At 67.2% G+C, this 111,000-nt stretch carries 112 protein-coding genes (2 of these 112 only partly in view); 62 read left to right on the top strand and 50 right to left on the bottom strand.

From position 1 onward, the window contains the following. The 6 genes from M0L44_RS03415 to M0L44_RS03440 all read left to right on the top strand — a co-directional run. Positions 1–866, top strand: partial view of a glycosyltransferase family 4 protein gene (locus M0L44_RS03415; protein ID WP_252768210.1) — the 3' portion only. It extends 367 nt beyond the left edge of the window; 866 of the gene's 1,233 nt are visible here — the last part of the coding sequence; its start codon lies off the left edge, out of view; it ends in the stop codon at positions 864–866. A 5-nt stretch (positions 867–871) separates the two neighbouring features. After that, positions 872–2,041 (top strand): DegT/DnrJ/EryC1/StrS family aminotransferase, encoded by a 1,170-nt coding sequence (locus tag M0L44_RS03420; protein WP_290429032.1) that lies wholly within the window; start codon positions 872–874, stop codon positions 2,039–2,041. A gap of 14 nt (positions 2,042–2,055) precedes the next feature. Further along, positions 2,056–2,649, top strand: coding sequence for a sugar transferase (locus M0L44_RS03425; protein ID WP_252768211.1), 594 nt, complete (start codon positions 2,056–2,058; stop codon positions 2,647–2,649). An 80-nt stretch (positions 2,650–2,729) separates the two neighbouring features. Continuing rightward, positions 2,730–4,562 carry a polysaccharide biosynthesis protein gene (locus M0L44_RS03430; RefSeq protein WP_252768212.1) on the top strand — a complete coding sequence of 611 codons (1,833 nt, stop codon included), beginning with the start codon at positions 2,730–2,732 and terminating at the stop codon, positions 4,560–4,562. Between the two features lie 38 nt (positions 4,563–4,600). Further along, positions 4,601–5,428 carry a glycerophosphodiester phosphodiesterase gene (locus M0L44_RS03435; RefSeq protein ID WP_252768213.1) on the top strand — a complete coding sequence of 276 codons (828 nt, stop codon included), beginning with the start codon at positions 4,601–4,603 and terminating at the stop codon, positions 5,426–5,428. Next, positions 5,421–6,839, top strand: a complete 1,419-nt coding sequence (locus M0L44_RS03440) for an alkaline phosphatase family protein (RefSeq protein ID WP_252768214.1) — start codon at positions 5,421–5,423, stop codon at positions 6,837–6,839. The genes M0L44_RS03435 and M0L44_RS03440 overlap by 8 nt, the downstream gene beginning before the upstream one ends. 4 nt (positions 6,840–6,843) lie before the next feature. On the opposite strand, the gene M0L44_RS03445 is transcribed toward M0L44_RS03440, so the two are convergent. From M0L44_RS03445 to M0L44_RS03525, 17 genes are all read right to left on the bottom strand, one after another. Next, a complete protein-coding gene (locus M0L44_RS03445) occupies positions 6,844–8,049 on the bottom strand; it encodes a glycosyltransferase family 4 protein (protein WP_252768215.1) in 1,206 nt (401 codons plus the stop codon). Continuing rightward, positions 8,046–9,173 carry a glycosyltransferase family 4 protein gene (locus M0L44_RS03450; RefSeq protein ID WP_252768216.1) on the bottom strand — a complete coding sequence of 376 codons (1,128 nt, stop codon included), beginning with the start codon at positions 9,171–9,173 and terminating at the stop codon, positions 8,046–8,048. Before M0L44_RS03450 ends, M0L44_RS03445 begins: the two co-directional genes overlap by 4 nt. Continuing rightward, a complete protein-coding gene (gene wzy / locus M0L44_RS03455; protein ID WP_252768217.1) occupies positions 9,170–10,414 on the bottom strand; it encodes an oligosaccharide repeat unit polymerase in 1,245 nt (414 codons plus the stop codon). Before wzy ends, M0L44_RS03450 begins: the two co-directional genes overlap by 4 nt. A gap of 17 nt (positions 10,415–10,431) precedes the next feature. Continuing rightward, positions 10,432–11,640: a glycosyltransferase family protein gene (locus M0L44_RS03460; RefSeq protein ID WP_252768218.1), complete on the bottom strand. Its 1,209-nt coding sequence runs from the start codon at positions 11,638–11,640 to the stop codon at positions 10,432–10,434. A gap of 29 nt (positions 11,641–11,669) precedes the next feature. Further along, positions 11,670–12,284, bottom strand: coding sequence for an acyltransferase (locus tag M0L44_RS03465; protein ID WP_252768219.1), 615 nt, complete (start codon positions 12,282–12,284; stop codon positions 11,670–11,672). Beyond that, the gene (locus tag M0L44_RS03470) at positions 12,260–13,315 is read right to left on the bottom strand and encodes a glycosyltransferase family 2 protein (RefSeq protein WP_252768220.1); all 1,056 of its coding nucleotides are present in this window, start codon (positions 13,313–13,315) and stop codon (positions 12,260–12,262) included. The genes M0L44_RS03465 and M0L44_RS03470 overlap by 25 nt, the downstream gene beginning before the upstream one ends. Positions 13,316–13,334: 19 nt before the next feature. Then, on the bottom strand, positions 13,335–14,696 hold the full coding sequence (locus tag M0L44_RS03475; protein ID WP_252768221.1) for a lipopolysaccharide biosynthesis protein: 1,362 nt from the start codon (positions 14,694–14,696) through the stop codon (positions 13,335–13,337). Beyond that, a complete protein-coding gene (locus tag M0L44_RS03480; protein ID WP_252768222.1) occupies positions 14,696–15,796 on the bottom strand; it encodes a glycosyltransferase family 2 protein in 1,101 nt (366 codons plus the stop codon). Before M0L44_RS03480 ends, M0L44_RS03475 begins: the two co-directional genes overlap by 1 nt. Continuing rightward, positions 15,774–16,637, bottom strand: a complete 864-nt coding sequence (locus tag M0L44_RS03485; RefSeq protein WP_252768223.1) for an NAD-dependent epimerase/dehydratase family protein — start codon at positions 16,635–16,637, stop codon at positions 15,774–15,776. Before M0L44_RS03485 ends, M0L44_RS03480 begins: the two co-directional genes overlap by 23 nt. A gap of 3 nt (positions 16,638–16,640) precedes the next feature. After that, on the bottom strand, positions 16,641–17,159 hold the full coding sequence (locus M0L44_RS03490) for a dTDP-4-dehydrorhamnose 3,5-epimerase family protein (protein ID WP_252768224.1): 519 nt from the start codon (positions 17,157–17,159) through the stop codon (positions 16,641–16,643). A gap of 87 nt (positions 17,160–17,246) precedes the next feature. Further along, complete coding sequence (gene rfbH / locus M0L44_RS03495; RefSeq protein ID WP_252768225.1) at positions 17,247–18,599, bottom strand: lipopolysaccharide biosynthesis protein RfbH; 1,353 nt, start codon at positions 18,597–18,599, stop codon at positions 17,247–17,249. Beyond that, positions 18,596–19,672 (bottom strand): CDP-glucose 4,6-dehydratase, encoded by a 1,077-nt coding sequence (gene rfbG / locus M0L44_RS03500; RefSeq protein WP_435526386.1) that lies wholly within the window; start codon positions 19,670–19,672, stop codon positions 18,596–18,598. The genes rfbH and rfbG overlap by 4 nt, the downstream gene beginning before the upstream one ends. Continuing rightward, positions 19,663–20,436 (bottom strand): glucose-1-phosphate cytidylyltransferase, encoded by a 774-nt coding sequence (gene rfbF, locus M0L44_RS03505; RefSeq protein ID WP_252768227.1) that lies wholly within the window; start codon positions 20,434–20,436, stop codon positions 19,663–19,665. The genes rfbG and rfbF overlap by 10 nt, the downstream gene beginning before the upstream one ends. A 28-nt stretch (positions 20,437–20,464) precedes the next feature. Then, complete coding sequence (locus M0L44_RS03510) at positions 20,465–21,475, bottom strand: 2Fe-2S iron-sulfur cluster-binding protein (RefSeq protein ID WP_252768228.1); 1,011 nt, start codon at positions 21,473–21,475, stop codon at positions 20,465–20,467. A 53-nt stretch (positions 21,476–21,528) separates the two neighbouring features. Continuing rightward, the gene (locus M0L44_RS03515) at positions 21,529–22,629 is read right to left on the bottom strand and encodes an MraY family glycosyltransferase (protein ID WP_252768229.1); all 1,101 of its coding nucleotides are present in this window, start codon (positions 22,627–22,629) and stop codon (positions 21,529–21,531) included. A gap of 56 nt (positions 22,630–22,685) precedes the next feature. Further along, on the bottom strand, positions 22,686–23,798 hold the full coding sequence (locus M0L44_RS03520; protein WP_252768230.1) for a Wzz/FepE/Etk N-terminal domain-containing protein: 1,113 nt from the start codon (positions 23,796–23,798) through the stop codon (positions 22,686–22,688). A 2-nt stretch (positions 23,799–23,800) separates the two neighbouring features. Then, positions 23,801–25,705: an SLBB domain-containing protein gene (locus tag M0L44_RS03525; RefSeq protein WP_252768231.1), complete on the bottom strand. Its 1,905-nt coding sequence runs from the start codon at positions 25,703–25,705 to the stop codon at positions 23,801–23,803. Between the two features lie 198 nt (positions 25,706–25,903). Here M0L44_RS03525 and M0L44_RS03530 point away from each other — a divergent pair, with 198 nt between their 5' ends. Continuing rightward, positions 25,904–27,340 (top strand): DEAD/DEAH box helicase, encoded by a 1,437-nt coding sequence (locus tag M0L44_RS03530; protein WP_252768232.1) that lies wholly within the window; start codon positions 25,904–25,906, stop codon positions 27,338–27,340. A gap of 48 nt (positions 27,341–27,388) precedes the next feature. On the opposite strand, the gene M0L44_RS03535 is transcribed toward M0L44_RS03530, so the two are convergent. Both M0L44_RS03535 and M0L44_RS03540 read right to left on the bottom strand, forming a co-directional pair. Continuing rightward, the gene (locus M0L44_RS03535; RefSeq protein ID WP_252768233.1) at positions 27,389–28,165 is read right to left on the bottom strand and encodes an SAM-dependent methyltransferase; all 777 of its coding nucleotides are present in this window, start codon (positions 28,163–28,165) and stop codon (positions 27,389–27,391) included. Beyond that, the gene (locus M0L44_RS03540) at positions 28,162–28,767 is read right to left on the bottom strand and encodes a Maf family nucleotide pyrophosphatase (protein ID WP_252768234.1); all 606 of its coding nucleotides are present in this window, start codon (positions 28,765–28,767) and stop codon (positions 28,162–28,164) included. The genes M0L44_RS03535 and M0L44_RS03540 overlap by 4 nt, the downstream gene beginning before the upstream one ends. A gap of 47 nt (positions 28,768–28,814) precedes the next feature. Here M0L44_RS03540 and M0L44_RS03545 point away from each other — a divergent pair, with 47 nt between their 5' ends. From M0L44_RS03545 to M0L44_RS03655, 23 genes are all read left to right on the top strand, one after another. Then, positions 28,815–29,354, top strand: a complete 540-nt coding sequence (locus tag M0L44_RS03545; RefSeq protein WP_252768235.1) for a YceD family protein — start codon at positions 28,815–28,817, stop codon at positions 29,352–29,354. A gap of 222 nt (positions 29,355–29,576) precedes the next feature. After that, the gene (gene rpmF / locus M0L44_RS03550; RefSeq protein ID WP_252768236.1) at positions 29,577–29,759 is read left to right on the top strand and encodes a 50S ribosomal protein L32; all 183 of its coding nucleotides are present in this window, start codon (positions 29,577–29,579) and stop codon (positions 29,757–29,759) included. 147 nt (positions 29,760–29,906) lie between these two features. After that, the gene (gene plsX, locus M0L44_RS03555) at positions 29,907–30,968 is read left to right on the top strand and encodes a phosphate acyltransferase PlsX (RefSeq protein WP_435526387.1); all 1,062 of its coding nucleotides are present in this window, start codon (positions 29,907–29,909) and stop codon (positions 30,966–30,968) included. 21 nt (positions 30,969–30,989) lie between these two features. Next, positions 30,990–31,967, top strand: a complete 978-nt coding sequence (locus tag M0L44_RS03560) for a beta-ketoacyl-ACP synthase III (protein WP_252768572.1) — start codon at positions 30,990–30,992, stop codon at positions 31,965–31,967. 43 nt (positions 31,968–32,010) lie between these two features. Beyond that, positions 32,011–32,949, top strand: a complete 939-nt coding sequence (gene fabD, locus M0L44_RS03565) for an ACP S-malonyltransferase (RefSeq protein WP_252768237.1) — start codon at positions 32,011–32,013, stop codon at positions 32,947–32,949. Beyond that, positions 32,946–33,689: a 3-oxoacyl-ACP reductase FabG gene (gene fabG, locus M0L44_RS03570; RefSeq protein WP_252768238.1), complete on the top strand. Its 744-nt coding sequence runs from the start codon at positions 32,946–32,948 to the stop codon at positions 33,687–33,689. Before fabD ends, fabG begins: the two co-directional genes overlap by 4 nt. Positions 33,690–33,761: 72 nt before the next feature. After that, positions 33,762–34,001 (top strand): acyl carrier protein, encoded by a 240-nt coding sequence (gene acpP, locus M0L44_RS03575; RefSeq protein ID WP_022983099.1) that lies wholly within the window; start codon positions 33,762–33,764, stop codon positions 33,999–34,001. 36 nt (positions 34,002–34,037) lie between these two features. Beyond that, positions 34,038–35,282 (top strand): beta-ketoacyl-ACP synthase II, encoded by a 1,245-nt coding sequence (gene fabF / locus M0L44_RS03580; protein ID WP_252768239.1) that lies wholly within the window; start codon positions 34,038–34,040, stop codon positions 35,280–35,282. A 284-nt stretch (positions 35,283–35,566) separates the two neighbouring features. Beyond that, positions 35,567–35,770: a hypothetical protein gene (locus M0L44_RS03585; protein ID WP_252768240.1), complete on the top strand. Its 204-nt coding sequence runs from the start codon at positions 35,567–35,569 to the stop codon at positions 35,768–35,770. After that, complete coding sequence (gene rpoE, locus M0L44_RS03590; RefSeq protein WP_252768241.1) at positions 35,767–36,378, top strand: RNA polymerase sigma factor RpoE; 612 nt, start codon at positions 35,767–35,769, stop codon at positions 36,376–36,378. Before M0L44_RS03585 ends, rpoE begins: the two co-directional genes overlap by 4 nt. A 30-nt stretch (positions 36,379–36,408) precedes the next feature. Continuing rightward, on the top strand, positions 36,409–37,059 hold the full coding sequence (locus tag M0L44_RS03595) for a sigma-E factor negative regulatory protein (protein WP_252768242.1): 651 nt from the start codon (positions 36,409–36,411) through the stop codon (positions 37,057–37,059). 22 nt (positions 37,060–37,081) lie between these two features. Further along, positions 37,082–38,128: a MucB/RseB C-terminal domain-containing protein gene (locus M0L44_RS03600; RefSeq protein WP_252768243.1), complete on the top strand. Its 1,047-nt coding sequence runs from the start codon at positions 37,082–37,084 to the stop codon at positions 38,126–38,128. Between the two features lie 71 nt (positions 38,129–38,199). Beyond that, a complete protein-coding gene (locus tag M0L44_RS03605) occupies positions 38,200–39,660 on the top strand; it encodes a DegQ family serine endoprotease (RefSeq protein WP_252768244.1) in 1,461 nt (486 codons plus the stop codon). A 412-nt stretch (positions 39,661–40,072) separates the two neighbouring features. Next, the gene (gene lepA / locus M0L44_RS03610) at positions 40,073–41,881 is read left to right on the top strand and encodes a translation elongation factor 4 (RefSeq protein WP_252768245.1); all 1,809 of its coding nucleotides are present in this window, start codon (positions 40,073–40,075) and stop codon (positions 41,879–41,881) included. A 7-nt stretch (positions 41,882–41,888) separates the two neighbouring features. Further along, the gene (gene lepB, locus M0L44_RS03615) at positions 41,889–42,857 is read left to right on the top strand and encodes a signal peptidase I (RefSeq protein WP_252768246.1); all 969 of its coding nucleotides are present in this window, start codon (positions 41,889–41,891) and stop codon (positions 42,855–42,857) included. 10 nt (positions 42,858–42,867) lie between these two features. After that, positions 42,868–43,254 (top strand): DUF4845 domain-containing protein, encoded by a 387-nt coding sequence (locus tag M0L44_RS03620; protein ID WP_252768247.1) that lies wholly within the window; start codon positions 42,868–42,870, stop codon positions 43,252–43,254. 12 nt (positions 43,255–43,266) lie between these two features. Continuing rightward, positions 43,267–43,977 carry a ribonuclease III gene (rnc, locus tag M0L44_RS03625; RefSeq protein ID WP_252768248.1) on the top strand — a complete coding sequence of 237 codons (711 nt, stop codon included), beginning with the start codon at positions 43,267–43,269 and terminating at the stop codon, positions 43,975–43,977. 98 nt (positions 43,978–44,075) lie between these two features. Continuing rightward, positions 44,076–45,014 (top strand): GTPase Era, encoded by a 939-nt coding sequence (gene era / locus M0L44_RS03630; RefSeq protein ID WP_252768249.1) that lies wholly within the window; start codon positions 44,076–44,078, stop codon positions 45,012–45,014. Between the two features lie 28 nt (positions 45,015–45,042). Beyond that, positions 45,043–45,849 carry a DNA repair protein RecO gene (gene recO / locus M0L44_RS03635; protein ID WP_252768250.1) on the top strand — a complete coding sequence of 269 codons (807 nt, stop codon included), beginning with the start codon at positions 45,043–45,045 and terminating at the stop codon, positions 45,847–45,849. Further along, positions 45,846–46,637, top strand: coding sequence for a pyridoxine 5'-phosphate synthase (locus tag M0L44_RS03640; protein WP_252768251.1), 792 nt, complete (start codon positions 45,846–45,848; stop codon positions 46,635–46,637). Before recO ends, M0L44_RS03640 begins: the two co-directional genes overlap by 4 nt. Positions 46,638–46,640: 3 nt before the next feature. Then, positions 46,641–47,060 (top strand): holo-ACP synthase, encoded by a 420-nt coding sequence (acpS, locus tag M0L44_RS03645; protein WP_252768252.1) that lies wholly within the window; start codon positions 46,641–46,643, stop codon positions 47,058–47,060. Beyond that, positions 47,057–48,121, top strand: coding sequence for a beta-N-acetylhexosaminidase (nagZ, locus tag M0L44_RS03650; protein ID WP_252768253.1), 1,065 nt, complete (start codon positions 47,057–47,059; stop codon positions 48,119–48,121). The genes acpS and nagZ overlap by 4 nt, the downstream gene beginning before the upstream one ends. Before the next feature lie 36 nt (positions 48,122–48,157). After that, positions 48,158–48,646, top strand: a complete 489-nt coding sequence (locus M0L44_RS03655; RefSeq protein ID WP_252768254.1) for a c-type cytochrome — start codon at positions 48,158–48,160, stop codon at positions 48,644–48,646. 69 nt (positions 48,647–48,715) lie between these two features. On the opposite strand, the gene M0L44_RS03660 is transcribed toward M0L44_RS03655, so the two are convergent. After that, positions 48,716–51,535 carry an Rne/Rng family ribonuclease gene (locus M0L44_RS03660; RefSeq protein WP_252768255.1) on the bottom strand — a complete coding sequence of 940 codons (2,820 nt, stop codon included), beginning with the start codon at positions 51,533–51,535 and terminating at the stop codon, positions 48,716–48,718. A 761-nt stretch (positions 51,536–52,296) separates the two neighbouring features. Between M0L44_RS03660 and M0L44_RS03665 the strand changes: the two genes are divergently transcribed. From M0L44_RS03665 to bioF, 10 genes are all read left to right on the top strand, one after another. Continuing rightward, the gene (locus M0L44_RS03665) at positions 52,297–53,313 is read left to right on the top strand and encodes an RluA family pseudouridine synthase (RefSeq protein ID WP_252768256.1); all 1,017 of its coding nucleotides are present in this window, start codon (positions 52,297–52,299) and stop codon (positions 53,311–53,313) included. Positions 53,314–53,322: 9 nt separating this feature from the next. Next, entirely contained in the window at positions 53,323–53,985 is a 663-nt protein-coding gene (locus M0L44_RS03670) for an HAD-IA family hydrolase (protein WP_252768257.1), read from the top strand. A 6-nt stretch (positions 53,986–53,991) separates the two neighbouring features. After that, a complete protein-coding gene (locus M0L44_RS03675) occupies positions 53,992–54,396 on the top strand; it encodes a Rieske (2Fe-2S) protein (protein WP_252768258.1) in 405 nt (134 codons plus the stop codon). Positions 54,397–54,450: 54 nt separating this feature from the next. Further along, a complete protein-coding gene (locus tag M0L44_RS03680) occupies positions 54,451–55,515 on the top strand; it encodes a S49 family peptidase (RefSeq protein WP_252768259.1) in 1,065 nt (354 codons plus the stop codon). Positions 55,516–55,615: 100 nt separating this feature from the next. After that, positions 55,616–56,479 (top strand): 3-methyl-2-oxobutanoate hydroxymethyltransferase, encoded by an 864-nt coding sequence (panB, locus tag M0L44_RS03685; RefSeq protein WP_252768260.1) that lies wholly within the window; start codon positions 55,616–55,618, stop codon positions 56,477–56,479. 60 nt (positions 56,480–56,539) lie between these two features. Further along, complete coding sequence (gene panC, locus M0L44_RS03690) at positions 56,540–57,379, top strand: pantoate--beta-alanine ligase (RefSeq protein WP_252768261.1); 840 nt, start codon at positions 56,540–56,542, stop codon at positions 57,377–57,379. 51 nt (positions 57,380–57,430) lie between these two features. Continuing rightward, the gene (gene bioB / locus M0L44_RS03695) at positions 57,431–58,465 is read left to right on the top strand and encodes a biotin synthase BioB (protein WP_252768262.1); all 1,035 of its coding nucleotides are present in this window, start codon (positions 57,431–57,433) and stop codon (positions 58,463–58,465) included. Between the two features lie 62 nt (positions 58,466–58,527). Next, the gene (gene bioA / locus M0L44_RS03700) at positions 58,528–59,901 is read left to right on the top strand and encodes an adenosylmethionine--8-amino-7-oxononanoate transaminase (protein ID WP_252768263.1); all 1,374 of its coding nucleotides are present in this window, start codon (positions 58,528–58,530) and stop codon (positions 59,899–59,901) included. 9 nt (positions 59,902–59,910) lie between these two features. After that, on the top strand, positions 59,911–60,594 hold the full coding sequence (gene bioD, locus M0L44_RS03705) for a dethiobiotin synthase (protein WP_252768264.1): 684 nt from the start codon (positions 59,911–59,913) through the stop codon (positions 60,592–60,594). A gap of 32 nt (positions 60,595–60,626) precedes the next feature. Continuing rightward, on the top strand, positions 60,627–61,850 hold the full coding sequence (bioF, locus tag M0L44_RS03710) for an 8-amino-7-oxononanoate synthase (protein ID WP_252768265.1): 1,224 nt from the start codon (positions 60,627–60,629) through the stop codon (positions 61,848–61,850). An 8-nt stretch (positions 61,851–61,858) separates the two neighbouring features. Here bioF and M0L44_RS03715 read toward each other — a convergent pair whose 3' ends face one another. Next, positions 61,859–63,109 (bottom strand): DUF2325 domain-containing protein, encoded by a 1,251-nt coding sequence (locus M0L44_RS03715; RefSeq protein WP_252768266.1) that lies wholly within the window; start codon positions 63,107–63,109, stop codon positions 61,859–61,861. 139 nt (positions 63,110–63,248) lie between these two features. After that, a complete protein-coding gene (gene hemP / locus M0L44_RS03720; RefSeq protein ID WP_252768267.1) occupies positions 63,249–63,446 on the bottom strand; it encodes a hemin uptake protein HemP in 198 nt (65 codons plus the stop codon). A gap of 165 nt (positions 63,447–63,611) precedes the next feature. Between hemP and bfr the strand changes: the two genes are divergently transcribed. Together bfr and M0L44_RS03730 are read left to right on the top strand one after the other, a co-directional pair. Beyond that, the gene (gene bfr, locus M0L44_RS03725) at positions 63,612–64,094 is read left to right on the top strand and encodes a bacterioferritin (RefSeq protein ID WP_252768268.1); all 483 of its coding nucleotides are present in this window, start codon (positions 63,612–63,614) and stop codon (positions 64,092–64,094) included. A 118-nt stretch (positions 64,095–64,212) separates the two neighbouring features. After that, entirely contained in the window at positions 64,213–64,434 is a 222-nt protein-coding gene (locus M0L44_RS03730) for a (2Fe-2S)-binding protein (protein ID WP_026096334.1), read from the top strand. Between the two features lie 22 nt (positions 64,435–64,456). Here the strand turns inward: M0L44_RS03730 and ureG are convergent, their stop codons facing one another. Then, on the bottom strand, positions 64,457–65,101 hold the full coding sequence (ureG, locus tag M0L44_RS03735; RefSeq protein WP_252768269.1) for an urease accessory protein UreG: 645 nt from the start codon (positions 65,099–65,101) through the stop codon (positions 64,457–64,459). A 374-nt stretch (positions 65,102–65,475) separates the two neighbouring features. Between ureG and M0L44_RS03740 the strand changes: the two genes are divergently transcribed. Genes M0L44_RS03740 through M0L44_RS03760 form a run of 5 tightly spaced genes read left to right on the top strand, consistent with a single transcriptional unit; the run spans position 65,476 to position 69,331 of the window. After that, positions 65,476–65,961 carry a hypothetical protein gene (locus tag M0L44_RS03740; RefSeq protein ID WP_252768270.1) on the top strand — a complete coding sequence of 162 codons (486 nt, stop codon included), beginning with the start codon at positions 65,476–65,478 and terminating at the stop codon, positions 65,959–65,961. A gap of 26 nt (positions 65,962–65,987) precedes the next feature. Continuing rightward, the gene (locus tag M0L44_RS03745) at positions 65,988–66,551 is read left to right on the top strand and encodes a cell division protein FtsI (RefSeq protein ID WP_252768271.1); all 564 of its coding nucleotides are present in this window, start codon (positions 65,988–65,990) and stop codon (positions 66,549–66,551) included. 49 nt (positions 66,552–66,600) lie between these two features. Then, positions 66,601–67,299, top strand: a complete 699-nt coding sequence (locus M0L44_RS03750; protein ID WP_252768273.1) for a flagellar basal body L-ring protein FlgH — start codon at positions 66,601–66,603, stop codon at positions 67,297–67,299. A gap of 40 nt (positions 67,300–67,339) precedes the next feature. Next, positions 67,340–67,969 (top strand): chalcone isomerase family protein, encoded by a 630-nt coding sequence (locus M0L44_RS03755; RefSeq protein WP_252768274.1) that lies wholly within the window; start codon positions 67,340–67,342, stop codon positions 67,967–67,969. 30 nt (positions 67,970–67,999) lie between these two features. After that, a complete protein-coding gene (locus M0L44_RS03760) occupies positions 68,000–69,331 on the top strand; it encodes a beta-propeller fold lactonase family protein (RefSeq protein ID WP_252768275.1) in 1,332 nt (443 codons plus the stop codon). A 314-nt stretch (positions 69,332–69,645) separates the two neighbouring features. On the opposite strand, the gene M0L44_RS03765 is transcribed toward M0L44_RS03760, so the two are convergent. Both M0L44_RS03765 and ureE read right to left on the bottom strand, forming a co-directional pair. After that, positions 69,646–70,356 carry an urease accessory protein UreF gene (locus M0L44_RS03765; protein ID WP_252768276.1) on the bottom strand — a complete coding sequence of 237 codons (711 nt, stop codon included), beginning with the start codon at positions 70,354–70,356 and terminating at the stop codon, positions 69,646–69,648. Between the two features lie 3 nt (positions 70,357–70,359). Then, the gene (gene ureE, locus M0L44_RS03770; protein WP_252768277.1) at positions 70,360–71,109 is read right to left on the bottom strand and encodes an urease accessory protein UreE; all 750 of its coding nucleotides are present in this window, start codon (positions 71,107–71,109) and stop codon (positions 70,360–70,362) included. 163 nt (positions 71,110–71,272) lie between these two features. Here ureE and M0L44_RS03775 point away from each other — a divergent pair, with 163 nt between their 5' ends. Both M0L44_RS03775 and M0L44_RS03780 read left to right on the top strand, forming a co-directional pair. Beyond that, positions 71,273–71,791 carry a C4-dicarboxylate ABC transporter substrate-binding protein gene (locus M0L44_RS03775; RefSeq protein ID WP_252768278.1) on the top strand — a complete coding sequence of 173 codons (519 nt, stop codon included), beginning with the start codon at positions 71,273–71,275 and terminating at the stop codon, positions 71,789–71,791. Continuing rightward, positions 71,785–73,278: a TRAP transporter large permease subunit gene (locus M0L44_RS03780; RefSeq protein ID WP_252768279.1), complete on the top strand. Its 1,494-nt coding sequence runs from the start codon at positions 71,785–71,787 to the stop codon at positions 73,276–73,278. Before M0L44_RS03775 ends, M0L44_RS03780 begins: the two co-directional genes overlap by 7 nt. Positions 73,279–73,291: 13 nt before the next feature. Here the strand turns inward: M0L44_RS03780 and M0L44_RS03785 are convergent, their stop codons facing one another. From M0L44_RS03785 to M0L44_RS03870, 18 genes are all read right to left on the bottom strand, one after another. Then, positions 73,292–73,753, bottom strand: a complete 462-nt coding sequence (locus tag M0L44_RS03785) for a methyltransferase family protein (RefSeq protein WP_252768280.1) — start codon at positions 73,751–73,753, stop codon at positions 73,292–73,294. Between the two features lie 8 nt (positions 73,754–73,761). Next, positions 73,762–74,409, bottom strand: coding sequence for a glutathione S-transferase family protein (locus tag M0L44_RS03790; RefSeq protein WP_252768282.1), 648 nt, complete (start codon positions 74,407–74,409; stop codon positions 73,762–73,764). Positions 74,410–74,461: 52 nt separating this feature from the next. Beyond that, entirely contained in the window at positions 74,462–74,722 is a 261-nt protein-coding gene (locus tag M0L44_RS03795) for a DUF1653 domain-containing protein (protein WP_252768284.1), read from the bottom strand. Positions 74,723–74,868: 146 nt separating this feature from the next. Beyond that, complete coding sequence (locus M0L44_RS03800; protein ID WP_252768286.1) at positions 74,869–75,408, bottom strand: GNAT family N-acetyltransferase; 540 nt, start codon at positions 75,406–75,408, stop codon at positions 74,869–74,871. Between the two features lie 23 nt (positions 75,409–75,431). Beyond that, the gene (mtlD, locus tag M0L44_RS03805) at positions 75,432–77,588 is read right to left on the bottom strand and encodes a bifunctional mannitol-1-phosphate dehydrogenase/phosphatase (protein WP_252768287.1); all 2,157 of its coding nucleotides are present in this window, start codon (positions 77,586–77,588) and stop codon (positions 75,432–75,434) included. Positions 77,589–77,718: 130 nt separating this feature from the next. Further along, on the bottom strand, positions 77,719–78,168 hold the full coding sequence (locus M0L44_RS03810; protein WP_252768288.1) for a GNAT family N-acetyltransferase: 450 nt from the start codon (positions 78,166–78,168) through the stop codon (positions 77,719–77,721). A gap of 258 nt (positions 78,169–78,426) precedes the next feature. Next, a complete protein-coding gene (locus M0L44_RS03815) occupies positions 78,427–78,990 on the bottom strand; it encodes a DUF2939 domain-containing protein (protein ID WP_252768289.1) in 564 nt (187 codons plus the stop codon). Positions 78,991–79,017: 27 nt separating this feature from the next. Continuing rightward, positions 79,018–79,527, bottom strand: a complete 510-nt coding sequence (locus M0L44_RS03820) for a cupin domain-containing protein (protein ID WP_252768290.1) — start codon at positions 79,525–79,527, stop codon at positions 79,018–79,020. An 8-nt stretch (positions 79,528–79,535) separates the two neighbouring features. After that, on the bottom strand, positions 79,536–79,991 hold the full coding sequence (locus M0L44_RS03825; RefSeq protein WP_252768291.1) for a TIGR02594 family protein: 456 nt from the start codon (positions 79,989–79,991) through the stop codon (positions 79,536–79,538). An 8-nt stretch (positions 79,992–79,999) separates the two neighbouring features. Beyond that, positions 80,000–80,479 (bottom strand): hypothetical protein, encoded by a 480-nt coding sequence (locus M0L44_RS03830; RefSeq protein WP_252768292.1) that lies wholly within the window; start codon positions 80,477–80,479, stop codon positions 80,000–80,002. Positions 80,480–80,675: 196 nt separating this feature from the next. Continuing rightward, positions 80,676–81,470: an alpha/beta fold hydrolase gene (locus M0L44_RS03835; RefSeq protein WP_252768293.1), complete on the bottom strand. Its 795-nt coding sequence runs from the start codon at positions 81,468–81,470 to the stop codon at positions 80,676–80,678. Between the two features lie 208 nt (positions 81,471–81,678). Next, positions 81,679–81,984 (bottom strand): YciI family protein, encoded by a 306-nt coding sequence (locus M0L44_RS03840; protein WP_252768294.1) that lies wholly within the window; start codon positions 81,982–81,984, stop codon positions 81,679–81,681. A gap of 52 nt (positions 81,985–82,036) precedes the next feature. Further along, a complete protein-coding gene (locus tag M0L44_RS03845; RefSeq protein WP_252768295.1) occupies positions 82,037–82,732 on the bottom strand; it encodes a CTP synthase C-terminal region-related (seleno)protein in 696 nt (231 codons plus the stop codon). 57 nt (positions 82,733–82,789) lie between these two features. Further along, on the bottom strand, positions 82,790–83,332 hold the full coding sequence (locus M0L44_RS03850) for an MOSC domain-containing protein (RefSeq protein ID WP_252768296.1): 543 nt from the start codon (positions 83,330–83,332) through the stop codon (positions 82,790–82,792). Between the two features lie 102 nt (positions 83,333–83,434). Next, complete coding sequence (locus M0L44_RS03855; protein ID WP_252768298.1) at positions 83,435–83,965, bottom strand: hypothetical protein; 531 nt, start codon at positions 83,963–83,965, stop codon at positions 83,435–83,437. 64 nt (positions 83,966–84,029) lie between these two features. Beyond that, entirely contained in the window at positions 84,030–85,757 is a 1,728-nt protein-coding gene (ureC, locus tag M0L44_RS03860; protein ID WP_252768299.1) for an urease subunit alpha, read from the bottom strand. Between the two features lies 1 nt (position 85,758). Beyond that, positions 85,759–86,064, bottom strand: coding sequence for an urease subunit beta (locus M0L44_RS03865; RefSeq protein ID WP_252768300.1), 306 nt, complete (start codon positions 86,062–86,064; stop codon positions 85,759–85,761). 58 nt (positions 86,065–86,122) lie between these two features. Beyond that, positions 86,123–86,425: an urease subunit gamma gene (locus tag M0L44_RS03870; RefSeq protein WP_022981667.1), complete on the bottom strand. Its 303-nt coding sequence runs from the start codon at positions 86,423–86,425 to the stop codon at positions 86,123–86,125. Between the two features lie 206 nt (positions 86,426–86,631). On the opposite strand from M0L44_RS03870, the gene M0L44_RS03875 reads away from it, so the two are divergent. The 9 genes from M0L44_RS03875 to argJ all read left to right on the top strand — a co-directional run bounded on the left by M0L44_RS03875 (position 86,632) and on the right by argJ (position 101,086). Further along, positions 86,632–88,326: an alpha-amylase family glycosyl hydrolase gene (locus M0L44_RS03875; protein ID WP_252768301.1), complete on the top strand. Its 1,695-nt coding sequence runs from the start codon at positions 86,632–86,634 to the stop codon at positions 88,324–88,326. Between the two features lie 16 nt (positions 88,327–88,342). After that, on the top strand, positions 88,343–90,583 hold the full coding sequence (gene glgB, locus M0L44_RS03880) for a 1,4-alpha-glucan branching protein GlgB (RefSeq protein WP_252768302.1): 2,241 nt from the start codon (positions 88,343–88,345) through the stop codon (positions 90,581–90,583). Continuing rightward, on the top strand, positions 90,580–92,733 hold the full coding sequence (gene glgX, locus M0L44_RS03885) for a glycogen debranching protein GlgX (protein WP_252768304.1): 2,154 nt from the start codon (positions 90,580–90,582) through the stop codon (positions 92,731–92,733). Before glgB ends, glgX begins: the two co-directional genes overlap by 4 nt. 19 nt (positions 92,734–92,752) lie before the next feature. Further along, on the top strand, positions 92,753–94,018 hold the full coding sequence (glgC, locus tag M0L44_RS03890) for a glucose-1-phosphate adenylyltransferase (protein ID WP_252768305.1): 1,266 nt from the start codon (positions 92,753–92,755) through the stop codon (positions 94,016–94,018). Between the two features lie 13 nt (positions 94,019–94,031). After that, positions 94,032–95,477, top strand: coding sequence for a glycogen synthase GlgA (gene glgA, locus M0L44_RS03895; protein WP_252768306.1), 1,446 nt, complete (start codon positions 94,032–94,034; stop codon positions 95,475–95,477). 34 nt (positions 95,478–95,511) lie between these two features. Continuing rightward, positions 95,512–97,992 carry a glycogen/starch/alpha-glucan phosphorylase gene (locus M0L44_RS03900; protein WP_252768308.1) on the top strand — a complete coding sequence of 827 codons (2,481 nt, stop codon included), beginning with the start codon at positions 95,512–95,514 and terminating at the stop codon, positions 97,990–97,992. A 116-nt stretch (positions 97,993–98,108) separates the two neighbouring features. Beyond that, complete coding sequence (locus M0L44_RS03905; RefSeq protein ID WP_252768309.1) at positions 98,109–99,260, top strand: hypothetical protein; 1,152 nt, start codon at positions 98,109–98,111, stop codon at positions 99,258–99,260. 69 nt (positions 99,261–99,329) lie between these two features. Then, positions 99,330–99,689 (top strand): hypothetical protein, encoded by a 360-nt coding sequence (locus M0L44_RS03910; protein WP_252768310.1) that lies wholly within the window; start codon positions 99,330–99,332, stop codon positions 99,687–99,689. A 167-nt stretch (positions 99,690–99,856) separates the two neighbouring features. Then, on the top strand, positions 99,857–101,086 hold the full coding sequence (argJ, locus tag M0L44_RS03915; protein WP_252768312.1) for a bifunctional glutamate N-acetyltransferase/amino-acid acetyltransferase ArgJ: 1,230 nt from the start codon (positions 99,857–99,859) through the stop codon (positions 101,084–101,086). A gap of 5 nt (positions 101,087–101,091) precedes the next feature. Here the strand turns inward: argJ and M0L44_RS03920 are convergent, their stop codons facing one another. The 6 genes from M0L44_RS03920 to M0L44_RS03945 all read right to left on the bottom strand — a co-directional run bounded on the left by M0L44_RS03920 (position 101,092) and on the right by M0L44_RS03945 (position 103,860). After that, the gene (locus M0L44_RS03920) at positions 101,092–101,856 is read right to left on the bottom strand and encodes a class I SAM-dependent methyltransferase (protein ID WP_252768313.1); all 765 of its coding nucleotides are present in this window, start codon (positions 101,854–101,856) and stop codon (positions 101,092–101,094) included. A gap of 17 nt (positions 101,857–101,873) precedes the next feature. After that, complete coding sequence (locus M0L44_RS03925; RefSeq protein ID WP_252768314.1) at positions 101,874–102,293, bottom strand: bactofilin family protein; 420 nt, start codon at positions 102,291–102,293, stop codon at positions 101,874–101,876. A gap of 91 nt (positions 102,294–102,384) precedes the next feature. Continuing rightward, positions 102,385–102,618 (bottom strand): hypothetical protein, encoded by a 234-nt coding sequence (locus M0L44_RS03930; RefSeq protein WP_252768315.1) that lies wholly within the window; start codon positions 102,616–102,618, stop codon positions 102,385–102,387. Beyond that, positions 102,605–103,087 (bottom strand): bactofilin family protein, encoded by a 483-nt coding sequence (locus M0L44_RS03935; RefSeq protein WP_252768317.1) that lies wholly within the window; start codon positions 103,085–103,087, stop codon positions 102,605–102,607. Before M0L44_RS03935 ends, M0L44_RS03930 begins: the two co-directional genes overlap by 14 nt. 6 nt (positions 103,088–103,093) lie before the next feature. Beyond that, positions 103,094–103,528, bottom strand: coding sequence for a bactofilin family protein (locus M0L44_RS03940; protein ID WP_252768318.1), 435 nt, complete (start codon positions 103,526–103,528; stop codon positions 103,094–103,096). Then, positions 103,525–103,860, bottom strand: coding sequence for a hypothetical protein (locus M0L44_RS03945; protein ID WP_252768320.1), 336 nt, complete (start codon positions 103,858–103,860; stop codon positions 103,525–103,527). Before M0L44_RS03945 ends, M0L44_RS03940 begins: the two co-directional genes overlap by 4 nt. Positions 103,861–104,011: 151 nt before the next feature. Here M0L44_RS03945 and M0L44_RS03950 point away from each other — a divergent pair, with 151 nt between their 5' ends. Next, positions 104,012–105,313: an MFS transporter gene (locus M0L44_RS03950; RefSeq protein WP_252768322.1), complete on the top strand. Its 1,302-nt coding sequence runs from the start codon at positions 104,012–104,014 to the stop codon at positions 105,311–105,313. A 9-nt stretch (positions 105,314–105,322) separates the two neighbouring features. On the opposite strand, the gene ugpQ is transcribed toward M0L44_RS03950, so the two are convergent. Continuing rightward, the gene (ugpQ, locus tag M0L44_RS03955) at positions 105,323–106,072 is read right to left on the bottom strand and encodes a glycerophosphodiester phosphodiesterase (RefSeq protein WP_252768323.1); all 750 of its coding nucleotides are present in this window, start codon (positions 106,070–106,072) and stop codon (positions 105,323–105,325) included. A 162-nt stretch (positions 106,073–106,234) separates the two neighbouring features. On the opposite strand from ugpQ, the gene M0L44_RS03960 reads away from it, so the two are divergent. The 3 genes in view from M0L44_RS03960 to M0L44_RS03970 are tightly spaced (at most 19 nt apart) and all read left to right on the top strand, a layout consistent with a single transcriptional unit that may run on beyond the window. Continuing rightward, the gene (locus tag M0L44_RS03960; protein ID WP_252768324.1) at positions 106,235–110,161 is read left to right on the top strand and encodes a DUF3683 domain-containing protein; all 3,927 of its coding nucleotides are present in this window, start codon (positions 106,235–106,237) and stop codon (positions 110,159–110,161) included. Next, positions 110,161–110,601 (top strand): HIT family protein, encoded by a 441-nt coding sequence (locus M0L44_RS03965; protein ID WP_252768326.1) that lies wholly within the window; start codon positions 110,161–110,163, stop codon positions 110,599–110,601. The genes M0L44_RS03960 and M0L44_RS03965 overlap by 1 nt, the downstream gene beginning before the upstream one ends. Before the next feature lie 19 nt (positions 110,602–110,620). Next, on the top strand, positions 110,621–111,000 hold the 5' portion of the coding sequence (locus M0L44_RS03970; protein WP_252768328.1) for a gamma-butyrobetaine hydroxylase family protein. 25 nt of this gene lie beyond the right edge of the window; the window shows 380 of its 405 coding nt (coding positions 1–380); its start codon is at positions 110,621–110,623; its stop codon lies beyond the right edge, outside the window.

Here is a 111,000-nt window from a genome sequence, read left to right on the forward strand (position 1 = left end):
GGGCGGGGGCGGTGCTGGTCTTCGAGGTGCACGACCTCTGGCCGCTGTCGCCCATCGAGCTTTCGGGCATGTCGCCCCACCACCCCTTCGCGCTGCTGTGCGGCTGGGCCGAGAAGACGGCCTACCGCGATGCGGATGTGGTGGTGTCCATGCTGCCCAAGGTGCATGGGCACATGGCCTCGCGTGGGCTGGACCTGAAGAAGCTGACCATCGTGCCCAATGGCATCTCGCCCGAGGACTGGGCCGGCACGTCGCCCCCGCTCAAGCCCGAGGTGGCCCGGGTGATCGACGCAGCCCATGCCGCCGGCCGCACGGTGCTGGGCTATGCCGGCTCCATGGGCCTGCCCAATGCGCTGGACACGCTGCTGGACGCCGCGGCCCAACTGCGCGAGGACGCGGTGGAGATCGTGCTGGTGGGCGATGGCCACGAGCGCGAGCGCCTGGTGCGCCGTCTGGCCGACGAGGGCCTGGACCGGGTGCACTGGTGTGGCCCCATCCCCAAGGCCCAGATCCCGTCCTTCCTGGCCGCCATCGACATCGCCTACATCGGCTGGCAGCGGGTGCCCATCTACCGCTTCGGCATCGCGCCCAACAAGCTGATGGACTACCTGATGGCCGGCTGCCCGGTGCTGCATGCGGTGGAGGCCGGCAACGACCCGGTGGCCGAAGCCGGCTGCGGCGTGACCGTGCCGCCCGAATCGCCCGCCGCAGTGGTGCAGGGCCTGCGCCAGTTGCTGGCTGTACCGGCCGAGGCGCGCCGCGCCATGGGCCAGCGGGGCCGTGCCTTTGTGCAGGCCGAACACACCTACCCCGTGCTGGCGGCCCGCTTCCTGGCTGCCTGCCAGCGCGCCAGAGGACAATCCTGATCACCATGAGCACCGACATGCTGCCGTTTTTGCCCTTCGCCCTGCCCGAGATCGGCGAGGAAGAGATCGCCGAGGTGGTGGACACCCTGCGCTCCGGCTGGGTCACCACCGGGCCCAAGGCCAAGCGCTTCGAGGCCGCCTTCACCGAGTTTCTGGGCGACCCGTCGCTGGAATCCATCGCCGTCAATTCCGCCACCGCCGGCCTGCACCTGGCGCTGGAAGCGGTGGGCGTGGGCCCGGGCGACGAGGTCATCACCACCACCCACACCTTCACCGCCAGCGCCGAGGTGGCCCGCTACCTGGGCGCGGACGTGAAGCTGGTGGACATCGACCCGGCCACCTACTGCATCAGCCCTGCGGCGTTGGAAGCCGCCATCACGCCGCGCACCAAGTGCGTGGTGCCGGTGCACTACGGCGGCCTGGCGGCCGACATGACGGCCATCCTCGCGATTGCGAAAAAGCACGGTCTGAAGGTGGTGGAGGATGCGGCCCATGCGCTGCCCACCACCCACCGCGGTCAGCTCATCGGCACGCTGGACAGCGACGCCACCGTCTTCAGCTTTTACGCCAACAAGACCATGACGACCGGCGAGGGCGGCATGCTGGTGACGCGCCACCCCGAGGTGGCCGCGCGCGCCAAGGTGATGCGCCTGCACGGCATCAACCGCGATGCCTTCGACCGCTTCACCGCCAAGGTGCCAAGCTGGTACTACGAGATCGTGGCGCCGGGCTTCAAGTACAACCTGACCGACATCGCCGCCGCACTGGGCCTGCACCAGCTCAAGCGTCTGCAGGCCTTCCAGGCCCGCCGCGCCGAGCTGGCCGCCGCCTATGCCGAAGCCCTGGCCGGCCTGCCGCTGCGCCTGCCGCCCCAGCCCCTGGCGGGTGATGTGCATGCCTGGCACCTGTATGTGGTGGAACTGAGCGACGAGGCCCCGGTCACCCGCGAGGCCTTCATCGAGTCGCTCTACGCCGATGGCATCGGCTGCAGCGTGCACTACATTCCGCTGCACCAGCACCCGTACTGGAAGGAACACTACGGCCTGAAGGCCGAGGACTTCCCTCACAGCCAACGGGCGTATGAGCGCATCGTCAGCCTGCCGCTCTACACCCGCATGACCGAGGCCGACGTGCAGCGCGTGGCCGCTGCCGCGCGCAAGGCGCTGCGCGCCTGAGCCTGCCCGAGCCCATGGCCAAGCGCCTGTTCGACCTGATTGCCGCCGGCCTGGGGCTGGCGCTGCTGGCGCTGCCCGGCCTGCTGGTGGGGCTGGCCATCCAGCTCGACTCGCCCGGTCCCGTCTTCTTCCGTCAGGAGCGGGTGGGGCGGGGCGGCCGGCTGTTTCGCATCCACAAGTTCCGCACCATGCGGGTGGACGCCGAGCGCCAGGGCCAGCTGACCGTGGGCGCCGATGCGCGCATCACCCGGGTGGGTGCCTTCCTGCGCGCGCACCGGCTGGACGAGCTGCCCCAGCTGATCGATGTGGTGCAGGGCACGATGAGCCTGGTGGGCCCGCGCCCCGAGGTGCCACGTTACGTGGCGCATTACCCGGCGGCGCTGAAGGAGGTGGTGCTGTCGGTGCGTCCGGGCATCACCGATCCGGCCTCGCTGCGTTTCCGCCATGAATCGGCGCAGCTGGCGGCCGCGGCCGACCCCGAGCGCGAATACATCGATGTCATCCTGCCGGCCAAGCTGGCCTGCGCGGCCGACTACGCAGCCCATGCCTCGCTGTGGACCGACCTGGGCGTGGTGCTGCGCACGCTGCGCGTGCTGCTGACCCGCTGAACCTTTTCACCATGAGCACCTCCTCTCTCACCGTCTGGCACCGCCTGGACCGCTTTCTGGCCCGGCTGCGCCCGCACCGCGTGCCGCTGTCGCTGGCCATCGACGCCGTCATGGTCGTCGTCGCCTGGCACGCCACTTACCTGTTCCGAATGGGCTTCGAGCGCTGGTTGTACGAGCGGCCGCCCTACGATGTCTGGGTGCTGGTGGGCGTCGTGGTGGTGTACCTGTCGGCGTTCGTCGCGCTCCGGGTGCCGCAGGGCATGTGGCGTTTTTCGGGGTTCGGCGAGATCAAGCGCCTGACCCTGGCCTGCCTGGTGGCCGGCGTGGTCAGTGCCGCGGGCACCATGGGTCTGCAGTTCTATGGCGTGCCGCGGGCCGTGCTGGCCCTGCACCCCTTCGTGGTGCTGATGGCGGTCAGCGGCGTGCGTCTTCTCTACCGCGCCTTGTATGAGCATGCGCGGGCGCGCATCAGCGGCGACACCGGGCCCGAGAAGCGGGCACTGGTGCTGGGGGCCGGCGAGGCGGCCAAGCGCCTGCTGGCAGGCATCCAGCACCAAGGCTGGGTGATCCAGGGGCTATTGGATGACGATCCCGCCAAGCAGGGCGCTCGCATTGCGGGGGTGCCGGTGCTGGGACCGCTGACGGCGGTGAAGGATCCAGGCGTGCTGGGGAATGCCACCCACCTGATCATTGCCCTGCCGGCGGCCACCGCGGCGCAGCGGCGCCGCGCTGTCGATCTGGCAGGCAGTACTGGCTTGCCTGTGCTGACCGTGCCATCGGCCGAGGAGTTGCGCCGGGGCGATCAGGTCAACCGGGTGCGCGACATCGAGCCCGAGGATCTGCTGGGCCGCGAGCCGGTGCGACTCGACGAGAACGGCATCGGCGAGGTGCTGCGCGGCAAGACCGTGCTGGTGACCGGCGGCGGCGGCAGCATCGGCAGCGAACTGTGTCGCCAGGTGGCGCGCTATCAACCCGCGCGTCTGGTGGTGGTCGAGTTGTCCGAGTTCAACCTCTACACCATCGAGCAGGACTTGGCGCTGCATTTCCCCCAGCTGGAGGTACTCAAGCTGATCGGCGACGTGAAGGACCTGGACGGCCTGCGTGCCATCTTCCAGCGCACGAAGCCGCAGGTTGTCTTTCACGCTGCGGCCTACAAGCACGTGCCGCTGATGGAGGTGGACAACGCCTGGGCCGCCCTGCGCAACAACACCCTGGGCACCTACCACGCGGCCCTGGCCGCGGCTGAGGTGGGCGTCGAGCGCTTCGTGCTGATCAGTACCGACAAGGCGGTGAACCCCACCAACGTGATGGGGGCCACCAAGCGGGCCGCCGAACTGGTCATCTCCGCCATGGCGGCGGAGCACCAGGGCACCCGCTTCATGGCCGTGCGTTTCGGCAATGTGCTGGGCAGCAGTGGCAGCGTGATTCCGAAGTTCAAGGAACAGATTGCCCGCGGCGGGCCGATCACGGTGACTCACCCGGACATTATTCGTTACTTCATGACGATTCCGGAGGCCGCTCGGCTGGTTGTCCAGGCGGCCGCCATTGGTCAGAGCGGGCAGGTGCTGGTACTGGACATGGGCGAGCCAGTGAAGATCGCCAATCTGGCGCAGGACATGATTCGGTTGGCAGGTCGATCGGAGCAGGAAATTCGGGTGGAATACACCGGGTTGCGCCCGGGAGAGAAACTGTACGAGGAGCTGCTGGCGTCGAGCGACACCACGTTGCCTACCGGTATCGAGCGCCTGTTCCTGGCCAAGCTGGATGATGGTGCCTCAGGTGCGTACGTCGTGGTGCCGTGGCTTGCAGAGGCGGATGCTTTGGGGGCGCAGCCATCAGATGAGGCCGTCCGACAGTTGCTGCATCGGCTGGTTCCCGAGTTTCACCGTCCCGGCAGGGAGACAGGCCAATGACGGCGTGGGGACGCATTCGCCTCTCGTACCTCGGACCTGTGCTGCTGACAGCGCTTGTCATCGTGCTCGTCATCCCGGTAACTCGAGCGGCCCTTAAAGCGGCTGTGCACAACGCTGATGTGGCTTGGTTTGATGAAGGCCTGCAAGACGCATGGGGACGCCTCGCCTTGGGCGAGGACTGGGCGCACGCCTCTCCATTGCGGCAGCCTCAGGACTATGGGTGGCTGATTGATGCTGGCCCAGCACCTGTGCGTATCGCGCATGCGCTAGGCGATTCAGGGGGGCCGGAGGCCAACAGCGTGGCCGCGATGCGGCGCGCCGTGGACGCAGGCATACGCCTTCTTGAGGTGGACCTTTCGTTGGAGAGCAGCGGCGAGTTGCGTTGCGCCCACGATCCTGGCACGCCGAGGGCTGCACAGGCATGCACCTTTGAGTCACTGATGGCGGCGTTGCCGGACGGGACATGGCTGGTCCTCGACATCAAGAGCGACTTCGCTGAGACGGGTGAGCGTGTGGTACATGCACTGCGCGCCAATGGTCGGGCCAGGCAAGTCGTGTTTCAGCTGTACCGCCCAGAGGACATGGCCTTGTTTGAGCGTTGGCAGGCCCAGTTAAACTTGCCGGGGCCCATTGTTACGGCCTATCTGTCACATCGCTCGGTGGATACAGTGGCCAGGGAGAGTGCACGGCTGGGTGTGCGAGCATTCACACTGCCCATGTCGCGTCTTGCTGCCTTCTCGCGTCGGCCGGACGGTTTGTCGGTGTTTGTCCATCCTGTGCACGACTGCGGAGCTTGGCATGAGGCGCAGGCGGCGCACGCTCGCGGCATTTACACACGCACTGAGGTGCGCTGCGGTCATGGCTGACAGCAACTTCCCACATGTCTTCGCATCTTCGCGTGCGACCGGCGCGCATCCGGTTCTGGGCTTCGCATGCCTGGCTGGCGCTGTTGTGCTCGTTCAAGTCCCGTTCTGGATCGCTGCGAGCCAGTATGCGATCGACCGGCCGCTGTTCAATGTCGACTTTCTGCTGGCACTGCTGATGGCGGTGGCGTTGCCTCGTGTCGGCCCAGTGGCGCTTGCCGCGGCCTGGGGGGTTGAGATCGCGCGCGATGTCGCGCGCTGCTATCACTTTGTTGACACAGGTGAATTCATTGCATCTGCGCGTTATCTCGACACGATAGAAATCGGGCGCATCGTTTCTTGGACGGTACTGCCGGCGGTCGTGGCGCTGGCATTGTGCGGCCTGGTGGTGCTGCGCATGCTTGCACGGGCGCGGCCGCCGCTGCCCATGTTCCTGGTGCTGGTCGCCTTGACGGTGGGGATGCTCGGCGTGGACACGGCCAACGGTTCGAACCGTATCCTGGGAATGGGGGCGGACCGCTTTCACCTTCCTGTCAATATCGCTGGCAGTCCTGGATGGAACATCTATGCAGAGCAGCGCGCGGCGTGGCGAGGTTCTACTGTTCCGATGAAGCGCTGGGCCAGGGCACCGGTCTACGAGCAGATGTGGGCCTGGAAGGCTGCACATCCGAATGGCAGCGAGTTGCTGGTGCTCGTCGAGTCCATGGGCCTGCCGCACAGTCCGGCCGTGCGTGATTGGCTGTACGCTCGCCTAGATACATCGCAGGTTCAGGCGCGTTGGAATGTGCAGCGCGCGAGTGACCCGTTCTACGGATCAACAACCTATGGTGAGTTACGCGTGCTGTGCGGACTGCGCGGCCACTACACGCGGCTCAAACGATCCGACGAGGAACTTTGTCTGCCGCGTGTTTTCGCGGCGCTGGGGCAGCCGGCGGCAGGTCTGCATGGGTTCAATCTCTCGATGTTCGAACGAGCGAGTTGGTGGCCTGAACTGGGCTTGGCGCCTCAACATTTCGAGAGGGGGCAGACCCCTTTGCGGATGGCATGCAACGACGCCTTTCCGGGCGTGTGTGACGGACAGGTGCTGACGCGTGCAGCGACGTTGGCAGAGCGCCCCGGCAGCTTCACCTACGTGGTGACGTTGGATACACATCTGCCCTTGCCGCAACAGGACGAACCTCTGAACCCCGAGCTTGCGAGGAGGTGCGCCGCAGATACCTTGCCCAGCGTCGCATGCCAAATGGTGCAGCGGTTGGGTGACGTTCTGGATCAGATCGCTGGAGCGCTGGCGAAGCTACAGACCACACCGATGGTGGCCGTTGTCGGTGACCATGCTCCGCCGTTTGTCCAGCCGCTTGACCGCGACGCATTCGATAGTGGGAATGTACCGGCGCTGTTGTTGACGCCGCGCTGAAACTTCAGGTCCTGGCTGCACGAGACCCAATGGTTTGGTCTATGCACTTGACGAGTGGCGCTAGCCTTGCCTCCCAAGAATGATGGGACTCGACATAGGCCCGGGCTGCGACGGCCATGGACTGAGCTGCAGTGCGATTGCCAAGCAGGTCCAGCACCGCTTGGGCGAGGCCGGCGGCATCGTCAGCAACCCGCAATTCCCGCCCGTCGCGTGCCTGGAATCCTTCGAGGCCGAGTGCGGTTGAGACCGTAGGCAGACCCAAAGCCATGTATTCCAGGACCTTGTTCTGAACACCAGCCCCCAGCCGTAACGGGCAGATGCCGACGCCACCCCCATGTGCCGCGGCGGCCACGTTGGGCACCTCACCAGTGACATCCACGCCATCCATGGCGGCGAATCTGCTGGCTTGATCGGGGTGAATGCGTCCGATCAGTCGAAGCCTTGTTGCGGGGCTGCGGGCGCGCACAAGCGGGAGCACCTCGGTGGCCATGAAGCTGGCGGCGTCCAGGTTCTGGAGGCTGTGCATGTTGCCAATGAAGACGACATCCCGTCCGGAAGGGGCAAACGCATAGGGGAGCGCGTGCAGGTCCACTCCATTGGAGCAAACGCTGACACGTGCCAGGCGCTTAGGCTGGTTCTCGAAGAGGAAGCGGCGATCGATGTCCGAAACGAGGAAGCTCTGGTCGAAATGATCCACGATCGCTTCTTCATAGCGGCGCAGGCGTCGTGATTCCAGCGCAAAGATGCGTGAGCGGAGGTCGTTGCGCGCGTGGCGGGTTTCTCGGATGCGTTCGTAGTTCAGAGATATGGCATCCGTCATTTCAAGGAACTTAGGGCCTGGAAGATCCTTGATTGCATCTCCCACACGGATCAGGTGGGCGAGCGCGCCATCGTGTGACGCCATCAACACAGCCGCACGTTCGCTGAATGCCCGGTGTCGGTAGTAGGCCACTTGTAGAGGCAGTTCGCTTGGCAACGCCGCGAGGCAGTTCAGCCAAGAACGCCAGCGCGGAAGGTACACGCGCTCTATCGAGGTGAACACCTCGTCATCCGGTAGTGGCATGGCCATCTCTGCGGGGCTATCGCACAGGCTCAACAGCGTCAGGCGATGGTGCGCGGACAGCGACTTGCAGAGCTGATAGATGCGCAGACGGTCGCCGCCGACGACTGGGTACGGGTAACGTGGAGTGAGGATAAGCAGTGATTTCACGACGGACGGCGGCCGCGTGACGCTGCGGCTTCGGAGATGAGCGACCACAGTTGGCTCGATGACAACTTGGGGTCGTTGACGATGTCGCTGCGCAGACGGCAGGCAAGGGCAAGCGTGCCGGCGGCCAGGGCGTCCAGCATTTCCTCGATGCCTGCGACATTGGTGGGCGTCGTGACGCCCAGGCCGCCCGCAGCCTCACGCATTGATGCGTGTGGCCCGTGGATCACTGGTGCACCACACAGTTGTCCTTCCAAGAGCGGCATGCCGAAGCCTTCGTACAGCGATGGCATGAGGAAGGCGTCGCAACCAGCGTAAAGGGCGGGCAGGTCTGAGAGGTCGACGTAGCCAAGGCGTCGCACGAAGCCGAGGGCTTCGCCGCGCTCGAGGCGTGCAGCGATATCGTTGTCCAGCCAGCCCTTGCCTCCTGCGATGACCAGCAGTGGCAGTGCGGCGCCAGCCTCACGGCGGTTCAGGTAGGCGTCGACGAGCGCCACGATGTTCTTGCGGGGTTCTAGGGTGCCAAGCGTGAGCAGGTAGTGCTCCGGGAGCCCGAGGCGCTGGCACATGGCCGTGACGGCCGAGGCTGCAGGCCGTTTGAAACTGTTGTCAGCCAGGGGTGGGATGATGGCATCAGCGGCTCGACCATACGCGGCACATGCATCGTCGGCGGTAGCCTGTGAGACGTAGACAAGCTTGTCTGCTGCTGCAACCGCCATGCGTTGGCCGATACGGCGTCCCCACAGGCTTACGAACGGGAGTGTCTCGGGCGCAAATTTATAGACAAGGTCGTGCACAGTAACAACGCTGGCCATGCCTTGCGGTTGCCATATTGGTAGCAAGCCATTGGCCGCCCAGAAAACATCAGGGCGTTCCTCGGCCAGCATTGCGCGCAGATGGGTGTTTTGCCAGTATGGGCCACGCCGTTTCGGACTTGACGACCGGAATCGTACGTTGGACAGTGCAGGGAAACTCACCGCATCGTTGCTGAAAAGTACGAACTCGGCCTCGGGATGTGCACGAACCATCGGCTCAAGCAGCCGAGCGATATAGTTACCGACCCCGGTCGGTCGCGCGACGAGGGCGGTGGCATCTATGCCGACACGCAGGCGAGGTGCGCCGCTCATTCGAGTGCACCTGCGGGCGTTGCTGATACGACTCGACGGGTGGCATGACGTTCTGGAAAGGCCGCGTTGAGGGTTTGGTAGAAGCCGAAGAGGATCAGAATCCGTAGCAGTGATACAAACATGGTCGAGATGTCTCCCGCCCAAACGTACATGCCAATCAGGAAGAAGAGGTAAAAGGAAAGAAACTCGTCACGGGTGCGGCGGGCATAGGCGTAGAGACCGCCGATAACGAGCGTGTTCTCGACGCAGAACGCCATGAAGTGCAGCGGGCCTGCTTGCCAGTAGAACCAGAGCTTGGTCGGCAGGCCCCAAATGAATTGGGTGAGGTCGGGGTTGCCACCGACAAATTCAACGATTGCCTTTTCAAGCGTGATATTACCGGTCATCCCGAAGATGGACTTCGGAATGATCGCGAGTAATGGCTCAATGATGTAGTAGAGGTTCGAGAAGTAGCTCTGATAGATCGCAAGGAAATCATTGGTCGCCCCCTGCAGGTAGACCAGTGCGGGATAGCCTGTCAGGCGTGACGCCAGATGTACGACGGTCAGTGGGTTGTAACCGAAGTCGTCGCCCTGACGAACGCCTAGCTTGATCGAGAAAATGGCTGGATAAGCCGCGATCCCGGCGAGCACGATACTGACCACAAGAAGCTTACGGCGCTGCAGCCAGTGTCGGAAGAGGTAGAGCGACATCACGAACAGAGTGAAGAACTGTCCGGTCCAGCCCAAAGACAGCGCGAAGGCCGTGAAGACCGCCATCAGTGCAAAGACCCGTTTGGGCTGGTCGACATTGATGAACAGCAGCAGCACGAGGCTTACGTCTTTGGGCATCAGCGTGGAAAAGATCGACAGCGAGGTCGATGTCTCGGCGCCCGCGCGGCCGAAGCCGAATACGACGTAGAAAAAAATGTCGACTGCGAAGCAGGCCAACCAGATCGTCGCGACGAGCTCGGCGCGGGGCATCAGACTGCTGGATTTCCATGGTGTCGCGAGCATTCGGCTGCCCAGCCGGTAAAGGGCGGCATAGCACGCAGCGAAGATGGCGAGGCCGAGGTAGCGGTCAAGCGAATCGCTCTGAACCGCGGCACCCAGGAAGTCGCCGATGTTGACATCGACGGTGTCGATGATGAGACAGCAGGCGATGGCAGGGACAAGGAAGAGCGCGCAGTAGGTCGCGAGGAAGAAAGACCGGGCGCGTCTCTCCGTCCGAGGGGTGGCCGTGGCAGTCGGACGGGGAGGCATGGGGTGTGCTGCCACGGTCAGTTGTCGATGAGGAAGGTCTGCTGCCGTAGCCCAGCAACGCTTGTGAGGTAGCGCATGAGACGTTCGTAGCGTGCAGCACCCAACAGGCGCAGGACGGTTCGGAAGCTGAAGCCAACGATGCGTTGCAAGCGGGCCCGCTCTTTGCCAGAGGCCTGTGCCGATGCAGGTTTGGCAGCACCGTTTGTTACCCTGAGAATGCCAGCACGAGCTAGGACGGAATGGACTTCTCCGCTAGCCTCGAACGGGTCGGCTGCGTTCACGAATACAGGGTGGTCGATGAGAACGCGTCGCGCGAGGCTGCTAATTGGCGTGTCGTCGGAAAACCGGGCGAAACCGTAAGGTAGCTTCAGATATTGCTCGTGGCCGTTTGCGGCCAGCGTGTTGCGGTAACGCACGAACAGTGGCGCGACATCTGGGCGGCCACTCAGCGTGAAGCGCGTCTGGTACTTGGAGATGCGGTCGTCGCCGATGGGCGGTAGGCCACTGAAATGGAAGAACACGAGCGGCGTCCCGTCAACGAAAGGTTTGCCTGCTTGGATCTGCACCTGTCGCTCATGGAGGTTCCAATAGGCGACGTTGAACGTTTTCTCGCGCAGCACAAGCACGTTCGGGCAAAGCGATGGTGCGAAGTCCATCCACTTCTGGTCAACAAACAAGCCGCTTGGCTGGTCGTTGTACGCTTGGTGCAGGCAGCGACGTTCCCACCAGTCGAGCAGCCCGCGCGCTTCCGGTGAAGCGTTGAACGCTGCGAAGCCAAGGTTGTAGACACCCGAATTGAGAAACTCAAGTTCACTGGGCAGTTTGTCGTCGTCAATGGGGGAGGTGGTGTGTGGCGTCAACACCACCGGATGTCGGTCGAGACGTTCAAGGATCGGCTGCAGGCTGTCGTAGACGAAGATGTCCGGATCGAGGTAGATCACCTTGTCGTGGCGATCCAGCAGTCGCTTGGCAAAGGTCGGCTTGACGTTAGTGTTGAGTTCAAGGATGTCGTACTTGAACGCAATGTGCGGAAAGTCCGGTATGCCGAGATCCTCGACCCAGGTGATGCGCCATTCAGGATGACGAGCCTCGAAGGTGGGGTCCTTCCGGTCGACCACGAGGATGTTGTATTCAGTGTCCGGATTCGACGCGCGCAGGCTGTCGCCTAGGGTTCGTGCATACGCGAAGTAGTTGCGTGAGACGATTGTGAATACGGCGTTGGACATGGAGAGACAGGTTGGATACAGAGGACTGTTCAGTCGAGTGTGCGAATGACTCGAGCAGGGGCGCCAACGGCGACGCTCCGAGGAGGGATGTCACGAGTGACGACGGAGTTGGCTCCGATGATAGAGGACCGGCCGATGCGAACACCTGGTAGCACACACACGCCTTCACCGAGCCAGACCTCAGCTTCTATCACGACGGGACCTCGGGACGTGAGGGGGCGGCTGTTGGGTGGCAGGGCGAGGTCGACGGCAGCGGCACCACCGTGCGAATGGTCGGACACGTATACGCGGCTAGCGATAAGCACACGATCGTGGATTTCGACTCGGTTCGCGGCAGCGATGTGGCAATCGTTCTCCATGGAGACGTCATCACCGAGCACGAGTGTCGGCGTGAAGTGCATACCGCCGTGGGACTCGATTGCTGCGATGCGGTTACGTTCCATCGCGACGAAACGGCCGCGGATATGGATGTGACTGTGACCCGTCACATTCGTGCCGCGGCCCAGGTAGACGTGCGAGCCCGCTTCCGCGCAGCGAGCAGCGGTGAGCGCACTCGCCAAGCGGCGCCAGCGGTAGTACAGAAGGGCGAGCAGCGACTCGAGGATCGCGGCGAGCGGGGCTAGCAGTCGCAGGAGCGGGGGCATGAGGCTTTCGTGGTGTGTAAGAGCGACGTGGCGCCGCCACCCAGGTGCTCGGCGAGGCGATCGTGCAGGCGCAGCGCGCGATGAACTTGGCGCGCCAGCCACAGGGCACGGTGGACGGTTGCCAGCGAGCCGTTACCAATGGGTTCGAGTAGCAAGCGGAATGCAAGCATGCCGCCAAACTGCTGCCGCAACACCTCGGCTGCGTCCTCGTGCTCGAACCGGCCGAGCCGCGCCTCGCGCAGGCCACACAGTAGGTTCGGAAGGTACGTCGTGGCCATGCGGCGCAGCATCGCGCGGACGACGCGCTCGGGCAGCATCTCGCGCATGATGGCTGGCACGTGCTGGCCGAACACCTTAAGCACCTTGTAGCCGCCGGTGTTTCCCTCCGTCGCGAGGATGCAGGGTGTCGTGATGTGGATGAAGCGGCTGCCGTCGCGGAGGGCTTCCAACACCCAGGCGAGCTGAGAAACCTGTGTGCCGGAATAGCGGCGTAGGCGCGCTGGCTCTCGGAGCAGCGGAGTGGTGCGAACGACCATGCCCGAGAGGTAGGTGGTCCACACGTGTACGCGGCGTGCGAACGCGAGCTGCCCAAGCCGCAGGCCCTGGAGCGCGCCCACCGGTTGGGTGGGGTCGTTGTCGGCGATCTCCGGCAACCAGCGGCTGTCCATGTAGACAAGATCCGGCGACTCGCGCTCCAGCAGATCAAGGAGTGCACGCACGAGGCCGGCGCGGGGCAGATCGTCGTCGCTCAGAAGCCAGAAGTGTGCTCCGTCCACGTGTTCGGCGCACGCGAGGAAGTTGCCGTCCATGCCAAGGTTCTTGTCGTTTCTCAGCGCCCGCACACCTGGCCAACGCAGGGTGAACGCGGCGATGACCTCCTGTGTGCGGTCTGTCGAGGCGTTGTCGCTCACGACAATTGAGACACGCCCCTCTAGCCCACGCAGTTCGACGAGGAGCGTCTCCAGCAGGCGCTCCAGGCAGTCCGCCCGGTTGAAGGTCGGGATGGCGATGGTCAGTAGCGGGGCAGTCATCCGGTGGGCGTTTCTCGAGTCAATGGTTCCGACGCTGATAGCGTCGGAACAAGAGGATCGTCCAGGGCAGCATGACGAACGCGGTGAGCGCGGCGTACATGGCGCTCATGGAGAGGATGTCGCCCCGCGAGCCGAAGTACGCAATGAGCGTGGTGGCCACGGCACCGGTTACGGAAACCCCGTGCATCGGTTCCTCGCGGTGCGCGCGCATATACGCAGCGAGCGAGAAGACAACGCAGTTGCACGAGCAGACGAAGGCCAGGCAGGCCAGCACTCCTGGCGACGCAATGCGCGCCATCTGCGGGACGCCCGTCCAGCTCAGCAGCGACGCGCAGACGACGATGCCCGTGGCGGCGGCGACCGTGAAGGCCATCGAACGCTTGAAGACGGCGAAGAAGATCTCGTTCAGTTCCTTGCGCTCGCCGCGCGCGATATGCATGGCCATCGTCGGCGTCTTGGCATAGACCCAGCTGGTTCCCACGGCCGAAAGGGCATTGAAGATGGTCATCGCGATGCCGAAGCGGCCCGCTTCCACGGCGCCTCGGTTGGCGAAGATCAGTGGCGTAAACGCGTAGAAGAGAAAGTAACCGCTCATGGCGCTGATCGCAATGCGCGCCTGAAAGGGCAGGACGTCACGCCGCCAAGCAATGCGGTTGGTTGGTTCTACTACGCGTTGCAGCAGCCAGTCGTAGACGTGCGCGCGCCGCAGCCAGAGGCTGGTCGACACTGCACTCGCAAGCGGCACCATCACGGCTGACCACAGACCGGCGCCGAGGATCAACCCGAGCCAGAGTCCACAGTAGCCGATGATGGACTGCATCATGCGCAGCCGCGCGACCTGTCCGATGCGGCCGCAGCCTTCGAGCATCGCAAGTGCCGGGACGTACATCAGGTTGACTGCGGTGCTGGCGACCATGATGATCCAGATGCCCAGCCACTGTGCGGGTGGCAGGTCGCCGCGCCGCGCGAGGAACACACAGCCGGCCACGCCCGCTGCGAGGCCGAATAGCAGTGCCGCGACCATGTACCAGCGCCGCAGCAGTCGCATCAGCGAGCTGAGCCGGTCGAGGCGGGCGGGGTCGCCCGCGAACTTCGCTTCGTCGGCCCCGTCAAGGTGGGCCACCTCGTGGCCGACGAGCTGGATGATCACCTGCCCGAGGCCCAGCTCGAACAGGATCTGCAGTCCCAACAGGCTGGTGATGGTGTAGTAGTAGCCCTGCTGCGTGGAGTCGAGTCGTAGCGGCAGGACAATCACTGTCGCCGCGCCGGCGATCACGTTCCAGCTGCGTGACAGCAGCGTCACAAGCACGTGAAAGTCGAGGCCGGTCGCGCGCCGTAGGCGCGCGAGACGCGAGGCGCCGGTGGGGATCTGTTTGTGCATCAGGATCGTTCCGCCGCTTCGCGCTGCCCGCTGAGTTGTCTGCCGAGGCGACGGCACAGGCGGCGAGCGGTATCGATCAGTACAGCAGATCCTGCGGGATGGTCTGCACCTTGCCGGGCTGCCTTCAGCTGGCGCACGAAGCCGCGGTAATAGTCGACCGCGATCGGCAGCAGCTCAAGCAGGCCCACCCGACGCGTAGCGATGTGGTAGTGGTCGCAGATGGCCTCGTTGGCCATGATCATCCGGTAGTCGATCGTGGCGAACGACAGCCCCTGCGCGAAACGATCAAGCACCAGCTGCCGTTTGAGATCCGCTGCCAACGGCAAGCCAAGGATGTGCGACGAGAAGCGGACGGCCGTGTTCAGTCGCCCCTTCGGCAGGAAGAAGGCGTCTTCTTTCATCCCGTTGATCGTAAAGGACTTGATCGCTCGGGCCGCCTCGAGCGCTTCGGGGATGAAGACAGGTTCCTGAAAGATCGCGGTCGGTCCACGCAAAGCCAATTCCGCTTGCATGAACTCAAACGGGAAGTTTCCGACGACTTCATGATCGCTGAAGCGCTCGACGACGCGGATCTCCCGCAGATCCGCCTTGCGGAAGAAGTAGCCGCTAGGGTGATGACAGCTGTAGGCCATGCCACGCAGCGCCTCGCCCCCTTGTGCAAAGATGCGCGCAGGGGTGCCTGCCGGCTGGTGGTACTCGCAATAGCCGGTAGCGGGCGACTCGCGACGCAGGAAATCCAGGAACAAAGGGATGAACGTGGGGTCCACCGAGTCCTTGTCCAGCAGCAGGGCGCTGTAGAAGCCTCGGCCCTGGACCAACACGTTGACCTGGTTGAACAGCGCACCACGATTCACCTTCTGCTGGATAACGAGCAGGCGCGGGTCGTCAATCGTGGCTAACTGGGCCAGCGTGTCGTCCGTCGAACCGTTGTCGGAGACGATGACCTCAATCTCGTCATTGGGCGATTCCAGCACCCGACGCACTAAAGGCAGCACCGACCCAACCCGGTTGTAGGTTGGGATGCAGAAGCTCAGCAGCGGCTGGGGAATGCGAATTTCTTCTGTCATTGGTGCCGGATCAATTCGCCAGATTCCCGTCACGATCTTCGGGACAGGAAGTGTCCTGGAACTCAGTTCTCTCTGGCTTCCATCCGGCCGGCCGGCGATAGTTCCGGTAGGCCTGCATCACTTCGCGTGGACGATAGGGACGCTCACCGATATTGGCGCGCAGCGCCTTGCCGGCTCGCTCACCGACTCGCGAGATCAGTTCCTTGACCCGGATGGGCCTTCCGGAGCCCAGTCCCCGCACCAGGACCCCCTGGGAGGCGTCCCAGCCCTGGATCTCTCGGATCGCGGACTTGATGCCAGCGCAGGCATCGTCGATGTGCACTAGGTCGATCTCCTGTTCGCCCGGCGTCGTGCCGATCTCCTCGCCACGCGCGCAGGCGTCCTGCAGAATCTTGAGCAACTTACGGCGGCTGTCGTCCTCGCCGTAGGTATCGAACATGATCAGCTGGAGGATCTTCAGGCCGCGCAGTGCGTAGTGAGTGAGCAGGTCCTGGCCAGCTTGCTTAGACGCGGCGTAGAGATTGAACGGCCGGAAGCCTTCGGAGTCCGCGAACTGCCAGGACGTGCCGAAGACGACCAGCGTCGAGTCTGGCGAGTGCTCCAGCAGCTGCTGTGCGACCAAGCAGGGCAAGATGCAGTTTGAGGCCACCAGCGCCTGGATTGCCTTCGCATCGTCGCCCATCGCCTGTGAGGCGCCCGGGATCAGGACAACGTCTGGCGCGAACTGTCGCATGTCTTCGAGCACGGTTGCCTGCCATTTCACGGGGTCGGCATCGTCATAGGCCGGAGCCTTCCGCACGACGCCGTCCTTCCCGAGCCATGCCGCCACGTGGCGGCCCAGGAATCCATTCCCACCAATCACATAGCTCTTCATGGTTTATCGGAGTTGGTTGACGACGTCCTGCAGGGAAGGCCAGCTCTGGTCTTTCTCCGTGACGACGGGCTGCGAGAGGCCGAAGTCAACGCCGAGCGTGTCCCAGCGCACACCGCGCTCGTCGCCTGGTGAATAGGGCTGCGGGCTCATACTGATGAATGTCGTCTGGTCTTCCAGGACGATGACGCCATGCGCGAACGAGCCGGGAATCAGTAGTGCGGACTTTCCTCCACCGACCATCTCCTCCACGTGTACGTTGCCGAGGCCGCCGCCCGGGCGCAGGTCGATGCTGATATCTAGCATTCGGCCGGTGATGCAATAAACCAACTTATCTTGGGCCTTACCCCCCAACTGATAGTGCATACCACGGATTACGCCCTTGTCGCTGCGGCTTAGGTAGATTTCTTCGATGTTTGGGAGAAGGTCCTGGAATATTTCCCGCCGATAGATTTTGAGCAGATCCCCCCGGAAATCGACGAACGGGGTGAAGCCAATTTTCTTGATTCCACCAAGATCGCTCACAGAGCTTTTCACTTTGTCATCCAATTCTTGTCTGAGATCCGGCTGAAGCAGCGATGAGAGGCTATTGGTTGGACCGTGCAGTGGATGTCAGAAGCTGATGCCGAAGAACTCTTCAAGCTTCTCGGCAACGTAATCCAGGTGTTCTTGACCAAGTGCCGGGAAGGTGCCCAGCCAGAAGGTCTGGTTCATCACGATGTCGGTGTTGGTCAGGTTACCGCTGATGCGGTAGTTGCGACCCGCCATGTAGGGCTGCTTCGTCAGATTGCCGGCGAACAGCAAGCGTGTCCCGATCTGGTTCTCTTCCAGAAAACTGATCACGTCGGCGCGCTTCACACCAGCGTCTTCTTTCACGATCAATGGGAAGCCGAACCACGATGGCTCGCTGTTCGGCGTGGCCTCTGGCAGGTGTAGGAACTGCTCGACGCTGGCTAGGCGGTTCTTCAGATAGGTGAAGTTGGCGCGGCGCTTGGCGATGAATTCCTCGACACGGTCCATCTGCGCCAGCGCGCAGGCGGCCTGCATGTCGGAGATCTTGAGGTTGTAGCCCAGGTGGCTGTAGGTGTACTTGTGGTCGTAGCCATCGGGCAGGTCACCGCCCAGTTCTTTCTTGCTCCAGCAGAATCGCTTGTTGCAGGTGTTGTCCTTGCCGGGGGGGCAGTAGCAATCTCGGCCCCAGTCGCGGAAGGATTCGGCAATCAGCTTCAACTCGGCGTTGTTGGTGAACACCGCGCCGCCTTCACCCATTGTGATGTGGTGGGCGGGGTAGAAGCTCAGCGTGGCGATGTCGCCGAAAGTGCCGACGAGCTGACCGTTGTAGGTGGCGCCCAGGGCATCGCAACAGTCCTCGACCAGCCAAAGCTTGTGTTTCTTGCACAGCGCGGTCACCACGTCGAGGTTGAACGGGTTGCCCAGGCTGTGGGCCAGCATGATGGCCTTGGTCTTGGGGGTGATGGCCGCCTCAATCTTGCTGGCGTCGATGTTGTGTGTGGCCAGGTCCACGTCGACAAATACCGGCACCGCACCGAACTGAAGGATCGGGTTGACCGTCGTCGGGAAGCCTGCGGCCACCCCGATGACCTCGTCGCCTTGCTTGATGGCACGTTCACCCAGCTTGGGACTGGTCAGCGTGGAGAACGCCACCAGGTTCGCCGACGAACCGGAGTTCACTGTGATCAGGTACTTCACGCCGAGGAACTGCGCCAGACGCTGCTCGAACATGGCGTTGAAGCGGCCCGTGGTCAGCCAGCCGTCCAGCGAGGCGTCGACCATCATCTTCAACTCGTTGGCACCAATGACCTTGCCAGACACTGGTACGGCGGTTTGGCCAGGCACAAAGGGCTTGGGCGCGTACGCAATGTCGGCGTATTGTTGAACCAACTCGCTGATCTGGCTGCGCAGTTTGTCCAGTTGCGGTTGGAAGTTCACGGGGGTGGCGCTCATACGGTCGCTTGGTATTGAGAGATTTGGTTCAGACAGACGGCGCGCATGTCCTGGCCGGCCAGCCAGGCCTGATGCCAATCAGTGATGCGGCTCAGCGCGGTCTCCAGCGACCAACGCGGGGCCCACTGCAGACGCTGGCGTGCCTTGGAGATATCCAGCTTCAAGAAGTTGGCTTCATGGGGATGTTCACCAGGCTGCAAGGTCCAGGAAGCACCCTTTCCCCAGCTGTTGCACAGGTGCTCGACGATCCACTGGACGGGACGGGCATCGTCGTCGCGCGGGCCGAAGTTCCAGCCCTCGGCGGCAGCTTGGCCTTGCATGTACAGCCGTTCGGCCAACAGCAGGTAACCCGACAAGGGTTCCAGTACGTGTTGCCATGGGCGGATCGCGTGGGGGTTGCGGATCAGCACGGGCTCTTGGGCCTGCAGGGCGCGCAGGATGTCGGGAACCAGGCGGTCAAGGGCCCAATCGCCACCACCGATGACATTGCCCGCACGGGCCGAGGCCATGGCAATGCCCGCGTCCTTCAGAAAGGACTTGCGATAGGCGGAGCTGACAAGCTCTGCGCAACCCTTGCTGTTGGAGTAGGGGTCGTGGCCACCCATCGGCTCGTCCTCACGATAGCCCCAAACCCACTCGCGATTTTCGTAGCATTTGTCGGTTGTGATGTTGACGATGGCCTTGACGGAGCCTGCGTGGCGCGCGGCTTCCAAGACATGTACCGTGCCCATCACATTGGTTGCATATGTCTCGACAGGCTGTTGATAGGACAGACGCACCAGCGGCTGAGCCGCCATGTGGATGACGATTTCCGGTTGGAATTCGCTGACCAAGGCCTGCACGGCGGCAAAGTCGCGGATGTCTGCGACGCAGTGGTCCATCCCTGTTGCGACGTGTGCGACCTCGAACAGCGAGGGCTCTGTCGGCGGGGGCAGGGCCACACCTCGCAGGGACGTGCCCATTGATTGAAGCCACAGGCTGAGCCAACTGCCCTTGAAGCCCGTGTGGCCCGTGAGCAGAACGCGCTTGCCTTGCCAGAAGTCAGAACTGATTTTGGCGGTGCTCATTTCCAGCTCTTCCAGGGCGCCTTGTCGGAAGCCCAGAGCTCTTCCAGATAGATCTTGTCGCGCAATGTGTCCATTGGCTGCCAGAAGCCCTGATGCTCATACGCCATCAACTCGCCGTCTGCGGCCAGACGTTGCAGCGGCTGTTGCTCCCAGATGGTGGCGTCATCATCCAAATAGCCCAACACCTTGGGCGAGAGCACGAAAAAGCCACCGTTGATCATGGCGCCATCGCCCTTGGGCTTCTCCTGGAAACTCAATACCTTCCCTTGTTGGAGCTCCAGGGCACCAAACCGGCCGGGAGGGAACGTGGCGGTCACTGTGGCAGCTTTACCGTGTCGCTTGTGGAAGGCGATAGAGGCCCCGATGTCGACGTCGCTGACGCCATCGCCATAGGTGAAGCAGAATGCTTCTTCGTCCCTGATGTAATCGGCCACACGGCGCAGTCGACCACCGGTCATCGAGTTTTCGCCAGTGTCCACCAAGGTGACCGTCCACGGTTCTGCACGCTTTTGATGGACTTCCATGTGGTTGTTCCGCATGTCAAAGGTGATATCCGACATGTGCAGGAAGTAGTTGGCGAAATATTCCTTGATGACATAGCCCTTATAGCCACAGCAGATGACGAAGTCATTGACGCCATGTCGCGAGTACATCTTCAGGATGTGCCACAAGATGGGCTTGCCGCCGATCTCGACCATCGGCTTGGGGCGGACGGATGTTTCTTCGCTGAGTCTGGTGCCAAGTCCACCGGCCAGAATCACTGCTTTCACTGAGAGCTCCTAAACAAATCCAAAAAAATTAAGCGGAGACCGAACTCGATGCGACAAATGCATCAGAGTGGAATTGGCTGGAGGTCAACCCAGCCTTAAGCAACTGGGATCGGGCCGATGCGATCATGGCTTCTGAGCCGCAGGCATAAACATGAACATTCTCCAAGATTGGACGTTCATTCAATAGTATGTCCTGCACGTGGCCACGTGCATCCGCCCAAGTCGCTTCACCTCGTGACAAGACGGGGATAAATCGGACATTTTGAAACTGGTTCGGTGTCCAATACAAATCTCTTTCGTACCGACCGCCCCAATAGACGCTGACACTGCGGGGTTGGGCTTCCGCCTGCAATGTTGACAGCCCCTCCAGAATAGCCTTGATGGGCGCAATTCCCGTTCCAGTGGCCAAGAAAACCAAGTCTTTGTCGGCTTGCTCACGCACAAAGAACGTGCCCAGCGGACCACGAAGCCGCAACAGGTCATTGACCTTGGCCGTGTGGAACCAATATTGACTCATTGCGCCACCGTTGACTTCGCGGATATGCAATTCGATCGACCGATCAGCGCGAGGCGCATTGGCAATCGAATAGCTGCGGCGCAGACCTGCCGGTCCAATGATGTCGATGTACTGTCCGGGAATAAAATCAACCGTCGCCGTAGGCGGTAAACGAAGAACCACCTGCAGGACATCCGGGGCCAATGGGTTCAATGACAGGATTCGGCAGGGTACTGTCCTTGTTTCAGGCATGGAAATATTGCCGAGATCTGAAATCTCCAATTGCACCGGCCCCAGCGCTTGCCGAACACAGGTCAGGATGAACCCCTGCTGGCGGTCCGCTTCGGTCAGACCTGTTTCGGTCTGTTGTGCGGTAGTTGACCCCGTGATAACCCTGCCCCTGCAGGAACTGCAGCGGCCCGTGCGGCAACTGTAATTGAACACGATGCCTTGTCGCTGCGCCGCATCCAACAGGGTTTCGTCCCCTTGCGCAGAAAAGGTGCGCCCATCAGGCAGGGTGACAGGGTAGGCTTCGATGTTCACAGGCTTGCCTTGAGATAGGTCTTCGGGCCGCTAGGATTGGGGTTCTGAGGGAGTCAACCTTTTTTCGGGCTGATCCAACTGGGCGTTTGGAACCGGACAATGCGCCAGTACAGCCACAAATAAACGAGGAAGAAGGCGAACAGCGAAATGACCAACGCTGTCGTATGGTCCCACCACAGGGCAACAGGAAGAACCGCCAGCGAGTTGAGGGCCCACAGGTACGGTGAGGTCATGGAATTCCTGCGAATCTGAGTGGCGGTACTTCGCCCCCGTTGAGCCCAGCGCATTTGGCGGCGGTAGATCAAGGTGTGCAGATGCACTCCGTCTGGCTGACTAACTGGACGGCCTTGCAGCACCTTGCGGCGATACATCGTGAAGACAGTCTCAAACACAGGGTACGCCACCAGGACCAAAGGCGCAAAAGGAGAAACTGACGGATTGCGGGCCACCAGCAGCAAACCGAATTCCGCCAACAGGAAGCCCAGAAGGTAGGATCCCCCATCACCCAGAAAGATCAGGCCCTGCGGGTAGTTCCAAATAAAGAAGCCCAGCGTGGCCCCCAAGGTGGCCAGTGCCATAGAGGCGAGCAAGATGTCGTTCACTTGCAGGGCCACGTAGCACAGTGCCGCCAGCATCAGGGCTACAGACATCGAGGCCAGGCCATTCAAGCCGTCAATCAGGTTCACGGCGTTGACAAGCCCAGCCACGTAGAACACCGTGAGAAACACGGCCAATGGAAACCAAGCTGTGATGGCCCAGTCCAGAAAACCCATGCTGGTGCGAACCAGAACAGCGTTCAGCAGCCAGATGGCCAGCAGGCCAGACACCACGGCGCCGAACAGACGTCGGCGGGGGGAGACGGCCTTGGTGAAGTCCTCCACCAGCCCCAGGCCGAAGGCGGGCAGCGCGCACAGCAGGAGCAGAAGCGCTTGCCGCAGCACGGGCGCTTCTGTGTACAACAAAGGAAGCAGGCCCGACAACAGCCCGCAGGCGATGCTCAGGCCACCAATGCGTGGCACAATTTTGGCGTGCATCTTTTGGGGGCCGCTGAGGTCGGCATCGGCCGACCACCGCTTGTGCCACCCCGCCGACGCCACAATGGCGAACGAAGCCAATGCCGCTGCGGCGAATGACAGCGCGAGTATCCAGATCATGTTCTGTGTTTGCTCTGGGCACAGAGGGGAGTTGGAAGGCCAACTACCCTTGGCCGTCAAGTCGCAGTTTGGGTCTCGTGGCGGCGAAGAAGAATCAATCGTGATGCTGCGATGATCAGGGCGATCAGAGCTGCCCCCATGGCAAACAGCCTGCGTGAGGGCTTTGATTTCTGCTCGGCAGGCTTGGCCACGTCCACGACCTGAATCAAGGCGCCTTCACGGCTTTCATCCACACGGGCCATTTCGTATTGTTTGGCCATCAGGTCAAACAAGGTCTCCTGATACTTGAATTCGCGGTATTTGGTGACGTAATCCGCCCCTTTGCTCTCGGGCGCCTCATTGCGCTCGAGCTCGGAGAGCTTGGACCGTAGGGCACCGACCACGGCGTTTTGCTGCCGCACTTCGGGGGCTCCATCCGCAAGGGAGTTGCGCAGGGCTTGGGACTTGACTTCGGCTGCGGACAGTTCTGCACGCAGGCGGGCGTAATCGTCTGCGGCCGCTTTGGGCTCGGTCTTGAGCGCGCCCAGGCTGAATCCGCTGTCCTGCAAGGCCAATTGGGCGGCCACCAAGCGAGACTTGGTGTCCTGCATTTGTTTTTCAAAGAAAACACGGCGCTGCTGGGCTTCCGACACCGCAAGATGGCCGGTCATGTAGCGCAGTTCTTCGACGTACTGATTGGCCATATCGGCAGCACGCCGGGGGTCATGGTCGTCAACGGCGACGTTGATCAGGCCGTCCTTCTTGCCCACGGTGATTTGCGAGCTGGCGGTCAGTTTTTTGCGCGCATCCTGGCGGAACTTCGCTTCATAAACCTCCATCAGCTTGAACCGATCGATCATCCGGTCTGCCACGGTAACACTTTGCATCAGGGCGACGTATTGTTCGGCCGGGCTCTTCACCGCTGAGCCGCCGGCCAAACCGGCCAGGGCTCCCAGCGAGGCCAAAGCACTGGCTGCGGTGCTTTGCTGCTGCTGCGGGGGTAGGAAGGTCGTGGTGGACGTGAAGGTCGGTTTCACCAGATAGCTGGCGGCATAGCCGATGCCGCCGGCCACCAGGGCCACTGCCACCAGTTGCTTCCAACGCTGCAAAAGTGGTTGCATCAGCGCCCGCAGATCCAGGCCCTCGTCGTCGTCCTCGGCGTAGGGGGCGGTCGTGGTGTTCGTATTCATGCTCACAATCCCAGCGCCGCAATGCCAGCCAGACCCAACCCCATCTGATAGATGATCTGCGTCCAGTCCTTCGCGTCTTGCACGCCGGTGGTCTTGTTCAGCTCTTCTGGCACGAACAGGGTGTCGCCAGGCAGGGCCGCGAGGCTGCGAAAGTCCGAGGCGCCGTTGCTGAAGGTGCCTGACAGCTGGTGGGCACTGACGACGGTGCCGTTGGCACGCACCACGAACATGCTGCCCGGGTCGGCTCCCTTGGTGGGGCCGCCGGCCTGCTTCAGGTAGTCGTTGAGGGTGTGGTTGTCATTGAAGATGAAGCTGCCGGTGTTGAAGACGCTGCCGAACACGCCCACCGAGCTGCCGCGGGCAGGGATGGTGATGCGGTCGCTGTCTTCCAGGACCATGTCAGGCAAGCTGTTCGTGTCGGGGGCGAGCGGCAGGACCACGCGGCCGGTGGGACGAACCTGGCGCAGCCGTTCCAGCAATCGGTTGTTGGCGCTTTCGGACGCCGACAGCGAGCTGGCCTCTTCTGCGGAGGAGACACGCCGGCTGGCGGTCGACTTGGCGGTTTCGGTCTCGAGATCGCGCAAGGCGCGGTCGAAGTTCTGCTGCTGAACCTGGCGCACGCTTTCCCGGGTGAATTCGGTGCCGAAGAGGAACGCCTTGGGCGTGAGTCCACCCGCGGCGGTGAGTGCATCGGCCAGTGTGGCGCCTGGCGGTAGGACGTAGTCGCCAGGGCGAGCCACTTCACCATCGATGTGCACGCGCTTGGCCTGCCGGTCCTTGGGAAGTACCGATGCCAGAGCGCTGGCCACCTGGATCACATCGCCGGCGGCCAACGGGGTCTTGGCGCCTTGGGCCTGGGCGATGTTCACCTGCTGGACACGGATTCCCGACTTGTCGGTCAGGTGTTCGATCGACACGCTGCTGCGGTCGGCAACGGCGTTGAAACCGCCACCCATGGCCAGCAGGTCGCCCAGCGTCTCGCCTGTCATGAGTTCGTAGACGGCTGGTTGGTTTACCGCACCGATCAGGCCGACCTGGACGCCGACAGGACCAATATGGATGACGTCGTCGGGTTGGACGATTTCATCAGCAGCGCGATCGCCGTGCAGCAGCAGATCGTAAAGGTCAAAGTGGCTGACCACCTGCTTGCCACGCCGCAGAGTGACGTCGCGGAAGCTGCCGGCGGCCGAGGGGCCGCCGGCCTTCATGAGGACGTGCAGGACGGATGACAGGGCGCTCACGTTCACGCTGCCCGGCCGCAGTGCGAAGCCGGTGACAAACACGCGGATGGAGCGCAGCCGTCCGACCGAGGCAGACACCTGAAAGTTTCGGAAGGTTTGCCCGACTTGTCGGGTGATGACACTGTTGAGCTCACTCTGTCGAACACCGCCCACTTGCACGGCACCCACGCGCGGGATGGCAATGCGGCCATTGCGGTCCACGGTGAGGTGCAGGTCGGCATCAGCCGAACCCCAGATCGTCACTGCAACCTCGTCGCCCGGCTTGACGATGTAGTCAGACGGAGCTTGGGGCAGAGGGTCCAGGCCCATGCTGGCGCCCCACGCGGGATCGGTCATTAAGTCTGCACCGAAGCGGCGGACCTGTGCGACGGGGGCGAGGGGTTGTTCCCCGGACTTGGAGACGCTGAGGCGTGCGCCCAAGTCTTGAACGTAGCGCTCGAATTCGTTGGGAACGTAAGAGGGAGGCTGTTGGCTCTGGAGTGTGTTGTCTTGCCGGGGCGGGCCAGACGTGCTGCCTTGACCTTGATTCTTTAGCTGCGCTCTGCTTCCAGTGGTGTTGGCGTCAGGGATGTTGGTGCTGTTGACGCCGGATCCGGTATTCAAAGCGTTATCGACGGCCACCGGGGTGGCGGCGGACTGTGCCCACCCGGTCTGTTGGGCCAGCATGCACACGACTGCGCCAATCAGGTGAAGATGAGAAGAAGACCACTGCTTGGGACGAGCGCTGATGGGCATTGGCGAGGCGTTATGCGAGATAACCAAATGCTGGAGATCCGAGAATTCTAGCTGTCGTCTCTGGTCCATTCGTGGTCCGAGACACGGCGACCTGAAGCCAGTGACGCAGAACGGTGATAATCATGAGCAATGCAAGAAGAACTCGCCCCCGCTCGTTTCGACACCCTTCCCCTCGATCCCAAGCTGCTGCGTGCAGTGGACGATCAGGGCTACGCGACGATGACGCCCATCCAGGCCAAGGCCATTCCGGTGGTGCTCAGTGGCCGGGACGTGATGGGGGCCGCCCAGACCGGGACGGGCAAGACGGCTGCCTTCTCCATTCCGTTGTTGCAGAAGATGCTCCGACACGAGAACGCCAGCGCGTCGCCTGCTCGCCATCCGGTGCGTGCCGTGGTACTGGCGCCTACCCGCGAACTGGCCGACCAGGTCGCGCAGAACGTCAAGGCTTATGCCAAGCACACCAACCTGCGGGTGGCGGTGGTCTTCGGTGGTGTGGACATGAAGCCGCAGACGGCGGAACTCAAGGCTGGCGTCGAGGTGCTGATCGCCACCCCGGGGCGTTTGCTGGACCACATCGAGGCCAAGAATTGCGTGCTCAACCAGGTGGAGTACGTGGTCTTGGACGAGGCAGACCGGATGCTGGACATCGGCTTCCTGCCGGATCTGCAGCGCATCCTCAGCTACCTGCCCAAGGGCGGCCGCCAGACCCTGTTGTTTTCGGCCACCTTCTCACCCGAGATCAAGCGACTGGCCTCCAGCTATCTGAAGGACCCCGAGCTGGTCGAGGTGGCGCGCCCGAATGCCACCGCTTCCACGGTGGAGCAGCGCTTCTTCAGCGTGTCCGACGACGACAAGCGCCGCACGATCCTCAAGCTGCTGCGTGACCGCGACATCAAGCAGTCGATCGTGTTTGTGAACTCGAAGCTGGGGGCTGCCCGGCTGGCCCGCTCCTTCGAGCGGGACGGCCTGCGTACCGCAGCCCTGCACGGCGACAAATCCCAGGACGAGCGCCTGAAGTCCCTCGCTGCTTTCAAGGCGGGCGAGGTCGATCTGCTGGTGGCCACCGATGTGGCCGCTCGTGGTCTGGACATCGCCGATCTGCCCGCGGTGTTCAACTTTGATGTCCCGTTCAATGCGGAAGACTATGTCCACCGCATCGGGCGCACGGGTCGCGCTGGTGCCTCGGGCATCGCGATGACGCTGGTGGCCCGCGAGGATGCCCGCCTGGTGGCTGACATCGAGAAGCTGATCAAGAAGAAGATCGAGCTTGAGGCGATTGAGTTGGACGACGATCGTCCGCGCCGCTCCACGCCCCGCCCACAGGAGGAGCGTGAGGAGCGGCACTCGTTCGCGCCGGCTCCTTCGGCTGCTCCGCGGCGCAGTGAAGGCCGCGCGCCGCGCGATCCTTTCTTCGACCAGCCCTATGACGCTGGAGAGCGTGTGGAGCCTGCAGCCTGGGAACGCCATGCACCGTCCCAGCCTGCGGTATCTGCAGGGCGCGTCTCGCCCAGCATCCGTCCCAAGCGCAAGGTGGCTGCCCTGCTGGGTGGCGGCTCCAAGGGCTGAGCACGCTCACGACGGTCCGGTCCGGTCTTGCGCGGCGCGCGGATCCTTTCAGTGGGCCAGCCAGAGGAACACGGCCGGCAGCTTGTCCGGCATGGCGGGGAGCGGGGCGCTGCGCCATTGCGCCACACTGCGCGTTTGGCAGAAGCCGCCGGGCGAAGTGATGCCGCAGGCCACGCTCAAGCGCGTGCCGGGTTGCAGCAGTTGGACCAACGATTCCAGCAGCGCCTGGTTGCGATACGGGGTTTCGATGGCCAGCTGTGTCTGTCCTTCCTTGCGCGAGCGCTGCTCCAGTTCCCGCACGCGTTGCGCGCGCTCTGACGCGTTCTGGGGCAGGTAACCCTCGAAGGCGAAGCGCTGCCCGTTCAGGCCGCTGGCAGCCAAGGCCAGGGTCAGCGAACTCGCCCCCGCCAAGGGCTCCACCACCAATCCCGCTTCATGGGCTGCCTGCACCAGGTTGGCGCCAGGGTCGGCTACGGCCGGCAGTCCGGCATCGGAGAGCAGCCCCACGTCCTGTCCGGCCAGAGCCGGTGCCAGCAACTCGTGCCAGGCGGAGCTGGGGATGCTGGCGGAGGGATCACCCTTGCGTGGACGGGGCAGCTCCGTCATCGAGACTGCCTGCAGTGGCAGGGTCAGCGGATGGATTTCGCCCACGCGCTTGAGGAAGGCGCGGGCCGTTTTTGCGTTCTCCACCACCCAAGCGGACAGGCCCGCGGCCCGGCGCAGCGCCGCGTCGGAGAGCACATCCGGCAAAGGGACGGGATCCGTGCCCAGATCCAGCGCGTTGGGAACCAGCACCAGCCGGCCTGAAGACCGGGCCTGGCTCATTGCGCCTCCTGCAGCGGGTCCAGTCCCGCGGCGCGCAGCAGGGCACAGGTGCGGATCAGGGGCAGGCCGATCAGCGCGGTCGGGTCGTCGGATTCGATCGCGGACAAGAGTGCAATGCCCAGGGTTTCGCATTTGGCGCTGCCAGCGCAGTCGTAGGGCTGCTCCAGCCGCAGATAGCGCTCGATCTCCGCATCTTCCAGCGTGCGAAAGCGCACCTTCACTGACGCCAGTTCGGCGGCCTCGAAACCGGTGTTGGCGCGCACCACGGCCACCGCGGTCTGGAACACGATGGTCTGGCCGCTCATGCGACGCAGCTGGGTCACGGCGCGTTCGTGCGTGCCCGGCTTGCCCATGGGTTCGCCGTCCACGTCGGCCACCTGGTCGGAGCCGATCACCACCGCTTGCGGATGCAGCCGACTCACGGCGCGGGCCTTGGCCAGGGCCAGGCGCAGGGCCAGTGCGGCCGGGGCCTCGCCGGGCAGGGGGCTCTCGTCCACCTCGGGTGAGACGCTGTCGAAAGGCAGGCGCAGGCGCTGCAGCAGCTCCCGCCGGTAGCGGGAAGTGGAGCCCAGGATCAGGGAGGGAGGGGGCAATGCAAGCATCAGGGCATTGTCCCATCGGCGCCGGGCGCCACCGCTACACTGCCGACATGACCACAGCAGCGGACCCCCGAAAACTCGACATCGCGCGCAGTGCGCGCGATGCGGACCATCTCCAAGGCGAATGGCCGCTGACCGACCTGCCGCGGCTGGCCGAAGCGCAGGTTTCCGAAGAGCCTGCGCCGCCCGTGCAGTGGTCGGCGCAGGCTGAATTGCGGCCCGTGCTGGGTGGTGAAGGGCAGACCTGGCTGCACCTGCAGGCGCATGCGGAGGTGGCCATGGCTTGCCAGCGCTGTCTTGCGCCGGTGCGCCTGCCCGTGGCGGTGGACCGCTGGATTCGTTTCGTGACGGGCGAGGAGCAGGCCGAGGCCTTGGATGCCGACAGCGAGGACGATGTGCTGGCCCTGCCGCGTTGGCTCGATCTGGCGGAGCTGATCGAGGATGAACTGTTGCTGGCGCTGCCCATCGTGCCGCGTCACGAGGTTTGCCCGGCCCCCCTGCCGATCCCGGCTCAGCCGGCAGAAGAAGAGAGCGCGGAAGCTCGTCCGAACCCCTTTGCGGTGCTGGCTCAGCTGAAGTCCCGCTCCTGAGGCTATCGGGGCTTGGGAAGGATCTGCTATACTTTCTGGCTTTCCGCGTTCCTGGCGCCACTCTTGTGGTGCGGGCAGTGTGGGACGGGGTGTTCTGCGGCCGGCGTGTAGCCAGGCAAGCAGTGCGGCCTCGGGTCCTGCCAGATGCGGGTCAGTCACTCGGGCAAGTCTTTCAAGGCATTTGCCCTGTTCGCCGGAACCCCGGCGTCCCAGGAGAGCTCCATGGCCGTTCAGCAAAACAAGAAGTCGCCTTCCAAGCGTGGCATGCACCGTTCGCACAATGCCCTGACCCAGCCGGGCACGGGCGTCGAGCCGACCACCGGTGAAGTGCATCTGCGCCACCACATCAGCCCCAACGGCTTCTATCGTGGCCGCAAGGTCCTGAAGACCAAGGTGGAAGCCTGATTGTCACGGGGCGGCTGTGCGGGGCATCTGCTTGCAGGTGCCATCGCCATGTTCGTCGCCCAGTGACTGCTTGTTGAAGTCAATCGGGCCTCTGGGTCTGAGTTCCCCTTGTCCGAGACTGTTCCCAGCCTGACCCCCTTGAGCCGCGTGCGCATCGCCGTGGACTGCATGGGGGGCGATCATGGGCCCTCGGTGACCCTGCCGGCCTGTCAGGCCTTCCTGGCTTCGCACCCCGAAGCCGAACTGTTGCTCGTGGGTTCGGCAGAGGCATTGGCGGCCGCCGCGGCTTGGCCGCGATGCACGCAGGTCCTGGCCACCGAAGTGGTGGCCATGGATGATCCCGTCGATGTGGCGCTGCGCCGCAAGAAGGATTCGTCCATGCGGGTGGCCATTTCCCAATTGAAGTCTGCCGATGAGCGTCTGCCTGCCTTGGCGGATGTTTGCGTGTCTGCAGGCAATACCGGTGCCTTGATGGCGCTGGCTCGGTACCTGCTCAAGACAGTCGATGGCATTGACCGTCCCGCCATCGCGTCCGTGCTGCCCAATCAGCATGGTGGGTTCACCACGATGCTGGATCTCGGTGCCAATGTGGATTGCACGCCCGAGCATCTGCTGCAGTTCGCGGTGATGGGTTCTGCTCTCGTGGCGGCGGTGGACGGCCGGCCCGACCCGACGGTGGGCCTGCTGAACATTGGTTCCGAGGTGATCAAGGGCAGCGACGTGATCAAGCGTGCCGGAGATCTGCTGCGTGCCGCTGCGGCGGGTGGCCATCTCAACTATTACGGCAACGTCGAGGGCAACGACATTTTCGAGGGCACGACCGATGTCGTGGTCTGCGACGGCTTCGTCGGCAATGTCGCGCTGAAGACGACCGAGGGGCTGGCCCACGCGCTGTCCCAGTTCATCCGCGAGGAATTCACTCGCACTTGGTGGACGAAGCTGGCGGCCCTGGTGGCGCTGCCGGTGCTCAAGCGCTTCCGTGCCCGGGTTGATCCCCGGGGCTACAACGGTGCGGCTTTGCTGGGCCTGCGCGGGCTGGTCTTCAAGAGCCATGGCGGCGCCGATGCCTATGCCTTTGAGCGGGCCCTGGTGCGCGCCCATGACGCCGCCCGCAACCGCTTGCTCGACCAGGTGCGGGGCCGTATCGTGGATACCCTTCAATCCATGCCCATTCAGCCGGCGGACGAGTTCGTGCGTCCGGCCGCCTGACTTTTCCCCTTCGCCATGACCTTGCCGCGTTTCTCTCGCATCACCGGTACGGGCAGCAAGCTGCCCGAACGCCGCGTCAGCAACGATGAACTGGCGGCCGAGCTGGCCGGGCGGGGCATCGAGACCTCCGACGCGTGGATCGTTGAGCGCACAGGCATCCGGGCGCGGCACTTTGCGGCGCCGGAAGTCACCTCCAGCGATCTGGGGGCGGAGGCCGCTCGGCGGGCGATGGAGGCCGCAGGCGTCCAGGCGACCGACATCGACCTGTTGATCGTGGCCACTTCCACGCCGGACATGGTCTTTCCGTCCACCGCGTGCATCATCCAGCGCAAACTGGGGATCCAGCAGGGGGCGGCCTTCGACCTGCAGGCGGTGTGCGCCGGTTTCATCTACGCCCTGAGCGTGGCGGATTCGATGATCCGCAGCGGTACCGCACGTCGCGCCCTGGTGATCGGATCGGAAGTCTTCTCCCGGATCCTTGATTTCAGCGACCGGACCACCTGCGTGCTGTTCGGTGATGGCGCCGGTGCCGTCGTGCTCGAGGCTTCGGAGGAGCCCGGCATCCTGGCCACCCGGCTTCATGCCGACGGCCGCCATGTTGAAGTGCTGTGCACGCCAGGGCATGTCTCGGGTGGACAGGTCATCGGGCGACCGTTGCTGCGCATGGATGGGCAGGCGGTTTTCAAGTTGGCCGTGCACGCGCTGGACCATGTGGCGCGCGAAGTGCTGGAAGCGGCGGGCCGCCAGGCCTCGGACGTGGATTGGCTGGTGCCTCACCAGGCCAATATCCGGATCATGCAGGGCACTGCCCGCAAGCTGAAGCTGCCGATGGAACGCATGGTGGTGACCGTGGATGAGCACGGCAACACCTCGGCAGCGTCGATTCCCCTGGCGCTGGATGTCGCTGTGCGCAGCGGCAAGATCCAGCGGGGAGATACCCTCATGCTAGAAGGGGTCGGGGGCGGTTTCACCTGGGGCGCGGCGCTGATCGACTACTGAGTCGACGGTTCCGCAGCATCCCATCTAAAAGCTGTCACAGCCCATGAGTAAATTTGCAGTCGTTTTTCCGGGGCAGGGGTCCCAGTCGGTCGGTATGCTGGATGCTTGGGGCGATCACCCCGAGGTGGTCCGCACCGTGGACGAGGCCAGCCAAGTGTTGGACCGGGACCTGAAGTCCCTGATCCACGAAGGCCCCAAGGAACAACTGGACCTGACCACCAACACCCAGGTGGTGATGCTGGTGGCGGGGCTGGCCTGCTACCGTGCCTGGTTGGCAGAGACCGGGTTCACGCCCGCGGCGATGGCCGGCCATTCGTTGGGTGAGTACACCGCGCTGGTGGCCGCCGGCGGTCTGGCCCTGGCGGATGCTTTGCCGCTGGTCCAGTTGCGTGCCCAGGCCATGCAGGATGCCGTGCCAGTGGGCACCGGCGCCATGGCCGCCATCCTGGGGCTGGAGTCCCAGGTGGTGCGGGCCGGCTGCGCCGAGGCGGCGCAGGCCACCGGCGAGGTGGTCGAGGCTGTCAATTTCAATGATCCCAAGCAGACCGTGATCGCCGGCACCAAGGCTGCGGTGGATGCCGCCTGTGTCACCCTCAAGGGCATGGGCGCCAAGCGTGCGCTGCCCCTGCCGGTGTCAGCGCCTTTCCACTGCAGTCTGATGAAGCCGGCGGCCGAGGTGCTGAAGACCCGTCTGGCCACCACGGCATTTGCCGAGCCGGGCATCCCGGTCATCAACAACATCGATGTGCAGGTCGAGAAGACCGCGGACTACATCCGGGATGCGCTGTACCGCCAGGCCTTTGGGCCGGTGCGCTGGGTGGAGGTGGTGCGGGCCCTGCGCACCCGTGGCGTCACCCATGTGATCGAATGCGGCCCCGGCAAGGCGCTGACCGGCATGGTGGCGCGCATCGACGCCGAACTGGTCACGGGCCACGTGTCCGACCCGGCTTCCCTGGAGAAGACAAAGGAACTGCTGGCATGAGCGAGACGACCATCCAGACCGCCCTGGTGACCGGGGCCACCCGCGGCATCGGCCGCGCCATCGCCTTGACCCTGGCTCAGCGCGGCTACCGGGTGATCGGCACCGCCACCAGCGAGGCCGGCGCCCAGAGCATCCTTGAGGCGCTGTCGGCCTTCCCCGGCTGCGAGGGCCTGTGCCTGAACGTCAACGACGCCGCTGGCATCGAGGCTGCCGTCGAGCAAATCGTCAAGACCCACGGTGGGCTGCACGTGCTGGTCAACAACGCGGGCATCACCCGCGACCAGTTGGCCATGCGCATGAAGGACGAGGACTGGGATGCGGTGCTGGACACCAACCTCAAGGCCGTCTTCCGCATCAGCCGGGCCGCTATCCGCCCGATGATGAAGCAACGCTTTGGTCGCATCATCAGCATCACGTCCGTGGTCGGCGCCTCCGGCAACCCGGGGCAAGCCAACTACGCGGCGGCCAAGGCCGGCGTGGCCGGCCTGACCCGAGCCCTGGCCCGCGAGCTCGGCAGCCGCAACATCACGGTCAATTGCGTCGCGCCCGGCTTCATCGCCACCGACATGACCGAGGTGCTGCCTGAAGCCCAGAAGGCTGCGCTGATGCAGCAAATTCCCCTGCAACGTCTTGGAAAACCCGAGGAAATCGCCCATGCTGTGGCTTTTCTCGCGTCTGCCGAGGCGGGTTACATCACCGGAACAGAGCTGCACGTCAACGGCGGCATGTTCATGAACTGAGTCCCTTGGTCGGAGAGCTGGGTCTGCCAGCGTAGAATCCGGCCGTTTTACGCAATCCCTCCTGGAGGAGTCATGAGCGATATCGAAGCACGCGTCAAGAAGATCATTGCCGAGCAGCTGGGTGTTCCCGAAGCCGACGTCACCAACGAAAAGGCCTTCGTGGCCGACCTGGGCGCCGATTCCCTGGACACCGTCGAGCTGGTGATGGCCCTCGAGGACGAGTTCGGCATCGAAATCCCCGATGAGGAAGCCGAAAAGATCACGACCGTGCAGCTGGCGATTGATTACGCCAAGGCCCACGCCAAGGCCTGATCCGGCCCTGGATTGTTTTTTGATCCGATCTCACGCATGACCCGTCGACGCGTTGTCATCACCGGCATGGGGCTCATCAGCCCCGTCGGCAACACGGTGTCCGAAGGCTGGACCAATCTCCTCGCGGGGAAGTCCGGCATCGCGCCGATCACGAAGTTCGATGCTTCCGGCATCGCCTGCCAGTTCGCAGGCGAGGTCAAAGGCTTCAATGTCGAGGACTACATCCCCGGCAAGGACGCCAAGCACATGGACGCCTTCATTCACTACGGCGTGGCCGCGGCCATCCAGGCGGTGAAGGATGCGGGTCTGCCCGCGAGAGAGGCGCTGACCGAAGAGCAAGCCGAGCGTATCGGCTGCATGATCGGCTCAGGCATCGGGGGCCTGCCCGAGATCGAGGCGACCGCCCGGACGGTGGTGGAGCGCGGCCCCCGCCGCATCTCCCCGTTCTTCGTCCCGGCCTCGATCATCAACATGATCTCCGGGCACGTGTCCATCCATTTCGGTTTCACCGGCCCCAATCTGGCGCTGGTGACGGCCTGCACGACGGGCCTGCATTGCATCGGCCTGTCGGCCCGCATGATCGAGCATGGTGACGTTGACGTCATGGTGGCCGGCGGTGCCGAATCCACCGTCAACGTGCTGGGTGTGGGTGGCTTTGCGGCTGCCCGGGCCCTGTCCACCCGCAACGACGATCCGGCCACTGCGTCCCGCCCCTGGGACAAGGACCGCGATGGTTTCGTGCTGGGTGAAGGCGCTGGCGTGATGGTGCTCGAGGAGTACGAGCATGCCAGGAAACGCGGCGCGAAGATCTACGCTGAAGTGATCGGCTTCGGCATGAGCGCCGATGCCTATCACATGACGGCGCCCAATGTGGACGGCCCCAGGCGGTCCATGAAGGCGGCGCTGCGCAGTGCGCAGATTAACCCCGAGGAGGTCCAGTACCTGAACGCGCATGGAACCTCCACGCCACTGGGTGACCTCAATGAGACCAATGCCATCAAGCTGGCCTTTGGCGACCATGCCAAGCGTCTGGTGGTCAACTCGACCAAGTCGATGACTGGCCACCTGCTGGGTGGCGCGGGTGGCGTCGAGTCGGTGTTTTCGGTGTTGGCGCTGCACAACCAGATCTCGCCCCCCACGATCAACATCTTCAACCAGGACCCCGAATGTGACCTGGACTACTGCGCCAACACGGCGCGTGAGATGAAGATCGACGTGGCGGTCAAGAACAACTTCGGCTTTGGTGGCACCAACGGCACGTTGGTGTTCCGGCGCGTCTGAGCGCGTCGCAGCGTCCTGAGGCGGGCAGCATGCGCGCCGCGCCGCCCGCAGCCTGGCCCGTGGCCCATGGGGGACTGGGGCTTTGGCGCCTGGTTCACCTTGGTTTGCCCTCGACGGCTCTTGCGGCGCTGGGCTGGGCGGTATCACCCTGGCCGCTCCAGACCGCGGTCCTCGTTGCGCTGACATCGATGGGCATCGCCGACCGTCTATGGTGCCGCCGGACTCCGTCGATCCTGGTCTGGAACGGTGTTCAGTGGTCTCTGGGGAGCCGGTGCGGCGGCGAGGTGTCCCTCCAGTGGGATGGCGGCCGCTGGTTGCTGGCCTGCTGGCGTGAGAGTGCGAGTGGCAATGGCACCCGCCGCTGGCTGATGCTCGACCGGGCGGATGCCGCTTCGGCGGCCGACTGGCATGCCCTGCGCGTCGCGCTGGTGCAGCACGCTGGCGAGCCCCGTCAGGTGTCTGCGATCTCTCGTGTGGAGGTCACATGACACCGGAGGGCGATGCTGACGCCATCCTGGTGCAGAGGGTCAAGCAAGGCGATGTGCGGGCCTTCGAGATGCTGGTGGTCAAGTACCAGCGCCGTATCGAGCGCCTGATTGGCCGCATGGTGCGCGACAGCGACCTGGTGTTCGACATCGCCCAGGAAACCTTCATCCGGGCCTACCGTGCGCTGCCGCAGTTCCGGGGAGATTCCGCGTTCTACACTTGGCTGTACCGGATTGCAGTGAACACTGCGAAGAAGGCACTGGCCGATCTCAAGCGGGACCCCATCATCACCGAGGCCGCCCTGGCCATCTCCGGTGACGATGATGAAACTTCCTCTTCGCAAACGGAACAAACCGACATGGCCACGCCCGACGCGATGCTGGCCAGCAAGGAAATTGCCGCGACTGTGAATGCCGCGATCGATGCCTTGTCGGAAGATCTGCGTCAAGCCATCACGCTGCGAGAGATCGAAGGCTTGAGCTACGAGGAAATTGCGGAAGTGATGAATTGCCCGATCGGCACCGTTCGATCGAGGATCTTTCGTGCCCGTGAGGCGATTGCCCAGCGACTGCGACCCCTGCTGGACACGCGCGATGGTGAACGTTGGTGAGGCCTGTTGGCTGCTGGAGTGTCAGAGATGATGTCGGAGCCCCTGAACGAACGTGACGTGGTGCGCGCCTGCCTGTCGGCCATGGCCGATGGCGAGGCCACAGAAGGCGAGATGCGACAGGCGCTGCAGGCCTGGCGCGACGACGAGGATTGCCGTGCTAACTGGCATGGCTACACCCTCATCGGGGACGCCATGCGCTCGGACGACCTGATCAGCGCGGGCGGAGGGCATGATGCGCACTTCCTGAGTTGCCTGCGTGCCCGCTTGGCGGATGAGCCAGTGGTGCTGGCGCCGATGTCTCCCCTGGGGCCGCAGGAGGTTCCGGGCGCGGCTTCCAACGTGGTGCCCCTCCGGGCCGGCGCGCGCTGGCGGCGGGTGCTGGTGTCGCACCGCGGTTGGACAGCCTCTGCGGCTGTGGCGGCTGGCTGCGTGATGGCGGTGGGCGCTGCCATGGTGTGGCGTTCTCCGGTTCCGGGCGTGGCGCCTGCCGGGGTGGAACTGGCGCAGGTGCAGGCCGTGGCCACGCCGGCCTCCATGTCGGAGGTGGCGGCCGTCATTCCCATGCAGCGCAACCCGCAATTGGATCGCTACCTGATGGCCCATCGGCAGTTTGCGCAGGGGCCTGCCCTGGCGGCGCCTGGTGGCATTCGGCAGGTGGCATTGAGTCCGGATGGCGAGTGAAGTCCTGAGGCGGTACAAGCACATGCAGGGGTTCGTTGGACGCGGTTGGCAGAAGCCGCTGCTGGCAGGGGCGATGGGCGCCCTGATGTTGGCCTCGGGCAGTGTTCGGGCTGCAGGCGCCAGTGCCCCTTCACCGGCGGAGGCCGCCAGCGAGCCGGCCCTCACCGCCAAGGCTTGGTTGATGCGCAGCCAGGCTGCAGCGTCGACCCGCAATTTCCAGGGCACCCTGGTGTTCACGGGGGGCGGGGCGGTCAGCAGTTCTCGGGTGGCCCACTACTGCGAAGGCTCGCAGCAATACGAACGCGTCGAGGCGCTGGACGGTGAGCCGCGCAGCATGTGGCGGCACAACGATCTGGTCCAGACCGTCTGGCCCCGCGTCCACATGGCGGTCATCGAGCAGCGTGATCCGCGGGCGATGTTTCCAGCCCTTCTGTCGGGTTCCGGCAGCAAGCGGGTGTTGGAATGGTACGAATTGCGTCCTCTGGGGCATGATCGCGTGGCGGGCTACGATGCCGATGTGGTTCTGCTGAAGGCCAAGGACACCATCCGCTTCAGCCAGCGGCTGTGGGCAGAACGGCAGACGGGCTTGCTGCTGCGCTCCGAGGTGCTGGGGCTCAATGGGCAGCCGCTTGAGTCCGCCGCCTTTTCCGAACTGTCCATTGGCGTGAAACCCCAGCCCGAACTGGTGGTGTCGTCGATGCGCAAGCTCGACGGCTACCGGGTGCTGCGTCCGACGGTCCAGCCGGCCACCCTGGAAGGGGAGGGCTGGAGCATGAGCAGTCTGCCGCCTGGCTTCAGGGAGGTGCATTGCGCCAAGCGCAGCCTGGATCCGATGGGCACCCCGGGGGCTCCGACGGTGCTGCAGGCCATTTATTCCGATGGCCTGACCCATGTGTCACTGTTCATCGAACCGTACCAGGCGTCCCGTCATCAGGGGGAGGTCAGCGTCACCATTGGCGCGACCCACACGCTGATGGGCCGGCGAGACGACTATTGGGTGACCATCATGGGGGACGTTCCCCCGGACACCTTGCGCCGATTTGCCGGCGCGCTCGAGCACAAGCACTGAGTCACGGGCGAGCCCCGGGACACGACAAGACCAACAGGGCCGTGCGGCCCATCATGCAGAGAGGAGAATGCATGCGAGTTCTTGCATTGGCCGGCGAACGCATCCGCTGGCGCTGTTCCCTGGGGGCCGTCGTCCTGGGCCTGGGGGCCTTCTGGATGGCCACGCCGGTCCTGGCCGCCGAGCCCGCGACACGGATGCTGCCCGACTTCACCGACCTGGTGGAGCAGGTCGGCCCGGCCGTGGTGAATATCCGCACCGAGGAGAAGGTGCACGTGGACCCGCGCAGTGCCCAGATCGACCCGGGCATGGAGGAACTGTTCCGCCGCTTCGGCATTCCCCTGCCGCGTGCCGTGCCCCGTGGTGACGACAACGGTGAGTCGGACGACGACGAGCCCACTCGCCGAGGCGTGGGATCCGGCTTCATCCTGAGTGCCGATGGTCTCATCATGACCAATGCCCACGTGGTGTCGGGCGCGGACGAACTGACGGTCACCCTGCCAGACAAGCGCGAGTTCAAAGCCAAGCTGGTGGGGGCGGACAAGCGCTCCGACGTGGCCCTGGTGAAGATCGAGGCCACCAACCTGCCGACCGTCAAGATCGGCGACGTGGGCCAGCTCAAGGTGGGTCAATGGGTGATCGCCATCGGCTCGCCCTTCAACTTCGAGAACACGGTCACTGCGGGCATCGTCAGCGCCAAGCAGCGCGACACCGGCGAGTTGCTGCCCTTCATCCAGACCGACGTGGCCATCAACCCCGGCAACTCCGGTGGCCCGCTGATCAACATGCGCGGCGAGGTGGTGGGCATCAACTCGCAGATCTACAGCCCGTCGGGCGGCTATGCCGGCATCTCCTTCTCGATCCCCATCGACGAGGCCATGCGCGTGGCAGACCAGCTGCGCACCAGCGGCCGTGTGGTGCGTGGGCGCATCGGCGTCATGATTGCCGAGGTCACCCGCGAGGTGGCGGAGTCGATCGGCCTGGGCAAGCCCCAGGGCGCCATGGTGCGCGCGGTGGAGCCGGCGTCGCCGGCCGAGAAGGCGGGCCTGGAAGCGGGCGACATCATCGTCAAGCTCGATGGCAAGGCGCTGGAGAAGGCCTCCGACCTGCAGCGCGGCGTCAGCGCCATCAAGCCGGGCACCAAGGTGAACCTCCAGGTCTTCCGACGGGGGGCGTACAAGGACATGGCGGTCACCGTGGGCGAATTCGAGGCCGACAAGCCGGCGGGCAAGGACGCCGAGGCCCCTGTGCCGGCTCGCAACGCTCTGGGCCTGACGGTGGATGACCTCAGCGATGCCCAGAAGCGGGATCTGCGTCTGAAGAACGGTGTTCAGGTGGTCAAGGCCGAAGGCCCCGCAGCCAAGTCCGGTCTGCGCGAGGGGGATGTGATCCTGACGGTCGAGAACACCGAGATCCGGGACGCCAAGCAATTCGGGGTGGTCGTGGCCAAGCTCGACAAGAAGCAGCGGGTCACTCTGTTGGTTCGGCGGGGCGAGTGGGTCAACTATGTGATCGTCCAGCCGGGCGGCCACTGAAAGGCCTGGAACCTCTTTGGTTGACTGCCCTGGGAGGTCTTTTCACAAGGCGGAAGCTGGCGGATCCCGGACCCCGGCCCAGGATGGCCATTTCCCCTGGGAACTGTGAATAAACTGTTGATAACTTGGATGGCGAGGCAGGCCCTCAGCCGCTTTCCCGCCACATCGGGGCATTGTGGGAAGGGGCTTTTGGCTACAATGAAAGCCCAACAAGCAGTTGCCATACGTTTTGTTGGAAGGCGCGTCTCCTCTTTGGACGTGCCTTTTTTTTAGCCGCTGTGTCCACGGCGCGTCTGCCGAGATCCGACCCGGTCGGGCGCGCACGACAGCCCCTTGCCGACCCCTCTTTGCCATCGTCCTGGCCTCCTGACACCAGGCCCATCCGACGGCCCATCGCCGAATTCCTCACCGCATGGACCACATCCGAAATTTCTCCATCATTGCCCACATCGACCACGGCAAGAGCACGCTGGCGGACCGTCTGATCCAGCGCTGTGGTGGCCTGAGTGACCGCGAGATGGAAGCCCAGGTGCTCGACTCGATGGACATCGAGCGCGAGCGCGGCATCACGATCAAGGCGCAGACGGCGTCGCTGCAATACAAGGCCCAGAACGGCAAGATCTACAACCTGAACCTGATCGACACCCCGGGGCACGTGGACTTCTCCTATGAAGTCAGCCGCTCCCTGTCGGCCTGCGAAGGTGCGCTGCTGGTGGTGGACGCCTCCCAGGGTGTCGAGGCACAGACCGTGGCCAACTGCTACACCGCGCTGGACCTGGGCGTGGAGGTCATCCCGGTCCTGAACAAGATGGATCTGCCCCAGGCCGACCCGGACCGAGCCAAGGAAGAGATCGAGGACGTGATCGGTATCGACGCGTCCGGGGCCATCCCCTGCTCGGCCAAGACCGGCCTGGGCATCGACGACATCCTGGAGGCTGTGATCGCCCGCATGCCGCCGCCCAAGGGCGATGCCAGCGGTCCGCCGCGGGCCATGGTGATCGACGCCTGGTTCGACAACTATGTCGGTGTCGTCATGCTGGTGCGCATGGTCGATGGCCAGTTGGGCAAGGGCGAACGCATCCGCATGATGGCCACCAATGCCGTCTACCCGATCGAGCACCTGGGTGTGTTCACGCCCAAGAGCGAGAACCGTGATGCTTTGAAGGCCGGCGAGGTCGGCTTCATCATCTGCGGTATCAAGGAACTGGCCGCTGCCAAGGTGGGTGACACCGTCACGCTGGAAAAGAAGCTGCCCAACAATGCCGGCCCGGCCACCGAGGCCCTGCCGGGCTTCAAGGAGATCCAGCCGCAGGTGTTCGCTGGCCTCTACCCCAGCGAGGCCAGCGAGTACGACCAGCTGCGCGATGCGCTGGAGAAGCTCAAGCTCAACGACAGCTCGCTGCGCTTCGAGCCGGAAGTCTCGCAGGCGCTGGGCTTCGGCTTCCGCTGCGGCTTCCTGGGCCTGCTGCACATGGAGATCGTGCAAGAGCGCCTGGAGCGTGAATTCGACCAGGACCTGGTGACCACGGCCCCCAGCGTGGTCTATCAGGTGGAGCTGGGCGACGGCGAGGTGATCGAGGTGGAGAACCCCTCGAAGATGCCGGACCAGGGCCGCATCCGGGAGATCCGCGAGCCCATCGTCACGGTTCACCTCTACATGCCGCAGGACTACGTCGGTGTGGTGATGACGCTGTGCAACCAGAAGCGCGGCGTGCAGCTCAACATGGCCTACCACGGCAAGCAGGTCATGCTGACCTACGAGCTGCCGCTGGCCGAGATCGTGCTGGACTTCTTCGACAAGCTGAAGTCCGTCTCGCGCGGCTACGCCTCCATGGACTACGAGTTCAAGGAGTACCGTGCCGCGGACGTGGTGAAGGTGGACATCCTGATCAACGGCGACCGGGTGGACCCGCTGGCCATGATCGTGCACCGCAGCCAAAGCGCCTACCGCGGCCGCGCGGTGGCCGCCAAGATGCGCGAGCAGATTCCCCGCCAGATGTATGACGTGGCCATCCAGGCCGCCATCGGCGCCAACATCATCGCGCGCGAGAACATCAAGGCGCTGCGCAAGAACGTGCTGGCAAAATGCTACGGCGGCGACATCACCCGCAAGCGCAAGCTGCTCGAAAAACAAAAGGCTGGCAAGAAGCGCATGAAGCAGATCGGCACCGTCGAGGTGCCGCAGGAAGCGTTCCTCGCCATTCTCCAAGTGGATGACTGACACCCCCATGAGTGCATTGACCGCCGTGCTGTACGGCGCCCTGATCGTCTACCTGGGCGGTTGGTATCTGGATCTGTGGTTCGGCAACTTCGCGTTGCTGCTGCTCATTCTTTCCGTGGTCACCGGCCTCTACTGGGTGGCCGAGAAGTGGCGCTTCAAGCCCCGGCGCGAGGCGGCTGCGCGCACCCTGGAAGCCCAGGATGCCGCCCGCCGGACTGAACTGTCCAAGCTCGGCATCGACAAGGTCGATGGCGACATCGCCGCGGCGCGCGAGCAGTTGCTGCGCCAGCCCTGGTGGCTGGATTGGACCGCGGGCCTGTTCCCGGTGATCATCGTGGTCTTCGTGATGCGCTCGTTCCTCTTCGAGCCGTTCAAGATCCCCTCGGGCTCGATGATTCCGACGCTGCAGGTGGGCGACCTGATCCTGGTGAACAAATTCCACTACGGTGTGCGCCTGCCGGTGATCGACAAGAAGATCATCGCCAACCACGACGTCGCGCGGGGTGATGTGGTGGTGTTCCGCTATCCGGTGGACCCGCGCCTGGACTACATCAAGCGGGTGATCGGCGTGCCGGGTGACGAGGTCTCCTACCTGAACGCCCAGCTCAAGATCAACGGTCAGCCGGTGCCCACCCAGGCCCTGGGCGACGCCTACGATGACGAGAGCATGCGCTACATGGCCCAGTTCTCCGAGAAGATCGGTCCGGTGGAACACAGCATCCAGCGCCGCCCGCAGGTGCTGCCGTTCAATGTGGACGCACCTCGGCAGTTCCCTTTCCGCGAGAACTGCCGCTACAGCATCGAGGGATTTGTCTGCAAGGTCCCCGCGGGTCACTACTTCATGATGGGTGACAACCGGGACAATTCGGAAGATTCGCGATACTGGGGCTTCGTGCCGGACGAGAACATCGTGGGCCGAGCCTTCTTCGTCTGGATGAACTTCCGCAACCCCGGCCGCATCGGCGGCTTCCAATGAGGTGAACCCCATGGCGATCCGCAACCGGTCCCACCGTCCTGTCACTGCCGCTGGCCGCCAACGTGGCCTGTCGCTGTTCGGCATGCTGCTCTGGGCCGTGCTGATCGGGATGCTGGCGGTGCTGGCCATGAAGGTCTTCCCCACCGTCAACGAATACCTCACCATCCAGCGCGCGGTGCAGAAGATCGCGGACTCAGGCGCCACCACCGCGCCTGAAATCCGCAGGGCCTTCGAGGCACAGCAGGCCATCGAGTACTCGATCAGCTCCATCAGTGCCAATGATCTGGAGATCGACTCGAGCGGCGACCACGTGAAGATCAGCTTCTCCTATGACAAGGAGATCGAGTTGTTCTCACCGGTCTTCCTGCTGATCAAGTACCGCGGTGGCAACCGCTGAGGAACGACACAGATGACGGTGTCGGGACGTGACGAACTGCTGCAGCAGCGCCTGGGTCACCGCTTCCAGCGGCCCGAGCTGCTGCGGCGTGCGCTCACCCACCGCAGCTATGGGGCGGAGCACAACGAACGCCTGGAGTTTCTGGGTGACGCGGTGCTCAGTCTGGCGGTTTCGCGTTTGCTCTTCGACCGCTTCGGCGATTCCGACGAAGGTGACCTGACCCGGGTGCGTGCCCATCTGGTGCGTGAGGACAGCCTGCACAAGGCTGCCCTGCAGTTGCACCTGCCCGAGGTCCTGCGCATGTCCGAGGGCGAGGCCAAGGGCGGTGGCGCCCAGCGTGCGTCCATTCTGGCCGATGCCATGGAGGCCGTCATCGGCGCCGTCTACCTGGATGGTGGGCTGGAGGCCGCGCAGGCCCTGGTCCAGCAGCTGTTCGGCGAGGTCATCACCTCCACCACCGCCGAGAGCTGGCGCAAGGACGCCAAAACCGAACTCCAGGAATGGCTGCAGGGCCGCCGGCTGCCGGTGCCGTCCTACCGCATCCTGGCCACCCGGGGCCAGGCCCATGCCCAGACCTTCGAGGTCGAGTGTGCCGTGCCCAGCCTGGGCAAGGCCCAGACCGGCGAAGGCCGCTCCCGCCGGACTGCCGAGCAGGAAGCCGCCCAGAAGATGCTGGCGCTCCTGCAGGCCGAGGACGGCGTGCGTCCCGGCGCGCGCGACTGACATCTCTTTCCGCCGGAGGCCCCTGCACAGGCCTTCGGATCCTCTGACCCTGCCGGTCGCGCCCATGCGCGACCCGCGACAGCCTGTTTCGCCGCACAATGTCCAACGTGGAACCCGACCAGCCCTTTTCCCTGCCGCCGTCCGAAGTGGATGGGCAGCCCACCCGTTGTGGCCTGATTGCCATCGTCGGGCGCCCCAATGTGGGCAAGTCCACCCTGATGAATGCCCTGGTGGGGCAGAAGATCAGCATCACGTCCAAGAAGGCGCAGACCACCCGCCACCGCATCACCGGCGTTCGCACGGTGGACGAGGCGCAGTTCGTGTTCGTGGACACCCCGGGCTTCCAGGTCAAGCACGCCAATCCGCTCAACCGCACCCTCAACCGCACGGTGCAGTCCACCCTGTCGGACGTGGACATCGTGCTGTTCCTGGTCGAGGCCGGCCGCTTCGGTATGGCCGATGCCAAGGTGCTGGCACTTGTTCCCGAGGGCAAGCCCTGCGTGCTGATTGCGAACAAGCTGGACACCGTGCAGCGGCGGGCCGACCTGCTGCCCTGGCTCAAGAGCATGCAGGAGCGCCACGCCTTCACCGAGTTTGTGCCCATGTCGGCCCAGAAGCAGGCCGATGTGGACCGACTCTTCGCCATTCTCAAACCTTATCTGCCCCAGCAGGAGTGGTTCTACGGCGAGGATGCGCTGACCGACCGCAGCGAGAAGTTCCTGGCCAGCGAGATCATCCGCGAGAAGCTCTTCCGCCTGACGGGCGATGAGCTGCCCTACACCTCCACCGTCGTGATCGACAAATGGGAGGAGGAGGGCGCCTTGCGCCGCATCGCCGCCACCATCGTCGTCGAGCGCGATGCCCACAAGGGCATGATCATTGGCGAGAAGGGGGAGCGGCTCAAGCGCATTGGCACCGAGGCCCGGCAGGAGTTGGAACGCCTAATGGAGGCCAAGGTCTTCCTGGAGCTCTTCGTCAAGGTGCGTTCCGGCTGGGCCGCCACCGAGGAACACCTGCGCAGCTACGGCTACGAGTGAGCGCGCCGACCGCTCCCACCGCATCGGCATGTCCTCTCGCCGCGCCACGGCCCCCGCACCGGCCTATGTGCTGCACCGCTACGACTGGAGCGAGTCCAGCCTGATCCTGGACCTCTTCAGCCGGGACCAGGGCCGCATCACCGTGGCGGCCAAGGGCGCCAAGCGGCCCTACTCTCAGCTGCGTCCGGTGCTGCTGCCATTTCAGCGCCTGCTGGTGGTGGCCAGCCGGCCGGCCAAGGACGAGACGGCCGACATCCTCACTTTGCGCAGCGCCGAATGGGCCGGTGGCCAGCCCATGCTGGGCGGCTCGGCCCTGTTCAGCGGCTTTTACCTCAACGAGTTGCTGATGAAGCTGCTGGCCCGGCACGACCCGCACCCGCTGCTGTTCGATGCCTACGCCGCCACGCTGCCTGCGCTGGGCGCGGCCGACGACACCCTGACCCAGGCCGCACTGCGGGCCTTTGAGATCGTGCTGCTGCGCGAGATCGGCCTGCTGCCGCAGCTGGACGAACAGACGGCCTCCGGCCTGGCCCTGGCCGCCGATGCGCCCTACCAGCTGCGGCCCGAACTGGGCCTGGTGGCCTGGCAGCAGGGTGAAGCTGCACTGCCCGGCGCCCGCTGGGCGGCCCTGCAGCAGGCCCTGGACCATGGCGCGCTGGCCGAGCTGCAGGTCCTGTGCGCCCAGGCCTTGCCCGCGCTCAAGACCACCCTGCGTGGCCTGCTTCACTATCATCTGGGTTCGCCCCGACTGCGTACGCGCGATGTGATGATCGACGCGCAGCAGCTGATGGACGCACCTCTCCCTCTGGCGTCTTCCTCGCCGACCACACCATGAACCCGCTCGTCGCTCCCGAAGCCGGTGGCCATTCCGGCGCCGGCACCGCTCTGTCGGTCAACCTCAACAAGGTCGCGCTGCTGCGCAACACCCGCCACCTGGGCATCCCCAGCGTGACGCGGGCTGCCGACATCGTGCTGAAGGCCGGTGCCCAGGGCATCACGGTGCACCCCCGTCCGGACGAGCGCCACATCCGCGGCAGCGATGTGCACGAACTGGCCGAGTTGCTCCGGGCCTGGCCGGCGGTGGAATACAACGTCGAGGGCAACCCCCTGCACAACCTGATGGACTTCATCCGGGCGGTGCGGCCCCACCAGGCCACCTTCGTGCCCGACACGGTGGGGCAGTTCACCTCCGACCATGGCTGGAACCTGCCGGCCGATGCACCGGTGCTGAAGCCGCTGATCGACGAGTGCCATGCGCTGGGCGTGCGGGTCAGCCTCTTCATGGACCCGCTGCCTGAGGCCATGGGCCCCGCCGCGGCGCTGGGGGCGGACCGGGTTGAGCTCTACACCGAGAGCTGGGCGGCGGCCTGGGGCACGCCCCGGCAGGAGGAGGTCGGGGCCCGTTTCGCAGCTGCGGGCCAGGCCGCACTGGCGGCCGGCCTGGGCGTCAATGCCGGCCACGACCTGAGCCGGGACAACCTGGCTGACTTCCTGCACCTCGTCCCGGGCGTGCAGGAGGTCTCCATCGGCCACGCCCTGATCGCCGATGCGCTGGAACTGGGCTACGACGCCACGGTGCGGGCCTACCTGGCCTGCATTCGCCAGGTGCAGCCCCGGGCCTGAGCCATGGTCGTCGGCATCGGCACCGACATCTGCGACCTGCGCCGCATCACCGCGGTGCTGGCCCGCAAGGGCGACCGCTTTGCCCGGAAGGTGCTGGGACCGGCCGAATGGCAGGTGTTCCAGGCCCGGCGCGCGCGGGAGGAGGGCCGTGGCCTGGCCTACCTGGCCACCCGCTTCTCGGCCAAGGAGTCCTTCTCCAAGGCCATCGGCCTGGGCCTGCACATGCCCATGACCTGGCGTGCCTGCGAGATCCTCAACCACCCCAGCGGCCAGCCCTTTGTGCGACTCTCGGGTGAGTTGGCCGACTGGTTCGCTGCCCGCGGCTGGCGCGCCCATGTCACCCTCAGCGACGAGACCGACTACGTGGTCAGCTTCGTCGTCGTCGAAACCGCTGCCGACGCGTCCGCGTCCTTGTCCCCATGAACCACCACAGCCCCGTCATCCTCGACATCGCCGGCACCGCATTGACCGCCGACGACCGCCGCCGCCTGGCCCATCCGCTCACCGGCGGACTCATCCTCTTCACCCGCAACTGGCAGCACCGGGCCCAGCTCACCGCGTTGATCGCGGAGATCAAGGCCATTCGCGAAGACCTGCTGGTCTGCATCGACCATGAGGGCGGCCGGGTGCAGCGCCTGCGCACCGACGGCTTCACCCACCTGCCGTCGATGCGTCACTACGGCCAGCGCTGGATGCAGGACGCGATGGTCGCCACCGAGGCGGCCACCGCGGCCGGCTTCGTGCTGGCCAGCGAGTTGCGCGCCTGTGGGGTGGACCTCAGCTTCACCCCGGTGCTGGACCTGGACCATGGCGAGAGCAGCGTGATCGGCGATCGGGCCTTCCACCGCGACGCCCGCGTGGTGACCCTGCTGGCCAAGAGCGTGATGCACGGCCTGCTGCTGGCCGGCATGGCCAACTGCGGCAAGCATTTCCCCGGTCACGGCTTCGTGAAGGCCGACAGCCATGTGGCGGTGCCGGTGGACAAGCGCTCGCGCAAGGCCATCCTGACCGAGGACGCGCAGCCCTACAGCTGGTTGGGCGGGGCCTTGGCCAGCGTGATGCCGGCCCATGTGATCTACCCCAAGGTCGACGCGCGGCCGGCCGGCTTCTCCCCGGTCTGGCTGCAGGACATCCTGCGGCACCAGCTCGGCTTCGAGGGCGCCATCTTCAGCGACGACCTCAGCATGGAAGGCGCCCGCTTCATTGAGGGGCGGGCGGTGAGTGCCACCGAAGCCGGCGTGGCGGCGCTGCAGGCCGGCTGCGATCTGGTGCTGCTGTGCAACCAGTCCCAGGTGGAGGGGGGGCGGCCGGTGGATGAGCTGCTCGACGGCCTGATGCAGGCCGAGACCCAGGACCAGTGGGCGCCGGAGCCGCTGTCGGAGCGGCGCCGCCTGGCCCTGTTGCCCCAAACCGAACCACTGCCCTGGGACGAGCTGATGATGTCGCCGGCCTACCAGCGGGCGCTGGAGCGCCTGCAGGGCTGAGCCCCCTTCCTTCATACGACCGAGGAGAGAGACCCCATGAAGCTGCACCTTTGTTCAAGCGGGTTGCGCCCCGCCGCGGTCGTGTTGGCCGCGACCACCTTGCTCGCCGGCTGTGCCGTGGAGTGGCAGAACCGCGAGCCAGCCCGTCAGCTGGCCAAGGCCGCCGCGCCCCAGGGCTCCGTCTATGGTGGCTGGCGGGTCTTCCAGGCCCGTTGCGCCAGCTGCCATGGGGCCGACGCGGCCGGCCTGCCGGGGGCCGGTCCCAATCTGCTGGAGCGGGTGTCCTCGCTGGGCGAGCGCCGCTTCGTCGGCCTAGTGCTCAACCGCTACGACTGGGGTCTGCCGCCGCAACAGGCCGATCGCAACGCGCTGGTGGATGACGTGGTGGCCGGTCGGCAGGGGCTGCTGACCATGCCCGCCTGGGCCGGTGAGCCGGTGGTCACGGCCCACATCGGTGACCTCTATGCCTACCTGTCGGCCCGTGCCGAAGGCACCGTGGGCCCGGGGCGGCCGACGGCGCCCTAAGTCTTCGCCGCCTTGCTTTCCAAAAAAAACGGCCCCGAGGGGCCGTTTTCATTGGGGCACTGACAGCGCTCAGGACTGAGGCGTGTCGAATGGCAGGGTGACCTGGCTGAGGTCCTTGCGGGTCTCGACCAGCACCAGCGGGCCCTGGTCCATGACCACCGCCGGCGGCCGCTCGCGCGGCACATGGACCGGCTTGGGTTCAGCCGCGATGGCTTCCTTCACCACGCGCACCTTCTCGGCGTCGGAGTTCACCCAGCTCAGGCCGGCACCCGCTGCGATGGCGTTGAGCTCATCCAGGGCCAGGGTGTAGGTCGGCACCACGACCGGGGCAGCAGCGACCGGAGTTGGGGTCGGGGCCGGGGCTGCGGCCGGTGCGGCCGCAGGCGTCTCGACCGGAACCGGGGCATCGGCCACCACGCTCGGCGCAGCGGCAGCGGTGTCCTCGCCCAGCGGTGCAGCCTCGGGGGTCTGGCCGCCTTCGTCCTGCGTGTCCACCTGCTCGCGGCGGGGACGGCGGTTGCGGCGACCACGGCCTTCGCGCTCACCTTCGGCCGGCTCGGCGGCCGGCGCTTCGGTTGCGGCGGCCACCAGATCGGCGGCCTCGGCGGCACGGGCTTCGGTCGGGGTTTCGCCATCGGCCATGCCTTCGGCGCCTTGGATCACCTCGCCTTCGGTGCGCTCACCGTCGCGGCCACGGCCACCACGGCGGCGGCGGCGGCGGCCGCCATTGCGCTCGGCATCGGCCAGCGCGCCTTCAGCCTCCGCGCCCTCGACCTTGTCGGCCAGGGCATTGGCCGGCACTTCCAGTTCGGTGCGCGGCTTGCGTTCCTGCGTGTTGGCGTCCAGGGCCTCCACCCGCTCGGGGGCGTTGCGACGGCCTTCGCCGCGGCCACCACGTTCACCGCGTTCGGCGCGCTCAGGACGCTCCCCGCGTTCCCCGCGGTTGTCTTCGCGGCGCGGCTTGTTGCCGCCTTCGCCGCGACCGCCTTCCGCACGCTGGCCGCCGTTGCGGCCACCGGCTTCACCGCGGCTGCCGCGCTCACCGCGTTCGCCACGGTCCCGGCGGTTGCCGCCGTTGCGGCCGCCACGTTCACCCCCTTCGGTCTTGGCCGCCGGAGTGGGCTCGGCCTTGGCGACCGGCGCCGGGGCCGGCTCCGTGCCGAAGAGCTTCTTGAGCCAGCCGAAGAAGCCACCACCGCTGGCCTGGGCCGGCGCAGGCGTCGGGGCCGCGGCCGCAGCGGCCGGAGTCGGTGCCGGCGTGGGAGCGGGCGGCGGGGCCACCGGGGCCGGCTGGTCGGGCAGCACGCCCTTGATCACCGGCTCCTGCTTGGGCTTGGCCTTTTCGCGACGGGAGATGGACACCTCTTCGTCGGTCTCCTGCACCATGGTGTAGCTGGCTTGCAGGTTTTCCAGGCGCGGGTCGTCGTGGCGCAGGCGCTCGAGCTTGTAGTTGGGCGTGTCCAGGTGCTTGTTGGGCACCAGCAGCACGGCGATGCGCTGCTTGAGCTCGATCTTGCTGATCTCCTGGCGCTTTTCGTTGAGCAGGAAGGAGGTCACTTCCACCGGCACCTGCACGTGCACGGCAGCGGTGTTTTCCTTCAGAGCCTCTTCCTGGATGATGCGCAGGATCTGCAGCGCCGAGGACTCGGTGTCGCGGATGTGGCCGGTGCCGTTGCAGCGCGGGCAGGTGATGTGGCTGCCTTCGGACAGGGCCGGGCGCAGGCGCTGGCGGCTCAGTTCCAGCAGGCCGAACTTGGAGATGGAGCTGAACTGCACGCGGGCACGGTCGAAGCGCAGGGCGTCTTTCAGACGCTGCTCGACATCGCGGCGGTTCTTGCTCTCCTCCATGTCGATGAAGTCGACCACGATCAGGCCACCAAGGTCGCGCAGGCGGCACTGGCGGGCGATCTCGTCGGCGGCTTCCAGGTTGGTGCGGGTGGCGGTTTCCTCGATGTCGGTGCCGCGCGTGGAGCGCGCCGAGTTCACGTCCACCGCGACCAGGGCCTCGGTGTGGTCGATCACGATGGCGCCGCCCGAGGGCAGGTTCACCGTGCGGCTGAAGGCCGTTTCGATCTGGTGCTCGATCTGGAAGCGCGAGAACAGCGGCGCGTCATCCCGGTAGCGCTTCACGCGATTGGCCGATTCCGGCATCACGTGGTTCATGAACTGCTGGGCCTGATCGTAGATGTCGTCCGTGTCGATCAGGATCTCGCCGATGTCGGCGGTGAAGTAGTCGCGGATGGCGCGGATCACTAGCGACGATTCCTGGTAGATCAGGAAGGCGCCCTTGCCCACCTTGGACGCGCTGTCGATGGCGTCCCAGAGCTTGAGCATGTAGTTCAGGTCCCACTGCAGCTCGGCGGCGGAACGGCCGATGCCCGCGGTGCGGGCGATCAGGCTCATGCCCTTGGGGTAATCGAGCTGATCGAGGTTTTCCTTCAATTCTTCGCGCTGTTCACCCTCGATGCGGCGGCTCACGCCACCGCCACGCGGGTTGTTGGGCATCAGTACCAGGTAACGGCCGGCCAGGCTGACAAAGGTGGTCAGCGCCGCACCCTTGTTGCCGCGCTCTTCCTTCTCGACCTGGACCAGCAGTTCCTGGCCGTTGGCGATCACGTCCTGGATCTTGGCGTCCTTCACGGAAACGCCTTCCTTGAAGTACTGGCGCGAGATTTCCTTGAAGGGCAGGAAGCCGTGGCGGTCCTCACCGTAATCGACGAAGCAGGCTTCCAGGGACGGCTCGACGCGGGTGACGACGGCCTTGTAGATGTTGCCCTTGCGCTGTTCGCGTCCTTCGATCTCGGTCTCGAAGTCGAGCAGCTTCTGGCCATCGACGATCGCGAGGCGCCGCTCTTCCGGCTGCGTCGCGTTGATCAGCATGCGTTTCATGTGCACTCCTGTCCACGTGCGCCCGGCAAGCCGGCCGCACGAAATGGAGGCGACGCTCGGACGTCATCGAAAAGGAGGACAGTCCGAACGGCACCCCGAACGATGCACGAGAAAACGGAAAAGCCGGTGGAAGGAATCGCCCTGGACTGCCCAAAGTGCCGCTCGTGGCGGACTCAGGTGGACAGCGTTGGCGCGTGCGCCCGGGTGTCAGAACCCCGGTTGCCGGATGGCGCGAATCCCGGGCGCACGGCAAGGGCCGTGGGCGCACGCTCCCATGCAGGCCGCTCCGGTGGAGCACCGGGGCCTGTCAAACGGAAGCAATCAGGAAACGACAGCATGCGGAAAACGGATTCGTTCACTCAGAACGCCGGGCTCGATCCTGGACCGAAGGTCGGTCTGGTCATCGCGCCCGATGAAAACCTTTTGATGGACCCCTGCCGAGGCAGGGCGGCACATTCCATGTCTCTCTGCCGCCAGATTTCCGAGGCCGTCGATCACGTCGGGACCGGCCATTCCAGGGGAATCAGGCGTTGCATCACCTTGCGGCGCGCAAGAATTCTGCGCGCCTTTCCACGATATCGCCCGGGGTGCCCGAGGTAAACTCAGAAAAATCAAGCACTTAGGGCTCAATCGTGGCTCAGACCATTATAAAGGCGAAAAACAGGCCCGCCACGGCCCGTCGCAGCACGCCTGACAAAACCACCGGGGCGCCCCGGCTGGCCCCACGAAAGACGACCTCCAAGTTGGCGCCCACTCCGGCGATGACGCCGGCCCCCAAGGCCGCGAAGCCCGAGCGGGCCGCGCCGGTGGCCCCGAGCGTTCGTCTGGTCACGGTGGATGAACGCTCGGTCGGCCAGCGCCTGGACAACTTCCTGCTGCGCGAACTCAAGGGCGTCCCCAAGACCCATGTTTACCGGATCATCCGCTCCGGCGAGGTGCGGGTGGACAAGGCCCGGGCCAGTGCCGACACCCGGCTGGAAGAGGGCCAGGTGGTGCGTGTGCCGCCGGTGCGGGTGGCCGAGGCGCCTGACGAGGCGACGGCCGCGGCGGTGCCGGCCCGCGAGTTCCCGGTGCTGTTCGAGGACGAGCAACTGCTGGTGATCGACAAGCCGGCCGGCGTGGCCGTGCACGGCGGCAGCGGGGTCAGCTTCGGGGTCATCGAGCAGCTGCGCCGAGCCCGGCCGCAGGCCAAGTTCCTGGAATTGGTGCACCGGCTGGACAAGGAAACCTCGGGCCTGCTGCTGCTGGCCAAGAAGCGCAGCGCCCTGACTGCGCTGCAGGACCAGTTTCGCCAGCGCGAGACCGGCAAGACCTATGCGGCCCTGGTGATCGGCGACTGGCCGGCGCGCAAGAAGGTCATCGACGTGGCCCTGCACAAGTACCTGACCGCCGAGGGCGAGCGCCGGGTGCGTGCCGTGCCGGGCGACGACGAGGATGGCCGGCGCTCCATTTCGCTGGTGCGGGTGGCGGCCCGCTACGCCGGCTTCAGCCTGCTGGACGTGACCATCAAGACCGGCCGCACCCACCAGATCCGGGTGCACTTGTCGCACGAGGGGCATCCCATCGTCGGCGACGAGAAGTACGGCGACTTCGCCCTGAACAAGGCCCTGGCCGCCGGCCGGACGGTGGCGGGCGCGCGTTTCGACCGCATGTTCCTGCATGCCCGGCGCCTGGCCTTCGACCATCCGGTCAGCGGGGCCCGCATTGAGCTGGAAGCCCCCTTGCCTCCGGAATGCGAGACACTGCTGGCCCAGCTGACCCCGGCCACGGCCGCCTGATTTCCGACCATGACCCGTTCCCGCCGCTTCGACCTCATCGCCTTCGATTGGGATGGCACGCTGTTCGATTCCACCGCCCTGATCGTGCGGTGCATTCAGCGCGCCGCCCAGGACCTGCAACTGCCCGTGCCCAGCGACCAGGAGGCCGCCTTCGTGATCGGCCTGGGCCTGCACGAGGCGCTGCAGAAGGTGGTGCCGGGTCTGCCGCCCGAGCGCTACCCGGAGTTGGGGCAGCGCTATCGCCACCACTATTTCGCCGCCCAGCACGAGATCAGCCTGTTCCAGGGCACGCTGGAGATGCTCAGTGCGCTGAAGGACCGGCACCATTGGCTGACCGTGGCCACCGGCAAGAGCCGCCGCGGTCTGGACGAGGCGCTCTCCAGCACCGAGCTCAAGGGGGTGTTCGATGCCAGCCGCACCGCCGACGAGACCTTCTCCAAGCCGCACCCCCGCATGCTGGAGGAACTGATGGCCGAGTTCGGCGTACCGCCGGAGCGCACGCTGATGATTGGCGACACCACCCATGACCTGGAAATGGCCCGCAACGCGCGCACCGCGGCGGTGGGGGTCAGCTTCGGGGCCCACGATCCGGCGGCTTTCGTGCCGCTGAATCCCCTGTTCGTGGCCCACTCCACCCCCGAGTTGCATGCCTGGCTGCTCGACAATGCCTGACACACCATGACCGAGCCGGCTGCGTCCTCCCGCATCGCGCTGTGCGCCAGCCAGGCGCTGGCCGAGCGGGGTGATGCCTGGGTGTTCGACGTGCTGCTCTGGGGCCGGCCGGCCCGGGCCTTTGTTCTGCGCTTCGAGGGCCGGGTGGTGGGCTACCTGAACCGCTGCGTGCATGTCTCCGCCGAGATGGACTGGCAGCCCGGCCGCTTTCTGGATACCCAGAAGCGCTGGATCGTCTGTGCCCTGCATGGCGCCACCTTCGAGCCCTCCGATGGCTACTGCATTGCCGGCCCCGGGCGGGGCCAGCGCCTGCGGGCCCTGCGGGTGGAAGAAGAGGGCGATCAGGTCTGGTGGTGGCCTGATGCCGATGTCCGACCCGCCCCGCCTGCCCCGGCGCCAACCTTGCTCTGAACCCGTTCCGGCCGCCTGCGGCGAGCCGGCTTTCCGCCTCTCCAACTGAACACCATGTCGTCGAACGAACCGTCCACGCCGGATCCCCTGGGTCCGTACGACTCTCCGCTGAGCGCCTCGCCCGCGCCGGAATCCGCCGCCAGTCCTGCAGCGGCGCCTGCCGCGTCACCGTCGCCCGAAGCCCAGCGCCTGGCCGGGCTGGAATCCCTGCTGCAGCAGTTTGGCAGTGAGATGCTGCGCCAGCGCCGCAGCGAACGCCGCTGGCGCATCGGCTTCCGGCTGGCCTGGTTCGGCCTGGTGCTGGCCGTGGCCTGGGCGGTGTTCACCCAGCACGGGATGCGTCCGGCCGCACCCTCGGGCCCGCACACCGCACTCATCGAGGTGCGTGGCGAGATCGCCGAGCAGAGCGAGGCCAGCGCCGAGAACATCGTCGCCTCGCTGAAGTCGGCCTATGAGGACGACGCCGCCAAGGGCATCGTGATGCGCTTCAACTCGCCGGGCGGCAGCCCGGTGCAGGCCGGCATCGTCAGCGACGAGATCCAGCGTCTGCGCAAGCTGCACCCGAACAAGAAGCTCTACGCCGTCTGCGAGGAGATGTGCGCCTCGGCGGCCTATTACATGGCCGTCAACGCCGACGAGATCTACGTCGACAAGGCCAGCATCGTCGGCTCCATCGGCGTGCTGATGGACGGCTTCGGCTTCACCGGCCTGATGGACAAGCTGGGCGTCGAGCGCCGCCTGCTGACCGCGGGTGCCAACAAGGGCATGCTGGACCCGTTCTCGCCGGTCGACGAGAAGCAGAAGGGCTACGCCGAGGCGATGCTGGCGCAGATCCACAAGCAGTTCATCACGGTGGTCAAGCACGGCCGGGGGGACCGCCTGAAGGTGGACGAGGACACCTTCTCCGGTCTGTTCTGGAACGGCGAAGAGGCCGTGAACAAGGGGTTGGCCGACCACTACGGCAACCTGGACTACGTGGCCCGCGAGGTGGTCAAGGCCGAGGACGTCATCGACTACACCCCGCAGGAAAACGTGGCCGAACGCCTGGCCAAGCGATTTGGCGCGTCGATCGGCGAAGGCGCCGTCCACGCCATGCGCGCCATCGGTCCGCTGCGTTGAAGGGCGGTTGCTCCGAGGCAGGGCCGGTCGCCGCAGGCCCTCGGGCCTGGGTGCACAATGCCGGTCCCTGCCCGTGTGGCAGCCGTCTCTGAGTTGATCCATGAGTGTCCATCCGGTTGAACCCACTGCTGCCGCGCCCCGCCCGGCGCTGAACCTGCCCCGTCTGCGCGACATGGCCGCCCGCGGCGAGAAACTCGCCATGGTGACCTGCTACGACGCGACGTTTGCCCAGCTGCTGGATGCGGCCGAGGTGGACATCCAGCTGGTGGGAGATTCGCTGGGCAATGTGGTGCAGGGCCAGAGCAGCACCCTGCCGGTCACGCTGGAGCACATGGCCTACCACACGGCCTGTGTGGCCCGGGCCAAGCGCCAGGCCTGGCTGGTGACGGACATGCCCTTCGGCAGCTACGAGGCCAGCCCGCAGCAGGCCTTCGAATCGGCCGCGGTGCTGATGCGTGCCGGCGCCCAGATGGTCAAGATCGAGGGCGGTGGCGACATCGCCCACACGGTGCGCTTCCTGGTGGACCGGGGCATCCCGGTCTGCGGACACCTGGGCCTGACGCCGCAGCGCGTGCATGCCCTGGGGGGCTTCCGCATCCAGGGGCGTGACGAGGCCGCGGCGGCCCAGCTCAAGGCCGATGCCGCCGCCCTGGCCCAGGCCGGCGCCGCCATGCTGGTGCTGGAGCTGGTGCCCTCTGCGTTGGCCCGCGAGATCACCCAGGCCCATCCCGAGATGATGACCATCGGCATCGGGGCGGGCGCGGGCACCACCGGCCAGGTGCTGGTGCTGCACGACCTGCTGGGGCTGACCTCCGGCAAGCGCCCGCGCTTCGTGCGCGACTTCACCCGCGAGCCCGGCACCGCCGCCGATGCGCCGGGCCTGTCGGTGGCGCAGGCCCTGCGTCGCTACGTTGTCGACGTGAAGGCCGGTCGTTTCCCCGACGAGGCCGTGCACGGCTACTGATTCCTGAACACTGAGGTGGGCTGGCCTGGGCAAGGCCGGGTCCGCAGGAGGAGAGGGCGCATGCGCGTCATTCACACCATTGCCGAGCTGCGCCAGGCGCTGGCCGGCCAGCAGCGCACGGTCTTCGTGCCGACCATGGGCAATCTGCACGAGGGCCACCTGAGCCTGGTGCGCGAGGCCGCCCGGCGCGGCGGCCCGGTGGTGGTCAGCATCTTCGTCAACCGGCTGCAATTCCTGCCGCACGAGGACTTCGACCAATACCCCCGCACGCTGGCGCGCGACGCCGAGTTGCTGGCCCCGGCCGGCTGCGACATCGTCTTCGCGCCCTCTGAATCCGAGCTCTACCCCGAGCCCCAGGCCTACAAGGTGCAGCCGCCCGCAGCCCTGGCCGATCTGCTGGAAGGCGAGTTTCGCCCCGGCTTCTTCACGGGCGTGTGCACCGTGGTGATGAAGCTGTTCCAGATCGTGCAGCCGGCCGTGGCCGTCTTTGGCCAGAAGGACTACCAGCAGCTGGCGGTCATCCGCGGCATGGTGCGCCAGTTCGCGCTGCCCCTCGAGATCGTCGGCCACGCCACGGTGCGGGCCGAGGATGGCCTGGCCCTGTCCTCGCGCAACGGCTACCTCCAGCCCGCTGAAAGGGTGGAAGCCATCGCCCTGGCCCAATCCCTGCGACAATTGGCCGCAGGCGCCCGGGACGGTGCCGCGACGCTGGCCTCGATCGAGGCCGCTGCCGCGGACAGCCTGCGGGCCCGCGGCTGGGTGCCGGATTACCTCACCCTGCGCCGCCGGTCCGACCTGCTGCCGCCGACCGACGCCGAGCGTCTGGCCGGCGAGCCCCTGGTCGCGCTGGGTGCAGCCCGTCTGGGCCAGACCCGTCTGATCGACAACCTCGAGCTTTGAGCGCCCCGGCGCCCAGCCTGGCCCGAGCCATTTCCAGCGAGAAGGAACGCGATGTCCACTGCCACCTCCTGCACCAGTGAAGCCAACACCACGGCCCAACCGATCCAGATCCACCGCCCCCGCGCGGCGGAGCCGGCCGGCCCCCAGCGTTGGTCGGTGGCCGACATCGAGGCGCTCTTCAACCTGCCGCTGACCGAGCTGATCTTCCGCGCCCAGACGGTGCATCGCGAGCACTTCGACCCGGCCGAGATCGAGCTGGCCACGCTGCTGTCGATCAAGACCGGCGGCTGCCCCGAAGACTGCGGCTACTGCCCGCAGTCGGTGCACTACGACACCGGGGTCGATGCCACCAAGCTGATGGAAGTCGACGCGGTGCGCGAGGCAGCACTGGCCGCCAAGAGCGCTGGCGCCACCCGCTTCTGCATGGGCGCCGCCTGGCGTGCCCCCAAGGACCGCGATGTGGAGAAGGTGGCCGAGCTGGTGCGCGAGGTGAAGTCGCTGGGCCTGGAGGCCTGCTGCACCCTGGGCATGCTGACCGAAGGCCAGGCCCAGGAGCTCAAGAAGGCCGGCCTGGACTACTACAACCACAACCTGGATACCGCGCCGGAGACCTACGGCAAGATCATCTCCACCCGCGACTACCAGGACCGCCTGGAGACGCTGGAGCATGTGCGCAATGCCGGCGTGTCCGTCTGCTGCGGCGGCATCGTCGGCATGGGCGAAAGCCGCACCGAGCGTGCCGGCCTGGTGGCCCAACTGGCCAACATGGACCCGTATCCCGATTCGGTGCCCATCAACGAGCTGGTGCAGGTTGAAGGCACGCCGCTGCACGGCACCGAGAAGCTGGACCCCTTCGAGTTCGTGCGCACCATCGCCGTGGCGCGCATCACCATGCCCACCGCGCGCGTGCGCCTGTCGGCTGGCCGCCGTGGCCTGGGCGAGGGCGTGCAGGCCCTGTGCTTCCTGGCCGGTGCCAACTCCATCTTCTACGGCGACAAGCTGTTGACCACCGGCAACCCCGAGGCCGACGACGACCGGGCGCTCATCTCGCGCCTGGGCCTGAAGGTCAAGCACGTGATGGGCTGACCGCCTTTCACCGTCGAACGGGCCGCCTGCGGGCGGCCTTTTACATGGCAGGGATCCACCCCATGAGTCGCAACACCGAATGGCATGACCGTAGCCTGGCCGCGGTCTGGCACCCCTGCACCCAGATGAAGGCCCATGCGGCCGAGGGCGCGCAGCTGCCGCTGGTCCCCATCGCCCGGGCCGAGGGCCTGTGGCTGTACGACCATGACGGCGGCCGCCTGCTCGACGGCATCAGCTCCTGGTGGGTCAACCTCTTCGGCCACGGTCACCCGGCCATCCGCGATGCGCTGATCGACCAGTTGCACCGGCTGGACCATGTGATGCTGGCCGGCTTCACCCACGCGCCGGTGGTGGAGCTGTCCGAGCGCCTGTCGGCCCTGACCGGCCTGGGCCACGCCTTCTACGGCAGCGACGGGGCTTCGGCCACCGAGATCGCGCTGAAGATGAGCGCGCACTACTGGCGCAATGTGGGGCGCCCGGGCAAGAACCGCTTCATCGGCCTGACCGGCGGCTACCACGGCGAGACGGTGGGTGCGCTGGCGGTGACCGACATCGCGCTGTTCCGCGAATCCTATGCGCCGCTGGTGCGCCTGGCCGCCACCGTGCCCAGTCCCGACGCCCGCCTGGCCCAGCCCGGGGAGGCGGCCGAGGACGTGGCCAACCGGGCCGCCGACGCGCTGGCCGACTGGCTGGCCGAGCATGCCGACGAGACGGCCGCGCTGATCCTGGAGCCGCTGGTGCAATGCGCCACCGGCATGGCCATGCACCACCCGCGCTACCTGCAGCGGGTGCGTGCGCTGTGCGACCAGCACGAGGTGCATCTGGTGGCCGACGAGATCGCGGTGGGCTTCGGCCGCACCGGCAGCTGGTTCGCCCACCAGCAGGCCGGTATCCGGCCCGACTTCATCTGCCTGTCCAAGGGCCTGACCGGTGGCACGCTGCCGCTGTCGGCGGTGCTGACCACCGACGCCGTCTACGCCGCCTTCTACGACGACCAGGCGGCCCGCGGCTTCCTGCACTCGCACAGCTACACCGGCAACCCGCTGGCCTGCCGCGCCGCGCTGGCCGCCACCGAGCTGCTGGCTCAGCTGGACCCGGTGAAGGTCAGCGAGGTCAGCGGTGCGCGCCTGTGGTGCCAGTTCGAGGGCCTGAGCCAGCACCCGCGGGTGCGTTTTGCCCGCCGGCAGGGAATGATCTTCGCCTGGGACGTGGCCACCAGTCTGCCGGACTTCGCCCGCCGCTTCGCCCGCCACGCGCTGGCCCAGGGCGTGCTGCTGCGGCCCATTGGCAACACCGTCTATGCCATGCCGCCGCTGGTCATCAGCGAGACGGAAGGCGAGTTCCTGGCCCAGGCCGCCCTGGCCGCGCTCAACACCACGCTGGCCGAAGAGACCGGCGGTGCCCCCAGCACCCACGGCGTGGTCGATGGCGTCTGAGAGAGAACCATGTTCAAAGGCTGTTTCGTCACCGGCACCGACACCGGCATTGGCAAGACCCTGGGCAGCTGCGTGCTGCTGACCGCGCTGGCGCGCCACCACGCCAAGGTGGTGGGCATGAAGCCCATCGCCTCGGGCCTGATCCCGCACGAGGGCGGCTGGGCCAGCGAGGATGCGCTGGCGCTACGCGCCGCCTCCACCCTGAAGGTGCCGCCCGAGCTGGACAACCCCATCTCGCTGCCCGATCCGCTCTCGCCCCATCTGGCGGCCGCACGGGCCGGTCGGCGCATCGAGCTGCCCTTTCTGGTCGAGCGCTACCAGACCCTGGCGGCCCAGGCCGACGTGGTGGTGGTGGAAGGGGCGGGCGGCTGGTACGTGCCGCTCAACGAGCAGCACATGATGTCCGATCTGGCCGCCGCGCTGGGCCTGCCGGTGGTGCTGGTGGTGGGCCTGCGCCTGGGCTGCCTGAACCACGCGGCCCTCAGCGCCGAGGCCATCCAGGCCCGCGGGCTGACCCTGGCCGGGTGGGTGGCCAACCGGGTGGACCCGGACATGGCCTGCCAGGAGGAGAATCTGGCTTGGTTGAAGACCCACATGACCGGGCGTGGCGTCCCGCTGCTGGCCGACATTCCGTGGCAGGCGCAGCCCGATCCGGCGCGGGCCGATGTGACGCTGCCGACCGACTGGACCTGACGATCCGGCCTGTGCGGCAAGGGAGTGATGCGATGAGTTGGCTCGACGAGTTTTCCCACCGCCTGAACGAGCTGGAGGCCCAGCACCTGCTGCGCCAGCGTCGGGTGGTCACGCCGCTGCCCGGTGCCCTGATGCGGGTGGACGGCCAGGCCATGCTGGCCTTTTGCAGCAACGACTACCTGGGCCTGGCGGCCGATGCCTCGCTGGTCGAGGCCGTGCAGCAGGCCCTGCCGCACTACGGCGTCGGTTCCGGCGCCTCGCCCATGGTCAGCGGGCACACCGCGGCCAATGCCGCCCTGGAAGATGAGCTGGCGGACTTCGTGCAGCTGCCCCGCGCGCTGTACTTCTACGCCGGCTTCGCCACCAACGTCGGGGTCATCCCCGCCCTGGTGGGCCTGGGTGACGAGATCTTTGCCGACCGCCTGAACCATGCCAGCCTGATCGACGGCTCGCTGCTGTCGCGGGCCCGCCTGCAGCGCTACCGCCATGCCGATCTGGAGCACCTGGCCCAGATGCTCCAGGCCAGCGAGGCCAAGCGCAAGCTGATCATCAGCGACGCCGTCTTCAGCATGGATGGCGATGTGGCCGATATTCCGGGCTTGCTGGCGCTGGCCGACGAGCACGATGCCCTGCTGCTGCTGGACGATGCCCACGGCCTGGGCGTGATGGGCCCGCAGGGCCGCGGCGCGCTGGCGGTCGCCGGCCTGACCGGGGCCAACGCCTCGCGCCGCATCCTCTACATGAGCACGCTGAGCAAGGCGGTGGGCGTGGCCGGCGGTTTTGTGGCAGGTGACGCCACGCTGGTGGAATGGGTGCTTCAGAAGGCACGCAGCTACACCTTCGCCACCGCGGCACCGGCCCTCCTGGCCGAGGCCATTCGCGCCGCGCTGCGCCGCATCGCCCAGGGCGATGCCTTGCGCGACCAGCTGCATGCCCGCATCCTGCAGCTGCGCCGGGGGCTCATGCCGGCGGCCGATTCACCGATGGCCAGCCTGGGCTGGGCACTGATGCCCTCGGACACGGCCATCCAGCCACTCATCGTGGGTCAGAACGCCGTGGCCCTGGCCCTGACCGATGCGCTGCGCCAGCGCGGCCTGTGGGTGCCGGCCATCCGGCCGCCGACGGTGCCAGTGGGCACGGCACGGCTGCGCATTGCGCTGTCGGCCGCCCACACCGAAGCCGATGTGGACCGGCTCATCGCCGTGCTGCACGAGTTGGCGGCCGAGCAGTTCCAGGCGGTGCTGCGGGCCGACTGAGCCCGCGCTCAGTCCTTCACCGGTTTCAGAATCACCAGGGCGCGACGCAGACTGGCCGCACTGGGCTTGTCCACGAACACGCAGCGCTTGCCGGTGCGCTTGCAGTGGTCCTTCACCCGCCAGTAGGCGTCGTGGCTGATGCAGCCGGTCTGGCAGATCACCAGGTCGGCGGCGGCCAGCGTACTGTCCAGGCGGGCGATGTGGTCCTGCTCCCCGCCATCGTGGTGCATGAAGCGGGCGCCCACCTCCTCGATCAGGCGTCGGTAGGCCGGCACGCTGGCGGGGCGCCCGCCCACGCAGAGCACGGCCCGCTCGCCCAGCGCCTCGCCGGCGGTCGGCTCCCGTGGACCGGGGCCGTCCTGCGCTTCGACGCGGGGAGGCTGGCCGTCCGGCGGCTCGGCCTGCGCCTGGCGCAGACGCTCCATGTCCAGGGTCTGCTGAGTGCGCAGCAGCGCGCGCTCCAGGTCCTGGATGCGCTCGAGCTGCCGGGCCAGCTGTTCGCTCAGTGCCTGGCGGCCGCGCAGGTCGGGGATGCTGGCTTCCAGGGCGGCCAGGTCTTCGCGCAGGCAGGCCACCAGCGTGTCCCGACCGACCAGGGCGGCCCGGGCGAGCACCAGCTCGGACTGCGTGCGCTCGAGCTTCTGCGCCTGCTCTCGGGCCTGCCGCGTGCAGCGCTCTTGCACGCGGGCCAGCTCATTGGCCAGCACCCAGTTCTCGTCGAGCAGGCTGTCCAGGCGGGCCAGGTCGGCCCGGTTGGCCGCGCCGGCCTGGTGCTGCAGCAGGTGGATGTCCTGCAGCACATGTTCTTCCAGCGCGGCATCGCAGCGGGGATGGGTCAGCGTCGCCCACAGGGCACCGGGCACGCTGTCGCCCTGGCGTTGCTGCTGCCACCATTGGACCAGGGCTTCGGTGGTCTTGAGCCTCTGGCTCTGGCGCACGGTCAGCAGGTAACGCCGGTCCAGTTCCTTCTGCACGGCTTCGGCCATCGGCGAGCGCTGCCGACAGTCACTGTTCACGCCGCAGTGCAGCGCGTAGTCCGTCGCCAGCGCCTGGCCGCCCAGCACCTTGTCGGCCAGGCGCCGCACCACCGGCAGGGGCAGGCACACGCCGATCACCGGACAGTGGGCGTGGGCGCCCAGTTCCCAGATGCGCCGGCGTCGGGAGCCCAGGCGCTCGGGGATGAGCAGCGGGTCGGGCCGGCAGCAGGATGCGTTGTCGGCAGTGACGGGGCCGATCGGCTGGGGCAGCAAGAGGTTCATGCGGGCCTCCTCGGGGCAAAGAGGCGCACGGGCTGGCGGGAGGCTGGCGGTGTGCGAAAGGCAGACGGGCGCTGGATTCAGGCCACGTTCGCCCGGACGGCAGACAGCTGGATGGATCGGGTGGGTTGGAGGGTGTGGTTCATTTGGTCAGGATCAGCTTGCCCAGGGCGGTGAGTCGAAGTCGGTACACCTGATCGCCATGGTGGATCTCTGCCTGCTCGGCCTGGCCCAGCAGGGTGCGGCTGTCCCAGCGCGGACAGGGACTGCCTGGGCCCCCCGACGAGGGGGCCGTGCGGGTTTTGTTCAGGCCGAGCGATGAGAGGGGGGTGGGGGGCATGGGCGATGGCATGGAAGCATCGTAATGCGAATCATTCGTGATTAATGATAAGCCATCTCGTCTTTGTGGGTATGTTCGTCGAGCGCCCGTGAAGGCCTGACACCGGCTCGCCAGCCGACCCCGAGTTGCGCAGAATGGGGCACTTTCACGCCGCAGGAGAACGCCATGAAGGGCGATGCCAAGGTCATCGAGTTCCTCAATGCCCAGCTCAAGAACGAGCTCACCGCCATCAACCAGTACTTCCTGCATGCCCGCATGCTGAAGAACTGGGGCCTGATGCGTCTGGCCAAGCACGAGTACGAGGAATCGATCGAGGAGATGAAGCACGCCGACAAGCTGATCGAGCGCGTCCTGATGATCGAAGGCCTGCCCAACCTGCAGGACCTGGGCAAGCTCTACATCGGTGAGAGCGCGGTGGAGGTGCTGCATTGCGACCTGAAGATCGAGATGCTGTCGCACCCGCTGCTCAAGGACGCGATTGCCCACTGCGAGAGCGTGCGCGACTTCGTCTCGCGCGACATCCTGCTGGAAATCCTGGACGACACCGAGGACCACATCGACCACCTGGAGACCGAGATCGGTCTGGTGGCCCAGGTGGGTGAGCAGAACTGGCTGCAGACCCAGATCGGCGAGGGCGGGGCCTCCTGAGCCGGCTGGGTCGGCCCGGGCGGGTCAGTCCAAGCCCCCAGTCTCCGTATGGCAGTTGGGAAGTATTCGCATTCGCGATATGCTGAGCGCACCGTGTCATCCCAACCCGTGTGCGCCCATGATCGTCTGCCTCTGCAACCGCGTCAGCGACCGTGACATCCGCCATGCCGTCCAGGTGGAGGGCGTGCGCGATTTCGAGCAACTCAAGGACTGGACGCAGGCCGCCTCTTGCTGCGGCTGCTGCCATGACTGCGCCCGCGAGGTCTTCGAGGAGGCCTGCGCCGCGGCCCCGGCCAACGAGTCCTCGGTGGCGCCGGTCATCCTGATGGCCCGGGCCTGAGCGCCGGGGCCATCGGGGTGCTTCAGGCCGGCTGCACCAGCAGGCCTTTTTGTTCGATGAAGCGCACCACCTGATCGAGGCCCTCCCGGGTCTTCAGGTTGGTCATCACGAAGGGCCGGTTCGGACGCATGCGCCGCGTGTCGGCCTCCATCACCGCCAGGTCGGCGCCCACATGCGGTGCCAGGTCGGTCTTGTTGATCACGAAGAGGTCGCTCTTGGTGATGCCGGGCCCCCCCTTGCGCGGGATCTTCTCGCCCGCGGCCACGTCGATCACGTAAATCGTCAGGTCCGAGAGTTCCGGGCTGAAGGTGGCCGCCAGGTTGTCGCCACCGGACTCGATGAAGACGATGTCGGCGTTGGGGTACTTGTCCAGCATGCGGTCCACGGCCTCCAGGTTGATGGAGGCGTCCTCACGGATGGCCGTGTGCGGGCAGCCGCCCGTTTCCACGCCCATGATGCGGTCAGGCTCCAGCGCGCCGGCGACGGTCAGCAGACGCTGGTCTTCCTTCGTGTAGATGTCGTTGGTCACCACCACCAGGTCCCAGCGCTCGCGCATCGTCTTGCACAGCATCTCGACCAGGGTGGTCTTGCCCGAGCCCACCGGGCCGCCCACACCGACACGCAGCGGCGGCAGAGGCTTGGTACGAAGGGCGGAGGGCGTGGTCATGGTCATCGTGTCGGCTCAGCAAAGTGGGATCGGCGAAACAGCTCGACATGATGGCATGCACAGGGCGTGCCGGCACCGTGTCCCGGCCCCGCAAAGGCCGGCGCGCCAGCCGTCGGCCGATTGTGTCGCTTGAATTCACATACCGACTTTCTTTTGAAATAAACAAGGCGTTCTGTGAAGAAATATTTCAATATTTCAAATTGTCGGGGTATTCATAAACAAGATCGACATATGTCTTGATTTTTGCTGGAGATGTCGGAAAGGTGATTCACGAGGCTCGATAAATAGGGGGCAAAGGGGGTTTATCGGTCAAAACCTGCAGGGGGTGATTTCCTACGATGACCACACCTTCAACTGAACCCATGGAGCCTCTCATGGACAGCATCAGCTCTACCTCGTACGCCAACCGCCCCGGCACCTACGAGCTCAATGCCAAAGAATTTGGTCCCGTCGTGGCCAATACCATCGGGGTGGCTCAATCCGTGGGCAATGCCGCCAGTGCTACGGTGTCTTTCAGTGACAAGGCGCTCAGCGCGCTGGGCAAGGATATTTCCGACGCCGCCAACGGCGTCGAGAATTTCTTCAGCGAGGCGGGGCATTATCTTGAGGACGCCGGAAGCAGTGTGGTCGACACGGCTGAAAAGGCGGTGAATTACGTTGAGGATGCGGCCAGCACCGTGAAGAACACGGTGGCCTCCGCAGCCGATTCTGTGGTGCATGCCGTCGAGTCGGGTGTGAATGGCGTGGAGTCGGTGCTGGGCAAGGTGACGGACGGGGTGGCTTCGGCCACCCAGTCCGTCGGCAGTTACGTCGGCCTGGGCGTGGCGTCGGCCACCAATGCCCTGAAGTCCCTGGCCTGAAGCCGCCAGACTGCAAGGAGACTGCCGTGCGCGTGCCTCTCTGGTCTTCGGCCATCCTGCTGCTGCCCATGACCTTGCTGCAGTCCGGTTGTTCCGTCTTCAGTGCTGAGCCGCTGTGGGAACTGGCCAAGGCCGGCGGCGCCCTGGTGCAGGGCGCCGTCACCGAGGTGGGACCCAGCCGAGCCCGTGACACCATGGTCTACACGCACGGGCCGATCCAGCGCCTGTGCGTGGAATACAACCGCAGCAGCCAGGCCGCCGACCTGCTGCCGGCCCTGGTGGCCGAGCTGCAGGCCCAGCACATCGAGAGCCGCGTCTACGAGGCGGGTGGCCGCTATGACCAGTGCGACGTCTGGCTGCGCTACACCGCTTCCATCCAGTGGGCCGTGCCGCCCACGGGCAGCGACTACCGCCCCTACCTGGACCGGGCCACCCTGGTGCTCAACGGCGCCGATGGTCGCGTGCTGGCCACCAGCAGCTTCGTGCTGGACGACGGCCTGATGTCCATGGGGCGCTGGGCCAGCACCCGCGACAAGCTCGCCCCGGCGGTGAAGGCCCTGATCGGGCCGCCACCGCCCAAGGCCGGCTGAGCGTCGCAGGGCGCGCCCACCCACCCCGAATTCCCCACAAGGAGCCGACATGATCCCCCGCCGTATCGCCATCCCCGCACTCCTGTCCGTGCTGCCTGCCATGGCCGTGCTGACGGGGTGCGCATCCCCGGTGGTGCAGGCGCCTTTGTACGTGCCCCCCAACCCACAGCAGATGCTGGTGGAGCGCACGAACAACGGGGCGATCTACCAGGCGGCCTTTGCCTCCGGTTCGCTGTTCTCCAGCGCGCGGCGGCCCATCAACATCGGCGACGTGGTCAAGGTCAACATCGACGAGAGCGTCAAGGCCAGCCGCAAGCTGACCACCGACACCAGTCGCCAGAACGCCGTGGCCGACAAGGGCCCGGGCAGTTCCCGGTCCGGCAGCAAGCTGATCGACTTCTTCGGCAACATCGATGCCTCGGCCTCCGGCAGCGACAGCTACAAGGGCTCTGGGGCGACCGACAACAACAGCAGCTTCAGCGGCCAGATCGCAGCCACCGTCATCAACGTGCTGCCCAACGGGCATCTGCTGGTGGCCGGCGAGCGCCGCATCGGTCTCAACGGGGGCCAGAGCGCGCTGCGCTTCTCGGGCGTGATTGACCCGCAGGACATCAAGGCCGGCAATGTGATCGCGTCGGCCGATGTGGTGAACGCCCGCTTTGAACTGGCTGGTGAGGGCGATGTCTCCGACGCCGCCAGCCGCAACTGGCTGCAGAGGCTGCTGACCAACCAGATGAGTGTCTGGTGATCTGACCCCGTGCTGGCCATCGTCCCGAAAGGAATGCGCCATGTCCTCCACCCGTCTGCAACTCACCCGCGTCGGCTCGCTGCTGGGCCTGTGTGGTTGCCTGCTCACGCAGCCCGTGGCCCGGGCCACCACGTTGGAGGGCGTCGCCGTGGACGACACCGTCCAGGTGGCGGGGCGCCGGCTGCCTCTGCATGGTGCCGGTGTCAGCCGCTCGTGGTTGCTGCGGGTCTATGCCATTGCGCTGTACCTGCCCGAGCGCCGTGCCTCTCTCGCCGAGGTTCGCCAGACGGAAGGCCCGCGGCGCATTGCCATCGCGCTGATGCGTGACGTGAGTGCCGAGGACTTTCGATCCGCCATCACCGACCAGCTCAGCAGCGACGACCCCGGCATCGATCACGCCGTGCTGCAAGGCCCGGCTCGCCAACTGGTGCAGGCCGTGGGCCGCCGGCCGCAGGGCTTGCGCAGGGGCGACCTGCTCACGCTGGACTGGGTGCCGGGCACCGGCACCGTGGTGGAGCTCAACCACCAGCCCTTCATCGAGCCGGTGCGCGGCCGGGCCTTCTACGACGCGCTGCTGGGCGTCTGGCTGGGTGAGCAGGTGGCCGACACCACCTTGCGTGCCCAGCTGCTCGGGGCGCCGGCCTCGCAGCGGGTGGTCTCGCGCAACTGAATCTTCCTCATTCCTTCCCCTCTTCACCCCATGCCGAAGACCACGACCCATTGCCCCCGACCCCGTCTGCTGATCAGCCTGATCGCGGCGGCCATCCTGACCGCCTGTGGCGGTGGCGGTGGCGATGGCAGCAGCACCGGCAGCAACACCCTGGGCGGCGCCGTCAGCGGGCTCAGCACCGACGGGCTGGTGCTGGCCAACGGCAGCGACACGCTGGCGGTGGCGTCTGGCGCCACCCGCTTCACCTTCGACGAGACCATCGGCACCCACTACGACGTCACGGTGCAGACCCAGCCCAGTGGCCAGACCTGCCAGGTCAGCCACGGCAGCGGCTCGGCCAGCGGCAACGTGAGCAGCGTGGCCGTGACCTGCCGGAGCTACCGCGTCTATGTGGCCAACACCAACAGCAACACGCTGGCGCAGTTTTCGGTGGGCGGCACGGGCGTGCTCAGCGCGCTGGGTACGCCCACCGTCGCGGTGTCCTACATGCCCTCGGCGCTGGCCATCAACGGCGATGGCAGCCAGGCTTGGCTGAGCTACCGGGACGACGAGACCCTGTCGGTGCTGGACATCGACAGCAACGGCGCCCTGAGCCTGTCCAGCCTGAGCGGGCGGGCCACCACCTTCGGCTATGCCCTGTCCCTGTCCCCCGACGCATCGCACCTCTATGCCGTGAACTATGGCGGCGCCAGCGTTTCGCAGTTCAGCGTCGGCAGCAGCGGCCAGCTCACGGCCCTGTCGACGGCCACCGTGGCCAGCGGCCTGGCACCCTACGCCATGGCCATCACGCCCGATGGGGCCTACGCCTATGTGGCCAACGCCAGCGACGACACCCTTTCCCAGTACGCCGTGGGCAGCAGTGGATCCCTGACCGCGCTGAGCAAGGCCACGGTCAGTGTGTCCAGCTATGGCAGCAAGCCGCAGGGGCTGACGGTGGCGCCCGGTGGTGGCCACCTCTACGTGACCCTGGCCGGCAGCGCCAAGGTGCTGAGCTATGCGATCAACCCCAGCACGGGGGCGCTGAGCTACAGCAGCAGCCAGAGCACCGGCACCACGCCGCGGGCCATCGCGCTGAGCTCGGACGGCACGCGCGCCTACGTGGCCAACGCGGGCTCGGCCACCGTGTCGCAGTACCTGGTGTCGGGCGGCAGCCTCACGCCCATGGCCACCCGCACAGTGGCCACGGGGACGACGCCCTCGGGCATCGCCATCACGCCGGACAACGCGCGGCTCTACGTGAGCAACGCCGGCGACGGCACGCTGTCACAGTTTGCGGTGGGCTCCGGCGGGGCGCTCAGCGCCTTGTCACCTGCCACGGTCAGCACCGGCGGGCTGGCACCGGTCAGCGTGGTGGCGCGGTGAGGATCGCCCACGGCTGGAAGGGGTGCGCAGGCGGGGGGCGGTGGCCCCAAACCAGGGAGGGGGCGTCCAAGGCCACCACCCCCGCCTGCGCGAACTCGTCACGTCAGCTCAGGCATCCGGATCCCTGGGCGGGGTCCGAAGCACTGTGCGACTGGCAGCGCTTGTCCACCACAGCCTCGCGGTACGCAGGGCGACACTGAAGGCTTCAGCGCCACCTTGCCGGGTGAGGTGCAGGGACATCGCAACAGGCCTGCATCGTCGCAGTGCCGTGTTGCTGCCGCATTGCCGCGCTGTGGGCGCCGCGTTGCGGTGGCTCAGGAACGGAACAGCCGCGAGTACTGCGCCTCGTGGCGGGCCGACAGAATGGCCAGGCCGGGCGTGAAGGCCTGCCACGCGCTCTCGGGCAAGGCCAGGGCCTGGTCCACCACGACGGGCAGGCGCTGGCTCAGTCGCGCCAGGATGCGCTGGCCGGCGCTCTGCCCCAGCGGCACGCTCTTGATGGCGGCCTGGGCCATGTTCTCGGCCCAGCCAAAGCCGTGGGCCAGCAAGGCCTCTCGCAGCGGGGCGCCGATCACCGTCACGGCCAGCCCGAAGGCGACCGGCCAGCAGGGCGCCGGGCGCAGTGCACCCAGCGCGGCCACGCGCGGGTCCGTGGGCGCACGCTGGCGCAGCCAGTCCTGCAGGGAACGGCCCATCTGCTCGGTCTGCTGGCGCAGCTCGCTGCTTTCGCGGGTCAGGCGCATCCAGTCGTTGAGCTCGGTGACCCGCGCCACGTTGCCCCGCTGCCAAGCCTGGGCGCTGCGCGCCACCACGGCCAGATCGGCCCGGCCCAGGGCCAGCGTCAATTGATCGTCCAGCCAGTCAGCGGCCTGGGCCTCGTTCGTCACGTGCCCGGCCTCGACCGCGGCCTCCAGGCCCTCGGAGTAGCTGAAACCGCCCACCGGCAGGGCCGGTGAGGCCAGCCACATCAGCTGCAGCAGCGTGGCCGCGGGCAGCGGCGCGGGGGCAGGCCGGACGCGGGGCATGGTTCAGTGCGAGTGACCGTGTCCGTGGTCGTGACCGTGACGCCCATGATCGTGCTCGCCGTGGGCGTGGCCATGGTCGTGCCCGTGGTCGTGTCCGCAGCCGGGGCCATGCACATGGGGCGCCGGGGCGGCGGTGATGGGCACGCCCAGCGGTTTGCCACGGGCTGGGGCCGGCGCGTGGTCGTGGCCGCAGCCCGGGCCATGCTCATGTCCGTGCTCATGCGCGTGGCCGTGTTCATGCCCGTGGTGTTCGTGGGACTCGCCATGCGAATGATCGTGCGAATGGCCATGGCCATGGCCGCTCCCGTAGGCGCCCCCTTCGGGCTCGAAGCCGGCCTGGGCCTCGGTGACGATCAGGTGCATCTGCCGCAGCATGTCGGCCAGCACATGGTCGGGCTCCAGCTTGAGGTGATCGGGCTGGAGTTCCAGCGCCACATGGCGGTTGCCCAGGTGGTAGGCGGCGCGCAGCAGATCGAAGGGGCTGCCATGCTCGGCGCAGGCGCGCACCTCCAGCACCGCCTGCGGTGCGGCGAGCACGCGGATCAGCGATCCGTCCTCGGCCACCAGCACGTCGCCGCCACGCACCGTGGTGCCGCGTGGCAGGAACACGCCCAGCGTGCGGCCCGCGGAGTCGGTCGCGTCGAAGCGGCTCTTCTGACGCACGTCCCAGTCCAGCTCGACGGTGGCGGCGCGTTTGAGCAGCACACCGGCCAGGCCCTGGCCACGGGGAATGAGTTTGCGGATGGTCAGCATGGGCGGGTCGGGTCCGCGGGAGGCGGACGGCTGCAGGACAGGAAGGCGGGAATGGTAACGCCCGGGCGCTTTCCGTCCGGTGCGCGGGGGTGCTACCGTCGCCGCATTCCCGTCTGACCCCGACCCTGAGACGCCGACCCATCGGCGCGCCGGAGACATCCCGATGGCCACACCCCCAGCGGATGACAGCCAAGGCGACTGCCTGGACGATGCCGCCGCCGCGCCCCTGGCGCGCCCTGTGCGTTGGTGGCCCGGCCACCTGGCCTGGGCCGTGCTGCCCCTGGCCGGGCTGCTGTGGGCCCAGTGGCCTCTGCGGGAGCTGGTGCACGCCGGTTCCCAGCGGGCCAACGACCTGGGTCAGTTGGTCTTTGCTGTCTATGCCGCGGTGGCGGTGACGGCGGCCAACCGGGCGGGCACCCACCTGGCCGCCGGCCGACGCGGGGTGTGGCGGCCCCGCACCCGGGCCACGGTGCTGGCCCTGTGCGTGCTGCCCTGGGCCGGCTGGACGCTGTGGGCGGCCGCGCCCACCGTCTGGCAGAGCCTGGCACAGCAGGAGCGCTTCCCGGAGACGCTGACCCCGGGCTACTTCGTGATCCGCCTGGCGATGGTGCTGCTGCTCCTGCTGGCCGTGGCCCAGGCCGTGGGCGAGCTCTGGCGCGCCTGGCGCCGGTCGGCATGCTGAGCGGAGTCAGTGCGATGGGCACCGTGCAGGGCGGCTTGTGGATGTTGCTGGCGCTGGGCCTGCTGGTGATGGGCACCGGCCTGCCGGTCTGGGCCCTGCTGCTCGGGGTCTCCAGCGCCGCCGCCGCCTTCGGGTGGGCCCTGGGCGTGCTGGACGTGGGCGTGCTCGCCGCCCTGCCGGCGCGCCTCACCGGGCTGCTGGAGTCAGACCTGCTGCAGGCCTTGCCGCTCTATGTGTTCGTGGGGGTGCTGTTGCAGCGGGTGGCCCTGGCCGATGCGCTTTACGCGGGCGCCAGCCGTGGCCTGGCCCGCTGGGGGGCCGGGCCTGCAGGCGGGGTGCTGGGCGTGGGGCTGTTGGTGGCGCCGATGAACGGCTCCGTGGCTTCCAGCTCGTCCCTGCTGGCACGCCTGGTGTGGCCCACCCTGGCCCGCACGCCGCTGCGCCGGCCCGAGCGGGCCACGGCCCTCATCGCGGTGGCGGCCACCCTGGGCGTGGTGTTGCCGCCCTCGCTGGTGCTGCTGCTGCTGGGCGACGCCCTGATGCGGGCCCACACCGAGGCGCTGCAGCTCCACCCGGAACGGGCCTGGACGGGCGGGCATGTGCTCAACACGCAGGACCTGCTGCACGCCGCGGCCGTGCCCGCTGTGTTGGTGCTGCTGGGCTGGTTGGCGGTGGCCGTCTGGCAATGGCGCGGAGCCGGTGTGGGCGAGCCGGCGGCCGCTGCGTCGCCACCCCAGCCAAAGTCCCGGCGCGCTTTGGCGGCGCTGAGCGCGCTGATCATCCTGGCCCTGCTGGCGGGGGTCTTCACCGGTCACCTGCTGGCGGTGGAGGCCGCGGCTACCGGCGGCGTGCTGCTGGCCGCGGGTACCGCTCTGACCCGTGCGCTGGACCGTGCCGGCTGGCGGCGCGTGCTGGACGACACCCTGGCCCTGAGCGGGGCCCTGATCGCCCTGCTGGTGGGCGCCACGACCTTCAGCCTGGTGTTCCGGTTGTGGGGCACCGACGCCTGGCTCTCGCAAGCGGCGGTGGGGGCCACTGGAGACCCCCGCGCGGTGGCGCTGCTGATGCTGGTGGGAGTGGGCCTGTGCGCCTGGGTGCTGGATGCCTTCGAGATGATCTTCGTGGTCATTCCGCTGCTGGCGCCCGCCTTGATCGACCGGCTGGGGGATGCCCAGCAGGCCGGCGTCCTGCTGTTGCTGGTGCTGCAGGCCAGCTTTCTGTGGCCGCCCATGGGCTATGCGGTGATGCTGGCCCGCCTTCAGGGGCCGTCCATCGGCACCTGGGCCCTGTGGCGCGCGCTGGCGCCCTACCTGGCGGTGCAGGCGCTGTGCATCGTGCTGGTGTTCTGCTGGCCAGCCAGCGTGCATGGGCTGGATGCCGCCCCGGCCGGTCAGGTGCCCGGCGCATCCTCGGGGGCCTCGGCGCCACTGAGCGAAGACGACATCGAGGCACGCATGCGCGCCATGTCGTCCGGGGGGCCACCTTGAGGTCTCCGATGGCTCACAGCCAGCGACGCACCCGTTCGCAATAGGCCTGGTAGTCGCTGCCGAAACGGGCCCGCAGTGCGCGCTCCTCCGGCAGGATCTGGAAGCGGGTGATGTAGGCCACAAAGGCCAGCGGACCGGCCCAGGGCCAGGCAGTCTGCAGGTGCACGGCCCAGGCCGACAGCAGCAGCGCCAGGCCCAGGTACATGGGGTTGCGGGTGAGGCGGTAGATGCCGCCCGTGACCAGCGCCGAGCTGTTCTGCGGCCGCAGCGGGTTGATGGTGGTGCGGGCCCGCAGGAAGCGCCACAGGCCACTCAGGTCGCAGGCCAGACCGGCCAGCACCAGCAGGGCCATCAAGGGCCAGGCCACGGCGCGCGGCCAAGGCAGGGCTGGCGACCCCGCCGCACTGGCGTGCATGGCCCAGCCCAGCAGCAGGGCCAGCAGCGGCGGCGGCACGCGGTGTTCCAGCCAGCGCATGGCGCGGCTCAGCCCTTGGCCTGCAAGGCCTGTCCCAGCGCCTCGTCGATGGCCTTGGCGGCGGTGTAGGCCGGGCGCTGCACCAGACGCCCGGCGTAGTCCTCGAACTCAGGCCGCTTGGGCAGTGTGCCGAACTGCATGCCCCAGATGAGGTGCGAGCCCACGTAGACGTCGGCCGCGGTGAAGCCCGGGCCGGCCACATAGGGGCCGGCGCTCACCGCGCTGGCCACCACCTCCAGGGTCCGCTCGTAGCTGCCGTAGCCGACCATCACCTCCTGGCGGGGTGTCAGTTCCACCTTCAGCGTGCGGTCGATGATGGCCGCTTCCAGCGGGCCCGCCGCGAAGAAGAGCCAGCGGTAGTAGGCGGCCCGCTCGGCCGGTGCGGGGGCCAGTCTGGCGGCGGGGAAGGCATCGGCCAGATAGGCGCAGATGGCGGCGCATTCCGTCACCACCTGCCCGCGGTGCACCACGGTGGGTACCTTGCCCAGCGGGTTCAGGGCCAGGTAGTCCGGGGCCTTCATGGTGGTGCCGAAGTCCAGCACCGCCTGCCGGTAAGGCACACCCACTTCCTCCAGCATCCAGCGCGCGATCTGCCCGCGCGACCAGGGGTGGGTGTAGAGGACGAGGTCGGCGTCAGAGGCGTCGGTCAGCGGCATGGTCGGTCCTGGGGCGATGGAGTGCGCATGATGCGCGGGCCCTGGGTCAGCGTCAAAGCGGCAGGGCCTGGCCCGTGGGGTCTTCGAGCGGCGAGAAACGCGGTTGCCTCCGCCCGTTCACCTCCACCTGCTCCACGAACATGGCATAGGGGCGCACCCACCAGCCAGTGGCGTTGTAGAGCGGGCGGTACACCACCAGGGGCGAGAGATCTTCGCTGTGGCGGGCCAGGCCGATCACCTCGTACTCGCCCCCTTTGTAGTGGCGGTAGCGGCCCAGGGGCAGCTGGGGCAGGGCAGGGAGTTTGTCGGTCATGTCGCCTGGTGCGCGGAAGGGGTGAATTCTCTCCCTTGAGAACGATGAACACAGCCCTCCGGCGGCATCGATTTTCCCCCGGCCCTCATCTGGACCCGCTTTCTGGCCGCAGCAGGGTCGACACGCGTGGCTCAGGCACGCAGTCTTCACCGGGGCCGCGAAGGGCTTGGATTCGCAGTCAGGAAGCGCAGCATGGCCAGTTCCTCCACGGGACGCCCGCCCAGCTCGAAACGCTGCACGCTGCCCGGCACTTCGGCAAAGCCAGCCGCTTCGTAGAAGCGGATGCCGCGCTGGTTGCCGCGCAGCACCCACAGGCCCACGCTGGCCAGGCCCTGTGCCCGCAGGGCCTGCAGCGCACAGTCCATCAGTGCCCGGCCGGCGCCGCGGCCCCAGGCTGTCGGATGGGCGTAGAGGGCCCAGATCTCGCCGCGGTCGGCGGGCGCGTCGCGGTCCCGGCTGGGGCCGTGGCTCAGGAAGGCCTGCACCCGGCCTGCGTCGTCACGGGCCACCCAGGTGGTCGATTCGCCCGCGGCCAGGATGCGTTGCCAGCTCAGGCAGCGTTCCTCCACCGATAGCCCGGCCAGGTAGGCCGCATCCAGCAGCCCCGCATAGGCGGCCTGCCAGGACTGCACGTGGATGCGTGCCAGGTCCGGGATGTCGGCTTCGGTGGGCGTGTCGATGCGCATGCGACGGCATGGTAGCCGCCGGGTCAGGCCAGCGCGGGGGTGTCCAGCTCCAGGGCTTCACGCAGGCGATCGAACTCGGCCTGCACCGCCTCGATGAGGGCGGAATCGGCGAGCGGGTCCAGCCCCGGCCCGCGCTGGGTGTCGTTCTCGCCCCGCCAGGTCAGCACATCGACGATGGACTGGCGCTGGGCATGCAGCACGCGGATGGTCTGGCACTCCGGGTCGTCCGCGGCACCGGGGTGGCGCAGGGCATAGAGGATGGCGAGCGCGGCGCCGGTGGCCAGGCCCTCGATGGGCTGGCCCTGCTCCATCACCATGCGCAGGCTGCCCAGCACGCGCTCGTCGCGCTGCAGCTTGCGCAGCGGGTCGCGGCCCACGCGCTCACACGGGTCCTTGAAGGCATGGGCGCAGCGCTGGCGGAAGGTGCGGGCCAGTTCGGGGATGCGCTGGCGCTGCGCGGGGTAGAGCCGGCTCAGCGCCGGTTGCAGCTCGTTGGCCAGCAGCTCGTCGAGCAGGGCCTGCACGCGGGCGTCGCCCATGGCGTGGCCCACGGTGCTGTGGCCCAGCAGCGCGCCGTACCAGGCGATGATGGCGTGCGGTCCGTTCCACAGCCGGTTCTTCAGGGTCTGGATCTCGGCGATGTCGGGCACGGTCTCCACCTGGCGCAGGTGCTCCAGCAGCTCGCTGCCGCGCTGGGCATAGAGGGCCATGTCCGATTCGCTGTTGAAGAGCACCAAGTGCAGCTGGGCCAGGGCGCTGGCCGGCTCGCCGGCGTCACGCAGGGAGCTGACGATGGGGGTCAGCGCATCGGCGTGTTCGGCCGGCACGGCGCTGGCCAGGGCCTCGGCGTCCAGCGTCAGCTGGCGCGCCTGGGCGACATTGCGGGCGTACAGGTCGTGCTTGATGCGCAGCTGGCGCAGCAGGGCGTCTTCGCCGAGCTTGCTGACGATGCGGGTCACCACGGTCTCGGTGAAGTCTGTCAGTTCCAGGATGCGCCAGCATTCGCGCGGGGACACCTGGCGCAGCAGAGCCGCCTCCACCTGGGCATGGACGAACTGCGCGCCACCCACCTTGTTGAGCACCACCAGCACGGTCAGGCTCTGGCTGTGCTGCCGAAAGCGCGCCACCAGGCCCTGGGCGATCAGGTCGGCCTGGCCCGCGATGGCTTGCTCGGGCAGGCACAGCGCCACGATCTCGCAGTCGCGATACATGCCGATCATCGCGGCCTCGTCGGCCGGGTCCACCATGTGCAGGCGCTGCACGGTCTGGTCGAAGGCGTGACTGCCATAGCGCACGCTGTACTTGCCGAAGGCGGTGATGGCCTCGCGCAGCAGGGCGTTGCCGGTGGAGGCGATGATCTGCGCGGGCCGGGTGTAGCCATCCCAGTGCGAGAAGACCTGGGCCAGGTAGCCACCCCCCATGGCGCCGAAGCCATGGATGCCGGCCTTGAGCTGGTTGATGGCCTGGGGGAAGGGCTCGGTCAGCGCGGGCATGGGCAGCTTGGGCGTGCAGGCCGCCAGGTCCAGCAGGAAGGAGCGCATGTTGGGGTGGCGGGCAAAGGCGCGCGCCGCCACCTCGGGGGCCGGGGGCTTGATGTCCTCCACCAGGATGACCAGGCCACCGGCGTCGGCCGCCGAACGCACGCCATTTTCCGAGTCCTCGACCATCAGGCTCTGGCCCGGGCGGCTGTTGAGCGCGGCGGCCGCGCGCAGGAAGATCTCCGGGTGCGGCTTGCCCTGCGCCACCTCGTCGCCGCAGACCAGCAGGTCGAAATACTTGAACACGTTGGCGTTGATCAGGTACTCCTCCGCGATGGCGCGGCGGCTGGAGGTGGCCACGGCCATCTTCAGGCCCGAGCGTCGCAAGCGCTCCAGCACCGGCAGCAGGCCCGGCTTGATGGGCACGCCGTGGGTGCGCACATGCTCCAGCTCCAGTTCATCCGCCCGCTGGCGGATGGCGGCATACGGAAAGTCCTCGCCGTGATGCTGCTTGGCCAGTTCTTCCGCCTTCTTGGCACTCAAGCCCAGGGACCCGATCAGCACCTCCTCCGTGAACGGTTGGCCGAACAGGTCCTGCGCGGCGCGCGAGAGCGTCTTGAACCGCAGGCGTTCGGTGTCGAACATGGTGCCATCCATGTCGAAGATGGCGCTTTCGATGACGTGGTCCTTGAACTTCAGCATCCTGTGGGGGGGGCCTTTCTGCTTGTCGTGGGCGGGCGGCTGGTCAGCCGATGGATGAATTTTACATTTGCATCAATATATATCGCCCGATACGATCTGGATAACCCTATGCTGCGGTGCGGCAAAGGGTTCAGGTCCCCGCCGTGACGGGCCGCAGGTAGATCACGCGATCGCTGGCAGTGGCGATGCGGTCATAGAGCGCGCGTGCGGGCAGGTTGTCTGCGCGCGTGTTCCAGTGCACGACCGGGCTGCCCCTCTGGGCAGCATGGTTCTGCACCTCGTCCAGCAGACGCATGCCCAGTTGGCGGCCGCGTGCGGCTGGGCTGACGTACAGATCCTGCACGTAGCAGGGTTGCGTCAGTGCCCAGGTGGACGGATGGAAGTAATAGTGGGCAAAGCCGCATGGCTGGCCTTGGTCGATGGCCACGATGCCGTGCAAGCTGGTTCGCGCGCACAGGCGCTCATAGGTGGCGGCATGCAAGGGGGCGTCCGGAGCGATCTGCCCGTCCACATAGGCCAGCCAGAGTTCCAGCCAGGTCTCGAATGCCACCGCGCGAGTGGGCACGATCTCCAGTGTCATCGGCCTTCGTCTCCCGTGGCCCGCCCAGCCACTGCTGCGTTCTGGGTCCCGGGCACAGCAACGTTGCATTCGGTGACGGCATCGTCTGAAGCCGCCGGTGCGATGGTGAAGCAATAGCCCTTGACCAGAACGGCTTGGGCTGGAGCCCGCTGTGGGACCGACAGCTCGGCCACGGGCTGGCGACGGCCGACCGGTCGGGGGTGGAAGAACATTCCGAACATGGGGTGACAGGGCCCTAGACGGGCCTTGGGTGAGTCTTCAGTGGGTTTGGGGGGCGGGCAACCGGATTTCGGTCAACTTCCAATCGGCGAAGCCGCTGCGCTCGAACACCAGGGCCAGTCGATCCTCGGGTGCGTCGGCCTGGCGGTGGCCATAGACCACCAGGGTGTTCAGGTTCACGCGTTCCGAGGTCCAGGTGACGGCGGGCTTCGTCGCGCTGCCTTCGTCCGGCTTGTCATGGCCCATCCGTGGCCGCAGCTCGGCCTCGGTCAGGGCTCGCATCACCATCTCGGGTTGCACCAGGGCGTCGATCAGCCGATCGCCCAGGGCGCTGCCCAGGGTGGTGCCCAGCGCCGCGCCCAACTGGCCCAGCGCATCCTGGCTGCCAGCATCACCGCCCAGTTCGTGCGCCAGCCGGGACGAAAACTGTCCCTTCAGGCTCTCGCGCAGGCGGGGATAGTCCACCTGGGCATTCAGGCGTTCGGCGTCACGGGCCTGGGCGGCGGCCTGCATGTGGCGCAGTGCGAGGTAGGGCGATGCGTACCAGTAGGTGCCCAGCAGGAGGGCCAGGAGGGCGGCGATGACAGGCAGAAGACGGCGCATCTGCCGATTCTGAGGCCAACCGTCCGCTCAGGGCGTCAACCCCCGCCGTGCGTCCGGCAGACCATCGTGCGGGCCCTGCTCGCGCGCCGGCACGTCGTGCCACCACAGCGCCGGGGGTAGATCCTGCCGGCGGGTGGGGTTGAGCGGGTAGAAGATCCGGTTGCTGGCGCGAGCCACGTCGCCACCCACCAGCAGCAGGGCCTCGCGGTCGCCGTTGTTGATGAAGCAGTGCGAGGTGCCCGTGCCCGCGGGGAAGGCGGCCAGTTCCCCCGCCTTCATCGGATGCAGGTGCCCGTCGATCCAGGCCTGCACCTCGCCCTCGATCACGTAGACGAACTCCTCCTCGTCCGACTCGGCGTGCGGCCAGGACGAGCGCGTGCCAGGGGGCAGGCGCTGCAGATTGATGCCGATGCGCTGCAAGCCGGCCGCAGCGCCCAGGCTGCGCGTCGGGCCCATGGCCTCTGTGCTCTGGGGGTAGACATGGGCGTCCTCGGGAAGGTCGTCGGCCGAGACGATGAAGGCAGGGCGGTCAGGCATGGGGTCTCTCAGACAGGTGCGTTGGGGGCTGGGTCAGGCAGCGGGTGCCCGTGTGGCCAACGGTAGGCCAGAACCGTGTTCAGCGGATAGCGGTGTTCCCTCACCGCACCCAGTTGGTTGCCGCCCAGCAGCACGACATCCTGTTCGTCGTGTCGCAGGTAGTAGCCCACGTGGCCCTTCCAGCTTTCGGGCGACTCGCGCCAGAGGACGACCACGCAGCCTGCCGCGGGACGCTCCAGGGCATGTCCCCAGTCCAGCCAGGAGCGGGCCAGGGCCGAGCCGGTGCCCGTCACGCCGCATTGGCCGAAGCACCAGTGGATGAAAGAAGAGCACCACGAGGCCTTGTCGTCATAACCGGCGATGTTGGTGCCAGCGTGATAGGCCGTGATGCGCGGGTTGCTGCTGCCGTGCGGGTGGGCCTGCACGCCCAGCTCGGACTGGGCCACGGCGAGCCAGGAGGGCATGGCGAGATTCATGGCGCTGTGCTGTGGGCCAGTGCATGGCCGCTGAACTCCGCCAGCCCCGTGACCTCGCGGCCCGCAAAGGCAGGCGCTGCGCAGTGACGTGCTTGCGAGGGATGATTGAACTCCATCTCGTAGATGGCGAAATCCAGGTGGGGGTGGACATACACATCCAGGGCGCCACCGGCCACCGTGTGCCGCTGCTTTCGCACCGTCTGGGCCGGCAACTGAGCCAACGCAGCGTGTTCAACCTCACTCAGGTACACGGACACGGTCGGCTGCCCCTGCTCCGCCTCGAAAGGGTACTTCTTGCCCAGCTTGAAGACGGGCGCAAGACCTTCCTCACGAACCACGCGCAGCCGCAAGTGGGTGCCATGGATGTACCGATCCTCCAGCCATCGGGTTCGATCCACCACGAGGTGTTGAACCAGATCCAGCGGCACCAGCCAGCGGCGTTCGAGTTCGAGGCGGGAGTACTTGGGTGGGCTCATGGCGGAGAGGGTCTCGGATTCGGCGATCTGGGTCAATCCGGCGAGACGCCGCGTATTGCGCCAGCGGCGAACTGGTGTCTGTACTTGACGAAGCCGCGCTTGGAATCACCCTGGAAGCCCAGGTGAGCAAAGACGCGATGTGCTTCGTGGCGGGTGCCACTGTCTCCTGATTCAAGCGTTCGGTCGACACAGGGGTTCAAGCGGCGTTGGCTGGCGGTCTCTGAACCGCTTCCTGTTCCGCCAGAAAGCTGTTGATGCGCGAAGCCAGGAAGACCGGCGTTTCCAGCATCGGGTAGTGACCTGCGTTGGTCACCTGTTCAAAGCGCACGTTGGGGTAACAGGTGCCAAAGCTGCCGCGCAGTGCGTCCTCACGGTACACCGGAATGTCGTGCTCGCCATGCAGCACCAGCATGGGCGTGGCCAGTCCTTGGGCTTCCTGCTGGAAATCGGTGCCGGTGAACATCTGCAGGTAGCCGATGCGGGCTTCGGCCGTGGAGCGCTGGCGCGACTTCTGCAGCTTGAAGGCCAGCCAGGGCAGGGTGTGGCGATGGCCGGTGCGTGCATCGATGGCTGCCAATGCGGCCTCGTCCTCGGTGGCCACGGCCAGCAGTTGCGTGCGGGTGGCGGGGTCGGCGGGGAAGCCGGACGCGAAGACGGGCGTGATTGCGATCAGGGATTGAACGCGGGTAGGCTCGAGACAGGCCAGGCGCTGGGCCACCAGGGCCGACATGGAATGCCCGATCACATGAAACCGCGGGGCCTGCCGCGTGTCGAGGAGGGCGAGGACATCCTGGCAGGCCTCATCGAGGGTGTGGCTGCCCGTCAGTCCGATGGACCGACCATAACCCCGCAGGTCCACAAAGCAGAAGCGGTGCGCTGCAGTGTCGAGGTAGGGCTGCAGGGCGTCGTAGTTTGAACAGTCGCCCAGCCATTCGTGCATGACCACGACCAGCGAAGGACCGGAACCGAGTAGGGTGTGACCGAGCAACATGGGGCGTGTGCGGTCAGGGGGTGGAAAGGGGCGTGGCGATTTTCAAGGCCGGACCATGGCCGGCGCATCGAAGACTCACCGCCGGCGGAAGTAGCGCTCGATGGACGCGATCGCATTCTTGCGTGCATCCTTGTTCAGCGCGAGGGTCATGAGGGGTCCCCGGGGCAGTTGGAAAGAAGTGTCGGGTCAGTCTGACGCGATTCAGCCCTCAGACAAGCGCTCGATGGTGTTCCAAAGCTTTGCTCCAGTGCAGCACCTTTACGCTCTGCCTCAGTCCGCAGGTGTAGAAGGGGTCGGAGACCAGAAGGTCCATCACCGCCTGTTTGGATGGCGCCTCCACCACCCACAAGCCGCCCTTGGGGACGTCGGAGGGTTCGTGACGCAGAGAGCCCGCCACCAGCACCTGCTCTTTGTGAGCATCCACCCAGTCGATGTGCGCCTGCAATTGCTCGGCACGCAGCGCGCCATGGCCGGGCTTGTCGGTGAAGAGAATGGCGAACAGCACAGGGCTCATCCTTGCAAAGGGTCACGCAGTGGCCGAGCCGGCGCAGGCCTGATGGAAGGGGTCACGCAGTGGCCGAGCCGGCGCAGGCCTGAAGGAAGGCCTTCACCAGCGGCGGCACCTGACCGGCAAGCGCGGCACGCTCGGGCTGGAACAAGGTGGCCACGAAGAAGGGATGTCCTTCCAGCTCGATGGCACGCACCTCGCCTGCGGCGTCACGGGCGGTGGCGCGCAAGGGGCCTGCCACCAGTTGCGCCTGGAACGCGGGATGGATGCCGAAGCGGCAGCGATAGCCCTCCGTGGCGCTGAGCTGGGCGTAGGCTGTGGCGATGCGACTTCCCGGTGCGAGTTGAACCTGATCGGACACCTCGACCAAGGCGCAGGCCAGCGGTGCGATCACCCAGCGCGCGGATTCCGGTGCGGTTTCACCGTGGTCGGCATCGGCCCACCCGAGGACGTTGCGGGCATATTCGACCACCGCATGCTGAAAGCCGCCGCAGGTCCCCAAGAAGGGTGTGCCGTTTTCGCGGGCGTGGCGGATGCCCCGTAGGGCGCCCTCCATGTGTTGATAGGGACTGCCGGGCACACACCACAGGCCATCGAAAGCGGTCACACGGCTGGTCGAGGTGAGCTCTGTGGTGGGGATCCACGCGAAGTCCACGGCTTGGTTGTTTGCCTGCGCGGCAAGTTGCAGGGCCATGGGGATGGCCCGGTGGGCGAGCACCGCGTCGTCGCGGTCACCAATCAGGCCGATGTTCAAAATGGGTGGCATGGTGGTCGGTGGACTTTGGGGAGTGGGCACACAGCGCATCCAGTGTCAGACGGGTTGCAGCGGCCGGTGCATCGCAGGGGCGTCGATGAGGGTGATTGGATCGCCAGGCTGCACCCGCCCGGAGGCCTTTACGATCCCCATGATCCCGGCTTTGCGGACCAACGCGCCCTCGGCGGTGCGGTCCAGCACCGCGGCCAACAGCCCCGGCAGGAAGGCCTCGATCTGCGCGCAGGGGTTGCGCAACCCCGTGACCTGGACCACCGCCAGCGCGCCGATGCGCAGCAACGTGCCTTCCGACAGCGCCAGCACGCCCAATCCGGCCGTGGTGATGTTTTCACCCATCTGACCTGGCCGGACCGGAAGGCCCTGGGCGGCGACCTCCTCGAACAGCTCCTGGTGCATCAGGTGCACCTGACGCAGGTTGGGCTGGGTCGGGTCCTTGGCCACGCGGGAGCGGTGCTGGACCGTCACACCCGCGTGGGTGTCGTCTAGAACCCCCTGGCCGGCCACGAGGTCGATGAAGGGGTGTGACGTCTTGGAAAAGCCGTGGAGGGGGTTGCGGTGGACGGCGATGACCTGAGCGTGCATGGTTGCAATGTACCGGCTCCGCTCTCTTCGTCGCTGGCGAACTGCGGGTGGCGCGAGAAGCCCATGGCCCCGCTTGGACACCTTGGATGCCAGTCGGACCGCTCAGCGGGTCTGCGAACTCGCGGGGCTTGACAGCTGAGCAGAGGCTTGCGCATCCCAATCAGCCCAGCTGACATCCCGTCCCGGCCAAACGGGTCTGAGAACAGGAAACGACGCAAGAACCCAGGCTCTGCAGGATGCAAGAACAGATGCCTCACTGGACACAAGGTCGTTTGTCACCCACAGAAAGCAAACTTCCTTGTAGCGTTGCCGCCGATGGTCGACTTCGAGTCGACTCTTGAACGGCTTGATGTACAGACAGCCGGCATATGCGCTGTCGCGCCAGATGGAATAGGCGAAGGATTTGTTGGCCTGCGATTCAGCGAGGTGACGCCGAATGTCAGAAAGGTTGTCTTCGAAGCTCAGATTCGCTGGCGGCCATTCGTTGGTCGGCCCGAAGACGCCCCGAATGCGGGGGGCGGACTGCAGGACCGCGCGATGGTCCGCGTCAGCATCCTCCGGACCGAGCAGGCGGAACTCGAGCCCCTCGAAAGAGGCTGACGATGGCGCGGAAAACGAAGCGGGAAACAGCATGGGAAACCTTGGCGCCTGATCGGCCCCAAAGGCGCAATGTTGGACCCGCTCTGCAGCGGGTCCCTCAGAACAGGAAATACCGCTGCGCCATGGGCAGCACCGTGGCCGGCTCGCAGGTCAGCAGCTGACCATCGGCGCGCACGGCGTAGGTCTGGGCGTCGATCTCCATCACCGGGGCGTAGTGGTTGTGCACCATGCCGGCTTTGTTGATGCTGCGGCAGCCCTTCACTGCGGCCAGGTGCTTGTGCAGGCCGTAGCCCTCGGCCGCGCCGTTCTTCAGTGCCGCCTGGCTGACGAAGGTGAGCGAGCCGCGCGAGAGGGCGCCGCCGAAGGCGCCGAACTGCGGGCGGTAGTGCACAGGCTGCGGTGTGGGGATGCTGGCGTTGGGGTCGCCCATGGCGGCCATGGCGATGAAGCCGCCCTTGAGCACCAGGCTGGGCTTGACGCCGAAGAAGGCCGGCTTCCAGAACACCAGGTCGGCCCACTTGCCCACTTCCACACTGCCCACCTCGTGGCCGATGCCGTGCGCCAGCGCGGGGTTGATGGTCAGCTTGGCGATGTAGCGCTTGAGGCGGGCGTTGTCGCTGCGGGCGGAATCGTCCGGCAGCTTGCCGCGCTGGGCCTTCATCTTGTGGGCCGTCTGCCAGCAGCGGATGATCACCTCGCCGACCCGGCCCATGGCCTGGCTGTCGGAGCTGAACATGCTGATCGCGCCCAGGTCATGCAGGATGTCCTCGGCGGCGATGGTCTCGCGGCGGATGCGGCTTTCGGCGAAGGCCAGGTCCTCGGCGATGCTGGCGTCCAGGTGGTGGCACACCATCAGCATGTCCAGGTGCTCGTCCAGCGTGTTGACGGTGAACGGGCGCGTGGGGTTGGTGGAGCTGGGCAGCACATTGGCCTCGCCCACCACCTTCATGATGTCCGGCGCATGGCCGCCGCCCGCGCCTTCGGTGTGGAAGCTGTGGATGGTGCGGCCCTTGAAGGCGGCGATGGTGTCCTCCACGAAGCCGCTCTCGTTGAGCGTGTCGGTGTGGATGGCCACCTGCACGTCGGTCTCTTCCGCCACGCTCAGGCAGCAGTCGATGGCCGCCGGGGTGGTGCCCCAGTCCTCGTGCAGCTTCAGGCCGATGGCGCCAGCCTCAACCTGCTGGCGCAGGGCCTCGGGCCGGCTGGCGTTGCCCTTGCCCAGGAAGCCCAGGTTCATCGGGAAGGCGTCGGCCGCCTCCAGCATGCGGCGCAGGTTCTCCGGCCCCGGGGTGCAGGTGGTGGCGAAGGTGCCGGTGGCCGGGCCGGTGCCGCCGCCGATCATGGTGGTCACGCCGCTGGCCAGGGCCTCCTCGATCTGCTGCGGGCAGATGAAGTGGATGTGGGTGTCGATGGCGCCGGCGGTGACGATCATGCCTTCGCCGGCGATGATCTCGGTGCCTGGGCCGATGACGATGTCCACGCCCGGCTGCACGTCGGGGTTGCCCGCCTTGCCGATGGCGACGATGCGCTGGCCCTTGATGCCGATGTCGGCCTTGACGATGCCCCAGTGGTCCAGGATGACGGCGTTGGTGACCACGCAGTCGCAGGCCTCGTGCGGGCCGGGGCCGTTGACGACCTGGCTCTGGCCCATGCCATCACGGATGGTCTTGCCGCCACCGAACTTCACTTCCTCGCCGTAGCCGCCGGCCTTCAGGGTGTAGTCCTGCTCGACTTCGAGGATCAGGTCGGTGTCGGCCAGGCGCAGGCGGTCGCCCACGGTGGGGCCGAACATCTCGGCATAGGCGCGTTTGCCCAGGGTGCTCATGTCAGAGGGCTCCTTGCACGAGGCCGCGGAAGCCGTAGACGGTGCGGCTGCCGGCGTAGTCCACCAGTTCCACGGTGCGCTGCTGGCCGGGCTCGAAGCGCACGGCCGTGCCGCTGGCGATGTTCAGTCGCATGCCGCGGGCGGCCTCGCGGTCGAAGCGCAGGCCGGCATTGGTTTCGGCGAAGTGGTAGTGCGAGCCGACCTGGACGGGCCGGTCGCTGGCGTTTTCCACCACCAGGGTGAGGGTGCGGCGGCCGGGGTTGACCTCCAGCTCGCCGTCGTCGGTGATGAGTTCTCCAGGGATCATGGTGTGGGGCGAAGAAGTGGGGGGAGGGCGCGCACCGCCAGGGTGCACGGGCCGTCGGTCAGGCGATGGGCTGGTGCACGGTGACCAGCTTGGTGCCATCGGGGAAGGTGGCCTCCACCTGGATCTCGGGGATCATCTCGGCCACGCCGTCCATCACCTGGCTGCGCTGCAGCACGGTCTTGCCTTCGCTCATCAGCGCGGCCACGGTCTTGCCATCGCGGGCGCCTTCCATGATGGCGGCGGTGATCAGGGCCACGGCCTCGGGGTAGTTGAGCTTCAGGCCCCGGGCCAGCCGGCGTTCGGCCAGCAGGGCGGCGGTGAAGATCAGCAGCTTGTCTTTCTCGCGGGGGGTCAGTTCCATCCGGTTCTCCAGCGGCCGGGCGCGGCGCGCGCGCAGCCATCGGGCCAGTATCCAGCAAGCGGGGTGCCATGGGGAACCCGGCCCCCGTCCCGATCACCAGTGCGGTGCATCTCTGCCACGTCAGGGCTTGGTGCTGTCACCAGCCTGAGGCAAGATGGGTCTGTCCGGGCCATCCGGATGTTCCCTGAGCCCGGAAAGGACCGCGCATGCCAGCCCCCACCGCCGTCGCCCCCACCGTCCCCACGGCCGGGCGGGCGGCGCGCGACGACTGGTGGCGTGGCGCGGTCATTTACCAGATCTACCCCCGCAGCTTTGCCGACAGCAACAACGACGGCGTGGGCGACCTGCGCGGCATCACCGAGCACTTGGCCTATGTGGCTCACCTGGGGGTCGATGCGGTCTGGGTGTCTCCCTTCTTCAAGTCGCCGATGGCCGATTTCGGCTACGACGTGGCCGACTACCGCCAGGTGGACCCGCTGTTCGGCACGCTGGCCGACTTTGATGCGCTGATCGCCCAGGCCCACGCGTTGGGGCTGAAGGTGATGATCGACCAGGTGCTCAACCACACCTCCACCGAGCACGCCTGGTTCCAGGACAGCCGGGCCAGCCGAGACAACCTCCGCGCCGACTGGTACGTCTGGGCCGACCCCCAGCCCGACGGCACGCCGCCCAACAACTGGCTGAGCGTCTTCGGCGGCCCGGCCTGGCAGTGGGACAGCCAGCGCCGGCAGTACTACCTGCACAGCTTCCTGGCCAGTCAGGCCGACCTGAACTTCCACCACCCCGCCGTGCAGGAAGCCTTGCTCGGCGAGGTGCGCTTCTGGTGCGAGCGCGGGGTGGACGGCTTCCGCTTCGACGCCTGCAACCACCAGTTCCACGACCGGGCGCTGCGCAGCAACCCGCCGGCCACCGCCGACGAGCAGGCCGGCGTCAGCACCGTGCGGCCGGACAACCCCTACGCCATGCAGCGCCACCTGCACGACAAGACCCAGCCGGAAAACCTGGCCTTCCTGGAACGGCTGCGGGCGCTGCTGGACGAATTCGGCGCCGCCAGCATCGGCGAGGTGGGGGACGAGCACCCGCTGCCGGTGATGGCCGACTACACCGAGGCCGGCAAGCGCTTGCACATGGCCTACAGCTTCGCGCTGCTGACGCCCGAGGCCTCGGGCGTCCACATCCGTGAGCAGGTGCAGGGGCTGGAGGCCGAGCTGGCCCGCACCGGCGGCTGGGGCTGCTGGGCCCTGTCCAACCACGACGTGCCCCGGGTGGCCACCCGCTGGGGCCCGCACGGCCAAGCCGACGATGCGCTCTCGGTCACCCTGCTGGCGCTGCTGCTCACGCTCAAGGGCAGCGTCTGCCTGTACCAGGGGGAGGAACTGGGCCTGCCCGAGGCCGACATCCCCTTCGAGCGCCTGCAGGACCCGTATGGCAAGGCCTTCTGGCCGCGCTTCAAGGGCCGGGATGGCTGCCGCACCCCCATGCCCTGGTGGCGTGACGCGGCGAATGCCGGCTTCAACACCGGGACCGAGCCCTGGCTGCCTCTGGGCCAGGGCCATGCGCTGCGGGCGGTGGACGTGCAGGAGGCCGATCCGGCCAGCGTGCTGGCCCAGGCGCGGGCCCTGCTGGCCTGGCGCCGCCGCGACGCGGTGTTGCGCCAGGGCGAGATCCGCTTTCACCATGCCCCCGGCCGGCATGCCCTGCTGTTCGAGCGCGTGCTGCCCGGCCAGGCGCCCATCGTGCTGGCCTTCAACCTGGGTGGGCGGGCCCTGAACCTGACGCTGCCAGACACGCTGGGCGGGTTGGCCTTTCTGCCCGCCGCCCCCTTGCCTGCCGCCCAGTTCAGCCCCGACGGGCGCACCTGGCACCTGCCGCCGCACAGCGCTGCTGCGGCCACCCGCTGAACCACCGAGAGCCCGCATGCCGCCTGTCGCCCGAGGAACTCCGCACGGTGCCCCCGACCCGGCCACCGTCCAAGCCTTGCAGAACGCCGAGCACGGGGATCCCTTCTCGGTGCTGGGCCCGCACACCGACCGCGAAGGAACGGCGTTGCGGGTGCTCTTGCCCGGCGCCCGCCAGGTGGCCGTCACCGATGCCGAAGACCGCTGGCTGGCCGACCTGGCCCAGGTGCCCGGCTCGGACCTGTGGTGCGTCAAGCTGCCGCGGCTGCCGGGCACCTACCGCCTGCGGGTGGACTGGGGGCAGGGGCCGGTCACGATGGAGGATGCCTACCGCTTCGACAGCCAGCTGCGCGGTGCCGAGTTGTGGTGGCTGGCCGAAGGCACCCACCTGCGCCCCTACGAGGCCCTGGGCGCCCACCCACTGGTGGTGGAGGGCGTGGCCGGCGTGCGTTTTGCCGTCTGGGCACCGTCGGCCATGCGGGTGTCGGTGGTGGGCAGCTTCAACCAGTGGGACGGCCGCCGCCACCCCATGCGCCTGCACCCGGGCGCGGGCATCTGGGACCTCTTCGTGCCCCATGCGGCCGAGGGCGACTACTACCGCTTCGAGGTGCTGGGCCGCGACGGCGTGATGCGCCAGAAGGCCGACCCCTATGCCAACCGGGCCGAACTGCGCCCGGGCACCGCCTGCATCGTGCAGCGCCTGCCCGCGGGCGTGCCGCACGACGCCGCACGGGCGCAGGCCAACGCGCTGGACGCCCCCATCAGCATCTACGAGGTGCACCTGGGCTCCTGGCGGCGCGGGCCGGACGGCCGCTGGCTGAGCTACACCGAGCTGGCCGAGCAGCTCATTCCCTACGCGGTGGAGATGGGCTTCACCCACCTCGAACTATTGCCGGTTCAGGAACACCCCTTCGATGCGTCCTGGGGCTACCAGCCGGTGGGCCTGTTCGCGCCCACCGCGCGCTTCGGCCGGCCCGAGGAATTCAAGGCCTTTGTCGATGCGGCCCATGCGGCGGGTCTGGGCGTCATCCTGGACTGGGTGCCCGCCCACTTCCCCACCGACGAGCATGGGCTGGCCTGGTTCGACGGCACCTGCCTGTACGAACACCAGGACAAACGCGAGGGCTACCACCCCGACTGGAACACCCTGATCTACAACTACGGCCGGGTGGAGGTGCGCAACTTCCTGATCGGCAATGCGCTGTACTGGATCGAGCGCTTCGGCATCGACGGCCTGCGGGTGGACGCCGTGGCGTCCATGCTCTACCGCGACTACAGCCGCCGCGAGGGCGAATGGATCCCCAACCGCTGGGGCGGGCGCGAGAACCTGGAGGCCATCGAGTTCCTGCGTCGGCTCAACCGCACCATCGGCATCGAACGCCCCGGCGCGATGATGATTGCCGAGGAATCCACCGCCTTCCCCGGGGTGACCAAGCCGCCCTCGGACGATGCCCAGTCCGGCGGCCTGGGCTTCCACTTCAAGTGGAACATGGGCTGGATGAACGACACGCTGCGCTACCTGGCGCGCGAGCCCATCCACCGCCGCTGGCACCAGGACGAGCTGCGCTTCTCGCTGATGTACGCCTTCAGCGAGAACTTCATGCTGCCGCTCTCTCACGACGAGGTGGTGCATGGCAAGGGCTCGCTGGTGGCCAAGATGCCGGGCGACACCTGGCAGCGCTTTGCCACGCTGCGCGCCGCCTACGGCTGGATGTGGGGCCACCCGGGCAAGAAGCTGCTGTTCATGGGCAATGAGTTCGGGCCCTGGGAAGAGTGGAATGCCGAGACCGGCCTGCCCTGGCAGTTGCTGGCGCACGCGCCGCATGCGGGCTTGCAGCGCCTGGTGCGCGATCTGAACCTGGTGCTGCGCCACCACCCGGCGCTGCACCGGCTGGACCATGACTCGGCCGGCTTCCAGTGGCTGCGCCATGACGATGCCGCCCACTCGGTGCTGGCCTGCGAGCGGCGTGCCGCGCCGGGCGCGTCCGATGGGCAACGGGTGGTTGTCATCGCCCACTTCACACCCGATGTCGCCCATGGCTACCGCCTGGGCCTGCCACCGCTGCCGGCCGGCCAGCGCTGGACGCTGTTGATCAACACCGACGACGTGGTCTACGGTGGCAGCGGCGTCTCGCCCGGGCCGCTGGTGGTGGAGGACGTACCCAGTGACGGCTGGCCGACCTCGGTGCGGCTGACGCTGCCGCCACTGGCCACGGTGATGCTGGTGCCCGGCGACGTGGCGCAAGGGGGGGCGGGGTGAACCCACGCCACGCCGAGTCACAGCAGGCCTTGCCGCCGGGCGACCCCCATCACCTGGGCGCCCACCCGGTGGCCGGTGGTGTGCAGTTCGCCGTCTGGGCACCGGAGGCCGAGGCCGTCTGGCTGTGCCTGTTCGACGACAGTGGCCACCATGAACTGCAGCGCCTGCCCGTGCCCCATGTTCACCTGGGCATCTGGCATGCCACCGTGCCCGGCGTGGGGGCGGGCCAGGTCTATGGCTGGCGCGTGGCCGGGCCTTGGGCGCCGGCGCAAGGCCTGCGCTTCAACCCCCAGCGCCTGCTGCTGGACCCCTACGCCCACGCCGTGGTGGGCCGCTATGCCGGCGCGCTGGACCGCTACCTGGACTTCGACCCGGCCGACCCGCGCCGGCCCCATCCGCAGGACAACGGCGACATCGCCCTCAAGGCCCGCGTGCAGGCGCCGGCCCGCGCGCCGGTGGTGGACGTGCCGCCGGTGCCGCTGGGCCACCGGGTGGTGGCCGAGGTGCATGTGCGCAGCGCCACCGCCCTGCACCCCGAGGTGCCCGAGGCCCTGCGCGGCACCTACGCCGGCCTGGCCCATCCGGCCCTGATCGCCCACTGGCGGCAGCTGGGCGTGACCACGCTGGAGCTGATGCCGGTGCAGGCCCGGGCCGACGAGGCCCGGCTGCAGCACCAGGGCCTGTCCAACCACTGGGGCTACACGCCCATTGGCTTCATGGCGCCGGAGCCGCGCTATGCCAGTGGGCAGGGCGGGCTGAGCGCGGCCGAGGAGCTGCGCCAGACCATTGCCACGCTGCGCCGCGCCGGCTTCGAGGTGGTGCTGGACATGGTGTTCAACCACAGCGCCGAAACCGACCTGCGGGGGCCCTGCCTGAGCCTCAAGGGCCTGGCCAACCGCCACTGGTACCGCCACGATCCGAAGCGGCCCGGCGCCTACCTGGACTGGAGCGGCTGTGGCAACACCCTGAACCTGGCCGAGCCCATGGTGCTGCGCATGGTCATCGACGCGCTGCGGCACTGGGTGCAGAGTTACGGGGTGGATGGCTTCCGCTTCGACTTGGCCTCGTCGCTGGGCCGGGATGACCTGGGCCGCTACAGCGCTGGCGCGGCCTTCTTCGCGGCTTGGCAGACCGACCCGGTGCTGCGGCGCTGCCTGATGATCGCCGAGCCCTGGGACCTGGGACCCGAGGGCTACCAGCTGGGCCACTTCCCGGTCGGCTGGTTCGAATGGAACGACCAGGCCCGCGACGGTTGGCGCGCCTACTGGCTGCACCCCGAGGACCGGCGGGCCGACCGGGCCGAGCTGGCCAACCGCGTGGCCGGCTCCAGCGACCGCTTCCGTCACGACCCCAAGCGCCCGCGTCGCCCGGCGGCCAGCCTGAACTTCGTCACCGCGCACGACGGCTTCACCCTGCGCGACCTGCTGAGCTACAGCCAGCGCCACAACCTGGCCAATGGCGAGGGCAACCGCGACGGCCACCGCGAGAACCTGAGCTGCAACTGCGGCGCCGAGGGCCCCAGCCACGACCCGGCCGTGCTGGCGCTGCGCGGGCGGCTGCAGCGGGCGCTGCTGGCCACGCTGCTGCTCTCGCGCGGCACGCCCATGCTGTTGATGGGTGACGAGCTGGGCCACAGCCAGCAGGGCAACAACAACGCCTACTGCCAGGACAGCGCGCTGACCTGGCTGGACTGGACCGCGCCCGACAGCCGCAGCCTGGTCGCCTTCATCGCCCGGCTGACGCAGCTGCGCCGCTGCGACACCGCGCTGCGTGGCGACCTGTGGCTGCACGGCCGGCCTGGTCCCGACGGCCTGCCCGACGTGCGCTGGCTGCGCCCGGATGGCGCCCCGCTGGCCGCGGCCGATTGGCACGACCGGCAGGACCGGGCCTTGATGGTGCGGCTGGCCCCGCCGGGGGCGGGCCACGAGACCCTGCTGCTGTTCAACCCGGCCGCCGAGGACCGGGTGTTCACCCTGCCACCGCTGGAGCGCGGGCCGGCCTGGATCGGCCGCCTGGACAGCCACCATGCCCTGGGCCTGCCGCCCAGCGGCGCCCAGGCGCCCGGACCTTTCACGGTGCCCGCCCACAGCGTGCAGCTGCTGTGCAGCCACGAACTGACCGAGACCACCGCGCACGGTGGCCCTGCCTGAACTTCTGGAGAGAGACGAGATGGACCTCAATCGCAGTGCCGAGACCCGCTGGCTGGCTCGGCGAACCATGGCGCTGGTGCTGGCCGGTGGACGTGGCTCGCGCCTGATGAACCTCACCGACAACCGGGCCAAGCCGGCGGTGCACTTCGGCGGCAAGTTCCGCATCATCGACTTCGCGCTGTCCAATTGCGTGAACTCGGGCTTCCGCCGCATTGGCGTGGTCACCCAGTACAAATCGCACTCCCTGCTGCGCCACCTGCAGCGCGGCTGGAGCTTCATGCGCAGCGAGATGGGCGACTTCGTCGACCTGCTGCCGGCGCAGCAGCGTGTCAACGAGGTGGACTGGTACCGCGGCACGGCCGACGCCGTCTGGCAGAACCTGGACATCGTGCGCGACATGCAGCCGCAGTACGTCGTCATCCTGGCGGGCGACCATGTCTACAAGATGGACTACTCCATCATGCTGGCCGACCATGTGGCCAGTGGCCGAGGGGTGACGGTGGGTTGCATCGAGGTGCCCCGACCGGAGGCCACCGGCTTCGGGGTGATGGCGGTGGACGACAGCCGCAGCATCACCAGCTTCGTTGAGAAGCCGGCCGACCCCCCGCCCATGCCGGGCAACCCGGCGGCGTCGCTGGCCAGCATGGGCATCTACATCTTCAATGCCGACTACCTCTACCGCCTGCTGGACGAAGACGCCAGGGACGCCGGTTCGGACCACGACTTCGGCAAGGACCTGATCCCCAAGGCGGTGAGCGAGGGCCAGGCCCTGGCGCATCCGTTCTCGATGTCGGCCATCGCCAACCCGCCGTACTCGCGCGCCTACTGGCGCGACGTGGGCACGGTGGACGCCTACTGGGCGGCCAACCTGGACCTGGCCTCCACCACGCCGGAACTGAACATGTACGACCGGGACTGGCCGATCTGGACCTACCAGGAGCAGTTGCCGCCGGCCAAGTTCGTGCACAACCAGGATGGCCGCCGCGGCGAGGCCATCGATTCGCTGGTGTCCGGTGGCTGCATCGTCTCCGGGGCCACGGTGCTCAACTCGGTGCTGTTCTCCAATGTGCTGATACGCTCCTACAGCCAGCTGGAGCGCACCGTGGTGTTGCCCGATGTGCAGGTCAACCGCCGCTGCCGCATCCGCAACGCGGTGATCGACCGCCGCTGCAAGCTGCCCGAGGGCCTGGTGATCGGCGAGGATCCGGAACTGGACGCCAAGCGCTTCTACCGCAGCCCCGGCGGCGTGGTGCTCGTCACCCGCGCCATGCTGGACAAGCTCTGAAGAAGGAGGGCGCATGCGCGTTTTGCAGGTCTGTGCCGAGATTTATCCCCTGTTGAAGACTGGCGGGCTGGCCGACGTGGCCGGCGCGCTGCCGACCGCGCTCCAGGGCGCGGGTGTGGAGGTGCGGGTGCTGCTGCCCGGCTTCGAGGCGGTGATGGCCGGCTTGAAGGACCCGGTGACCGTGGGTGAGCTGTCTGTCCATGCGGCCGTGCCGGGGGCGCGGTTGCTCTACGGTGAGCTGCCGGCGGTGGGTTGCTGGGCCTATGTCATCGACGCCCCGCCGCTGTATCAGCGGCCCGGCGGCCCCTATGCCGATGCGCAGCAGCAGCCTTACCCGGACAACCACCTGCGCTTTGCCCGCCTGGGCTGGGCCGCGGCCGAACTGGCGGGTGGGGCCGACGCCTACTGGCGGCCCGAGCTGGTACATGCCCACGACTGGCACGCCGCGCTGGCGCCCGCCTGCATGAAGGCCATGGGTGTGCCCGCTGCCTCGGTCTTCACCATCCACAACCTGGCCTACCAGGGCAGTTTCGACGCCCGGCACTTCGGCGAGCTGGGCCTGCCGCTGCACTTCTACAACCCCGAGGGTCTGGAGTTCCATGGTGCGCTGAATTTCATGAAGGCCGGCCTGTTCTATGCCGACCGCATCAGCACCGTCAGCCCCAGCTATGCGCGGGAGATCCAGTCGCCCGAGCAGGGCATGGGCCTGGACGGCCTGCTGCGCCGGCGCAGCGCGGTACTGCACGGCATCCTGAACGGCGTGGACGATGCGGTCTGGAACCCGGCCCGGGACCCGCTGATCGCCGCGCCCTTCGACGGCCTGAAGCTGGCGGGCAAGGCCCGTGACAAGGCGGCGCTGCAGAAGCTGCTGGGCCTGGCCCAGGTGCCGGATGTGCCGCTGTTCGTGGTGGTCAGCCGCCTGACCGAACAGAAAGGCCTGCACCTGGTGCTGGAGACCTTGCCCAAGCTGGCCGCGCGTGGCGGCCAGTTCGCCCTGCTGGGCAGCGGGGATGTCGGCATGGAAGCTGCATTCCAGGACCTGGCCAGCCGCTGGCCCGATTCGGTGGGGGTGCGCATCGGTTACGACGAGGCCCTGGCCCACCAGATGGTGGCCGGGGGCGACGTGATCATGGTGCCGTCCCGCTTTGAGCCCTGCGGGCTGACCCAGCTCTACGGCCTGCGTTACGGCGCGCTGCCGCTGGTGCGCCGCGTGGGCGGGCTGGGTGACACCGTGACCGACTGCTCCCTGGAGGCCCTGGATGAGGGACGTGCCACCGGCTTTGTGTTCGACGCCTTCGACGAGGCGGGCCTGGACGCGGCCGTGCGCCGGGCCTTTGCGCTCTATCGCCGCAAGCGGGACTGGGTGTCCGTCCAGCGCACCGCGATGGCGCAGCACCACGATTGGGCGGTGGCCGCCCAGGGCTACCTGGCCATGTACCGCGCGGCCCTGGGCCGCTGAGGACGCCCTTTTCTGAACCGAGGAACCGACCGCGATGGACGTCAACCAGTTCGAGCATGAGTACGACCATGTGGGCCGCACCAGTGTGCCGGCGCTCAAGCGCCACATCGCCAACAAGCTGATCTACCAGGTCGGCAAGGACCCGGTCTCGGCCAGGCCCGAGGACTGGATGCACGCGGCGGCCTATGCCATCCGCGACCACCTGGTCGAGCGCTGGATGCAGACCACCCGCGCCCAGTACGCGCAGGATGTGAAGCGGGTCTACTACCTCTCGATGGAGTTCCTGATCGGCCGCACCTTCAGCAACGCGGTGCTGGCGCTGGACCTGATGCCGGCCCTCAAACAGGCGCTGCAGGAGCTGGAGGTGGACCTGGACGGCCTGTTCGACCTGGAGCCCGACGCGGCCCTGGGCAACGGCGGCCTGGGCCGGCTGGCGGCCTGCTTCCTCGATTCCATGGCCACGCTGGGCGTGCCGGGCTTCGGCTACGGCATCCGCTACGACTACGGCATGTTCCGCCAGCTCATCCGGGACGGGCGGCAGGTCGAGACGCCCGACTACTGGCTCACCCACGGCAATCCGTGGGAGTTTCCGCGGCCCGAGGTGACCTACCGCGTGCGCTTCGGTGGTCGGCTGGAGGACGCGCATGGCGGCGTGCGCTGGGTCGACACCGACGATGTGCTGGCCATGGCCTACGACACCATCATCCCGGGCTACGGCACCATGGCCACCAACACGCTGCGGCTATGGAGCGCCAAGGCCACCGAGGAGATGGACCTCAAGGCCTTCAACCAGGGCAACTACTTCGGCGCGGTGGAGACCAAGAACCACAGCGAGAACGTCTCGCGCGTGCTGTACCCGGACGACTCCACGCCCTCGGGCCGCGAGCTGCGCCTGCGCCAGGAGTACTTCTTCGTCTCGGCCAGCGTGCAGGACCTGGTGCGGCGCTACCTGCGCAGCCACACCAGCTTCGACCAGCTCTCCGACAAGGTCAGCATCCACCTCAACGACACCCACCCGGTGCTGGCCATTCCCGAGCTGATGCGGGTGCTGGTGGACGAACACCGTCTGCCCTGGGACGTGGCCTGGACGCACTGCCAGAAGATCTTCAGCTACACCAACCACACGCTGATGCACGAGGCCCTGGAGACCTGGCCGGTGGAGGTGCTGGGCCGGGTGCTGCCGCGGCACCTGCGCATCATCTTCGACATCAACGCCCGCTTCCTGGGCCAGCTGGGCAGCCAGCCGGGCGGCGGCACCGAGCTGCAACGCAGACTCTCGTTGGTGGACGAGACCGGCGAGCGCCGCGTGCGCATGGCCTACCTGGCGGTGCTGGCCAGCCACTCCGTCAACGGCGTGTCGGCCCTGCATTCCGAGCTGATGAAGCAGTCCATCTTCGCGGACTTCGCCAAGCTCTGGCCCGAGCGCTTCAACAACAAGACCAACGGCATCACGCCGCGCCGCTGGCTGGCCCAGGCCAACCCGGGTCTGGCGCAGCTGCTGGACCAGCGCATCGGCCGGGGCTGGCGCCGCCAGCTCGACCAGCTCGAGGGCCTGAAGGCGGCCATCGAGCTGCCCGGCTTCCTGGGGGCCTTCCGCCGCGTCAAGCGGCAGAACAAGGAACGGCTGGCCGCCCTGGTGCAGAAGCGCCTGGGCGTGGACCTGAACGTCGATGCACTGTTCGACGTGCAGGTCAAGCGGATCCACGAGTACAAGCGGCAGCTGCTCAACGTGCTGCACGTCATCACCCGCTACCGCCGCATCCTGGACCAGCCCGATGCGCAGTGGGTGCCGCGCGTGGTGGTCTTCGCCGGCAAGGCGGCCTCGGCCTATTACATGGCCAAGCTGGTGATCCGGCTGATCAACGACGTGGCCGAGCTCATCAACAACGATCCGCGTGTGGGCGACCGGCTCAAGGTGGTGTTCATCCCCAACTACAGCGTGAGCCTGGCCGAGGTCATCATCCCGGCGGCCGACCTGTCCGAGCAGATCTCCACCGCCGGCACCGAGGCTTCGGGCACCGGCAACATGAAGTTCGGCCTCAACGGGGCGCTGACCATCGGCACGCTGGACGGCGCCAACGTGGAGATGCGCGAGCATGTGGGCGAGGACAACATCTTCATCTTCGGCCACACTGCCGAGGAGGTGGCCGGCCTGCGCGCCCGCGGCTACCAGCCCCGCGAATGGCTGGAGGAGGACGACGAGCTGGCCGGCGTGCTGGACATGCTCGCCGCCGGCACCTTCAGCCCCGGCGAGCCGGCCCGCTACCAGCCCATCGTCGACACCCTGGTGAACTGGGGCGATCACTACCTGCTGCTGGCCGACTACCGCAGCTACGTGGACACCCAGGACCGGGTGGATGCCTTGTACCGGGCCGAGGACGAGTGGACCCGCAAGGCCGTGCTCAACGTGGCCGGCATGGGCTTCTTCTCGTCCGACCGCACCATCGCCGAGTACGCCCACAGCATCTGGCACAGCACCCCGGTGCAGGTTCCGGCCCCGGGCGTGACGGATTGAAGATTCGGCAACTCCGGGTGTTTCAAGTCGTATCTTTACGTTTAAGCCTCTGCCCTTCGCGTCGATAGGAGGGGTGCCGCGTCGTTCGATGACGGGGTGCCTCTGGAGATCGAGCGATGCGAGTGCGTGTGGGATTGTGCGGATTGGGAGCCCTGGCCGGTTTGTTGGCGGGCTGCGGGGGCGGTGGCGATGGCACGGATGCGGGCAGCACCGCCAGCACGGACGGCAGCACGACGTCCATGAGCCAGGCGGCCGCGGTGCGGCGCATTGGAACGACCACCACGACCACCACCGCGACGGCCACGGTGACCGTCAGTGACCGCCAGGCGGCTGCGGCCAAGGTGGCGACCACGGATCCTTCCTGCACCGGCCTCACGGCCTTCTACTGGGAGATCGGGGACAAGACCGGCAAGCTGGGCAGCGGGCAGGGCGGCACGGGCACGACCAAGCCCACCGCCACGACCTTGATGCCGGTGGCCTCGGCCTCCAAGTGGGTGTATGCCAGCACGGTGATCGAAGCCCAGAAGGGCGTGCTCAGCGCCGACGACGTGAGCTTCCTCTCAATGCGCTCGGGCTACACCAACTTCAACGACTGCAGCTCAGCCACGGGGACGACCGTGTCGTCCTGCCTGACGGCCGCCGGTCGCCTGAGCGGCACCAACGGCGACTACGTGGCCGACACGGCGGGCCAGTTCTACTATGGTGGTGGCCACATGCAGGTGCACGCCGTCAAGCGCGGCTGGGGCGGTGACACGACCAGCGCCCTGACCACGGCGCTCAAGAGCATCAAGGGCATGCCGACCAACTCCTTCAACTACACCAATGTGCAGCTGGCGGGCGGGGTGGGGACCAATGCCACCAACTACGGGCTGTTCCTGCGCCGCGTGCTGGAGGGCACACTGGTGCAGACCGCGTCGGCCCTGGGGCAGCATGCGGTGTGCACCCATCCCAACGGCAGCGATTGCGCGGGCGTGATCTTCAGCCCGATCAACCAGTCTCGCCCGGGCGGCCCCAACGACATCAGCAACGAGAGCTGGCATTACAGCCTGGGTCACTGGGTGGAAGACGACCCCACGCTGGGAGACGGTGCCTTCAGCAGCCCGGGCAAGTTCGGCTTCTACCCCTGGATCGACAAGAGCAAGACCTGGTACGGCGTGCTGGCCCGCTATGACGCGACCAACGTCTACAACAGCGATCCGACCAAGACGCCGTACAACACCTCGCGGCTGTGCGGCCGCAAGATCCGTCAGGCGTGGATGAATCTCTGAGCGTCGGTGCCCCGGCGGGCGAAGCGGCCTACAATTCGCCCCCTTTCCCGAACCCTCTGCGAGCCTGCCTTGGACCTGCAACTGCCCATCAAGATCGTTGACGAACTGGCCGAGACCATCGTCGAGTCCACCGGCATCCTCGACCTCGCCAGCGGCGAAATCCGCAGCGTGGTGCTGAGCGAGGACAACGATCCGCCCTACAGTGGCTTCCCGGCCGAGGACGCCGAGTACGAATTCACCTGCGGCATGCTGTCCAACGGCAGCAAGGAAGTCGAGTTCCGTATCGAGGTCGACGTGGTCGGCCGCAAGTACTCGGTGACGCCCTCGGAACTGCTGGAGCTCAAGGGCCGCGCCGCCCGCCTGTTCTCGGCCGCACCCGAGGCACCCGCCGCCGCACCGGCCAAGAAGGGCCGCAAGCCGCGCGACTGAGTGCGGCTCTGAGTGCCGCTGCCCGCGCCGGGCAGACACCGATCCGACACCGGCCGGCTCCTACAATGCCGGCACCTGATGCCCCAGGGCGCCCCACGCTGCACAGCGCGGGGCGCCCTGGTCTCATTCCAGCCCCTGTTTTCTTCACCACCGCCTGAGCGACCGCCATGCCTGTGAATCTGCAAGCCCCTGTTCCCGAGCAACTCCATCCCGTGGCCGGCGTGCGCCTGGGCATTGCCGAAGCCGGGGTGCGCAAGGCCAACCGCAAGGACCTGGTGGTGATCGAACTGGCCGAGGGCTCGGCCGTGGCCGGCGTGTTCACCCAGAACCGCTACTGTGCCGCGCCGGTGCAGGTCTGCCGTGAGCACCTGTCCGCCGGCAGCGCCATCCGCGCGCTGGTGATCAACACCGGCAACGCCAATGCCGGCACCGGTGCCGACGGCCTGGCGCGGGCCCGCCGCACCGCCGCAGCCCTGGCCGCCCAGGTGGGCGTGCAGCCGCAGCAGGTGCTGCCGTTTTCCACCGGCGTGATCATGGAAACCCTGCCGGTCGAGCGCATCGAAGCCGGTTTGCCGGCGGCCCTGGCCGATCTGTCCGCCTCGAACTGGGGCCGTGCCGCCGAAGGCATCATGACCACCGACACCCTGCCCAAGGCCGCTTCGCGCCAGGTGCAGATCGGTGGCAAGACGGTCACCGTCACCGGCATCTCCAAGGGCGCCGGCATGATCCGCCCCAACATGGCCACGATGCTGGGCTTCATCGCCACGGATGCGGTGATCGCTCCGGCCCTGCTGCAGCCGCTGGTCAAGGCCGCGGCCGGTGCCTCGTTCAACCGCATTACCATCGACGGCGACACCTCCACCAACGACAGCTTCGTGCTGATCGCCACCCGCCAGGCCGGCCACGCCGAGATCACCGCGCTGGACAGCGCCGAGGGCCAGGCCCTGCAGTCGGCCGTGTTCGCCGTGGCCCAGCAACTGGCCCAGGCCATCGTGCGTGACGGCGAAGGCGCCACCAAGTTCATCACCGTGCAGATCGAGGGTGGACAGACCGAGGCCGAGTGCCAGCTGGCGGCCTATGCCATCGCCCACTCGCCCCTGGTCAAGACGGCCTTCTTCGCCAGCGACCCCAATCTGGGCCGCATCCTCTGCGCGGTCGGCTACGCCGGCATCGCCGATCTGGACCAGACCCGCATCGAGATGTTCCTGGACGACGTCCATGTGGTGACCCAGGGCGGCCGCAACCCGAGCTACCGGGAAGAGGACGGCCAGCGCGTGATGAAGCAGGCCGAGATCACCGTGCGCGTGCACCTGGGCCGCGGCACCGCCAGCGCCACCGTCTGGACCTGCGACCTCTCGCACGACTACGTCAGCATCAACGCCGACTATCGCTCCTGAGCGGGTCAGGCCGGTGCCGCGGGCTTGCGCCCCAGCAGCACCGGCTGGAACAGCACGTCGTCGCGGCGCTCGATGGCCTCGAAGCCGGCCTCGGCCATCAGCTGCGTCAGGCGGTCCAGCGTGATGGCCCGGTAGCGGCTGTGCAGCACCTCGGTGTCGCAGTGGCCGTCGGGGTGCTCCACCGTGCGGTACAGGCGCAGGTCGTAGCAGTCGCCATCCCACTCCCAGACCTGCACCGCCAGGAAACGCCGACCCTCGGCATCCCGCCGGGCGCCGTAGGGCCGCACATCCGGGCTCACACGGGGGATGGCGGCGTAGTCGCGCACCGAGATCAGCAGCAGACCGCCCGGCCGCAGGCAGCGCCAGGCACTGGCAAAGGCCTGCAGGATCTCTGCGTCGCTGAGCAGATGGGGAAGGCTGTTGTCGCAGGCCAGCACCGCAGCCTGGCTGCTGGAGGCCGTGCCGGACAGGCTGCGCAGGTCGTCCACCCGTAGCGTGGCGTGCAGGTTGCGTGCATCCAGCTCCTGTTGCAGGCGCGTCACCGCGCCGGGTGAAAGGTCGGATGCCGTGAGGGCGAAGCCCTGCGCGATCAAGCCCAGGGTCTGGGTGCCGATGCCGCAGGCGGCGTCCAGCACGGGATCACCCGGCGCCACGCCGTGCGCGTGCAGCACCGCAGCCAGGGCGGCCCCTTGCCGCGCCACGGCGCGCTCCCAATCCGGGTAGAGCAGGTGGTAGTCAGGGGCCAGCCGGTCGTAGAAGGCGGTGTCCATCGCCGGCCCGCGTCAGCTCAGTAGGGTGCAGGTGAGGGCGCGTCCAGCTCGCCGCGGTATTCCACCTTGCCCTTGAGCTTGGCGCGCGGGTGCACGTCCAGCTGGGCGTCGTAGAGCGCGTCGCCGATCAGCGTGCCGCTGCCGGTGATCTCCAGCGTCTGGCGGGCGATGACGGTGCCCTGGACCCGGCCTTCGATCAGCACGTGGTCGGCCTCGATGGTGGTCTGCTCCACCCGGCCGCCCGGGCCGATGTGGACCGTGCCGCCCTGGGCCACCTGGATGCCGCCCTTGAGCACGCCGTCGATGCGCAGCCCCAGGCCTTGCTGGGCGCTGAACGAGCCTTCGAACACGGCGCCTTCGGCGATCAGGCTGGAGATGGCGTTCAGGGCCTCGACGGGTACCAGGCGGGGGCTGAAGTTCGGGGTGGTGTCGGACATGGGCGGACCGTGCGTGGGGGGGCGAGAGCCTCAGGTGGAAATCATTGTGCCGCAGGGGCAGCGGCGGCTTGTGAGCGGGTGTGCGGTGGCGTCAGTGTGCACCCAGCCAGGGCGCGAGCCAACCGCTGCGCCAGGCCCAGGTGGCGGCGACCAGCAGCGCCGGGGTGCCGGCCCATAGCAGCCCTCGGCCCAGGGCCCAGCGCCATTGGCGGGCACGCAGGCGCCGGCGCGCCAGCGGGGCCGCCTGGGCCTGGGCGCAGGCCAGGGCCTGTTGGCGCAGGCTTTCCCGATCCAGCAGGCGCGCTGTGGGTTCAGGTGGCGTCATGGCCGGAGGCCGGTGCGGCGCTGACCCGTTCGACCTGGGCGTTCAGCTCGGCACCGTTGACCTGCAGCTGGCCGTAGCGCAGCCGCCCGCTGACCACTGCGCTGGCATGCAGCGCCGCGCGGCCGCCGGAGACATCCAGGTCGCCTTCGGCATGGCCCAGCACCGACAGGCTGCGGGCCTGCAGCTCGCCCTGAAGATGACCGGTCTCGGCGATGGTGACATGGCCCTCGCTGCCAGGGGTGCGCACGCGGCCGTGCAATTCGCCGGCCACGGTCAAGCTGCCTTCCAGCGTGACCAGGCCCTCGAAACGCCAGCCGGCGGCCAGCTGCGAATGGCGCGGGGCCGAGGGCAGGGGCGCGGCCGGCGCCAGGGTGGGCAGGTCCAGCGTCGGCAGGTGGCTGAGGTCGGGCAGGGCGGCGCCCAGGGGGATGCGCGGCGGAAAGGACGGTTCGGGAGATTCGGTGTCCATCGGGGATCAGGCCATGGTGTCCAGCACGGGCAGCAGGCGCTCGCGCTGGAGGGTGCGGAAGGGGCCCTGCATCACCCCGCCTTCGTACAGGCGCAGGCGGGCGGCGCTGAGGCTGCCGGTGCAGACGCCGGTGCTGGCCACCTGCACGGTGCCCAGGCATTCGACGGCGGTGCTCGCGTCGGTGTCGTCGGCCACGCCGCCCAGGTGGCCCAGCACGATCAGGTCACCCAGGATGCGGAAGCGCCCCTGCAGCTGGCCGGTGTGCCAGATGACCAGGCGGCCGGCGATCTCGCCCTGGCCGCGCAGCGTGCCTTGCAGCAGCAGGCCGCCTTTGAAATTCAGCGTGCCTTCCAGCACGGTGCCCTCGGCCACCCGGTTGACGATGTGCATCGCCACCGGATCCAGCACCAGGCTGTCCTGGGGTGGGGTGGGGGCGCTCATCCCGGACCTCCGGCGCTCCAGCGGGCCAGGGCCCAGACACCACCGGCCAGCAGGGCGCTCCAGCCCAGCCACAGGGCCGCCAGCAGGCGTCGGCGCAGGCGGGGCAGGGTGGCCAGGTCCAGGGGTTGGCCGGCCAGGGCGGCGGCCGGATGGTCCTGGCCCAGCCCACGGGCCAGCCCGGCCAGCAGCCGGCTGCGGTCACCCAGACCCTCCAGCCACAGGGCGCGGTCCGAGACTTCGCGCACCCCCTGGCCGGGGCCAAGGGTCAGCGGCGTGGCCGGGCCCACCACCTGTTCGGTCAGGTAGCGGTCAAGAGGGTCGGGGGCGGACATCCCGTGATTATTGCGGAGCCGTGACCTTGTCCCGGCGGGGCGCTGTGTCGGCGCCGCCACGGCGCTGCTAGCATCGTTGCCCGCCTGCGCGCCCTACCCGGGTGCAGGGCACCCCAAGAGAAAGAGAACGTGACCCATGAGGTCCTGGTGGATGGCTTTGCGCGCGCGGATCCGGCTCGCGCCCGATGATCTGTTGCGTGACCCGACCTACAGACGGCTCTGGTCCTCGATCCTGATCAGCTCCCTGGGCACCCAGGTGACCCTGCTGGCGGTGCCGCTGACGGCGGCCGTGCTGCTGCATGCCTCACCCACCCAGATGGGCTGGCTGACCACCATGGAGCTGCTGCCCTTCCTGCTGTTCTCCCTGCCCACCGGGGTGTGGCTGGACCGGGTGCGCAAGCTGCCGGTCTACATCGCCGGTGAGCTGAGCCTGGCCCTGGTGGTGGCCACCGTGCCGCTGGCCTGGTGGCTGGGCTGGCTGCAGATGGGCTGGCTCTATGCGGTGGCCTTCGTGATCGGCGCGGTCAACACCACGGCCGGCTCGGCCTCGCAGATCGTGCTGACCCAGGTGGTGGAGCGCGACCGGCTGGTGGAGGCCCACGCCAAGAACGCGCTGGCCAACTCCGGGGCCGAGGTGGCCGGGCCGGCGGTGGCTGGGGCGCTGATCCGGGCCCTGGGTGCGCCGCTGGCGCTGCTGGTCAACGCGGTGCTGCTGATCGGCTCGGCGGCCATCCTGCGGCTGATCCGGGTGCAGGAGACGCTGCGCCCGGCGCAGGCCGACAGCTTCTGGCGCGACCTGCGGGCTGGCCTGTCCTTTGTGCGCCAGCAGCGTCTGCTGGTGACGCTGGCCGCCTGCGTGGGGGCTTGGCAGTTGAGCAATCAGTGCGCCAATGTGGTCCAGATCCTCTTTGCCACCCGCCGCCTGGGCCTGAGCGAGCAGGCGGTGGGCCTGAGCTATGTGGCCCTGGGTGCGGGCACGGTGACGGCCAGCTTGCTGGGTGACCGGCTCAGCCGCCGCCTGGGGCCGGGCCCGGCGCTGGTCACGGGCTTCGCCTGCACCGCCGCGGGCTGGCTGTTGCTGGCGCTGGCCCCGGTGGGGCCGCTGGGCGTGGCCGCCTTCGTGGCCTGCCTGAGCCTGTTTGGGGCCGGGGCCATCTTCATCTTCATCAACTTCATCGCGTTGCGCCAGGCCGTCACGCCCGAGCCGCTGCTGGGCCGCATGACCAGCGTGATGCGCTGGCTGATCCTGCTGCCTTCGGTGCCCGGCGCCATGCTGGGGGGCTGGCTGGGCGAGCATGTCAGCCTGCGGGCGGCCCTGGGCTTTGCCGGCGCCAGCTGCGCGCTGCTGGCACTGGTGGCTTGGCGCCTGCCACGCATCCAGGCGGTGCGGGAACTGCCTTCGGTGGATAGCCCGGCACGGCGGCTGGAAGCGGTGGACGAGGGGGTGGCCTGATCCTCCGGGTCAGGGCCCCAGCGTGTCCGTGATGATGCGATCCACCCCCAGCGCCCACAGGGTGTCGGCCCGGGGAGCCTCGTTGACCGTGTAGACCCAGCAGGCCAGGCCATGGGCGCGCACGCTGCGCAGGGTGTCCGCGTCTATCAGCCGGTGGTTCAGCACCACGCCCTGACAGCCCAGGGCCTGCGCCTGAGCCATCCAGCCCGGCGTCAGCGCGTCCAGCAGCAGGGCGCGGGGCAGTTCGGGGGCGGTGGCCGCCGCTGCCGCAAGGGCCGGGAACTGGAAGGAGGACAGCCAGGGCGCCGGGGTGCCGGTGTTCCAGAGCTGCCGCACCGCGCCCGCGACCGTCAGGCCCGTCAACTCGGCTTGCCCGGGCAGCGGCTTGAGTTCGAGATTGATGTGCAAGCCTTCGGCATTCGCGAAGGCGGCCAGCGCCGCCAGCCGGGCGGGGGGCTCGCCGGCCCAGCCGGGGCCGCACCAGGCGCCGGCGTCCAGTCGGGACAGGGTGGCCCAGTCCGCCGCCGCGGCCGGGCCCTGGCCCGAGGTGGTGCGCTCCAGGGTGTCGTCGTGCAGCAGATAGGGTTCGCCGTCGGCGGCCAGCTTCACGTCGCACTCGAAGGCCCGGTAGCCCAGTTGCCAGCCGTGGCGGAAGGCCGCCAGGGTGTTTTCCGGGGCCCGGCGGCCGGCGCCGCGGTGGGCGATCCAGCGCGGCCAGGTGACCGCGGCGGGGGAGAGGAGGCGCTCGGACGATGGCATGGGGCAGATGGGCGCGGCGGGTGGGCGAGGTGGCGGGACCGGGCACAGCATGCCATGCCCCAGAGGCGGGCTTTCCCCCGGACGGTATCATTCGTGCCCTCGTGCCCCTGACAGGTGCGTGCGGCCGGATCCCCCGGTCCTCCCGCTTTTTGCCTGCCCGCCATGAACGCGCCGCTGCCGATTCCCACCGTCCCCACTCTGAACGGGGACCACCCCGTCGAAGACGCCGCCGCGCCCCGGCTGCGCGAGATTCCGTACAACTACACCTCGCTGTCCGACCGCGAGATCGTGCTGCGCCTGCTGGGCGAGCGTGCCTGGGATCTGCTGAACCTGCTGCGCGACGAGCGCCGCACCGGCCGCTCCGCCCGCATGCTCTACGAGGTGATGGGCGACATCTGGGTCGTCAAGCGCAACCCCTACCTGGTCGACGACCTGCTGGACAACCCGCGCCGACGCGGCCAGCTGATCGAGGCCCTGCACCACCGCCTGACCGAGGTGGAAAAGCGCCGCACCCCCGAGGTGGACGCCCAGCGCGACGCCCATGTGGGTGAGCTGCTGGTGCTGGCCCGCGCCGCGGTGGACCGCTTTGCCACCCGCTTCGTGCAGGTGGACGAGTTGCGCCAGCGTGCACGCAAGCTGTTTGCCCAGTGCACCCGCAAGGACAACATCAAGTTCGACGGCCTCTCGCGCGTCTCGCACGTGACGGACGCGACCGACTGGCGGGTGGAGTACCCCTTCGTCGTGCTGACCCCGGACACCGAGGCCGAGATGGCCGGCCTGGTGGCGGCCTGCGTGGCACTGGGCCTGACCGTGATCCCGCGTGGGGGCGGCACCGGCTACACCGGTGGCGCCGTGCCGCTGACCTGGAAGAGCGCGGTCATCAACACCGAGAAGCTCGAGCAGATGACCGAGGCCGAGATGAGCACGCTGCCTGGCGTGGACCATCCGGTGCCGACGATCTGGACCGGGGCCGGCGTGGTCACCCAGCGGGTGGCCGACGCGGCCGAGCGCGCGGGCTTCGTTTTTGCGGTGGACCCGACCTCGGCCGAGGCCTCCTGCGTGGGCGGCAACATCGCGATGAACGCAGGCGGCAAGAAAGCCGTGCTGTGGGGCACCGCGCTGGACAACCTGGCCAGCTGGAAGATGGTGACGCCCGAGGCCAAGTGGCTGGAGGTCACCCGGCTGAACCACAACCTGGGCAAGATCCACGACGCCGAGGTGGCCAGCTTCGAGCTGAAGTACTTCGACGCCAGCGGCAAGCACCTGGAGCGCACCGAGCGCCTGGACATTCCGGGCCGCGTGTTTCGCAAGGAGGGCCTGGGCAAGGACGTCACCGACAAGTTCCTGGCCGGCCTGCCCGGCGTGCAGAAGGAGGGCTGTGACGGCCTGATCACCAGCGCGCGCTGGGTGGTGCACCGCATGCCGGCGCACACCCGCACCGTGTGCCTGGAGTTCTTCGGCAACCCCAAGGACTGCGTGCCCTCGATCGTCGAGATCAAGGACTTCATGTTCCAGGAGATGAAGCAGCCGGGTGGCGCCATCCTGGCCGGCCTGGAGCACATGGACGACCGCTACCTGAAGGCGGTGGGCTACGCGACCAAGAGCAAGCGCGGCGGCATGCCCAAGATGGCGCTGTTCGGCGACATCGTCGGCGACGACGAGGACCGCGTGGCCAAGGCCGCCAGCGAGGTCATCCGCCTGGCCAATGCCCGTTCGGGCGAGGGCTTCATCGCCGTCAGCCCCGAGGCCCGCAAGAAGTTCTGGGCCGACCGCAAGCGCACCGCGGCCATCAGCCGCCACACCAACGCCTTCAAGGTCAACGAGGACGTGGTGATCCCGCTGGAGCGCATGGGCGAATACACCCTGGGCATCGAGCGGATCAACATCGAGCTGTCGCTGCGCAACAAGCTGGCGCTGACCGAGCGGCTGGAGGCCTTCTTCACCGAGGGCGAACTGCCGCTGGCCAAGACCGACGAGGCCGGCGAGCACACCCGCGACGAGCTGCTGGACGAGCGGGTGCCCGAGGCGCTGGCGCTGATCCGCAGCGTGCGCAACCTGTGGCAGCACTGGCACGACCACCTCGACGAGGTGCTGCCCAACGAGAGTCGCAGCTTCTTCGACCAGCTGCAGGACCATTCCCTGCGCGCCTCCTGGAAGAAGGACCTCCTCAAGCCGCTGCAGCTGCTGTTCGCCGGCTCCACCTTCGCGCCCATCATCGAGGGCGTCAAGCAGGTCCACAAGGACGTGCTGCGTGGCCGCGTGTGGGTGGCCCTGCACATGCACGCCGGCGACGGCAATGTGCACACCAACATCCCGGTCAACAGCGACAACTACGAGATGCTGAAGACCGCGCACGAGGCGGTGGCCCGCATCATGGTGCTGGCGCGCAGCCTCAACGGCGTGATCTCGGGCGAACACGGCATCGGCATCACCAAGCTGGAGTTCCTCTCGGACGAGGAACTGGCCAACTTCACCGCCTACAAGGCCAAGGTGGACCCGGAAGGCCGCTTCAACCGCGGCAAGCTGCTGCGCGGCGAGGCCCTGAGCCGCCTGGGCGAGGACGTGCATGCCGCCGACCTGAGCCACGCCTACACGCCCAGCTTTGGCCTGATGACGCACGAGTCGCTGATCATGCAGCAGAGCGACATCGGCGACATCGCCGCCTCGGTCAAGGACTGCCTGCGCTGCGGCAAGTGCAAGCCGGTGTGCTCCACCCACGTGCCGCGCGCCAACCTGCTGTACAGCCCGCGCAACAAGATCCTGGCCACCTCGCTGCTGGTCGAGGCCTTCCTCTACGAGGAGCAGACCCGGCGCGGCGTGTCGATCAAGCACTGGGAAGAGTTCGAGGACGTGGCCGACCACTGCACGGTCTGCCACAAGTGCCTGAGCCCCTGCCCGGTGAAGATCGACTTCGGTGACGTGACGATGGCCATGCGCAACCTGCTGCGCAAGATGGGCCGCAAGAGCTTCCGCCCCGGCCATGCCGCGGCCATGCTGATGCTCAACGCCACCAACCCGGAGACGATCAAGCTGGCCCGCACGGCCATCGTCGGCGTGGGCATGAAGGCCCAGCGACTGGCGCACGACGTGCTGTCCATCGCCGCCAAGCACCAGACCAGCGCGCCGCCGGCCACGGTGGGCACCGCCCCGATCAAGGAGCAGGTGATCCACTTCATCAACAAGAAGATGCCGGGCGGCCTGCCCAAGAAGACCGCGCGGGCGCTGCTGGACATCGAGGACCGGGACTACGTGCCCATCATCCGCAACCCGGCCGTCACCACGGCCGAGACGGAGGCGGTGTTCTACTTCCCCGGCTGCGGTTCGGAGCGCCTGTTCAGCCAGGTCGGCCTGGCCACCCAGGCCATGCTCTGGCACGCCGGCGTGCAGACTGTGCTGCCGCCGGGCTACCTGTGCTGCGGCTACCCACAGCGCGGGGCCGGCCAGTTCGACAAGGCCGAGAAGATCATCACCGACAACCGGGTGCTGTTCCACCGCGTGGCCAACACGCTGAACTACCTGGACATCAAGACGGTGGTGGTGAGCTGCGGCACCTGCTACGACCAGCTGCAGGGCTACCACTTCGACAAGATCTTCCCGGGCTGCCGCATCATCGACATCCACGAGTTCCTGCTCGAGAAGGGCATCAAGCTCGACGGCGCTGGCGGCTACCTGTTCCACGACCCCTGCCACTCGCCGATGAAGCAGCAGGACCCGATGAAGACCGTCAAGGCCCTGGTCGGCGACGCGGTGATCAAGAGCGAGCGCTGCTGCGGTGAATCGGGCACGCTGGCGGTCAGCCGGCCCGACATCTCGACCCAGGTGCGCTTCCGCAAGGAAGAGGAGATGCGCAAGGCCGAGGCGGCGCTGCGCGCCACCGGCGTGGTGGGCCAGCAGCAGGACCTGAAGATCCTGACCTCCTGCCCCAGCTGCCTGCAGGGCCTGTCGCGCTACGGTGATGACCTGCAGAACGGCCTGCTGGAGGCCGACTACATCGTCGTCGAGATGGCGCGCAAGATCCTGGGCGCCAGCTGGATGGAAGACTACGTCGCCCGCGCCAACGCGGGTGGCATCGAGCGGGTGCTGGTGTGATGAAGCAGGCCGGTTGCGAACTGTGCGAACACCAGGCCACCGCGGCCTGGTCGCTGGTGCATGCGGGCGAGCGCCTGCGCGTGGTGCGGGTGCTGGACGCGCCGGAGTTTCCGGCCTTCTACCGCGTGATCTGGAACGACCATGTGGCCGAGATGAGCGATCTCTCGCATGTGGACCGGGCCCATCTGATGGACGTGGTGCTGGCCGTGGAGCATGTGCTGCGCACCAGCCTCCAGCCGACCAAGATCAACCTGGCCACACTGGGCAATGTGGTGCCGCACCTGCACTGGCACGTCATCGCCCGTTTCGACTGGGACAGCCATTTCCCGCAGCCCATCTGGGGCAGCCGCCAGCGCACGCCCGAGCCGCCGGCCGGCCAGCGCCTGGCCGTGCCGCTGACAGAGCTGGACGACCGGGTGCGCCGCGCCCTGAATGCCTGAAACTCCTTTCGTCTTTCGCATGAGCCCTGCTTCCCCCCAGCCGACCGCGCTGACCCTGCACCAGGCCTCCCGCGTGCTGGAAATCGGCTTCGACGACGGCCAGACCTTCCGCATCCCCTTCGAGCTGCTGCGCGTGTACTCGCCCTCGGCCGAGGTGCAGGGCCACGGCCCGGGGCAGGAGGTGCTGCAGACCGGCAAGCGCGAGGTGCTGATCACCGACGTGGCCATGGTGGGCCACTACGCCTTGCAGCCGCGCTTTGACGACGGCCACGAGTCGGGCCTCTACACTTGGGCCTATCTGTACGATCTGGGTGCGCGGCAGGCCGAGCACTGGGCGGCCTACGAGGCCCGGCTGAAGCTGGCTGGCGTTGATCGGGATGCCCCGATGCCGCCCAAGGA

The organism is Ideonella oryzae (assembly GCF_024055665.1).
Taxonomy (GTDB): domain Bacteria; phylum Pseudomonadota; class Gammaproteobacteria; order Burkholderiales; family Burkholderiaceae_C; genus Ideonella; species Ideonella oryzae.

What these genes read in the sequence shown, in the direction of transcription:
- M0L44_RS03420 (WP_290429032.1), top strand. Translation starts at nt 872, where the DNA reads ATGAGCACCGACATGCTGCCGTTTTTGCCCTTCGCCCTGCCCGAGATC.
- M0L44_RS03425 (WP_252768211.1), top strand. Translation starts at nt 2,056, where the DNA reads ATGGCCAAGCGCCTGTTCGACCTGATTGCCGCCGGCCTGGGGCTGGCG.
- M0L44_RS03440 (WP_252768214.1), top strand. Translation starts at nt 5,421, where the DNA reads ATGGCTGACAGCAACTTCCCACATGTCTTCGCATCTTCGCGTGCGACC.
- M0L44_RS03450 (WP_252768216.1), bottom strand. Translation starts at nt 9,173, where the DNA reads ATGAGCGGCGCACCTCGCCTGCGTGTCGGCATAGATGCCACCGCCCTC.
- wzy (WP_252768217.1), bottom strand. Translation starts at nt 10,414, where the DNA reads ATGCCTCCCCGTCCGACTGCCACGGCCACCCCTCGGACGGAGAGACGC.
- M0L44_RS03460 (WP_252768218.1), bottom strand. Translation starts at nt 11,640, where the DNA reads ATGTCCAACGCCGTATTCACAATCGTCTCACGCAACTACTTCGCGTAT.
- M0L44_RS03465 (WP_252768219.1), bottom strand. Translation starts at nt 12,284, where the DNA reads ATGCCCCCGCTCCTGCGACTGCTAGCCCCGCTCGCCGCGATCCTCGAG.
- M0L44_RS03470 (WP_252768220.1), bottom strand. Translation starts at nt 13,315, where the DNA reads ATGACTGCCCCGCTACTGACCATCGCCATCCCGACCTTCAACCGGGCG.
- M0L44_RS03475 (WP_252768221.1), bottom strand. Translation starts at nt 14,696, where the DNA reads ATGCACAAACAGATCCCCACCGGCGCCTCGCGTCTCGCGCGCCTACGG.
- M0L44_RS03485 (WP_252768223.1), bottom strand. Translation starts at nt 16,637, where the DNA reads ATGAAGAGCTATGTGATTGGTGGGAATGGATTCCTGGGCCGCCACGTG.
- rfbH (WP_252768225.1), bottom strand. Translation starts at nt 18,599, where the DNA reads ATGAGCGCCACCCCCGTGAACTTCCAACCGCAACTGGACAAACTGCGC.
- M0L44_RS03515 (WP_252768229.1), bottom strand. Translation starts at nt 22,629, where the DNA reads ATGATCTGGATACTCGCGCTGTCATTCGCCGCAGCGGCATTGGCTTCG.
- M0L44_RS03520 (WP_252768230.1), bottom strand. Translation starts at nt 23,798, where the DNA reads ATGAATACGAACACCACGACCGCCCCCTACGCCGAGGACGACGACGAG.
- M0L44_RS03525 (WP_252768231.1), bottom strand. Translation starts at nt 25,705, where the DNA reads ATGCTGGCCCAACAGACCGGGTGGGCACAGTCCGCCGCCACCCCGGTG.
- M0L44_RS03530 (WP_252768232.1), top strand. Translation starts at nt 25,904, where the DNA reads ATGCAAGAAGAACTCGCCCCCGCTCGTTTCGACACCCTTCCCCTCGAT.
- M0L44_RS03535 (WP_252768233.1), bottom strand. Translation starts at nt 28,165, where the DNA reads ATGAGCCAGGCCCGGTCTTCAGGCCGGCTGGTGCTGGTTCCCAACGCG.
- M0L44_RS03540 (WP_252768234.1), bottom strand. Translation starts at nt 28,767, where the DNA reads ATGCTTGCATTGCCCCCTCCCTCCCTGATCCTGGGCTCCACTTCCCGC.
- M0L44_RS03545 (WP_252768235.1), top strand. Translation starts at nt 28,815, where the DNA reads ATGACCACAGCAGCGGACCCCCGAAAACTCGACATCGCGCGCAGTGCG.
- rpmF (WP_252768236.1), top strand. Translation starts at nt 29,577, where the DNA reads ATGGCCGTTCAGCAAAACAAGAAGTCGCCTTCCAAGCGTGGCATGCAC.
- fabD (WP_252768237.1), top strand. Translation starts at nt 32,011, where the DNA reads ATGAGTAAATTTGCAGTCGTTTTTCCGGGGCAGGGGTCCCAGTCGGTC.
- fabG (WP_252768238.1), top strand. Translation starts at nt 32,946, where the DNA reads ATGAGCGAGACGACCATCCAGACCGCCCTGGTGACCGGGGCCACCCGC.
- acpP (WP_022983099.1), top strand. Translation starts at nt 33,762, where the DNA reads ATGAGCGATATCGAAGCACGCGTCAAGAAGATCATTGCCGAGCAGCTG.
- fabF (WP_252768239.1), top strand. Translation starts at nt 34,038, where the DNA reads ATGACCCGTCGACGCGTTGTCATCACCGGCATGGGGCTCATCAGCCCC.
- rpoE (WP_252768241.1), top strand. Translation starts at nt 35,767, where the DNA reads ATGACACCGGAGGGCGATGCTGACGCCATCCTGGTGCAGAGGGTCAAG.
- M0L44_RS03595 (WP_252768242.1), top strand. Translation starts at nt 36,409, where the DNA reads ATGTCGGAGCCCCTGAACGAACGTGACGTGGTGCGCGCCTGCCTGTCG.
- M0L44_RS03600 (WP_252768243.1), top strand. Translation starts at nt 37,082, where the DNA reads ATGCAGGGGTTCGTTGGACGCGGTTGGCAGAAGCCGCTGCTGGCAGGG.
- M0L44_RS03605 (WP_252768244.1), top strand. Translation starts at nt 38,200, where the DNA reads ATGCGAGTTCTTGCATTGGCCGGCGAACGCATCCGCTGGCGCTGTTCC.
- lepA (WP_252768245.1), top strand. Translation starts at nt 40,073, where the DNA reads ATGGACCACATCCGAAATTTCTCCATCATTGCCCACATCGACCACGGC.
- lepB (WP_252768246.1), top strand. Translation starts at nt 41,889, where the DNA reads ATGAGTGCATTGACCGCCGTGCTGTACGGCGCCCTGATCGTCTACCTG.
- M0L44_RS03620 (WP_252768247.1), top strand. Translation starts at nt 42,868, where the DNA reads ATGGCGATCCGCAACCGGTCCCACCGTCCTGTCACTGCCGCTGGCCGC.
- rnc (WP_252768248.1), top strand. Translation starts at nt 43,267, where the DNA reads ATGACGGTGTCGGGACGTGACGAACTGCTGCAGCAGCGCCTGGGTCAC.
- era (WP_252768249.1), top strand. Translation starts at nt 44,076, where the DNA reads ATGTCCAACGTGGAACCCGACCAGCCCTTTTCCCTGCCGCCGTCCGAA.
- recO (WP_252768250.1), top strand. Translation starts at nt 45,043, where the DNA reads ATGTCCTCTCGCCGCGCCACGGCCCCCGCACCGGCCTATGTGCTGCAC.
- M0L44_RS03640 (WP_252768251.1), top strand. Translation starts at nt 45,846, where the DNA reads ATGAACCCGCTCGTCGCTCCCGAAGCCGGTGGCCATTCCGGCGCCGGC.
- acpS (WP_252768252.1), top strand. Translation starts at nt 46,641, where the DNA reads ATGGTCGTCGGCATCGGCACCGACATCTGCGACCTGCGCCGCATCACC.
- nagZ (WP_252768253.1), top strand. Translation starts at nt 47,057, where the DNA reads ATGAACCACCACAGCCCCGTCATCCTCGACATCGCCGGCACCGCATTG.
- M0L44_RS03655 (WP_252768254.1), top strand. Translation starts at nt 48,158, where the DNA reads ATGAAGCTGCACCTTTGTTCAAGCGGGTTGCGCCCCGCCGCGGTCGTG.
- M0L44_RS03660 (WP_252768255.1), bottom strand. Translation starts at nt 51,535, where the DNA reads ATGAAACGCATGCTGATCAACGCGACGCAGCCGGAAGAGCGGCGCCTC.
- M0L44_RS03665 (WP_252768256.1), top strand. Translation starts at nt 52,297, where the DNA reads ATGACGCCGGCCCCCAAGGCCGCGAAGCCCGAGCGGGCCGCGCCGGTG.
- M0L44_RS03670 (WP_252768257.1), top strand. Translation starts at nt 53,323, where the DNA reads ATGACCCGTTCCCGCCGCTTCGACCTCATCGCCTTCGATTGGGATGGC.
- M0L44_RS03675 (WP_252768258.1), top strand. Translation starts at nt 53,992, where the DNA reads ATGACCGAGCCGGCTGCGTCCTCCCGCATCGCGCTGTGCGCCAGCCAG.
- M0L44_RS03680 (WP_252768259.1), top strand. Translation starts at nt 54,451, where the DNA reads ATGTCGTCGAACGAACCGTCCACGCCGGATCCCCTGGGTCCGTACGAC.
- panB (WP_252768260.1), top strand. Translation starts at nt 55,616, where the DNA reads ATGAGTGTCCATCCGGTTGAACCCACTGCTGCCGCGCCCCGCCCGGCG.
- panC (WP_252768261.1), top strand. Translation starts at nt 56,540, where the DNA reads ATGCGCGTCATTCACACCATTGCCGAGCTGCGCCAGGCGCTGGCCGGC.
- bioB (WP_252768262.1), top strand. Translation starts at nt 57,431, where the DNA reads ATGTCCACTGCCACCTCCTGCACCAGTGAAGCCAACACCACGGCCCAA.
- bioA (WP_252768263.1), top strand. Translation starts at nt 58,528, where the DNA reads ATGAGTCGCAACACCGAATGGCATGACCGTAGCCTGGCCGCGGTCTGG.
- bioD (WP_252768264.1), top strand. Translation starts at nt 59,911, where the DNA reads ATGTTCAAAGGCTGTTTCGTCACCGGCACCGACACCGGCATTGGCAAG.
- bioF (WP_252768265.1), top strand. Translation starts at nt 60,627, where the DNA reads ATGAGTTGGCTCGACGAGTTTTCCCACCGCCTGAACGAGCTGGAGGCC.
- M0L44_RS03715 (WP_252768266.1), bottom strand. Translation starts at nt 63,109, where the DNA reads ATGAACCTCTTGCTGCCCCAGCCGATCGGCCCCGTCACTGCCGACAAC.
- hemP (WP_252768267.1), bottom strand. Translation starts at nt 63,446, where the DNA reads ATGCCCCCCACCCCCCTCTCATCGCTCGGCCTGAACAAAACCCGCACG.
- bfr (WP_252768268.1), top strand. Translation starts at nt 63,612, where the DNA reads ATGAAGGGCGATGCCAAGGTCATCGAGTTCCTCAATGCCCAGCTCAAG.
- M0L44_RS03730 (WP_026096334.1), top strand. Translation starts at nt 64,213, where the DNA reads ATGATCGTCTGCCTCTGCAACCGCGTCAGCGACCGTGACATCCGCCAT.
- ureG (WP_252768269.1), bottom strand. Translation starts at nt 65,101, where the DNA reads ATGACCACGCCCTCCGCCCTTCGTACCAAGCCTCTGCCGCCGCTGCGT.
- M0L44_RS03740 (WP_252768270.1), top strand. Translation starts at nt 65,476, where the DNA reads ATGGACAGCATCAGCTCTACCTCGTACGCCAACCGCCCCGGCACCTAC.
- M0L44_RS03750 (WP_252768273.1), top strand. Translation starts at nt 66,601, where the DNA reads ATGATCCCCCGCCGTATCGCCATCCCCGCACTCCTGTCCGTGCTGCCT.
- M0L44_RS03755 (WP_252768274.1), top strand. Translation starts at nt 67,340, where the DNA reads ATGTCCTCCACCCGTCTGCAACTCACCCGCGTCGGCTCGCTGCTGGGC.
- M0L44_RS03760 (WP_252768275.1), top strand. Translation starts at nt 68,000, where the DNA reads ATGCCGAAGACCACGACCCATTGCCCCCGACCCCGTCTGCTGATCAGC.
- M0L44_RS03765 (WP_252768276.1), bottom strand. Translation starts at nt 70,356, where the DNA reads ATGCCCCGCGTCCGGCCTGCCCCCGCGCCGCTGCCCGCGGCCACGCTG.
- ureE (WP_252768277.1), bottom strand. Translation starts at nt 71,109, where the DNA reads ATGCTGACCATCCGCAAACTCATTCCCCGTGGCCAGGGCCTGGCCGGT.
- M0L44_RS03775 (WP_252768278.1), top strand. Translation starts at nt 71,273, where the DNA reads ATGGCCACACCCCCAGCGGATGACAGCCAAGGCGACTGCCTGGACGAT.
- M0L44_RS03780 (WP_252768279.1), top strand. Translation starts at nt 71,785, where the DNA reads ATGCTGAGCGGAGTCAGTGCGATGGGCACCGTGCAGGGCGGCTTGTGG.
- M0L44_RS03785 (WP_252768280.1), bottom strand. Translation starts at nt 73,753, where the DNA reads ATGCGCTGGCTGGAACACCGCGTGCCGCCGCCGCTGCTGGCCCTGCTG.
- M0L44_RS03790 (WP_252768282.1), bottom strand. Translation starts at nt 74,409, where the DNA reads ATGCCGCTGACCGACGCCTCTGACGCCGACCTCGTCCTCTACACCCAC.
- M0L44_RS03795 (WP_252768284.1), bottom strand. Translation starts at nt 74,722, where the DNA reads ATGACCGACAAACTCCCTGCCCTGCCCCAGCTGCCCCTGGGCCGCTAC.
- M0L44_RS03800 (WP_252768286.1), bottom strand. Translation starts at nt 75,408, where the DNA reads ATGCGCATCGACACGCCCACCGAAGCCGACATCCCGGACCTGGCACGC.
- mtlD (WP_252768287.1), bottom strand. Translation starts at nt 77,588, where the DNA reads ATGCTGAAGTTCAAGGACCACGTCATCGAAAGCGCCATCTTCGACATG.
- M0L44_RS03810 (WP_252768288.1), bottom strand. Translation starts at nt 78,168, where the DNA reads ATGACACTGGAGATCGTGCCCACTCGCGCGGTGGCATTCGAGACCTGG.
- M0L44_RS03815 (WP_252768289.1), bottom strand. Translation starts at nt 78,990, where the DNA reads ATGCGCCGTCTTCTGCCTGTCATCGCCGCCCTCCTGGCCCTCCTGCTG.
- M0L44_RS03820 (WP_252768290.1), bottom strand. Translation starts at nt 79,527, where the DNA reads ATGCCTGACCGCCCTGCCTTCATCGTCTCGGCCGACGACCTTCCCGAG.
- M0L44_RS03825 (WP_252768291.1), bottom strand. Translation starts at nt 79,991, where the DNA reads ATGCCCTCCTGGCTCGCCGTGGCCCAGTCCGAGCTGGGCGTGCAGGCC.
- M0L44_RS03830 (WP_252768292.1), bottom strand. Translation starts at nt 80,479, where the DNA reads ATGAGCCCACCCAAGTACTCCCGCCTCGAACTCGAACGCCGCTGGCTG.
- M0L44_RS03835 (WP_252768293.1), bottom strand. Translation starts at nt 81,470, where the DNA reads ATGTTGCTCGGTCACACCCTACTCGGTTCCGGTCCTTCGCTGGTCGTG.
- M0L44_RS03840 (WP_252768294.1), bottom strand. Translation starts at nt 81,984, where the DNA reads ATGAGCCCTGTGCTGTTCGCCATTCTCTTCACCGACAAGCCCGGCCAT.
- M0L44_RS03850 (WP_252768296.1), bottom strand. Translation starts at nt 83,332, where the DNA reads ATGCACGCTCAGGTCATCGCCGTCCACCGCAACCCCCTCCACGGCTTT.
- M0L44_RS03855 (WP_252768298.1), bottom strand. Translation starts at nt 83,965, where the DNA reads ATGCTGTTTCCCGCTTCGTTTTCCGCGCCATCGTCAGCCTCTTTCGAG.
- ureC (WP_252768299.1), bottom strand. Translation starts at nt 85,757, where the DNA reads ATGAGCACCCTGGGCAAACGCGCCTATGCCGAGATGTTCGGCCCCACC.
- M0L44_RS03865 (WP_252768300.1), bottom strand. Translation starts at nt 86,064, where the DNA reads ATGATCCCTGGAGAACTCATCACCGACGACGGCGAGCTGGAGGTCAAC.
- M0L44_RS03870 (WP_022981667.1), bottom strand. Translation starts at nt 86,425, where the DNA reads ATGGAACTGACCCCCCGCGAGAAAGACAAGCTGCTGATCTTCACCGCC.
- M0L44_RS03875 (WP_252768301.1), top strand. Translation starts at nt 86,632, where the DNA reads ATGCCAGCCCCCACCGCCGTCGCCCCCACCGTCCCCACGGCCGGGCGG.
- glgB (WP_252768302.1), top strand. Translation starts at nt 88,343, where the DNA reads ATGCCGCCTGTCGCCCGAGGAACTCCGCACGGTGCCCCCGACCCGGCC.
- glgC (WP_252768305.1), top strand. Translation starts at nt 92,753, where the DNA reads ATGGACCTCAATCGCAGTGCCGAGACCCGCTGGCTGGCTCGGCGAACC.
- glgA (WP_252768306.1), top strand. Translation starts at nt 94,032, where the DNA reads ATGCGCGTTTTGCAGGTCTGTGCCGAGATTTATCCCCTGTTGAAGACT.
- M0L44_RS03900 (WP_252768308.1), top strand. Translation starts at nt 95,512, where the DNA reads ATGGACGTCAACCAGTTCGAGCATGAGTACGACCATGTGGGCCGCACC.
- M0L44_RS03905 (WP_252768309.1), top strand. Translation starts at nt 98,109, where the DNA reads ATGCGAGTGCGTGTGGGATTGTGCGGATTGGGAGCCCTGGCCGGTTTG.
- argJ (WP_252768312.1), top strand. Translation starts at nt 99,857, where the DNA reads ATGCCTGTGAATCTGCAAGCCCCTGTTCCCGAGCAACTCCATCCCGTG.
- M0L44_RS03920 (WP_252768313.1), bottom strand. Translation starts at nt 101,856, where the DNA reads ATGGACACCGCCTTCTACGACCGGCTGGCCCCTGACTACCACCTGCTC.
- M0L44_RS03925 (WP_252768314.1), bottom strand. Translation starts at nt 102,293, where the DNA reads ATGTCCGACACCACCCCGAACTTCAGCCCCCGCCTGGTACCCGTCGAG.
- M0L44_RS03930 (WP_252768315.1), bottom strand. Translation starts at nt 102,618, where the DNA reads ATGACGCCACCTGAACCCACAGCGCGCCTGCTGGATCGGGAAAGCCTG.
- M0L44_RS03935 (WP_252768317.1), bottom strand. Translation starts at nt 103,087, where the DNA reads ATGGACACCGAATCTCCCGAACCGTCCTTTCCGCCGCGCATCCCCCTG.
- M0L44_RS03940 (WP_252768318.1), bottom strand. Translation starts at nt 103,528, where the DNA reads ATGAGCGCCCCCACCCCACCCCAGGACAGCCTGGTGCTGGATCCGGTG.
- M0L44_RS03945 (WP_252768320.1), bottom strand. Translation starts at nt 103,860, where the DNA reads ATGTCCGCCCCCGACCCTCTTGACCGCTACCTGACCGAACAGGTGGTG.
- M0L44_RS03950 (WP_252768322.1), top strand. Translation starts at nt 104,012, where the DNA reads ATGGCTTTGCGCGCGCGGATCCGGCTCGCGCCCGATGATCTGTTGCGT.
- ugpQ (WP_252768323.1), bottom strand. Translation starts at nt 106,072, where the DNA reads ATGCCATCGTCCGAGCGCCTCCTCTCCCCCGCCGCGGTCACCTGGCCG.
- M0L44_RS03960 (WP_252768324.1), top strand. Translation starts at nt 106,235, where the DNA reads ATGAACGCGCCGCTGCCGATTCCCACCGTCCCCACTCTGAACGGGGAC.
- M0L44_RS03965 (WP_252768326.1), top strand. Translation starts at nt 110,161, where the DNA reads ATGAAGCAGGCCGGTTGCGAACTGTGCGAACACCAGGCCACCGCGGCC.